The organism is Paracoccus sulfuroxidans (genome assembly GCF_007830335.1).
GTDB lineage: Bacteria > Pseudomonadota > Alphaproteobacteria > Rhodobacterales > Rhodobacteraceae > Paracoccus > Paracoccus sulfuroxidans.
This window is the reverse complement of record NZ_VLKU01000013.1, coordinates 5001-112209: the sequence shown is the minus strand read 5'-3', so window position 1 is coordinate 112209 and position 107209 is coordinate 5001. Positions and strand designations below refer to the sequence as shown.

General features: G+C 63.5%; 126 protein-coding genes, 3 tRNA genes, 2 rRNA genes, 1 pseudogene and 1 other annotated feature (1 of these 133 running past the window's edge). Of the genes and pseudogenes, 54 read left to right on the top strand and 78 right to left on the bottom strand.

Annotated features, from left to right (window positions below):
- Positions 1-558 precede the first annotated feature (558 nt).
- Together IQ24_RS17830 and IQ24_RS17825 are read right to left on the bottom strand one after the other, a co-directional pair.
- Positions 559-807 carry a hypothetical protein gene (locus IQ24_RS17830; protein WP_145399638.1) on the bottom strand — a complete coding sequence of 83 codons (249 nt, stop codon included), beginning with the start codon at positions 805-807 and terminating at the stop codon, positions 559-561.
- The gene (locus tag IQ24_RS17825; protein ID WP_158637562.1) at positions 804-1079 is read right to left on the bottom strand and encodes a hypothetical protein; all 276 of its coding nucleotides are present in this window, start codon (positions 1077-1079) and stop codon (positions 804-806) included. The genes IQ24_RS17830 and IQ24_RS17825 overlap by 4 nt, the downstream gene beginning before the upstream one ends.
- A gap of 217 nt (positions 1080-1296) precedes the next feature.
- On the opposite strand from IQ24_RS17825, the gene IQ24_RS17820 reads away from it, so the two are divergent.
- Complete coding sequence (locus tag IQ24_RS17820) at positions 1297-2262, top strand: DUF6236 family protein (RefSeq protein ID WP_145399636.1); 966 nt, start codon at positions 1297-1299, stop codon at positions 2260-2262.
- 148 nt (positions 2263-2410) lie between these two features.
- On the opposite strand, the gene IQ24_RS17815 is transcribed toward IQ24_RS17820, so the two are convergent.
- The 21 genes from IQ24_RS17815 to IQ24_RS17715 all read right to left on the bottom strand — a co-directional run bounded on the left by IQ24_RS17815 (position 2411) and on the right by IQ24_RS17715 (position 17293).
- The gene (locus tag IQ24_RS17815) at positions 2411-3028 is read right to left on the bottom strand and encodes an SOS response-associated peptidase (RefSeq protein WP_145399635.1); all 618 of its coding nucleotides are present in this window, start codon (positions 3026-3028) and stop codon (positions 2411-2413) included.
- Positions 3029-3080: 52 nt separating this feature from the next.
- Positions 3081-3488: a BLUF domain-containing protein gene (locus IQ24_RS17810; RefSeq protein ID WP_145399634.1), complete on the bottom strand. Its 408-nt coding sequence runs from the start codon at positions 3486-3488 to the stop codon at positions 3081-3083.
- 97 nt (positions 3489-3585) lie between these two features.
- A complete protein-coding gene (locus IQ24_RS17805; protein ID WP_145399633.1) occupies positions 3586-3816 on the bottom strand; it encodes a hypothetical protein in 231 nt (76 codons plus the stop codon).
- A gap of 218 nt (positions 3817-4034) precedes the next feature.
- Positions 4035-4271 (bottom strand): Pam3-gp28 family putative phage holin, encoded by a 237-nt coding sequence (locus tag IQ24_RS17800; protein WP_145399632.1) that lies wholly within the window; start codon positions 4269-4271, stop codon positions 4035-4037.
- Between the two features lies 1 nt (position 4272).
- Positions 4273-4812 carry a lysozyme gene (locus IQ24_RS17795; protein WP_145399631.1) on the bottom strand — a complete coding sequence of 180 codons (540 nt, stop codon included), beginning with the start codon at positions 4810-4812 and terminating at the stop codon, positions 4273-4275.
- Between the two features lie 109 nt (positions 4813-4921).
- Entirely contained in the window at positions 4922-5218 is a 297-nt protein-coding gene (locus IQ24_RS17790; RefSeq protein WP_145399630.1) for a hypothetical protein, read from the bottom strand.
- Complete coding sequence (locus tag IQ24_RS17785) at positions 5215-5568, bottom strand: hypothetical protein (protein ID WP_145399629.1); 354 nt, start codon at positions 5566-5568, stop codon at positions 5215-5217. Before IQ24_RS17785 ends, IQ24_RS17790 begins: the two co-directional genes overlap by 4 nt.
- A complete protein-coding gene (locus IQ24_RS17780; RefSeq protein WP_145399628.1) occupies positions 5565-6332 on the bottom strand; it encodes a hypothetical protein in 768 nt (255 codons plus the stop codon). The genes IQ24_RS17785 and IQ24_RS17780 overlap by 4 nt, the downstream gene beginning before the upstream one ends.
- Before the next feature lie 11 nt (positions 6333-6343).
- Complete coding sequence (locus IQ24_RS17775) at positions 6344-6769, bottom strand: collagen-like domain-containing protein (protein WP_145399627.1); 426 nt, start codon at positions 6767-6769, stop codon at positions 6344-6346.
- Positions 6769-7056 carry a hypothetical protein gene (locus tag IQ24_RS17770; RefSeq protein ID WP_145399626.1) on the bottom strand — a complete coding sequence of 96 codons (288 nt, stop codon included), beginning with the start codon at positions 7054-7056 and terminating at the stop codon, positions 6769-6771. The genes IQ24_RS17775 and IQ24_RS17770 overlap by 1 nt, the downstream gene beginning before the upstream one ends.
- A gap of 80 nt (positions 7057-7136) precedes the next feature.
- Complete coding sequence (locus IQ24_RS17765; protein WP_145399625.1) at positions 7137-8897, bottom strand: hypothetical protein; 1761 nt, start codon at positions 8895-8897, stop codon at positions 7137-7139.
- 17 nt (positions 8898-8914) lie between these two features.
- Complete coding sequence (locus IQ24_RS17760; protein ID WP_145399624.1) at positions 8915-10210, bottom strand: phage tail protein; 1296 nt, start codon at positions 10208-10210, stop codon at positions 8915-8917.
- Positions 10211-10213: 3 nt separating this feature from the next.
- A complete protein-coding gene (locus tag IQ24_RS17755) occupies positions 10214-11023 on the bottom strand; it encodes a hypothetical protein (protein ID WP_145399623.1) in 810 nt (269 codons plus the stop codon).
- Positions 11020-11418, bottom strand: a complete 399-nt coding sequence (locus tag IQ24_RS17750) for a hypothetical protein (RefSeq protein WP_145399622.1) — start codon at positions 11416-11418, stop codon at positions 11020-11022. Before IQ24_RS17750 ends, IQ24_RS17755 begins: the two co-directional genes overlap by 4 nt.
- The gene (locus tag IQ24_RS17745; protein WP_145399621.1) at positions 11409-11975 is read right to left on the bottom strand and encodes a hypothetical protein; all 567 of its coding nucleotides are present in this window, start codon (positions 11973-11975) and stop codon (positions 11409-11411) included. The genes IQ24_RS17750 and IQ24_RS17745 overlap by 10 nt, the downstream gene beginning before the upstream one ends.
- On the bottom strand, positions 11975-12646 hold the full coding sequence (locus tag IQ24_RS17740; RefSeq protein WP_145399620.1) for a hypothetical protein: 672 nt from the start codon (positions 12644-12646) through the stop codon (positions 11975-11977). Before IQ24_RS17740 ends, IQ24_RS17745 begins: the two co-directional genes overlap by 1 nt.
- The gene (locus IQ24_RS17735; protein WP_145399619.1) at positions 12646-14976 is read right to left on the bottom strand and encodes a hypothetical protein; all 2331 of its coding nucleotides are present in this window, start codon (positions 14974-14976) and stop codon (positions 12646-12648) included. Before IQ24_RS17735 ends, IQ24_RS17740 begins: the two co-directional genes overlap by 1 nt.
- Before the next feature lie 166 nt (positions 14977-15142).
- Positions 15143-15532, bottom strand: a complete 390-nt coding sequence (locus tag IQ24_RS17730) for a gene transfer agent family protein (protein WP_145399618.1) — start codon at positions 15530-15532, stop codon at positions 15143-15145.
- 2 nt (positions 15533-15534) lie between these two features.
- Entirely contained in the window at positions 15535-15993 is a 459-nt protein-coding gene (locus IQ24_RS17725) for a hypothetical protein (RefSeq protein WP_145399617.1), read from the bottom strand.
- A 180-nt stretch (positions 15994-16173) separates the two neighbouring features.
- A complete protein-coding gene (locus tag IQ24_RS17720; protein ID WP_145399616.1) occupies positions 16174-16608 on the bottom strand; it encodes an HK97-gp10 family putative phage morphogenesis protein in 435 nt (144 codons plus the stop codon).
- Between the two features lie 283 nt (positions 16609-16891).
- Entirely contained in the window at positions 16892-17293 is a 402-nt protein-coding gene (locus IQ24_RS17715) for a DUF3168 domain-containing protein (RefSeq protein ID WP_145399615.1), read from the bottom strand.
- A gap of 41 nt (positions 17294-17334) precedes the next feature.
- Here IQ24_RS17715 and IQ24_RS20615 point away from each other — a divergent pair, with 41 nt between their 5' ends.
- The gene (locus tag IQ24_RS20615; protein WP_422386287.1) at positions 17335-17589 is read left to right on the top strand and encodes an ECs_2282 family putative zinc-binding protein; all 255 of its coding nucleotides are present in this window, start codon (positions 17335-17337) and stop codon (positions 17587-17589) included.
- A gap of 41 nt (positions 17590-17630) precedes the next feature.
- Here the strand turns inward: IQ24_RS20615 and IQ24_RS17705 are convergent, their stop codons facing one another.
- From IQ24_RS17705 to IQ24_RS17615, 20 genes are all read right to left on the bottom strand, one after another.
- Positions 17631-17969 carry a phage head closure protein gene (locus IQ24_RS17705; RefSeq protein ID WP_145399613.1) on the bottom strand — a complete coding sequence of 113 codons (339 nt, stop codon included), beginning with the start codon at positions 17967-17969 and terminating at the stop codon, positions 17631-17633.
- A gap of 197 nt (positions 17970-18166) precedes the next feature.
- Positions 18167-18415 carry a head-tail connector protein gene (locus IQ24_RS17700; RefSeq protein WP_145399612.1) on the bottom strand — a complete coding sequence of 83 codons (249 nt, stop codon included), beginning with the start codon at positions 18413-18415 and terminating at the stop codon, positions 18167-18169.
- Positions 18415-18606, bottom strand: a complete 192-nt coding sequence (locus IQ24_RS17695; protein ID WP_145399611.1) for a hypothetical protein — start codon at positions 18604-18606, stop codon at positions 18415-18417. The genes IQ24_RS17700 and IQ24_RS17695 overlap by 1 nt, the downstream gene beginning before the upstream one ends.
- 59 nt (positions 18607-18665) lie before the next feature.
- On the bottom strand, positions 18666-19877 hold the full coding sequence (locus IQ24_RS17690) for a phage major capsid protein (RefSeq protein ID WP_145399610.1): 1212 nt from the start codon (positions 19875-19877) through the stop codon (positions 18666-18668).
- A gap of 13 nt (positions 19878-19890) precedes the next feature.
- Positions 19891-20568, bottom strand: coding sequence for an HK97 family phage prohead protease (locus IQ24_RS17685; protein ID WP_145399609.1), 678 nt, complete (start codon positions 20566-20568; stop codon positions 19891-19893).
- The gene (locus IQ24_RS17680) at positions 20519-21706 is read right to left on the bottom strand and encodes a phage portal protein (RefSeq protein WP_199756633.1); all 1188 of its coding nucleotides are present in this window, start codon (positions 21704-21706) and stop codon (positions 20519-20521) included. The genes IQ24_RS17685 and IQ24_RS17680 overlap by 50 nt, the downstream gene beginning before the upstream one ends.
- Before the next feature lie 68 nt (positions 21707-21774).
- The gene (locus tag IQ24_RS17675; RefSeq protein WP_145399607.1) at positions 21775-23481 is read right to left on the bottom strand and encodes a terminase large subunit; all 1707 of its coding nucleotides are present in this window, start codon (positions 23479-23481) and stop codon (positions 21775-21777) included.
- A complete protein-coding gene (locus tag IQ24_RS17670; protein WP_145399606.1) occupies positions 23481-23981 on the bottom strand; it encodes a hypothetical protein in 501 nt (166 codons plus the stop codon). The genes IQ24_RS17675 and IQ24_RS17670 overlap by 1 nt, the downstream gene beginning before the upstream one ends.
- A gap of 117 nt (positions 23982-24098) precedes the next feature.
- Positions 24099-24434: an HNH endonuclease gene (locus IQ24_RS17665; protein ID WP_145399605.1), complete on the bottom strand. Its 336-nt coding sequence runs from the start codon at positions 24432-24434 to the stop codon at positions 24099-24101.
- 215 nt (positions 24435-24649) lie between these two features.
- A complete protein-coding gene (locus tag IQ24_RS17660; RefSeq protein WP_145399604.1) occupies positions 24650-25351 on the bottom strand; it encodes a hypothetical protein in 702 nt (233 codons plus the stop codon).
- Entirely contained in the window at positions 25348-25977 is a 630-nt protein-coding gene (locus tag IQ24_RS17655) for a hypothetical protein (protein WP_145399603.1), read from the bottom strand. Before IQ24_RS17655 ends, IQ24_RS17660 begins: the two co-directional genes overlap by 4 nt.
- A gap of 207 nt (positions 25978-26184) precedes the next feature.
- Positions 26185-26805 carry a hypothetical protein gene (locus tag IQ24_RS17650; protein ID WP_145399602.1) on the bottom strand — a complete coding sequence of 207 codons (621 nt, stop codon included), beginning with the start codon at positions 26803-26805 and terminating at the stop codon, positions 26185-26187.
- Positions 26806-26809: 4 nt separating this feature from the next.
- Positions 26810-27067, bottom strand: coding sequence for a hypothetical protein (locus IQ24_RS17645; RefSeq protein ID WP_145399601.1), 258 nt, complete (start codon positions 27065-27067; stop codon positions 26810-26812).
- Positions 27068-27069: 2 nt separating this feature from the next.
- Positions 27070-27711 (bottom strand): hypothetical protein, encoded by a 642-nt coding sequence (locus tag IQ24_RS17640; RefSeq protein ID WP_145399600.1) that lies wholly within the window; start codon positions 27709-27711, stop codon positions 27070-27072.
- Complete coding sequence (locus tag IQ24_RS17635; RefSeq protein ID WP_145399599.1) at positions 27708-28244, bottom strand: class I SAM-dependent methyltransferase; 537 nt, start codon at positions 28242-28244, stop codon at positions 27708-27710. The genes IQ24_RS17640 and IQ24_RS17635 overlap by 4 nt, the downstream gene beginning before the upstream one ends.
- Positions 28244-28468: a hypothetical protein gene (locus IQ24_RS17630; RefSeq protein ID WP_242008310.1), complete on the bottom strand. Its 225-nt coding sequence runs from the start codon at positions 28466-28468 to the stop codon at positions 28244-28246. The genes IQ24_RS17635 and IQ24_RS17630 overlap by 1 nt, the downstream gene beginning before the upstream one ends.
- The gene (locus IQ24_RS17625) at positions 28465-28935 is read right to left on the bottom strand and encodes an NUMOD1 domain-containing DNA-binding protein (RefSeq protein ID WP_145399598.1); all 471 of its coding nucleotides are present in this window, start codon (positions 28933-28935) and stop codon (positions 28465-28467) included. The genes IQ24_RS17630 and IQ24_RS17625 overlap by 4 nt, the downstream gene beginning before the upstream one ends.
- The gene (locus IQ24_RS20305; protein WP_199756632.1) at positions 28932-29084 is read right to left on the bottom strand and encodes a hypothetical protein; all 153 of its coding nucleotides are present in this window, start codon (positions 29082-29084) and stop codon (positions 28932-28934) included. The genes IQ24_RS17625 and IQ24_RS20305 overlap by 4 nt, the downstream gene beginning before the upstream one ends.
- Positions 29084-29353 (bottom strand): hypothetical protein, encoded by a 270-nt coding sequence (locus tag IQ24_RS17620; RefSeq protein ID WP_145397122.1) that lies wholly within the window; start codon positions 29351-29353, stop codon positions 29084-29086. Before IQ24_RS17620 ends, IQ24_RS20305 begins: the two co-directional genes overlap by 1 nt.
- An 80-nt stretch (positions 29354-29433) precedes the next feature.
- Positions 29434-29643 carry a hypothetical protein gene (locus tag IQ24_RS17615; RefSeq protein WP_145399597.1) on the bottom strand — a complete coding sequence of 70 codons (210 nt, stop codon included), beginning with the start codon at positions 29641-29643 and terminating at the stop codon, positions 29434-29436.
- A gap of 85 nt (positions 29644-29728) precedes the next feature.
- Here IQ24_RS17615 and IQ24_RS17610 point away from each other — a divergent pair, with 85 nt between their 5' ends.
- From IQ24_RS17610 to IQ24_RS17560, 11 genes are all read left to right on the top strand, one after another.
- Positions 29729-30400, top strand: coding sequence for a S24 family peptidase (locus tag IQ24_RS17610; RefSeq protein ID WP_199756631.1), 672 nt, complete (start codon positions 29729-29731; stop codon positions 30398-30400).
- 112 nt (positions 30401-30512) lie between these two features.
- The gene (locus tag IQ24_RS17605) at positions 30513-31106 is read left to right on the top strand and encodes a type VI secretion system-associated protein TagO (protein ID WP_145399596.1); all 594 of its coding nucleotides are present in this window, start codon (positions 30513-30515) and stop codon (positions 31104-31106) included.
- Between the two features lie 271 nt (positions 31107-31377).
- Entirely contained in the window at positions 31378-31617 is a 240-nt protein-coding gene (locus IQ24_RS17600; RefSeq protein WP_145399595.1) for a hypothetical protein, read from the top strand.
- Between the two features lie 20 nt (positions 31618-31637).
- Entirely contained in the window at positions 31638-31859 is a 222-nt protein-coding gene (locus tag IQ24_RS17595; RefSeq protein WP_145399594.1) for a hypothetical protein, read from the top strand.
- Positions 31860-31950: 91 nt separating this feature from the next.
- A complete protein-coding gene (locus IQ24_RS17590; protein WP_145399593.1) occupies positions 31951-32151 on the top strand; it encodes a hypothetical protein in 201 nt (66 codons plus the stop codon).
- A complete protein-coding gene (locus IQ24_RS17585) occupies positions 32151-32519 on the top strand; it encodes a hypothetical protein (RefSeq protein ID WP_145399592.1) in 369 nt (122 codons plus the stop codon). Before IQ24_RS17590 ends, IQ24_RS17585 begins: the two co-directional genes overlap by 1 nt.
- A gap of 11 nt (positions 32520-32530) precedes the next feature.
- Positions 32531-33502, top strand: coding sequence for a DUF2303 family protein (locus IQ24_RS17580; protein WP_145399591.1), 972 nt, complete (start codon positions 32531-32533; stop codon positions 33500-33502).
- Positions 33503-33567: 65 nt separating this feature from the next.
- Positions 33568-33825, top strand: coding sequence for a hypothetical protein (locus tag IQ24_RS17575; RefSeq protein WP_145399590.1), 258 nt, complete (start codon positions 33568-33570; stop codon positions 33823-33825).
- Complete coding sequence (locus IQ24_RS17570) at positions 33822-34049, top strand: helix-turn-helix domain-containing protein (RefSeq protein WP_145399589.1); 228 nt, start codon at positions 33822-33824, stop codon at positions 34047-34049. Before IQ24_RS17575 ends, IQ24_RS17570 begins: the two co-directional genes overlap by 4 nt.
- Positions 34046-34732, top strand: a complete 687-nt coding sequence (locus tag IQ24_RS17565) for a hypothetical protein (RefSeq protein WP_145399588.1) — start codon at positions 34046-34048, stop codon at positions 34730-34732. Before IQ24_RS17570 ends, IQ24_RS17565 begins: the two co-directional genes overlap by 4 nt.
- Positions 34733-34900: 168 nt before the next feature.
- Positions 34901-35974: a tyrosine-type recombinase/integrase gene (locus tag IQ24_RS17560; RefSeq protein ID WP_145399587.1), complete on the top strand. Its 1074-nt coding sequence runs from the start codon at positions 34901-34903 to the stop codon at positions 35972-35974.
- 41 nt (positions 35975-36015) lie between these two features.
- Here the strand turns inward: IQ24_RS17560 and IQ24_RS17555 are convergent.
- The 4 genes from IQ24_RS17555 to pdxH all read right to left on the bottom strand — a co-directional run bounded on the left by IQ24_RS17555 (position 36016) and on the right by pdxH (position 38069).
- Positions 36016-36092 (bottom strand) — tRNA-Pro (locus IQ24_RS17555).
- 82 nt (positions 36093-36174) lie between these two features.
- Positions 36175-36543 carry a DUF192 domain-containing protein gene (locus tag IQ24_RS17550; protein ID WP_338419482.1) on the bottom strand — a complete coding sequence of 123 codons (369 nt, stop codon included), beginning with the start codon at positions 36541-36543 and terminating at the stop codon, positions 36175-36177.
- A 125-nt stretch (positions 36544-36668) separates the two neighbouring features.
- Positions 36669-37265: a cold-shock protein gene (locus tag IQ24_RS17545; RefSeq protein WP_145399585.1), complete on the bottom strand. Its 597-nt coding sequence runs from the start codon at positions 37263-37265 to the stop codon at positions 36669-36671.
- Between the two features lie 141 nt (positions 37266-37406).
- The gene (pdxH, locus tag IQ24_RS17540) at positions 37407-38069 is read right to left on the bottom strand and encodes a pyridoxamine 5'-phosphate oxidase (protein WP_145399584.1); all 663 of its coding nucleotides are present in this window, start codon (positions 38067-38069) and stop codon (positions 37407-37409) included.
- An 82-nt stretch (positions 38070-38151) separates the two neighbouring features.
- On the opposite strand from pdxH, the gene fabI reads away from it, so the two are divergent.
- The 5 genes from fabI (at position 38152) to IQ24_RS17515 (ending at position 41050) form a co-directional block, all read left to right on the top strand.
- Positions 38152-38979: an enoyl-ACP reductase FabI gene (gene fabI, locus IQ24_RS17535; RefSeq protein WP_145399583.1), complete on the top strand. Its 828-nt coding sequence runs from the start codon at positions 38152-38154 to the stop codon at positions 38977-38979.
- Between the two features lie 10 nt (positions 38980-38989).
- A complete protein-coding gene (locus IQ24_RS17530) occupies positions 38990-39592 on the top strand; it encodes a LysE family translocator (protein WP_145399582.1) in 603 nt (200 codons plus the stop codon).
- A gap of 13 nt (positions 39593-39605) precedes the next feature.
- Positions 39606-40094: a xanthine phosphoribosyltransferase gene (gene gpt / locus IQ24_RS17525; RefSeq protein WP_145399581.1), complete on the top strand. Its 489-nt coding sequence runs from the start codon at positions 39606-39608 to the stop codon at positions 40092-40094.
- Entirely contained in the window at positions 40091-40567 is a 477-nt protein-coding gene (locus IQ24_RS17520) for a DUF2127 domain-containing protein (protein ID WP_158637560.1), read from the top strand. Before gpt ends, IQ24_RS17520 begins: the two co-directional genes overlap by 4 nt.
- 150 nt (positions 40568-40717) lie before the next feature.
- Positions 40718-41050: a COG4315 family predicted lipoprotein gene (locus IQ24_RS17515; RefSeq protein ID WP_145399579.1), complete on the top strand. Its 333-nt coding sequence runs from the start codon at positions 40718-40720 to the stop codon at positions 41048-41050.
- Positions 41051-41093: 43 nt separating this feature from the next.
- On the opposite strand, the gene trpE is transcribed toward IQ24_RS17515, so the two are convergent.
- From trpE to IQ24_RS20530, 4 genes are all read right to left on the bottom strand, one after another.
- Positions 41094-42596 (bottom strand): anthranilate synthase component I, encoded by a 1503-nt coding sequence (trpE, locus tag IQ24_RS17510; RefSeq protein ID WP_145399578.1) that lies wholly within the window; start codon positions 42594-42596, stop codon positions 41094-41096.
- On the bottom strand, positions 42596-44584 hold the full coding sequence (locus tag IQ24_RS17505; protein ID WP_242008306.1) for a peptidylprolyl isomerase: 1989 nt from the start codon (positions 44582-44584) through the stop codon (positions 42596-42598). Before IQ24_RS17505 ends, trpE begins: the two co-directional genes overlap by 1 nt.
- 88 nt (positions 44585-44672) lie before the next feature.
- Positions 44673-45848: an aminotransferase gene (locus IQ24_RS17500; RefSeq protein ID WP_145399577.1), complete on the bottom strand. Its 1176-nt coding sequence runs from the start codon at positions 45846-45848 to the stop codon at positions 44673-44675.
- A 16-nt stretch (positions 45849-45864) separates the two neighbouring features.
- On the bottom strand, positions 45865-46647 hold the full coding sequence (locus tag IQ24_RS20530) for a hypothetical protein (RefSeq protein WP_145399576.1): 783 nt from the start codon (positions 46645-46647) through the stop codon (positions 45865-45867).
- Positions 46648-46770: 123 nt separating this feature from the next.
- On the opposite strand from IQ24_RS20530, the gene IQ24_RS17490 reads away from it, so the two are divergent.
- The 14 genes from IQ24_RS17490 (at position 46771) to IQ24_RS17425 (ending at position 58350) form a co-directional block, all read left to right on the top strand.
- Positions 46771-47364, top strand: a complete 594-nt coding sequence (locus tag IQ24_RS17490) for an anthranilate synthase component II (RefSeq protein WP_145399575.1) — start codon at positions 46771-46773, stop codon at positions 47362-47364.
- Positions 47361-48389: an anthranilate phosphoribosyltransferase gene (trpD, locus tag IQ24_RS17485; protein WP_145399574.1), complete on the top strand. Its 1029-nt coding sequence runs from the start codon at positions 47361-47363 to the stop codon at positions 48387-48389. Before IQ24_RS17490 ends, trpD begins: the two co-directional genes overlap by 4 nt.
- Complete coding sequence (locus IQ24_RS17480; protein WP_145399573.1) at positions 48386-49030, top strand: uracil-DNA glycosylase; 645 nt, start codon at positions 48386-48388, stop codon at positions 49028-49030. Before trpD ends, IQ24_RS17480 begins: the two co-directional genes overlap by 4 nt.
- 46 nt (positions 49031-49076) lie before the next feature.
- Positions 49077-49868, top strand: a complete 792-nt coding sequence (trpC, locus tag IQ24_RS17475) for an indole-3-glycerol phosphate synthase TrpC (protein ID WP_145399572.1) — start codon at positions 49077-49079, stop codon at positions 49866-49868.
- Entirely contained in the window at positions 49865-50338 is a 474-nt protein-coding gene (gene moaC, locus IQ24_RS17470) for a cyclic pyranopterin monophosphate synthase MoaC (protein ID WP_145399571.1), read from the top strand. Before trpC ends, moaC begins: the two co-directional genes overlap by 4 nt.
- 24 nt (positions 50339-50362) lie before the next feature.
- The gene (locus IQ24_RS17465) at positions 50363-51535 is read left to right on the top strand and encodes a molybdopterin molybdotransferase MoeA (RefSeq protein WP_145399570.1); all 1173 of its coding nucleotides are present in this window, start codon (positions 50363-50365) and stop codon (positions 51533-51535) included.
- A 125-nt stretch (positions 51536-51660) separates the two neighbouring features.
- On the top strand, positions 51661-52356 hold the full coding sequence (gene lexA, locus IQ24_RS17460; protein WP_145399569.1) for a transcriptional repressor LexA: 696 nt from the start codon (positions 51661-51663) through the stop codon (positions 52354-52356).
- Positions 52357-52474: 118 nt separating this feature from the next.
- Complete coding sequence (locus IQ24_RS17455; RefSeq protein WP_145399568.1) at positions 52475-53623, top strand: D-alanyl-D-alanine carboxypeptidase family protein; 1149 nt, start codon at positions 52475-52477, stop codon at positions 53621-53623.
- A gap of 12 nt (positions 53624-53635) precedes the next feature.
- The gene (gene tmk, locus IQ24_RS17450; protein ID WP_145399567.1) at positions 53636-54235 is read left to right on the top strand and encodes a dTMP kinase; all 600 of its coding nucleotides are present in this window, start codon (positions 53636-53638) and stop codon (positions 54233-54235) included.
- Positions 54232-55314, top strand: a complete 1083-nt coding sequence (locus IQ24_RS17445; RefSeq protein ID WP_145399566.1) for a DNA polymerase III subunit delta' — start codon at positions 54232-54234, stop codon at positions 55312-55314. Before tmk ends, IQ24_RS17445 begins: the two co-directional genes overlap by 4 nt.
- Before the next feature lie 13 nt (positions 55315-55327).
- Positions 55328-56131 carry a TatD family hydrolase gene (locus IQ24_RS17440; protein WP_145399565.1) on the top strand — a complete coding sequence of 268 codons (804 nt, stop codon included), beginning with the start codon at positions 55328-55330 and terminating at the stop codon, positions 56129-56131.
- Positions 56128-56928, top strand: a complete 801-nt coding sequence (locus IQ24_RS17435) for an MBL fold metallo-hydrolase (RefSeq protein WP_145399564.1) — start codon at positions 56128-56130, stop codon at positions 56926-56928. The genes IQ24_RS17440 and IQ24_RS17435 overlap by 4 nt, the downstream gene beginning before the upstream one ends.
- Complete coding sequence (locus tag IQ24_RS17430) at positions 56925-57869, top strand: AEC family transporter (RefSeq protein WP_145399563.1); 945 nt, start codon at positions 56925-56927, stop codon at positions 57867-57869. The genes IQ24_RS17435 and IQ24_RS17430 overlap by 4 nt, the downstream gene beginning before the upstream one ends.
- Positions 57870-57909: 40 nt before the next feature.
- Positions 57910-58350, top strand: coding sequence for an acetyltransferase (locus IQ24_RS17425; RefSeq protein ID WP_145399562.1), 441 nt, complete (start codon positions 57910-57912; stop codon positions 58348-58350).
- A 4-nt stretch (positions 58351-58354) separates the two neighbouring features.
- On the opposite strand, the gene IQ24_RS17420 is transcribed toward IQ24_RS17425, so the two are convergent.
- From IQ24_RS17420 to metH, 6 genes are all read right to left on the bottom strand, one after another.
- Positions 58355-59308, bottom strand: a complete 954-nt coding sequence (locus tag IQ24_RS17420) for an ABC transporter permease (RefSeq protein ID WP_145399561.1) — start codon at positions 59306-59308, stop codon at positions 58355-58357.
- Between the two features lie 5 nt (positions 59309-59313).
- Complete coding sequence (locus IQ24_RS17415; protein ID WP_145399560.1) at positions 59314-60615, bottom strand: ABC transporter permease; 1302 nt, start codon at positions 60613-60615, stop codon at positions 59314-59316.
- A 138-nt stretch (positions 60616-60753) separates the two neighbouring features.
- Positions 60754-61827 (bottom strand): ABC transporter substrate-binding protein, encoded by a 1074-nt coding sequence (locus IQ24_RS17410; protein WP_145399559.1) that lies wholly within the window; start codon positions 61825-61827, stop codon positions 60754-60756.
- Positions 61828-61978: 151 nt separating this feature from the next.
- A complete protein-coding gene (locus tag IQ24_RS17405) occupies positions 61979-63049 on the bottom strand; it encodes an ABC transporter ATP-binding protein (protein ID WP_145399642.1) in 1071 nt (356 codons plus the stop codon).
- 299 nt (positions 63050-63348) lie between these two features.
- A tRNA-Leu gene (locus IQ24_RS17400) sits at positions 63349-63435 on the bottom strand.
- Positions 63436-63509: 74 nt separating this feature from the next.
- Positions 63510-67247, bottom strand: coding sequence for a methionine synthase (gene metH / locus IQ24_RS17395; RefSeq protein ID WP_145399558.1), 3738 nt, complete (start codon positions 67245-67247; stop codon positions 63510-63512).
- 144 nt (positions 67248-67391) lie between these two features.
- Between metH and lipB the strand changes: the two genes are divergently transcribed.
- The 4 genes from lipB (at position 67392) to IQ24_RS17375 (ending at position 71082) form a co-directional block, all read left to right on the top strand.
- The gene (gene lipB / locus IQ24_RS17390; RefSeq protein WP_145399641.1) at positions 67392-68048 is read left to right on the top strand and encodes a lipoyl(octanoyl) transferase LipB; all 657 of its coding nucleotides are present in this window, start codon (positions 67392-67394) and stop codon (positions 68046-68048) included.
- Between the two features lie 145 nt (positions 68049-68193).
- A complete protein-coding gene (locus tag IQ24_RS17385) occupies positions 68194-68706 on the top strand; it encodes a c-type cytochrome (protein WP_145399557.1) in 513 nt (170 codons plus the stop codon).
- Positions 68707-68906: 200 nt separating this feature from the next.
- The gene (gene ctaD, locus IQ24_RS17380; RefSeq protein WP_145399556.1) at positions 68907-70583 is read left to right on the top strand and encodes a cytochrome c oxidase subunit I; all 1677 of its coding nucleotides are present in this window, start codon (positions 68907-68909) and stop codon (positions 70581-70583) included.
- 1 nt (position 70584) lies between these two features.
- The gene (locus tag IQ24_RS17375) at positions 70585-71082 is read left to right on the top strand and encodes a DUF2244 domain-containing protein (protein ID WP_145399555.1); all 498 of its coding nucleotides are present in this window, start codon (positions 70585-70587) and stop codon (positions 71080-71082) included.
- A 60-nt stretch (positions 71083-71142) separates the two neighbouring features.
- On the opposite strand, the gene IQ24_RS17370 is transcribed toward IQ24_RS17375, so the two are convergent.
- Both IQ24_RS17370 and IQ24_RS17365 read right to left on the bottom strand, forming a co-directional pair.
- Positions 71143-73632 carry a GcvT family protein gene (locus IQ24_RS17370; protein ID WP_145399554.1) on the bottom strand — a complete coding sequence of 830 codons (2490 nt, stop codon included), beginning with the start codon at positions 73630-73632 and terminating at the stop codon, positions 71143-71145.
- A gap of 111 nt (positions 73633-73743) precedes the next feature.
- Positions 73744-74289 (bottom strand): PadR family transcriptional regulator, encoded by a 546-nt coding sequence (locus tag IQ24_RS17365; RefSeq protein ID WP_145399553.1) that lies wholly within the window; start codon positions 74287-74289, stop codon positions 73744-73746.
- A 77-nt stretch (positions 74290-74366) separates the two neighbouring features.
- On the opposite strand from IQ24_RS17365, the gene IQ24_RS17360 reads away from it, so the two are divergent.
- Positions 74367-74951, top strand: a complete 585-nt coding sequence (locus IQ24_RS17360; protein ID WP_145399552.1) for a hypothetical protein — start codon at positions 74367-74369, stop codon at positions 74949-74951.
- A gap of 30 nt (positions 74952-74981) precedes the next feature.
- On the opposite strand, the gene IQ24_RS17355 is transcribed toward IQ24_RS17360, so the two are convergent.
- Positions 74982-75992, bottom strand: a complete 1011-nt coding sequence (locus IQ24_RS17355) for a 2-hydroxyacid dehydrogenase (RefSeq protein WP_145399551.1) — start codon at positions 75990-75992, stop codon at positions 74982-74984.
- A gap of 90 nt (positions 75993-76082) precedes the next feature.
- Between IQ24_RS17355 and IQ24_RS17350 the strand changes: the two genes are divergently transcribed.
- Positions 76083-76688: an SH3 domain-containing protein gene (locus tag IQ24_RS17350; protein WP_145399550.1), complete on the top strand. Its 606-nt coding sequence runs from the start codon at positions 76083-76085 to the stop codon at positions 76686-76688.
- 57 nt (positions 76689-76745) lie between these two features.
- Here IQ24_RS17350 and IQ24_RS17345 read toward each other — a convergent pair whose 3' ends face one another.
- The 5 genes from IQ24_RS17345 to infC are packed head-to-tail and all read right to left on the bottom strand — an operon-like array spanning position 76746 to position 81385.
- Positions 76746-77171, bottom strand: a complete 426-nt coding sequence (locus tag IQ24_RS17345) for a hypothetical protein (RefSeq protein ID WP_145399549.1) — start codon at positions 77169-77171, stop codon at positions 76746-76748.
- On the bottom strand, positions 77168-79228 hold the full coding sequence (locus tag IQ24_RS17340; protein ID WP_145399548.1) for a M3 family metallopeptidase: 2061 nt from the start codon (positions 79226-79228) through the stop codon (positions 77168-77170). The genes IQ24_RS17345 and IQ24_RS17340 overlap by 4 nt, the downstream gene beginning before the upstream one ends.
- 45 nt (positions 79229-79273) lie before the next feature.
- A complete protein-coding gene (locus IQ24_RS17335; RefSeq protein WP_145399547.1) occupies positions 79274-80404 on the bottom strand; it encodes a HesA/MoeB/ThiF family protein in 1131 nt (376 codons plus the stop codon).
- Positions 80404-80865, bottom strand: a complete 462-nt coding sequence (gene dut / locus IQ24_RS17330; RefSeq protein ID WP_145399546.1) for a dUTP diphosphatase — start codon at positions 80863-80865, stop codon at positions 80404-80406. The genes IQ24_RS17335 and dut overlap by 1 nt, the downstream gene beginning before the upstream one ends.
- A gap of 31 nt (positions 80866-80896) precedes the next feature.
- Positions 80897-81385 carry a translation initiation factor IF-3 gene (infC, locus tag IQ24_RS17325; protein ID WP_242008302.1) on the bottom strand — a complete coding sequence of 163 codons (489 nt, stop codon included), beginning with the start codon at positions 81383-81385 and terminating at the stop codon, positions 80897-80899.
- A gap of 129 nt (positions 81386-81514) precedes the next feature.
- On the opposite strand from infC, the gene IQ24_RS17320 reads away from it, so the two are divergent.
- From IQ24_RS17320 to IQ24_RS17295, 6 genes are all read left to right on the top strand, one after another.
- On the top strand, positions 81515-81730 hold the full coding sequence (locus IQ24_RS17320) for a hypothetical protein (RefSeq protein WP_145399544.1): 216 nt from the start codon (positions 81515-81517) through the stop codon (positions 81728-81730).
- Between the two features lie 8 nt (positions 81731-81738).
- Complete coding sequence (locus tag IQ24_RS17315; protein WP_145399543.1) at positions 81739-82614, top strand: glycosyltransferase family 2 protein; 876 nt, start codon at positions 81739-81741, stop codon at positions 82612-82614.
- Between the two features lie 135 nt (positions 82615-82749).
- Positions 82750-83259: a bifunctional 3-hydroxydecanoyl-ACP dehydratase/trans-2-decenoyl-ACP isomerase gene (gene fabA / locus IQ24_RS17310; protein WP_145399542.1), complete on the top strand. Its 510-nt coding sequence runs from the start codon at positions 82750-82752 to the stop codon at positions 83257-83259.
- A gap of 20 nt (positions 83260-83279) precedes the next feature.
- Positions 83280-84509, top strand: a complete 1230-nt coding sequence (gene fabB / locus IQ24_RS17305) for a beta-ketoacyl-ACP synthase I (protein WP_145399541.1) — start codon at positions 83280-83282, stop codon at positions 84507-84509.
- Between the two features lie 19 nt (positions 84510-84528).
- A complete protein-coding gene (locus tag IQ24_RS17300) occupies positions 84529-85317 on the top strand; it encodes an enoyl-ACP reductase FabI (RefSeq protein WP_145399540.1) in 789 nt (262 codons plus the stop codon).
- On the top strand, positions 85317-86162 hold the full coding sequence (locus IQ24_RS17295; RefSeq protein WP_145399539.1) for an alpha/beta fold hydrolase: 846 nt from the start codon (positions 85317-85319) through the stop codon (positions 86160-86162). Before IQ24_RS17300 ends, IQ24_RS17295 begins: the two co-directional genes overlap by 1 nt.
- A 27-nt stretch (positions 86163-86189) precedes the next feature.
- Here the strand turns inward: IQ24_RS17295 and IQ24_RS17290 are convergent, their stop codons facing one another.
- On the bottom strand, positions 86190-87071 hold the full coding sequence (locus IQ24_RS17290) for a LysR substrate-binding domain-containing protein (protein ID WP_145399538.1): 882 nt from the start codon (positions 87069-87071) through the stop codon (positions 86190-86192).
- 104 nt (positions 87072-87175) lie between these two features.
- Here IQ24_RS17290 and IQ24_RS17285 point away from each other — a divergent pair, with 104 nt between their 5' ends.
- A complete protein-coding gene (locus IQ24_RS17285) occupies positions 87176-87424 on the top strand; it encodes a hypothetical protein (RefSeq protein WP_145399537.1) in 249 nt (82 codons plus the stop codon).
- Here the strand turns inward: IQ24_RS17285 and IQ24_RS17280 are convergent.
- Complete coding sequence (locus IQ24_RS17280) at positions 87421-88623, bottom strand: pyridoxal phosphate-dependent aminotransferase (RefSeq protein ID WP_145399536.1); 1203 nt, start codon at positions 88621-88623, stop codon at positions 87421-87423. The genes IQ24_RS17285 and IQ24_RS17280 overlap by 4 nt on opposite strands.
- An 18-nt stretch (positions 88624-88641) precedes the next feature.
- On the opposite strand from IQ24_RS17280, the gene IQ24_RS17275 reads away from it, so the two are divergent.
- Both IQ24_RS17275 and IQ24_RS17270 read left to right on the top strand, forming a co-directional pair.
- Positions 88642-88977: a succinate dehydrogenase assembly factor 2 gene (locus tag IQ24_RS17275; protein WP_338419481.1), complete on the top strand. Its 336-nt coding sequence runs from the start codon at positions 88642-88644 to the stop codon at positions 88975-88977.
- Between the two features lie 99 nt (positions 88978-89076).
- A complete protein-coding gene (locus IQ24_RS17270; RefSeq protein ID WP_145399535.1) occupies positions 89077-89592 on the top strand; it encodes a MarR family winged helix-turn-helix transcriptional regulator in 516 nt (171 codons plus the stop codon).
- 6 nt (positions 89593-89598) lie between these two features.
- On the opposite strand, the gene IQ24_RS17265 is transcribed toward IQ24_RS17270, so the two are convergent.
- Positions 89599-90027 (bottom strand): VOC family protein, encoded by a 429-nt coding sequence (locus tag IQ24_RS17265; RefSeq protein WP_145399534.1) that lies wholly within the window; start codon positions 90025-90027, stop codon positions 89599-89601.
- A 109-nt stretch (positions 90028-90136) separates the two neighbouring features.
- Here IQ24_RS17265 and thyX point away from each other — a divergent pair, with 109 nt between their 5' ends.
- Entirely contained in the window at positions 90137-91042 is a 906-nt protein-coding gene (gene thyX / locus IQ24_RS17260; RefSeq protein ID WP_145399533.1) for an FAD-dependent thymidylate synthase, read from the top strand.
- Positions 91043-91120: 78 nt separating this feature from the next.
- Here thyX and IQ24_RS17255 read toward each other — a convergent pair whose 3' ends face one another.
- The 5 genes from IQ24_RS17255 to uxuA form a co-directional block, all read right to left on the bottom strand.
- Positions 91121-93187, bottom strand: a complete 2067-nt coding sequence (locus IQ24_RS17255; protein WP_145399532.1) for a TRAP transporter permease — start codon at positions 93185-93187, stop codon at positions 91121-91123.
- Positions 93188-93274: 87 nt separating this feature from the next.
- Positions 93275-94285, bottom strand: coding sequence for a TAXI family TRAP transporter solute-binding subunit (locus IQ24_RS17250; RefSeq protein ID WP_145399531.1), 1011 nt, complete (start codon positions 94283-94285; stop codon positions 93275-93277).
- Between the two features lie 94 nt (positions 94286-94379).
- On the bottom strand, positions 94380-95282 hold the full coding sequence (locus IQ24_RS17245; RefSeq protein ID WP_145399530.1) for a sugar kinase: 903 nt from the start codon (positions 95280-95282) through the stop codon (positions 94380-94382).
- The gene (locus IQ24_RS17240) at positions 95279-96742 is read right to left on the bottom strand and encodes a mannitol dehydrogenase family protein (RefSeq protein ID WP_145399529.1); all 1464 of its coding nucleotides are present in this window, start codon (positions 96740-96742) and stop codon (positions 95279-95281) included. The genes IQ24_RS17245 and IQ24_RS17240 overlap by 4 nt, the downstream gene beginning before the upstream one ends.
- Positions 96739-97953 (bottom strand): mannonate dehydratase, encoded by a 1215-nt coding sequence (gene uxuA, locus IQ24_RS17235; protein WP_145399528.1) that lies wholly within the window; start codon positions 97951-97953, stop codon positions 96739-96741. Before uxuA ends, IQ24_RS17240 begins: the two co-directional genes overlap by 4 nt.
- Positions 97954-98053: 100 nt before the next feature.
- Here uxuA and IQ24_RS17230 point away from each other — a divergent pair, with 100 nt between their 5' ends.
- The 6 genes from IQ24_RS17230 (at position 98054) to uxaC (ending at position 104208) form a co-directional block, all read left to right on the top strand.
- Entirely contained in the window at positions 98054-98788 is a 735-nt protein-coding gene (locus IQ24_RS17230) for a GntR family transcriptional regulator (protein WP_145399527.1), read from the top strand.
- A complete protein-coding gene (locus IQ24_RS17225; RefSeq protein ID WP_145399526.1) occupies positions 98785-99960 on the top strand; it encodes an AGE family epimerase/isomerase in 1176 nt (391 codons plus the stop codon). The genes IQ24_RS17230 and IQ24_RS17225 overlap by 4 nt, the downstream gene beginning before the upstream one ends.
- Positions 99961-99987: 27 nt before the next feature.
- The gene (locus IQ24_RS17220) at positions 99988-100968 is read left to right on the top strand and encodes a C4-dicarboxylate TRAP transporter substrate-binding protein (protein ID WP_145399525.1); all 981 of its coding nucleotides are present in this window, start codon (positions 99988-99990) and stop codon (positions 100966-100968) included.
- 66 nt (positions 100969-101034) lie between these two features.
- Entirely contained in the window at positions 101035-101526 is a 492-nt protein-coding gene (locus IQ24_RS17215; RefSeq protein ID WP_145399524.1) for a TRAP transporter small permease, read from the top strand.
- Positions 101523-102815: a TRAP transporter large permease gene (locus IQ24_RS17210; protein WP_145399523.1), complete on the top strand. Its 1293-nt coding sequence runs from the start codon at positions 101523-101525 to the stop codon at positions 102813-102815. The genes IQ24_RS17215 and IQ24_RS17210 overlap by 4 nt, the downstream gene beginning before the upstream one ends.
- A 1-nt stretch (position 102816) precedes the next feature.
- Positions 102817-104208: a glucuronate isomerase gene (gene uxaC / locus IQ24_RS17205; protein ID WP_145399522.1), complete on the top strand. Its 1392-nt coding sequence runs from the start codon at positions 102817-102819 to the stop codon at positions 104206-104208.
- Positions 104209-104364: 156 nt separating this feature from the next.
- Here the strand turns inward: uxaC and IQ24_RS17200 are convergent, their stop codons facing one another.
- From IQ24_RS17200 to IQ24_RS17180, 5 genes and pseudogenes are all read right to left on the bottom strand, one after another.
- Positions 104365-104754 carry a hypothetical protein gene (locus tag IQ24_RS17200; RefSeq protein ID WP_145399521.1) on the bottom strand — a complete coding sequence of 130 codons (390 nt, stop codon included), beginning with the start codon at positions 104752-104754 and terminating at the stop codon, positions 104365-104367.
- Between the two features lie 101 nt (positions 104755-104855).
- Positions 104856-106121: pseudogene (locus tag IQ24_RS17195) on the bottom strand (IS3 family transposase).
- Positions 105724-105840, bottom strand: a sequence feature (AL1L pseudoknot). (Overlaps the previous pseudogene by 117 nt.)
- Before the next feature lie 231 nt (positions 106122-106352).
- A tRNA-Met gene (locus IQ24_RS17190) sits at positions 106353-106429 on the bottom strand.
- A 68-nt stretch (positions 106430-106497) separates the two neighbouring features.
- Positions 106498-106612 (bottom strand): 5S ribosomal RNA (gene rrf, locus IQ24_RS17185).
- Positions 106613-106699: 87 nt separating this feature from the next.
- A 23S ribosomal RNA gene (locus IQ24_RS17180) occupies positions 106700-107209 on the bottom strand; it runs 2324 nt beyond the window's last position.

Genomic DNA, 107209 nt, shown 5'->3' with positions numbered 1-107209 from the left:
CCGCGTGGGCGGCTTGGGCCTACTTCCACTCGCGAAGGTTCTTGCAATCGGAAGTAGAGGCGAGAGTTCGCGGATCGGGCGGACCGTCGACATAACCCTTGATCTCCTGTGGATCATCCGGCGCGAGAGCCCAAGCGATTGCCGCAACAACCAAGCCTATGATCCCGGCCCCCACGTAAATGGCCAGCGCCTGCCACCAAGCAAGTCCCAAAGCGGTTGCTAGGATTGAGCAAAAGGCACCGACAAGAAAACCTATAAGGACCAATGCCATGCAGATGCTCTGTCCGAGTGATTACAGGGAAGGGGAACATCTTGCTGTTGACGTGACGCGAACTATCCAATGACTTTATGCGTCTGTTAACCATTACGCTGAGTGGTGCAGGCGCGGCAACCACAACCTGAGCATGTACCTGACCAAACGGACAAGTAGCAAGATTCCGCCCCTCGGTATACACCCTAAGCGTGCAATAAGTGGTTCGCGGTTCAAGACGACCGACCGGATGGAGAAACGGTACAACTCCATCCGGTCAGTTTCTTCTTTGTTGGATTCTCGCAGCTTCAGCGCCTCTTTGGCTTGGTGAGAAGCACATCAGATGCCAGCTTCCTGATCATCCCCAGCCCCTCATCCAGCGTGTCGGCTAGGCCGCTCGATGCCGGATGTGTCTGGACCGCCCAGCTCCATTTATCCGGCCCATATGGCATCAGCACCACATGGACGCGCCCGACGACCAGACCGTCGCGCAGGACCACCCGATCCGTGTCACGGTCGCCGTCGGGCCATGTTGCAACGTGGGTCCAGCGGGTCATCGCCACAGCGGTGGCCCCAGCTGCGACAGCGCGCTGATCGGGTTGTCGGTTTTGCGCTGGCCGTTGATGATCAAGCAGGGGATCGTTATCACGATCTCACCGCGCGCCTTGCAGGTCCGGCAGCGCAGAGCGCGCTGAAGGTCGCCGATCCGGGTCGATGTTGTCGCAAGGGTGCGCAGTCGAAAGTCGCCCTGATAGACATAGGTCTTGCCGCAGCCCGTGCAGCGGATCTGCAAGGCCACGCCTTCAGCTATCAGATCTCGAATCGTCACGCCAGCCATGATGAGAACATAAGCGGAACATTGTGGGCGATCTAGAGGGTGCCTTCGCGGGACATAGCAGCTACTGCGAAGTTTCGAACCTATTCCGTCCTTCAGAACCTGGCAGGCGCCAGGTGGACGTCGGCTATTCGAAATGTCAGCTTGTGAAAAATATTGAAGCAGATATCGTCGCTCATTCCAGAGTTCAATGACAAGAAAGGACCGGGAGATGGGAAAGAGCCATTTCCGCAACACGACATTTTTAACCAATCCGTTCCAGAAGAACGCGCAATTTTGTCAATTGAATACAGGCACTGTTCCAAATGCCGGCACTTCCGTCTGGCCGGACAGTAGTTCTTTTGACTTTGAAATCAACAATTCCAATCGCGGCATAATACTCTCTAATCCCATGAGAATATCTGGAACATCAGTCAGTATCGAAAGCTCTGATTTGGACGCCAGCGAGTTGCGGAGAGCCCTTCTCTTTTGGGATGTGATTGCATGGCCGGCATCAAGCGGAATCTACATATGTGGTGGTCCCGATATAGACTTCCTACTGTCCGAAAAGCGCTTGATCAGGCCAAAATTTCATATGAACGGTGATGCTGCGACAGGCCTATCGATGGCTTTCAGCCAAACATTAAAGATCCTTGAGGGGAAGATGCCGGGGCAATGGATTATGTCCAATGGTGAAAGTTCGTTGAGCTTGAGCGGAAAAGACCTTCTCACAGACCGCGGCGTCCTCACAACCTTAAGCAACCTAATACCCATCCCCATGCACGACATGCCGTTGGAGGAAGTGCTGCGGTTCAGAGATGCCAGACTACCCGAGGTTTTGGCTTTACGAAGCGCACTAGACAGACTTTATCAGGACTGGATGAACTCTGAGGATAAAGAGCATCAACTTAAAATGGCAATAAACGATCTAGATATAGCCATCTCAGCTATGATTAAAGTTGCCAGAGAGAGCAAGAACCCCTTCACACTGTCGTCATGGGAAATGAGTTTCAGTTTCTCTGCGATCGATGCCTTTAAAGGATTCTTTGCAGGAAAAATCTTCGGATTAGATACGGCTTCGTCACTCTTGGCGGGCGCCGCTTCAACAATTTCTTTCAGTAAGGGCGTGGGGCTGAAGTCAGCAAAGAGCAACTCTCCTTTTACTTATATTTCGTCAATACATAATAAGCTTTTGTAGCAACTTCGCGCGCGATTGAGCCGCTGTTTTGCCCCGCACAGCGGCTCCACCAAGAAAATAGCAGGCCTCCCCTTTTAGCCAAGCCGTAAGACTACCCGCTTGCGCCGAGAGGCAGGAGGGAAGTCCGGTCCGGCTACAAGCGACAGCATTAGACAAGCTTCAACGTCCCATTGGCCAGCGAGCGTTGTAGCGCCTTCGCCTGATCCCAGGGGAGGTTCAGCCATGCGCCCCACTCATCGGGCGCCGTCAGGATCACCGGCATAGCCTTTGGATGGATCGCACCCACCTCGGCGTTGGGCGGACACGTCAGGAAGGCGAACAGGTCGTCGGTCGTCTCGCCGTCCTTTACCTTGCGGACTGAGGTCCAGCCCTGCGTCTGGATGCCCGCAAAAAAGATCGGTCCATCAGCAACAGGCGCGAACCAGACCGGCTTCTTGTCGCTACCAGGTTCCGAGAAGGCATCGAGCGGCACAAGGCAGCGATGCTCAGGACTGAGCCAGCGCCGCCAGTGTGGGCTGCCGACATTGCGGATGTTGGTCACGCCGCTGTCCCGTCCAGACGCGGGCAGATAGCGCGGCGGTGTCGGCATTCCCCATCGCGCCCGAGCCAGTTCCAAGCCATCGCCGCCGTGGCGGATGATCGGGGCCAACTGGTCAGGATAGACCTTGCCGGGCGCCAGGTTACCTGCGCTTTCCGCGACTTTGAGGCCGTCGAAAAGGTGTCGCATCGCTTCAACAGCGGTGGTCTGGTTGTACAGATTACACATGTTTACAGGCTACGCGCGCAGGTGCCGGTCGTTCAAGCGCAACTAAAGTGCGCTAAGGCAATAGCCTCGCTCGGTGTTCCAGAAACGCGAGGATCTCCTGCGGGTTTGGGTGCAGGAGAGACATGCCTGCTTCCGCTGCCCAGTCAAACAGGGATTCATCATCGAAATTCGAATACGCCATCGTCCAGTCGGCAAAACGACGATGCGTGGCGGGCTCAATGCTCAGGCATTCAACATTCGTGTGGCGGTGGTCGTCTTGGATGGACGCATAGACCGCTTCGACGCTGGCACGCGGCCCCTCCAGCCACTGGAAATATGCACCCGATTCTCGATGCAGAATGCCCGTAATGGCCTCGATCTGGTTTCGAGAGTTCGCGACTTCGAGCATAGCACGCTCTTCCGGGCTGCGCGCGGGCAAGATGCATTTGCTGCGATACAGAAGGCAATATAAGTCATCCATGTGCCGGTGACCCTATCTGGGGCATAGCCGAGCACAATGATTCCTTTGACAGCGACAGCACTTCTGTTCGATTAAGAACGCCGCGGCCGAAATTCGCTTAGGTCCGCTTTGGCCGCCGCAGCAGGTCCAGCAACTCGCGCATCGCCTCATCACTCAGATCCGCACAGGCGTGCGCCTCAGCGAGAGAAATGACAGCCTGATAGGCCTCTAATGGCAGCCAGCCCGCTTTCTCGGCAGACGCGATCAGAGCGACAAACCCGTCCTCCAGCGCCTCCTGCAGATCGAGATCGCGGTCGGGATAGCTGCCAAGGTGTCGAGGTGCGCGCATTCTGGCAGGCTAAACCCGCCGGGGCGATTAGCGCAATCGCCTTTTGCGTGTATTTCGCGGCCATCATTCGCCAAAACCACTACCCGGCCATAAAAAAAACCGCCCTCGGCGCGAACCGAGGGCGGACAATCATTGGTCGGATCGGGCACCAGCTTTGAAGCAGCACCAGAGAAGCATGCAGGCGATGGCGCTGACGCCGAATATAGCCGCCAGCCAGATCATGTTACCCCGCCGCGTTTCTTGGCCCAGAAGCGCCAGCCGACACCCGCAGCCGCCGTTGCGCCGCCGCCCAGCATGAGCGCCACAGCCGTCGCCAGAGCGTCAGCGACGTGTTTGCTGTCGAAGCAGTAATAGCCCAGATCGGCCGTGGACGTGATGATGCCAGCGCCAGCCAGCGCACCACCTCCGATCAGCAGGATGTAGCGGATGACGAGTGCGATTGCTCCCTTGAGCATGTCAGGCTCCTTTCAGGGCGTTGAGACAAAGTTTCTGCTCGGCGGCGCGGCGGTTGGTCAGGCCTTGGATTGCCTTGCCCCCAGCCTTGTTCCAGCGCGGCAGCTGGTTGCAGGCTCCCGGCCAGTCACCCGCGTTCGCCCGCTTGGCCAAGGTCGAGCCGCAGGCCGCGCCGGTGCCCACGTTGTAGGCCCAGCTGATAAGCGCGACCTGCACGCCCTCGGGCTGAAAGACGAGACTTGGAATGCAGGCGTTCAGCGGGAAGCGGTATTCAGACAGCGCCTGAAGCAGCATCTCATTGCATTCGGCGCTGGTGTAGCGGTCGCCAGGCTTTACGCCGCGCGTCTCGCCATAGCAAACCGTCCAGACCGGCGGGCTGGCGATGCGGTCGAGGTAAGCTTCGGCGCGCTCGCCCTCCCATGGCCCGACGAATGCCGCCGTGGCCGCGAGGATCGCCGCCGCGCCAGCCGTTCCCGCTGCCTTCTTGGGCGTCGAGAACAAGGATTTGAGCCACGCCCCAAGCGCAGCAAAGAATGCAGACATGTTTGCTCCATTGGAAAGAGCCCGCCCGAGGCGCTGACCTCGGCGGGTGGGGATCGGTGTTTCGCCTAGCGATTGCTGGGAAAAATGGCGCTGACCGCCTGGAGGGAGATCAGCGCCGCCAGTGCTTCCAGAGGTCGATAGCGTTCTTCGGATCATCGACCGCCAGCAGCAGCCAGCGCATAGCGCCCTCGGCGGTCAGCGTGACGATTGCCGCCGCGACCGGCTCCGGCACGCCCAGGACGGAGGCGGTGTAATCCGTCCCGACCCATGCCGCGCCGACAGCGACGGCAATGGTGGTGATGATCTTCACCGGGCCGAGCTGCGCCGTGGTCTTGATCTTGACGATCAGCGCGATAGCGACCGCAACCCAGAACTCGGGTGAGCGGAAGGAAGATGGATCGGTCATTGCGCCTCCTGCGCGTTGTGCCCGGAGGCGGGTTTGGAGCGCTTCGCCCATCCGACCACAGCGATGCACAGCGCCGACACGGCGGCCGCCATTGCCATAAGGGCGCTTCCAGCAGCGATCTGCCAGACGAACGCCGCGCCCAGCATGACGCCGCACCAGTCAAGCACGCTGTCCCATGCCAGAAGCCGCACGCGGGCCGCCTGCGCCAGCTCGAACGCGGTGTAGATTAGCGCCACCCACCAGCCGACCAGCGGCCAGAGCATCGCCCCGATAGCGAAGTGCGCCAGCAGCACGGCGGCCCAGACGTAGGGATCGCGGTGCGCGTCAGGGGTGAGAAGATAACGGATCATGCCACCACCAGCCCCGGATGCTTTTCCGCAAGACGGCGCCGGATAATGCCGATCGGTCGCGCCATCGCAGCCGATCCATCTGTGACCATCGGAACGATATCTCCGAGCCGTCCGGTGATGCCCGGCGAGGCCTGACCTATACCGATCCGGCTGACCGGGAAATTCGGCCAGGCAGGAGTTGCCACGCTGGCTTTTTGCACGCCGCCAACGAACAGCTTGATCGTCGAAGGCAGGATTTCCAACTCGATCAAATGCAGACCCTCGGCCATGTCAGGCCAAGCGAGGTTTGGCGCGGCAATGTTGCCGGAACCATCGTTGCGCTGTAGCAGGATCGCCTTTGTCAGACTATCGAAGCGGGCATTAGTATTGCCGACATTCCCGGCCACGATGTTGCCGAGGAAATATGTGATGCGGACAGGAAAGGTCAGGTTCGCAACAATGAAGCAGCGCGTTCCCATCAGATCCGGCGCGCCGGGAACGTTCAGGAAGTTCGCCCCAGTCAAGGCGAACATGCCACCACTGATCCTGATAGCTTCAGTTCCAGCAGGAGCGGCACCATAGGCTGCCCCGGCAGCACCAAGGTTCGGAACCGATGTGACTTCGCCAGATCCATTCACCCCAGCTTTGGCCGGGTCATAATGCGTCGGCACAAGTCCGGCTCCGAGGCCGTAAAGCGTTGAGATCGGGCGCAGCCAGCGCCGCCCCCCGGCCCAAAGCGCATCGACCTCCGAACCGGCCCAGATGCGATGGGCAGACATATCCAAGAGGCCCGCCATCACGCGCCCGCTGGCTTATAGGTGATGATGTCGTTGGGGTGCTGCGCGACGGCGGCCTGCGCGGCGGCGAAATCGGTGTAGCTGCGCACCGTCGCCGACGTTCCGGGTGCTCCAGGGTCGCCTTTCTCACCTTTCGCTCCCTGAAGGCCGCGCTCTCCCTGCAAGCCGGGGTCTCCAGGGTCGCCTTTCTCACCAGACAACCCACGCTCGCCGGGATCGCCCTTGAGCCCTTGCAGGCCGCGCTCGCCGGGATCGCCCTTTTCGCCCGGCATGCCCTGCGCGCCATCGTCACCGCGCGGAATGCTCAGCACCCCGCCCTCATAGGTCACGTCCGAGCCCGGCGCGCCGGTGGCCAGCGTCACGGTCGACATGTCGAGCGCGCCCGCAGGTCCGCGAAACCCGATGGTCGTTTTCACGATCTGCATCAGCAGCCCCCTTCGATGTTGAGAAAGATCGAACCGGGCGGCTGCGGGCCGTCCTGATCGATGTAGTAGAAGCTGGCCGGGTAGAGCCGGGGCGGCAGGTCGAGGGTCGAGAGATCAACTTCGAAGCCCTCCGCGACCTGCACCCCGTGCCGCACGATGCACTGTCCGGCGGCGGCAATCCGCAGCTCCATGCTCAGCCCGGTCAGGTCCGGCATCGTGCCGTCGACCTGCTCCGGCGCAAAGACCAGTCGCCCGACCGTGCCGAGGCGGTATTTGATGGTGGTCATGGTGTATGGCTCCAGCGCATAAAAAATCCCGCCTTAGGCGGGGCGGTATCCCTGTCTTTCAGGGTCAATGAAGCATTGGACTATGTCAGGCTGAACGTGTGCTTTACGTCATTCACCCCGGTCCCGATCTGGAACGCATTTGCTGTTGGGCTGTAGCGAATCCAGCACCCCGTTGCGCCAGCCCCAGATAGGCTGACCTTGGTGTTGGCAGGAAGCGCCAGCGAGGCAACATCGAACGCGCCCTCGATCACCTGTCCAAATGAGCCAGAGCCGCGCACATAGATTTGCGTGTCAGGCCCGATATCCGAGCTGTTGATGACCACGTAATCGGTGCTGGCGTTCCAACTCATTTCGGTTGAAGCATGCGTCATGCTCACGCCTTCCAGAACACAGCGCATATTGGGGGCGGTCGCGCCGATGTGTATCTTGTCGCGTCCAGCGTTGGGCGTGTAGGCCGCGTTGTCCCGGAACGTCACCCCGGTCAGGACAACCGAGCCGTAGCCCGCCGAGGCGTGCTGACCGACTGTGACGAAATGATCGGGACGGCCCAGGGTGCCAAAGAAATTCCAGCCTTGCAGGTCGAGCGTCCAGCGTTCCGCCGAAGTGCCGTCCGTATAGGCATAGACGACACCTGTTCCAGCATTGCCGGTAATGGTGCGCCCGCAATCCTCAGACGATCCGCGCATGCGAAGGGTGCCAGCCGGGTTGATAAACCACACGCCGCCGCGTGACGTATTGTGGACCCCGCCGCCAGCAACATCCACATCCCCGCACCGTTCGACGTGCATATCGAGCGTGATGCCGCGAATGGTGTCAGCGATCATGCCGTAGCGTTTGCACATGCCGAGGTCGCCCGAGAAGTGGTTTTCGTTGCAGCCCGAAACACCCCAATCGCCGCCGAAGTGTCCCTCTTTGCGTAGATACACGCCGATGTTGCAGTATTCGGCGCGGGTGTGGAATTTGCTGATGAGGACGGCCTCGCAATCAAGACCGACATTCAGGTTGCGGAACTGCACGTTGAAGTCGGAGCGGGCGATGCCAGTGAGGCGCATACCTGTGCCAACACCCGCCGTCGCCGCCTCCATTCGGAACCCGAAGCATTCCACGCCAGAAGCAAACGACCCGGTCGGACCTTCGAGATAAATGCCGGCCTCTGCGTGGCCCACCACAACCGTAGTGTTTCCGCACACAGACCCGACGATTGCGAATGCCCGGCCAAGCGCACCACCCGCGTTCAGCTTACGGTGGACGGTGCCATTCAAGAGGATGCGGCCACGGGGCAGAACAACAGTGCCGCCCTGAGGCCCAGGAGCGCGATTAACGGCCTGCTGGAATGCTGCCGTGCAATCGACCGCGCCAGTGGTATCCACGCCCCACGCGGCCAGCAGGATCAGACCGTCAGCGCTCGGCAGGACACGAAGCATGACCCCGCCTGCGGTTGCCAGGTCCGGGTCGCTCGATACGACCTGATAGCTGAATTTTTCAGCGCGAGTAGCAAACACAGTCCCCGTTGGGTATCCGGTGCCAGTGTGGGCAAGCAGCTCAGGGAGGCTCGCCGCATAAAAGGTTGCACCGTAAATATCCGCAACCGCGTCGAGGGCCGCTTCTACCGCATCCGTTGCGGCTTGAGCCGCCCCCCAAATCCCGCCCAATGCTTCGCGGATGTCGCCTTTCGACGGATGATGCGTCCCAGAGCGCGGGTCACCGACCGGTAGCGGATGGCCGACAGGTTGGCCGGGAAGGCCATCGCCGGTGTAGCGCACAAAGTCGCGGAACACCTCGTTGACGGTTTTCGGCATGTTTACCTCACAGGAAAGACCCGCCTGAAGCGGGGTCGTCATTCAGATTGTCGGGAGGATCAGAGGGCGACTGAAACAGGCCCGGCATAGCCGGACGGGACGCGGGACTCGTTAAGGGCGCGGACCCAGTAATACCGTGACCCCGTGCCCGACACCGGCGTGGTGGTGTTGGAGGGCTGACCCGCAACGCCGTTGACTTCCTTCAGCAGCGTGGCGCCGGCCAGATTATTTGCCGTGTTGTGCCAGATCTGCACGCGGGCAAAGTTCATGATGGGATTGACCCAGTCCAGATACACTGTCGATCCGGTCAGCATGGCGCTGAAGTTCGTGGGCGCGGCAGGTGCTGAGGGGTTCGCGACCACGGCGACCGAACCGGCCTTGACCCATGTCGTATAGCGCCGCCATTGCAGGCGCACGGTATAGGTCACGCCGTCGTCCAGGATGCCCGTTTCCGCGCGCAGCCGCCCGCCTGGCATCTCAACCCATGCGGGCTGCGGATCGGGCCAAGGCCCGGTTGCCGAGATGCCGCCTCGGGCCACCTGTGCGCGCAGATGCAGATCCTCGCGCCCCGGATTAGCCACGGTCACCACCAGTTTCGCACCCTTCACGTCGCCCGACACCATGACCGCCTCCTGCGTCAGGCTGATGCCGGTGATCGGCGGCGCGTCCCGGTCGGGCAGCAGGATCTCATCGATGCCCGGCGGAAGCGGTTTTTCTTCTGCCACCGTCCAGCCGTAGGGATTGGCGATGCTGGCAATACCGATCTCGCAAAACCCATCCGGCACGCTGAACACATGGGAGGTCACCTCGAACACGCCGTGGAGGCCGAATTCCTCGGCCACGATGCGGATGGTGTGAATGCCGTCCCCCTTCGGAAATCGCGCCTTCATACCCACCAGATTGGTGCGGATCGTCCCGATCTGCGCGCGGCGGTCCTTTGCGGCCTTGATCTTGATCAGCCGCTGCATCTGCCCTGAGCTGGGGCACATCTCGATATCGACCTGCTCGACCCGCTCGGGCTGGGTCAGCAACGCCACCTCATCGCGCCATTCCGCGACCTCGGTAGGCTGGTAGGCATGGGCCGGGCTGACAAAGCTGCCCTTCAGCACGTTATAATCCGTGAACGGGTCAAAGCCGTCCTGCATCTCGATATGCAGGATGTCGTCCGCCGTGATCGTCACGTCAGGCTCTGACCACGCCCCGCCGAGAATGCCGATCTTGCCCTCTGCCGTCTCATAGATCTGGCCGTCGCAGGCCATCAGCATCCGGCCCGTCACCTCCTTCAGCGGCTCATCCAGCGAGTAATAGCCGCAGACCCGATAGCGCGGCTCGGTCCCGCCAGCAGACAGCGGCACAGCCTAATTGCAACGGTTGACGAAGCTTTGCCACGACGCGGTATCCAGCCGCGCCAGCGCGATGCCCCAGCCGTCCCGATGCGTCATCAGATCGCGGATGCAGAGGCCCGCGTTCTCGGAGTAGATGCTGGCTCCGGCCATGTTCTGCACGCGGACGCCGCGATATTCGACCTGCAGGACCGTGCTGGGGCCCTTGGGAAACTCCTTGATGAAATCCTCATCCGAGGGATCGCCAAACACCGCATAGAATGTCGCCTGCCCCTGCAGCCGGTGCGCCGTCGTCCACAGCGTCGGAAATGACTGGTGCAAATCCTGCCAATCGCGCGCCAATCCAGGAACACTCGGATCGAACGCGCCGCGATAGTCCCCGCCCGCGCCGGAGCCGTTCTTGAAGAACAGGGCGTGATAGCGCTTTCCCGTCACCCGGCCGCCGCCATCGACGCTGGCCCCATGCCCGTCCGTGGTGACCTTCTCACCGTCGATCCAAAACCGGATCAGGCCATCTACCTCGCCGTGGTTGAACACGACCAGCTGATGCAGCCTGCCGTCCTTTGCCTCGAAGAACACGCGCAGGCCGCCCGCCAGGTTGCGGCCATAGGAGCGGATGCGCGCCCGGTCGGTCTCGGTCATGGTGGCCATGACCTGCGCGCGGGGCAGAGAACGCCGCGTCAGTGCCATCGAGCCGAGCGACCACAGCGCCGCGCGGCCGGTGGCAATGATGGCTGCCGAGACTGCAGGCGACAGGCCCGCAATCGTGACAGCGCCCCACCCTGCCCCGGCTGGCAGCATGGCAATGATAGCGGTGAAAATCATGCCTTGATCCAAGCCCTTTCAGCCAAGCGATACCCGAGACGGGACAGGTCCGGGCCCGAGGCGCCGGTCGACAGCTGGATCAGCCGCGCACCGCGCGCGACCGCCCAATTCTCAAAGGTGCGCAGCAGCGCGAGCCCCGAGCGGTCGCGAGCGAACCAGCCCTGTTCACAGGCAATCGGCTCGGGATTGATGACAGTGGCGCGCAGCGCGCCCGCGATGAAGCCGCCGGGGCTGACCCAGACGGCGCCGTCGGGATCCGCGATCAATCCGGCGACCGTGCGCGCTGTCCATGTGCGATCGACCGTGATCGGCCCATCGACCGCCGCCCGCAGGTCCTCGATCATGTCGACGATGCGCAGCACATCGCCCATATCGGCCAGCCGGATCACCGCCACCTGGTCTCGTACCCCTGTGTGTAGAGCGGCAGACGCTCAAAGCCTCGGTCCGCCCCATAGCGCGCCCGTTGGTCAGCATCGGTCCAGCGACCACGCGGCGGCGCGTTGCGGCGGTAGAACAGACCCTCGGCCTCAATGGTGAGCGTGCGTTGATCCGGGCCGCTTGCCGACCATGGCATGCGCTGCATGGTCCCGGAATAGAGCGCCATCGGCGACCCCAAGGGCAGATGACCGGCCAACAGCTGCAGATAGACCGTGACAGCCCGGTCCCGCACGCGGTCCTTGGCGTTCAGCGCCAAAGCCAGCATCTCGGGCGTTGCCGCGACAGTGAAGGTCACCTGCTCTGCCGACACCTGATAGGTCGAATTGATCTGGCTAACGCCGATCAGATCGCCCAGCCCCTGCCAGCGGAAGCCACCCGCGTCCAGGTCACCGAAACCGGACCACCAGCGCTGTGGTGAATCCTTGAAATCCATATGCACCAGCACCGCCTGACCGATCTCGCCCCGGCGCAGTTGCTCATCGGGGACGGCCAGCAGATCCTCACGCGCGCCCATCAGATCGCCTCGACGAAATTGACGCTGACGACCGGCAGCACATCAAGCGACTGGTCAAACAGCCCCTCGTCCTCGCTGGCGAACCGCATGCGGCAGACCGGGCGGCCAAGCTCCAGCCGTTGGCCGAGAAAGACCGCTTCACGCAAAGGCGGCTGGAACATGATCCGATGCACCCCGGCAGACGGCTGCCAGTGCGCCTGCACGCGGTAGAGCCGTTCGCCGATGGAAAAGAACTGACCCGGGCGCAGACCGGTCGAATTGGTCAGCGTCACATCCATCTGCGTGGCGCGCAGTGCTGCCGGGGCCGCGACGTTCATGTGGGCAACCACCGTATTGTTGAACCCGAAGTGCTCCCATGTCTGCGCATCCGCCAGATTGGCGGTGGTGCAGAACGCCAGATTGTGCCCATCGCGGTCGAGCGGGCGATAGCGCGAGCGCACCGGAACCAGCGTTGTCCCGATACGGCCTTCCATCTGCGCCAGAAAGGCTTGCCATTGCAGCACTATAGCCTCGCCCTTGATCGCAAAGCTCATGGTGGCAGTCCAGCGGCCGCGCGGAACCGGGACAACCGTCTCGGCCCCGCTGATGGACTGCTGCGGCTCCAGAGACTGGCCGGTCAGGTTGAACGTCACCGATTGCCACATGGCACGGTGCGGAAATGTCACCTGCATCAGCGCACCCTCCGCTGATAGTCGTCCATGGTAGCTGGAACCTGTGACAGGATCTGACGCCCGGCTGCCGCGATCTTGCGATCAAGCTCCCGATCTCCGGTGGTGCCGCGCAGGTCGATGGTCATATTCATGTTGTTGCCTCCACCAGACATGCTTTGCCCGCGCGTGTGATCCAAGACTGTCTCATTCGGGTGCAGGATGGCCGGGAACCCGCCCTTGCCGTCGATGCCGCCTGACCGGGAACCACGACCTGTGAATCCGCCGCCGTCAAAGCTGGGGGTCGCCGCCTTGGTTCCGCCGAAAGCGGAGGAGAGGAGCTTGCCCCAGAACCCGCCGCCGCCAGCGCCACCGAAAGCCGACATCAGTGCTTGCTGAATCCCGGCATTCAGGATGTTCGCCGCGATCTGTCGGAAGATCCCTGCCATACTGTCGCGCAGGCTCTCGCCCTGCAGGATGGCATTGCTGAAGGCATTCGCGATCCCGTCAATGGCCTGATCGAATTGATCTTGAGCGAGCTGGCCCTGCTCCAGTTCAGAGGTCAGCCGACCAACTGCCTCTGCCTGCGAACGGATCCTGGCGCTGAGTTCATCGTTGATCGGGATGCCGCGCCTTTTGGCTTCATCCAGCATCGCCCATTCAGCGCGCAGCTTGGCCGTCTCAAGAGTGCCTTTGCCCAGCAGATCGATCTGGCGCTGAAGGTCGGCCAGCTGTTTTTCGGCGTTATCGAAAAGTCCCGGTTCTTCGCGCATCGCCGCGCCGCCGCCACCGCCTCGCTTGCGACCGCCACCCCCGCCAGAACCGCCTGCTGACGCAATGGCTTTCAGCTTGGTCTGCGTTTCTTCCTCGATCCGGGCGATGTCTTTCGCGCCTTGGACATAGACCTCTCGCCGCGCATTCACATCCTCTTGCGCTGCCTTTGTGAGCGGTCCTTGCATGCCGCCGCTGGCCGCATCAAAGGTGCTGTCGAAATCCACTCCTGCCAGCGCGCCCGCCTTGCCGACGTTGTCACCGGCAAATTCCTTGGCGATCTCTGCACGACGCATGGCCTGTGCCTGACGCCCCTCCAGTGAGGCAACCGCCGCCATCGCACTGGTGAGCGCGGAAACGAGCGCGGAAGCACCAGCGATGGCATTGGAGAAGTCGATCCCCGCCACGTTGGCGGCGATACGGCTAGCCGCGTCCCCTGCCTCTTCCATGCTGATGGACAGCTGTTCCGAACTTTTGGCCAGCTCGTAGCTTTTCGCGGCGGCTTCGGTCGCCGCCTGCGCCATATTGCGCTGCTCCTTTGTGGCCTCGCCCGACCTTTGAACAGAGTCATAGAGAAGCCGAGATATCTGATCCATCAGCCTCGCTTTTTCCGCAACATTCTGCGTCGACTGCGCATCCGTCATGAGGCGGGTGAATTCTCTGGCTTCATCTACTGCCAGACCGAACTGTTCCTTCATCTGGATGGCGATGTTCTCTTCGGTGCCCGGAGAAACCATTCCGAACTGCTGCAACTCACTATCGAGGATGTTCAAATACGATTGGATGTCATTGAAGTTTTTGGACAACGACACGATAGCGCCATCCACGGCAGCAACCGCATCGATGTATTGCAGGCGCGCCATGCGGTCGAAAAGACCCTGCGCAGCAGCAGTTGCCGTGCCGAATTTGGCCGCGAGATCCTGCGCAGAGGCTCCCGAGTCACTTGCCGCAGCATTATAAGCACTCACCGCTTTCTCAAGCTCATCGAGGTTGGTTTGAAGCTCCTTCGCCGCATCCCCTGTCGACATGAACGATGCCGCCAAGGGCACGCCGACCGCCACGACCGCGCCGATGACAGCGCCTAGTGCGCCAAGGCCACCCAGAAGCTGTGGTAGCTGCTGCCCGAGTGCCGTCGATGCTGCCGTGCCAGCCGCAACCTGGACGGCAAAGTCCTGGATCTGAAACGACACGTTCTGGATCTGGCCGCGCATGCTTCCTGCACTGCGCCCTACCCTTTCTGTCGCGTCATCCAAGCCCTTGAACTTTGCAGCGGCCTGCACCACGGCAGCGGTGTATTGCTGTTGTGAAATCGCTCCCACGTCCAGCGCGCGGTCGAGCCGCTTGACCTGATCCTCGTATTTCTTCGCAGCAGCATAAACCGGATCATAGGCCTTCTTCAGCTTGTCGAGTTCCCGCATATGTGCGGCGACCGCCTGCGTATCGGTGACCTTCCCCTGCGCATCGACAAATGCCTTTTGTGCATCCTCTCCGGCCTTACGGAACTTCGCGACAACCTGATTGACCTCGCGCACCAAGCGCGCATCGGAAAACCCGGCTTCTATGACAAGATCAGGTTCGGCCATTACTCAACCTCAATGCCTAGTTCTCGCATGCGTTCGATGCTCATTTTTCGGGGGGCGTTCTGGGACGGTCCCGCGCCATTCGCGCGGGCATATCCGTCGAGGCAGGCCATGAACTGCCAGCGGGACATCCGGCCCACCTGTTCCGGGTCAAAGCCCATGGCCCCGCCTATGGCGTAGAAGGTGCTGAACCGCCACTTTCCGTTTGGTTGGGGGCTGCCGGTGTCGGCTCCGGCTCCGACTCCCCCACCTGGTCGTCGGGGGGGCCGTAAAGAGCTGCGGCAAGAATCTGCATCGCAGGGACTTTGAACTGGACGTAAGGGCCGTATTCAAACAGTCCGCCTACGACTTTCAGCGCCGCAACGTGCTGCATCCCGCCACCGATCAGGCCGAAGCGGATGATCTCGCGCAGATGGGCAACATTCCACTCTCCGGTTTGCAGCCTCATCAGCAGAAGTTCAGGACCGAAGTCTGTTTTGGCTTGCAGCCCCTCCAGCTCACCGATGCGAAGGCGGCATGGGTATTCCACGCCGCCGATCGTGACGATAGTCGGCTCCATCGTCAGGCCGCCTCAGTGATTTCGACACCACCATCGAAGCGAAGGTTGAGGGTGTAGGCGATACTGTCGCCCTCAAGGTTGCCAAGCGCGGTGATGTTCAGGCTCGGCAGCTTGGCGAGGCCATCGATATATTCGATTTCCCCGGTTGCAGCGCCGACAAGATGGAACCGCATCGGCAATTGCCGTTGGTCGAGCACGGCGCGGATCAGTTGGTCGCGCCCGGCCCGTGTCAGGGTTGCGTTGACCGTGGCCGACACGTTTTGCGCGCCGTACGCGGTCGAGGTCACGACAGGTATGGACCAATCGTCACAATCCCCGACCTTGGTCTCTTTCATCTCGTTATCGATCGTGAGGTCGATGCTGGTTGCACCACACCAAGGGACATGTGCCAAGGGAAGCGCCGGGTCCCATGCCACCATTACAAGAATGTCCCCACGATACTGAAGCTCGGGAACTGCCATCAGGAATCCTCTCTGGTAATCTGGACGGGCTTTGCTTTGACGAACCGAGTAGCCGCGCCCGCTGCAACGGCCAGATCGATCACCCACGTGGGGAGTGATTGCGGATCGGGCGACGGGTCGATCCTCATGGACACGCCGCGCCGGATATCGGTCGCATCGAAGCGCCGATGAAATATTGCCTTAGCCATTGCCGAGTTCTTCCTTCACAGCCGCCTTGACGGCGTTGCGGATGCGCTTGCGAAAGCCTGCCTTTGACTTCTTCCAGACCGGGAAGAAGAACGGGTTGGCGGCCATCTTCTGCGTGCCAAACTCGTGGTATCGCGCATAATACGCTTCCCTCGATCCGGCGTAGATCTTGATACGCAGTGTCCCGTATTGCTCACCCTTGTTCCGACCGCTGCGGACCTCGGCAATTGTGAAACTGCCCGCCGGAACTTCGCCCCATGTCCAGCCGATGCTTTCGCTGAGCCGGAGCGTCTCGCCCTTGGGGGCCGCCGTCCGCATTTGCTCAACGATCTTGGTTGCCTCTTCCTCCATCGCCTGAGCAGCCGCTTCAACAGCCACAGCTGGGATTTGCTTGAGCTTCGCGATGATCCGTGGGCTTAATTGCGCCATTCGAACCCCTTGGAGTGGATGATGAATTACAGGCAGAGATTTACGACGATCGGCTGGATTGGAGCCGCGCTATTCCTTCTGGGACCGATGGTATTCGCTTGGGTTTTGACCGAATATCTCACGGCTGCGGCAAGTTATTCCCGTCCAGATGAGGCTTGGGTTTACCTCAGCGCAATGCTCGCTCCTCTTGGTGCCCTTCTCGCGCTGATCGGACGCGAATACTATGATGCCACCGCAGAGGTGGCTCGCGCGCGCGCCACACGCGAAGCGCAAACGCGCAACATCAGATAGAAGCGGCTTCTGCCATGACCTCGACCTGAACGACCCCATGCACGCAGCCGCTGGGGTCGTCCATCACGCGCACCATCGTCACGCGCGCCGGATGCGCGGTCAGGGCGCCCTGATCCATCCAGCCGTTGAGCGCGGTGGCAACATCGTCCACCACGTCCTCGGCATTGCCCTTGCCCGCAGCAGCGCCGCCGCTGCACCACACATCGACCTGCAGCGTGATCGTGCGGCCCTCGACGCATTCCACGCTGGCGTCCGTCCAGTAACTGGGGCCGAGCGTGACATAGGGATAGGCATCGGTCTCGGTCGCTTTGTCATAGACGCGCTCGCCGAGGTCCGGCACCTGCGCAATCAGGCGATCCATCACCGCGCGCCGCAGCGCCCTACCGGCCCTCATAAATAACCCTTCCAGAATCAGGCTGGCGACAGCTAGCGTTGATGGAAAGGGAGCGAGAAATGTCAGACAACATCAACGTCACCTTCAAGTGCCTCTCCTGCGGAACCGACCCGATTTCCCTCACAACTGACGACGATGTGGCCACCGATGACAGCCTTGTTCGCTGCAAGAGTTGCGGACAGGAATTCGGGCGATATGGCGACGTTAAAGCCAAGGCGAAGGAGATCGCCGCTGAAAAGCTCAGAGGAATGGTCAGGGACACGTTCAAGAACATCAAGAGGAAGTTCAAAGGATAGACTGGCAATATCGGTCATTGGACGCCCCTTCGGTTGCTTGTTCACCGGCCCTCATTGCCACCGCCCTCGATCAGCATTTCCAGATAGGCCCGATCCTGCGTCTCGCGCGGATCTTCCTTGGCAGCATAGATACGCCCGCCAATCACGACGCGCCATTCAGACGTGACCTCGCGCGCCTGCGATGATGTCCGGAACGTCACGATGGCCGGTGCCTTCGACTGCATCCGCGCCGCCATAACGCTTTCACCACCGCGCATCGGCTTCAGGTTGACCCAGGCCTCGAACACGGTGGGGTATGACGTAATCGGGTTGCCGTCAGCATCACGGCTTTTCATCGGGCGCTGGAACGCGGCGCGCTTGGTCAGATCTCCCGCTCTCATCCGATCCACCTGCGATGCGGGGCCAGCAGCGCCTCATAGGCCTTGGTGGGCTTCCAGTCCTCGGCCTCGCGCTCGCGATCCTGATACATCGAGCCGATGTGCATCAGGATCGCCGCCCGTATCGATGACGGGACGCCAGCTTCATACCCTGCCCGAAACCTTACGGTCGTTTCGCCCGCGACCGTCACGGGTGCCTCCTACGAAATAACCGGGACCAGCGGCAGTTCCCCGGCCTTGTCGCCGCAGAACACCACTTCCCAGTCCTGCGGTGACAAGGCGCGGCCCAGAACGCCATCAGCCCCATCGAGATAGCTCACCGCCGCGTCGATCAGCCCCTGAATGAGAATGTCCTCATCGTCGCCGTCAACGCGAAGATGCAGCTTTGCATCACCCAGCGACACGATCTCGGCAGTCGGCGGAGAAATCAGCTTGAGGCTGCGGTACATCAGCCAGCCTTGTTGCGCGGGGCCTTGATGGCCTTGTTGTCGACCGGTCGCTCGGCCTTCTCCGCGCGGATGGTCAGCACGCCGGCATCAACCAGGTGCTTTACATCCGAGGGATCGGCCTCGCGCTCATCGCCAGGCAGATACATCCGGTCGCCCAAATGCTGGCGGGTCACGTCATAGGTCTGTTTCATGGTTGCCTCCTGTCGGCTTGCAGAGAGGGCCGCCGCAGCAGCCCTCCTTCGAAAGGCGATTACGGGCCGCCGACCGCCAGAGCGCCGGTCACGAATGCCTCGGGGCGATAGACCGCCAGCGCAAGCCGCTCTTCCGCGAGGATCGTGATCAGGTTCTTGACGAAATCATCGTCAACATAGGCGGCTTCGACGCGGGCCTCCCAGCGATCGAACAGCTGCGCGCCCATCTTGAACGCACCGGTCAGGAACCGGCCAGCAGCCATCGCTTGTGTGGTGACCACCGGCAGGGCCCAAAGGGTCGGTGCGGTCGTGCCCTGCGGGTTGCCGATGATGTAACGACCCTGCGTGTCCTTGAGCAATTCGATGTTGGTCCAGTCGATCGGGTTCAGGACATGGCCGGTGGCCGGGAACTCGGCCAGCGCCGCCTGCAACATCGCCAGGCGCAGCACGTCAAGCGCGGTCGCCGCAGCAGCCGCACCTGCTGGCGCAGCATAGGCCGTGGCCTGAGGAATGATGCCGAGCAGGTTCTGGCCTGTTCCGTCCCCGTTCAGCAGCTGCTGTTCCTCGACGTAGCCAAGCCCGTACATCAGACGCAGGTCGATGATCGAGCGTAGCTGCGAGAAGTCGCTCAGGATTTGGCGCGATGCCTTCATCCAGTGCGCGATGACCTTGGCCGAGGTCGAGACCAGTTCGAACTGGAGGTCCGAGCTTGGCTTCGGCGCGCTCTCCGCGACGGGGGCGGCGTTGTTCACAAAGCCCTTTTCACGGACGTATTCCAGCGTGGACCCATCCATGCGGCCGGGCGTGATCAGGTCACGCACGGTCAGGCGTCGCTGGGGCAGTTCGACAATACCCGCGAGGCGGGTCGTCTCCACACCAGCACCGGCCGAGCCCGCTGCGTTGGTCGTCGCCGAGGTGATGGTCGCCTTGGCGTGCATATCGACGCCACCGCGCCGCGCACCGCTTTCCGCGAAGGCTTTGACGCGCTCATCCTCGATGAAACGCTCACCGAAGGACTTTTCTGTGACGTGATCGCCCGGACCACCGGCGCGCGACAGCTTCTGCTCCATGGCCGACAGCTGCTCTCCAAGCTCATTCATCTTGGTGAGCGCTTCATCCGCATCACGCTTGACCTCTGCGGCAATCTCTTCGCCGCGCTCAGCCTTGCCGAGGGCATCTTGGGCAATGCCTTTGACCGCATCGAGCGATTTGTCGAATGCAGCTTTGGTTTCGGCGGCCAGCTCGGCAACCGATTTGGTTTGTTCCGACATTGGGAACCCTTTCTTATGTGAGGTTCAGGGCGCGGAAGAACTCCGTCGCCTCTTTCGCCGCTTCGGCAGGTTCCCCCTGCCCCTTCAGGCACAAGCGCGCGGCGCGCTCTGCCTGCGAGTTCGAAAAGCCCAAGGCCCCCTTGAGCATCAGCTCGAACTCACGTTCTGTCAGCCGATCCCCGGCTTTCAGACGATCCACGATTTCCTGCGCAGCCTTCGCCGCCTTCACATTGGCCACGGTCGCATTTTCGTTGGCGCCGATGGAGACGATGCTGACCTCGTAGAGATCGAGCTTTTCCAGCGTCCAGACCCCGGTGTCATTGTCGACCGAGTATTCCCGGATTCGATAGCCGATCGACAGGCCGTCGATGTCGCCGTTCTTCAGCAGCGCATAGGCCTCGCGGCCCCGCTGCACGTCCATGTTCAGCTTGCCGCGTAGCAGCAGGCCCTTGCTGTCCTCTTCGGCTGCCAGCCACTTCCCGATCGGCTCGCGGGCATCGTGCTGCCAGAACATCTTGGGCATCGTGCCTTTGGCCGCGTGATCCTTCAGGCTCTCGGCATAGGCCCCCACCGCGATCACATCGCCGTGGCTGTCGGGGTCGCCGCCGAAGGTCGAGCCATAGCCCTCGATCTCGCCCGTTTCAGCGAGGCTTTTGATCGACAGGATCGGATCGCTCTGTTTGGTCCGCATTGTCCGCCTCCGTAATGGGCTGGTTCTGCATCTGGATGCGCGGCACGTCGCCGCCATCGACTTTGCCAAGGTTCTCCAGCGCCCTGACCTCGTTGATGGTCATCGCACCGATCTGGGTCATGGTCTGATAGAAGCGGGCCCGCGACTGGCTGTCCGCGCGCAGCAGGCCCTCCATGTTGAATTCGACCGAGATGCCCCGCGCGCGTTCGGCTGGCGTCAGCAGCTGTTTGGCAATAGCCTGTTCGATCCGTTTCAACCGACGGCGCAGGGTGAACTTCTGGAAGGCCAGCGTCTGCTGCTCGATGCCAGTCCCCCAAGAGGTGCTTTTCTCGGTGAAGCCGATCATATGCGGCGGGACGCCGAAAATCGTGCAGATCTCCTGCGTCGAGAACTTGCGTGTCTCCAGCAGCTGCGCATCCTCGGGCTTCAACGTCAGCGGCGTGACCTCAGTATCGCCTTCCAGGACGATCGGTCGCCCGGCGTTTCCGGCCCCGGACAGCTTCTCTGCCAACTTCTTCTCTGCGATCTCGCGCTCATCCGGCTTCAGCCAGTTCTTGAACCGCAGCACCACGCTCGGACGCATGCCGTTCTTGAAGGTTGAGGCCGAGGCCCGTTCAGCCGCGACCGCATGGCCGAAAGCCTGCCGCCCGAAATAGAGCGTCGACATGCCCTGCAACGGCCCGCCGCCGAACCCGCGAACGTGGAACACATCCTCATCCGTCAGCCGCCACGAGCGCCCGTCCTCGGACCAGCTGTATTCGATCTTGCCGTTCGTGAGCCGCCGCACCGCGATCCGCATCGGGTTGATCGGGATCAGGCCTGTGATCTTGTCACCGGACCGTTCGATGCGCGCATAGGCATTGCCCCAAAGCTCCAGCGCGGTCTGCATGTATTCCCAGAAATCGACCGCCGTCTGGTCATAGTTCGGGCTGTCATGCAGCACCCGGTAGAGCGGATGATCGGCAGCAACCGTCCGATCCTCGCCGTTCTTGCGATAGACCATCAGGGGCAAACTGCCGATCGTTCCGGCCAACAGGTTCACGCAGCCCCAGACCGCTGACAGAGCAAGGGCGCGTTCAGCGGTCACGGCCTCGCCCGACCAGATGTCGTCACGCGACCAGCCCTCAGGATCACGCATGCTCAATGCGGTAGGCGGTCCCGCCTTTACCTTCGGCGCCAGCAGGGAGCCAAGCCAATCCTTCACTCTCATGCGGCCCCCAAAGCTGCGAAATAGCTGCTGCGCCCCGCATCAGCGGACACAGGATTCCCGAACATCAGCATCGCGGCGTTAAAGGTCGCCATCAGCGCATCTATCTTGGCGCTACCGGCGACCTGCTTCGTCACGATGTAGTTGCTGCCCTTCAACTCGGCTTTGGCGTTGCCGACGTTCCACGCCATCATGTCGCTGCCGCCGTGGATCAGCTGACGGTTCTTGAGGCGGCGCGGCAGCGTCACGACCGCTTGCTGAAGCTTCCACCCCTGCCCGACGCTGATCAGGCGGTCATCGCCAAACCCGCGCGCCTCCAGTTCATCCAACAGTTCCGCGATCCCATGTGCATCGAGCCCGACAGCAGGCGTGTCTCTGGGCAAGAGCGCCGCCAACTCAAGGCGCTCGATGATATCGACTGCGCCTCGCACATCGTCACCGATGGTCTCGCAGATGGTCAGCTCACCGGCTGCCTCGAAGTCCTTCAGTCGCGGCGCAATCTCTTTCCGGTACTCCAGCACATCAGGGTAGGCCCAGGCATGCGCCCAGTGCAGCCAGTCCCGCGTTTCCTCTTCTCGGCCGATCACGGCCATGGCGAAGAGGTCATCGAGGCCGCCGCCGTCGACGCCGACCACGCACACCTCCGAGCGACGGATCAGCTCATCAAGCGTCAGGCTGGCATCCCCGCATTTCTCCCAGTGCAGCGCACCAGGCCAGCGGTCAGCGCGCAGGCCCATGCCGATCTGCACGTTGAAGTGCTGGCTGGCTAGCAGCACCAGCGCCTCAATGCCGTCCGCCTCAGCCGCGACCAGTTCGTCGGCCAGAAACTCCGGCTGGACTGACGCACCAAGGGCCGGGTTGACCATGGACCAGGTCTTCGGGTCCTTCCAGCCGCCGTCCTTCGACAGCGACAGCGGCAATTCATAGAGTACGGCGACCAGGGGCAGCACGATGTCGCCATCCCGAACCGCCCGAGCCTTGTCCAGTTCCGATTTGAAGACCCCTGCGGGCGGCTTCTTAGATTGGGTCGTGATCGTCAGCAGGAACCCGTCTGGCCGGGCCGCCAACCCGCCCTTGATCTCGCGCATCACCGCGGCGGCGCGCGACATCTCGGCAAACTCATGCAACTCATCGATGAGGACATAAGCCGCTTTGGTGCCCGTCACCACTTTCGGGTCGGCCGATTTGATCGACAGAACGGCGCCCGTGATGCGATGCGTGATCGTCTTGAGATGCGGCTGCGGATGCAGCAGCTTCAGCAGGTCCTCATCCAGATCGATGATGCCGAGGGCCTGATCATAGCTGATACCCGCGACCGCAATGGTCGGGGCAATCAGCAGGAGTTCGCACAACGGTCTTTCGTTCAGGATGATCGCGGTGACCATGATGGCCGCAGCGATTGAGGATTTGCCGTTCTTCTTCGGCACCAGCAGGAAGAACTCTCGGATCATCCGTCGCTTGGTGTCGGGGTCGTAACTGCCAAACACCGCGCGCACGAAATCGAAGACCCATTCGCCACAGACCTCGCCATAGGTCGGCGTTCCGATGATGTCCGGGACGCGAAGGCGCTTGAAGATCCGCAGCGCCTTCTCTGCCACGTCATCGAATAACGGCAGATCCGGCACCAGGCTGCGCCGCGACTTGATCCGGTCCTCCCAGTCCGGCACAGCCGTGGACCAGGCGCTATCCCGAATTGGGACCGTCATCAGTTCGGCCTGCTGAACCCGGGCGTAAGATCATCGCCCCAAAGCGACCCTTCGCCCCCGGCCGTCTCGGCTGCCATCTGGGCCGCCTCTTTCTTGCCCATTGGCTTGGCGCGCGCCGCCACCTTCGCGCGCTCTTGCGCGTCGTCGAATCGCCGCGTCGACAGCCGACGGCTATCCTCTTCAATCATCTGCCGAAGCTGGCGGACCGCGCCCATGTCACCCTTCTCAATTGCTTTTCGCACGGTCGTCGAAAAGATCGCCAGTTCCAGCCGATCCGGAAGAACATCCCGCGCAGACAGGACCGGTCCAAAATTCCGCTTCAGCGTCGATAGACCCACCTTCAGGGCTTTGGCGATCCGCTCATTCGACCAGCCCTTCGATAGGCCGCCTTCAACCATATCGAAGTCCATTTTGCTGAACTCGCGACGAGGCCGCCCACGCAGTCCTTTACGGGCTCTGGTGGGGTTTCCGAAAAGGTCAGTCTCGCGATGGTCGTCCATAAATCCTGTCCCGAAAAAAAATCTCCGCTTGAGGGGGACGCGGGTCCGGCCCCGGATGGCCCCCAGACTTTCCACCTACCCCCCCCTTGGGGGCCACGGCGTCAATCGGCCCCGAGTTCAGGACCGAGCGCGCTCTTCCCGCTGCTTTTCTCCGTCATGGCAGGGCTTGCAGAGGCATTGCAGGTTGCGCCGATCCCAAAACAGGTCCGCGTCGCCACGATGCGGTTCCTTATGGTCCGCGACCAGATCCGGCCCGGCTCCGACCCGCTGGCAGCGAGCGCAGGTGAACATCGCATCGACCAGCACCTGCCAGCGAAGGTCGCGCCATCGCTGCAACTTGTACCACTTGCGCCAGGCATAGACCTGATCGCGAACGCGGGACTGCCCATGCGGTTGCGGCATGCGCTGCTGCAGCGCGCCAACCCGAGGGGTCAATTGCTTGAGCCTTGCCATGCTGATCCTTGGAACTGAGCCCGCGCCGGATGGGTCGGTCATCTTTGCCGATCGAACGGCTGACGCGGGGAAGCTCGGTGACGTCCCGATCACCAGCCGACAAGCACCCGAAACGAAGTGCGCCCGGTCAGGGATCATCCTGCCGGGCGCACTTCTTGATACTATCCAGATATCTCTCATAGAGGGCCATAAGGGGTCAAGAGAGCTTTTTCGCCCTAATACCCGATCATGCGCGCCAGAGAGCCGCTCAGCGCTTCCATGATGGCCTTTTTGTTGCGGCCATTATCCTGCCACCTGAAACGCCGCAGCACGTCGCCCGCGCTGTAGTCATCGACACAGACCAGATGAACGACATCCAGATTGCTGAACTTGCAGCGCGTATCTTCCCCGGCTGCGAGGACCGCGCGCTTGGACGGTCGGACACGCCGAACAATCAGCGCATCTTGCCCACCGATCCTGCGGCGCAGCTGAGCCAATTCACCCGAGACCTCAAGGCGGCGGTCCATCCAGTTGCCGCCGTCTGCCGATCCGCTGGAACTATCGAGACTGGATAGCTTGCAGCCTCCCGCATCGAGGATTTCGACAAGGTCACGATACCGCCGCCCCATGGCAACCTGCCCCGGTGTCAGCGGCATAGGTCGCTTGGCACGCAATGCCTGAGCTCGCATTCGATCGAAGATGTCAGCGGTCCGGATGGCAGAACGATGCCCGTACCCAGTGGGAGCCACGGCAAAGCCGTCATCCCCCTGCGGAATGACCTCGACCAATCGCTGAAGGACAAAGCCGCCACGGGCTGGCGCGGGGATGATATCCGGCCCGCACTCATCAGGCACAGCGCTGGCCGCTCGAATGGCATCCAGCCGCGCCCGTTCTGCGGCAGCCCGCGCTGCCGCCGCCTCCCGAAACTCTTTCGTCATGCCGCGTCCCCGCTTTCGGTGGCCGAGGCCGACTGGATCGCCTCGATCTCCTGCATCTCGCGATGCCAATATGCCAGCCACCGCTTGTCGGCCTCCGAAGCAAGCCCTGCGCCGATGTTCTCGGTGATCACCTTCCGCCGATGCTGGTTCTTTTCCGCATCTTCCTTCAGATCCCGCGTCACGTACCGATTGGGCGGCGGGCCGAGGCGCTTGGCGGTTTCATACAGCTCGAACGCCCAACCTTCCGCCATCGCCTGTCGCCCCAACGCCGACTGCATCAATGTCCTGGGATAGGTCCATTCCTGATCGGAGGGCGGCGGAACCTGCAAGGTCAGCGCCCACGCCTCAACCAATGCGGCATCCGGCCACGTGCCCTTGCCCGCATGACGAAGGATCAGGTCAACCATCCCCCGCAGATTGGCATCGCTCATGTAGGCCAACCGCCTGCGCAGGCGGTGCAGCATCTTGTCATGCGCCTCGGCCCCGACCCCGCGCTTTCGCGCCAGCCCTGCCAAAGGCTCGATCAACAACCCCTCAACCCGCGCTTCCCTCTCTGCCACAGTCCCGGTCATGGCCATCCCTCTTTTCTCAGCAATGCCAACATATCCACAGGCGCGAGTCCGCATTCCTCGCGATCCGCCTATGTCTTCTCGTTTCGTTTCTTTTCGTTTCTTCTCCTTTCAGCGGTCACGGAATCCGGGCAAAAAAGGGGAAATGGTCCGGAATTTTCCGTGAAATTCCGTGACGATCTGTGTTTATTCCGTGATTTTCTGTAACCGTTCCGGAATATTCTGTAACAGTCACAGAATGTGACAGATTGCGCAGGGAGCCGATCACGACATGGCCTCCACCTGGAATTCGCTCAAAGCCGTACGAATGAACGGTTCGCGCCGCTGTGTCTCCGGATAGCGAGTCTCCAGCCAGTCATTGAACTGATCAACGAAACCTGGGTTGCGCAGCAGCTGCGGTGCCTGGATGCGTTTCTCGATCATTTCGGCCAAGTCCTTGATCCGCTTCGCCCGCCTGCGGTCGTCACGGTCAGACTTGTTCTTCCGGCTGGACTTCAAAGCCTCCAGAGCGACCTCGGTGACGACGGGATGCGCCAGCCGCACTTCGCCATTGTCGCACATCACCTTCGACCAATTGTGCAGGGGCGTGATGTCTCGACGGCACAGCGACTGCCAGCGCTCTACGGTGATCCCGAGGGCGCGGGCCAGCAAACGCTCATCCGTCGGCAGCGTCCCCACCGGCGTTTCGTCATGAGACTCACAGAACAGCAGAAACCCGAACCAACCGATCTCAGGCTCGGCCAGATTGCGAAAGCTGCTCTTGCGCCAGCGTTTCAGGTTCCACTGAATAAAGAAATGGCTATCCAGCCGATCCTCAGCAGAGATGGGATATTCCGGCAGATCATCGATCGAGACCGGCTGGAGCGTGCGAAGTGGCGAGGTCATGGCGTCAAGCACTCCCCTTCGCTACCGCAAACTCTAAAGAATCCAGATTCTGCCAAGCCCAAAGCGCGCGATCAGCCATGGCGCGTGTAGGCTCCACGCCCTCCAATTCAGCCATCAAGGCGACCATCGTCCAAAGTCCAACCTGGAATACCGTGCCCTCAGGCACGCCGCGCACGTTGATCATTTCACCGCACAGTGAATGAAATTCCTGCTGAAGGCGCGTCATGGCCTCAATAGCGTGCTCTTGTTTCACCGTTGACATCGTCAGAGCCTTTCCGCGCGGGGGCCGACAGCCGCACAGACCGCGTCAAGGCGTTTCGAGAGCGCTTCTACCTGCGCGATATGCCGCTGGCTGAGCGCAGCGGACTGCGCCTGAAACTCACCTCTGACTGTCGCCAGCTCGCTGCGGATGGCCTCGATCTCTTCGTTGCCACCGCTCGGGCCAAACATGTCCTCGCGCAGTGCTGCAACCCAGCCCGGCATAATTCCGTCACCCAGATCAGCGGCCAGCGTCGCATCGGTCTCGTGGCCGCGATATCGCTTGCCCTTGACGTCGTAGGAATTTTCGAGCGCAAGAACGATGAGGCGCTTTTGCGGGCCGGTCGGTTCGCGCGGCGGGCATTGTGATGGCGATGTGGCGGAAACTGACATGACCGGTGCGGCCTCCTCTTCCTTCTTCTGACATGCGAATGCCCGCCGACGCGCTGCGCAGGCGGGGCATTCATGCTTGCCGTTGGAGATGACCCACTTCCGGGAAGTGAGCTTGTTGTTGATCTGCCCGATGTTGAGCTGCGTCTCACCGCCCTTGCGGCGCAGTCGGTCACACGCCACCACCTCAAGAGTGCCGCAGAAATCGCAGGTCACATGCGCGCGGTGCACGCCGCCGTTGGGCGCCTTGGTGATCATGCGGCAACCCTCCCGAAGAACTGGGCCGCCCCGCGCTCGGTCGCGTCGAAGAGATACCAGCAGCAGTTGTCTTTGCCGGTCATTGTACTGTCGGGAAACCACTTCACCCTGCCGACCGAAACGATGGCACGACACAACGGCATATACGCGGCTGACTGCCGCGTGTGCGCCCAGTCCGCATCAAAGAGCAACCATGTCGGGCGAAGGGCCGAGAAGGTGCGGATCATCGGGTGAAGGATCTCGCGCGCCCAAGGCGGATTGGTGATGATGTAATCGGCGGAATCCAACATCATCCCGAGATCTTCCTCCAGCGCATCAAAGCGCTGGACATCTGGGTGCCGGGGCTCGATGTCGCCTGCCCACTGGCAGGACATTCCCCCGGCCTCCAAACCATGGACCAGCGCCATGTCGCCCGCGCAGGGTTCGATGAACATCGCGCCATAGGGCAGATGCGGCAGCAACGGCGCACAGGCGGCGCGGGGTGTCGGATAGAAGTCACGCGGGCGGCGTTCAAAACTGGAGCGCTTGCCCATCACGACCTCGCACCGGGATAGCCCGCCAGCACCATGCTTTGCGGCTCACCGCTCTCGCGCAGATCGGCATCACGAATGCGCGCCACGACCACTCGGGCAAAGGTCGTGGCCATGCCATGACCCCGACTGATGTCAGAATATTTCTCGCCCGCGCAGGCGCGGCGAAGAATTGACAGATCGCGCTCATCCTGCTGACGCGCCGCGTGATCACCGCTACGCATCATGCCATCGCCTCCAGATACTGGTCGCGGCACTGGCGAAAGGTCTCGATCACAGCCTCAACATCCACTTCGCGCCGTCGAGTCGCGGAATATGATGTGACGGGTTTCAGCACCGGCCCCGTGGGCGCGGGCTCATCCGCCAGATCCGCGATTGCGCCCAGATCGGGCATGCTGGGTTCGCCCTGAACAAGAAAGCGCAGGTGTCCGTACCGTTTCAGGTGGATGTGGATCTTGTGATCAGTGCAACCAAGAAGGCGGGATGCCTCAGTAATTGAAGCAACCCGCGTGCCATCAGGCAGATCAATGGACCTCGCGTTCTCGGCCACGACTGACTGCTTCACACCAACCCGATCGAGGCTCCCGAACTGGTCGATGTGCTTATAAAGCACGTGGGTGGAAACGCCCAAAGCGCGGGCTGCCTCGGTGGGCGAGCTGAAGCCATGGGCCTCCAGAACGGTCTTGCGGCTCATAGTTTGCGCGCCCCCTTGATCCGTTGGAAAAACCTTTCCGACTGCGATTTGAACCAGTCGGCATCGGCGGCGGATTGTTCCGCCAGCCGCATCGCCCGCCGGTGGCGGGCGTCGTAATAGCGTTGCGCCATGCGCCACAGCAGCCGCATCAGTGCACCTCCGGATCGATGATCTGGAACACGGTCTCCGCACCGACCAAAGCAATGACCTTCAGCACATAGCGAAAATGAGGGGCGTTCTCGCGCCGCAGCCAGTTGCGCACCGTGCGCGATGTGACCGGGCGGCTGTCCGAGGTCAGGACATCGGCCGCCAGCTCGGCCAGTTCATTCTCTGAGCGCGCGTCTGGGAAGGCCCGCCACAGCAGGCCCGCGAACCAGGCGCGCTCCGCCTCCTCGCCCCCGCATTTTCGGAAAGACATTTCAGATGATCCCGTGCTGTTGTGTCCTCGTGTGGAAGGACGATCATCAGAGCGAGAAGAAGACGCAGCGGGGCGAAGGCTCATGCTGCGTCCTCGGGAGTTTCGACGCAGGCGCTCGTGCGCATGTGCTGCCGCAATTTGTCAGCAATCAGCATGGTCGGGCTGGACTTACCATCCTTCCATTTTTGCCATTGGCCCCACGGCGCATTGATGGCCCTGCGCAGAAGGTTCTGCGGAGAGATGCCGCGTGCCGTGCAATAGGCTTCGATTTCAGCGACGAACTGTTCCATACGGCATTAATGGGGGTGTTTCCCCATCTCGTCAAGGGGAAACACCCCGATAGTCGCGTGCAGGAAAGTGGGGTAGTTTCCCCACATGCCTAAAGAACATCTAGATGCCTTTGCGCGCGGCTTAAAAATTATTCTTGAATCTGAGGGTCACAAGATGAAACCCCTGTCGATTGCAGCTGGCATGGGTGAGTCTGGCATACGAGACCTGTTTCGCTACGCATCCGCCCCTAAGGTTAGCAATGCGTACGCAATCGCACGCGAGCTATCGAGATCTGTAGATGAAATAATTGAGATCGGACTTTCGGGCCAAATCACCAAATTCCATCCGCCCCAATCGATAAGCATTGCAGGCCGAGTTGGTGCCGGCGCGCAGGTGCCCCTTGTTGATCACACTGCGGATGGCGGCCTATTTCAGGTCGCAGCACCAGCGCAATTGCTTCGGAATGGCACGGCCCGCGACTTTGGCGCCGTCGAGGTGGAGGGCGATTCGATGGCGCCGATGTATCAGCCTGGGGACATCCTCTTCTTTGCTCGACATACTCATGACGGCATCCCCGACGAGGATATCGGTCGCCCATGCATCGTCGAAGATGCTGACGGCATGGCTTGGGTCAAACAGGTCAAGCGCGGCGCGGAGCCGGGACTGTTCCACCTGATCAGCCTGAACCCTGACGCTGAGACCCGCCATAATGTGCGGATCAAATGGGCCGCTCGGGTGATGATGGTGCTTCCTGCTGAGATGGTGGAGAGGATTTGAAGTCGTGCCCGCAAGAAGAAGGTTCCCGATAGTGTGCGGGGATTAGGCGTATATATTGTATCGGAAAGTTGGTTCTGACAGTAGTAAAGTTCAAATTTTGCAGGAGCTTAATATGTGCAAAGCGGTGCTTACGGCTGGCTTTCTTATTGCAGCGGCGGGAACGGCTGCAGCGCAGGAAGAATGCGTCAAAATCACTGATCCGGATGATCGGCTTAATTGTTTTGATCAATCCTATAGGGCATCGGAAACGGTAGAGACCGAGAGCGAGTGGAAGGTTGAGATCGATAAATCGAAGCTTGACGACACAACGCAAGTCACGATGGCGCTCGAAAGCAACGAGCCTGTCCGGAAGCGGTTTGGAGGATCCGAAAAGGGATCTCTCCTGATCAGGTGCAAAGAGAACACGACTGCACTTTATATCCTATGGGCGGGCAACTTTATGGCAGACCTGCAGGGACGAGGCCGGGTTGACTACCGAGTCGACGACAGGGCCGCAAAAAGGGTGAATATGGACGAGTCCACAGACAACATGGCCCTCGGGCTATGGAACGGCGGAAAATCGATCCCATTCATCAAGGATATGTACGGGGCCTCAAGTCTATATGTTCGCGCAACCCCCTTTTCTGAATCCCCCGTGGAGATGACATTCAACGTCTCTGGCATTGAAGAAGCATCGAAGCCCCTGCGAGAGGCGTGCGGATGGTGATTGAGATGGTGGAGTGGCTCATGGAGACACCCACCCCTCTGGAGCAATAGACTTTCTGCATAGCAAAACAGTCGAAAAGGTCCTGCCGGCCCGCCCTAAGTGGCGGGCCTCTTACTTTCAGGACCCGGCACAAAGGCGGTGAGGCGCGGATCTCAGAACAGGGAATAGGAAAGACGAATCGCTTACACTGGGGGAATTCCCCCTTTCTGTATTTACATGGGGGATTTCCCCCAGTAGGGTGATCCCATCCCACCCCGGATGGAGCCCGCACATGCACCCTGCCCTCACCGTCACCGCAGCGCCCTCCGCCAGCCCGCGCCTGCTGATCAACATCATGGGGGCCGCGCTGCTGGCCATCTCGGCCATTGCCGCTGCGATCCTGCTGCTGGTGATCTGGCACATCCTGTCTGCAACGTTGAGCTGGTCTGAGGTCCGCGATTTCGTCGTCCCCACGGCCGCGCAAGCGCGGGACGGCGGCTGGGTCGCCATTTCAGAGCGCGCCGCACCATGAAACCGTCGCCGATCAACCTGATGGGTCAGGATTTCACCGCACAGCTGCCGACGCTGATGCAAGAAAATCTGACCATGCATGCCCTGCTGCGCCGGGTGCTGGCCGAGGTGCCCCAGATCGGCAACTCCAGCCTCGCCAGTGACATTCGCGCGGTGACAGCAGCGGCCCGGACCCGGCCACAAATTTCGCAGGCACAAAACCCAAACGCAAAAGCGCTCAGTACGACGCGCCTGTCCCGCTGAGCCGCACTGGCCCCCGGCTTCTGCTCGGGCCGGGGGCATTTTCTCAGATCCGCGCCCGGCGGCTCCGGGCAATCAGCAACAGGAACAGCCGATGAACCGCCTTCAGAAGTGGCTTCGCCATGATCACCTGCCACCGCATCTGGGTGCCGTCGTGCAGCCGATCCGTGCACTGGCGCATGAACTCGACATGGCGCTCAGCGAGGGGCCGGAGAAGACCGCAGGCATGCGCAAACTGATCGAGGCCAAGGATTGCTTCGTGCGTGCGCGCATCGAACAGGACGACGAGGCCTGATGATGGACACGCCCAACCCGCAAATGCGCAGCCTCGATCAGATGCTGTCGCTGGCCGATGCCGGGGACTATCTTCCGGATCTCCTGTCTCGGATCGAGGCCAACAACGTCGAAATGCGCAGCTTCGCGCAACAGTATTCGACCACCGCCAAAGGCAAGATCACCCTGACCATCGACGTCAAGGTCGATCCGTTCGGCGCCACCGAGATGGTGATCGACGACAAGATCGTCGGACCCAAGCCGCCCAAGCGCAAAGCCGTCGCCTGGATGACCGGAGACGGCGGCATCACCACCCATAACCCCGCGCAATCGCGCATGGAAATTCGTGACGCAGGCGGCGGGCGCCGCGAACTGCGCGCTGCAGACTGATGGAGCACTCTATGTCCGAAACACCCAAGAACATCGCTGAAACGCTGCTGGCCGAAATGCCCCGACTGGCCCAGGTGCAAACCATTTGCGATCCCGGCATTGACGGTCCCTACATCGTCGCCGTTCCCGATGGGCTGCGCGTCGAGGATCTGACCGCCAAGCATCGCGCCGTCGTCGAGGCGTTGAAGCCGCTTCAGCGCACCGGCAAAGCCATTCTGGCGGATCTTGAAAGCCTGATTGCATGGACCAATCGCTTCAAGGGGCACGAGACGGTGCTGTTTGGCCAGATCCATCCCGCGCCGAAGCTGATTTCCGTGATCGATTACCATGCCGAGGGCAGCGCGACCGTCGACGCCACGGCGGGCGATCCCACCGCCAACTATGGTCGCCATCGCGCTGTCTATGACTTCCCGGTCTCCGAACAATGGAAGCGCTGGATGGAGATCGATGGCAAGGCGCTCGATAAGGACATCTTTGGCGAATTCATCGAAGCCAATGCCGAGGACTTCCTTGATCCCACGCCCGCCCTTCTCGGGTCGCCCGGCGCCGAGGTGGAAATCTGGGAAAAGCGGATGATCGACATTGCCGCCAAAATCCAAGGGCGGTTTGGGCAATATGCCGCGATCAACTTACTGTCGCGTGAGCTGAAGATCCACGAAGTCGGGCATATCGAGGTCAAGACGAACCGCGATACCGGCGAAGCTCAGGTGCAGTTCCTGACCGAGCATCGCAGTCCGGACGGCACGCCTCTGACCCTGCCCAACCTGTTCATGATCGCCATTCCGGTCTTTGAGGAAGGGGCGCTCTACCGTCTGGCTGTCAGGTTCCGCTATCGCAAGGCGGGCTCGGACGTAAAGTTCATCGTCTCGATCTACAACCCGGACTCTGCGCTGCGCGACGCGGCGCGCGAAGCGATGGATCACGCCCGCGAGGCGACCGAACTCCCGCTGCTCATGGGTATTCCCGAAATCGGCGCGAACTGATGCTTCGGTGCCTGGCCCCGCGTGGGCCAGCATCCCAAGCACCAGCCACAAGCCTCGGAGCAAAGATGCAAATCAATGCCTCAATTACCCATCGCGGGATCACCATCCACGAGCACGATGTCCCGGGCGCGCGCTTCAGCTGGACCCACGAGGAAACGGGCTCAGCGGGGATCGCCCGGACAGCGGAGGAAGCCATCCGCCAGATCAGCGGGTTCTTTGGCCCTGATCCGGCCTGCCGCCTCTGCCAAGGTCATGGCACCGAGGATTGGGCGCTTCTCGCCTACGCCAGCTGCGCGAACTGCTTCCCGGAGGATGCGGCATGAAGGGTAACGATGCGCCGTACCTCCATCCGGTCGGGTCATCCAGCATGGCAGGTCATGAGATGTGGAAGATGCGCAAGCAGCTCGGCTTGACGGGCCGGGAGTTCGCCCGCGCCTTGGGTATGAGCCCCAATGGCTACAAGCGCATTCGCGAATGGGAAGCCGGGCGCAGGCCGATCCCGCGCAGCATGGCCGCGCGCGTCCATCGGCTGGAGGCGATGGCATGATGCGCGTGCTGATCGGCTGCGAAACCTCAGGCATCGCGCGGCGCGCCTTCGCTGCATTTGGGCATGACGTCTGGTCCTGCGACATCGAAGCTGCCGAGGATGGCAGCAACCGGCATATCCGGTGCGATATCCGCAATGGCATCCTGCAGGAGGGGTGGGACTTGCTGGCGGTCATGCATCCGCCCTGCACGCGCCTGTGCCGCTCCGGCCGCCGCTGGATGAGCGGACCCGGGAAATGGACGCACCCAAAGCGGCTGCCCAAGGGCCGCAGCTGGGAGGACATGCGCACCGAATTTGAGCTTGGCGTCAGCATCTTCACCACATGCTGGACGGCACCGATCGAGCGGGTCGCCATCGAGAACCCGGAAATGAATGATCTGGCGCGTGATCGCATGCCTGCTGACCTCCCCTCGCCGCATATGGTCCAGCCGCACTGGTTCGGTCATCCCGAATACAAGGCGACAGGCTGGTATCTGCGCGGCCTGCCCGCGCTGGCCGCAACGGATCAGCTGGTCGAGCCGGAACGCGGGACCGACGAGTGGAGGGCGTGGAACCGGGTCCACCGCATGTCGCCCGGCCCCGAACGCGCCCGGCTACGCAGCAGGTCCTATCCGGGGATGATGCGCGCTGCAGCAGCCCAATGGGGCGGCTATGCAATGGAAGAAGTCAGGAGGATCGGGTGATGGGTAGGCGCGCTCAGTTTACGGAAGCTATGGTCCGGCGTGCCGTTAAAGGCGCACGAGACGCCGATCCGCAATCGATAATTGAGGTAACGCCAGACGGGCTGATTCGCATCCTGCCACCGGAAGGACCAGCGAATCGGCAGGGCAACAAGGTAGACGAGTGGTTCGATGACCAGGATTAATCTGACCGGCGTGCACCGCGTCCGTATGAAGCTCGCTGACGGCACGAAGCGCGAGTACCACTATGCGTGGCGCGGAAAGGGTGCGCCGCGCTTCTGGTCATCTGAAAGCGACATCAAGGTTGGATCCGCCGATTATCTCGCCGCCCTCGCGGCCTGTGCGTCGAAAGGATCTGCTGCGAAAGGCAAGTTCAGAGAGGTCATCCTCGCGTTTCTCTCCAGTGCAGAGTTTGAAAAGTTGGCACCGCGCACCAAGAGCGACATGCGCGGTTCAATCAATCACGCGTCGAACGGCATCGACAAGAAGTTCGGTGACGCCCCTATCGCAGCCTTCAACGATCCGAGGATTCGGACAACGGCGCTGAAATGGCGGGATAGCATTGGCGGCAAGGTGGGCGATGACCGCATCCGGCACCTACAGCGTCTTGTAGGCTTCGGGCTGGATCGCCGCCTTCTGCAGGTCCACCAGCTGCGAGAGATAAAATCTATCTATCGCTCAAACAGATCCGAAATCTTCTGGCTTCCTGACGAAATCGAGACCTTCAAGCTGGGCGCACCAAAGCACGTGTGGCGCATTCTGGCCGTCGCTCTCGAGACTGGACTGCGCCCGGGTGATCTGTCTCTCTTGTCGAGGGAGCATATCCACCGGACGCCCCATGGTCATCGAATCGTCGTGTGGACCAAGAAGCGTCGGCGGCTGGCATCGATCCCGGTCACCCCCCGCATGGCCGAGCTCATCGCTGAGACACCTGAGCGACAGGAGCGCTTGATCGTCAACAAGGGCGGGCAGCCCTACAAGCATGAGAACTACCTGGGAGACGCCGTGTCGGAATGGCGGGACATCCTGAAGCTGCGCAAGGAACTGCGGCTTTATGACGCACGCGGGACAGCAGCAACCAGACTGCTGGATGCAGGGGCGGAACTCAAAGAGATCGCGACTCACATGGGCTGGTCGATCAAGCACGCCGCCGAGGTCATCGAACGCTATGTCGCCTTGTCGCCACGCATGACTGATGGCCTCGCAGCAAAGCTGGCCGAGGCCGAAAAGCGAACCAATCTGTAAAATGGAGTGTAAAATGGAGTGCCACAATCGGGCTGAAACCATGGTCGGGGCGAGAGGATTCGAACCTCCGGCCTACGGTACCCAAAACCGTCGCGCTACCAGGCTGCGCTACGCCCCGATCCAATGGCCTTCTAGCCGGTGGGGCGCAAAGGGGAAAGGACAATTTCGGCAGATTTCAACAGAATCAGCCCATTGTCCGATCAGCGGCACGGCTGTGCCGCCTGGGCCTGAGGCAGGGCCGGATGCGCCAGCGCCATTCCGGGGGTGATGCCAAGCCGCGCAGCGTCGCCTCCGGGGACCTCCAGAACCATCAGCCGCTTTGGCGAGGGATCGTTCGGGGCAGCGCCGGGAATCGAGGTCTCATCCAGCGGCTTCGCCATCGGGCTGACATGGCGGACAACGCCGGTCTGGTCGATGAAAATCAGATCCAGCGGGATCAGCGTGTTGCGCATCCAGAAGCTGACCTCTTGCGGCTCTTCATAGATGAACAGCATCCCCTGCCCTTGCGGCAGGTCGCGCCGGAACATCAGTCCCTGGGCGCGCTCGTCAGGTTGGTCAGCGATTTCCACGCTGACCTCCACCTGTTTTCCGTCCCCAAGCAGCAATGCTTTGTCGATCTGACAGGAAACCGGGGACATATTTGCGGCCGCGCTGCCCGTTGTAAGGGCCAGCATGACTACCGCAGCTTCAAATTTCATACCGCGCCCGCGACAAGCCGCAATTTATTGGCGGGCGCGGCCCCCCCCCCCGGAGTGGCGGCACGCATCTCGCCAGCGACCCTTTCCCAGGACATCACCTGAGCGGCCATCAGGCCACGGCGGCCGTCGACGACGCGAATCGCAATCGCCTCACCCACGGTCAGATCCGAAAAGCCCGAATGTCGCAGCACCTCGATATGCAGGAAAACGTCGCCCTTCTGGGCAAAGACGTTGGCAAAGCCGAAGCCCTTGGCCTTGTCGAACCATTTCACGCGGGCCGGCAACAGAGGCAGCAGGGCAATCTCTTCCGGAGTGGCCGCGCACAGATCCTCGATGGGAGGCATCGGCTCGGTCAGCGGCGGGTCGATCGACAGAATCTCGACCGCCTGCATCCCCCGCGGAGTCGCTTGCACCATGACATTGATACGGGCCCCGTCAGCGACAGACCCCTGCCCGAAATTGCGCAGCACATTCGCATGCAACAGAATGTCCGCACCGCCGTCGGGGTCGGTCAGAAAGCCGAAACCCTTCGCCACATCGAACCATTTCACGACGCCCGCGACCTTACGCTGTTGTCCGTCGTTGTCGATCATATCTCAACACTTCCCGTAACGAGAGTTCACCCAAAGTCCCCCGAGCATACGGCCAAATCGCCTGTTGTCACTTCAAAACTGAACTGAAAGGACGACCATAGGGTCAGGTTTTCCGCACCATGGATAAAACAACCGCCAGCATCAAGGACTAAGACGCGTCACGGTCCACAAACTTTGATTTTTTTGACGTGACGTTTCGGTAACTTGTTGATTTTCTGTCGGCTCACCTGCCCTTTTCCAGACAAATCTGTCGTGCAGGCGGAAGGCACCATCTGCCCAGAATTCAATCTGCGATGGAACAATACGGTACCCTCCCCAAAAAGGGGGACGTAAGGGATTCATCCCGTGGTTGTACCCCTGCCTTGCCGCCTCGGCGACCAGCCAGGCTCGGCTTTCCAAGGGCCGGCTTTGCGCCGACGCCCAGGCTCCGATGCGCGATTGCAGCGCGCGGGTCTTGTAATAGGCGTCAGAGACCTCGGCCTCGGTCCGTGTTACCCTGCCCCGCACCCGGATCTGCCTGCGCAGCGATTTCCAGTGCATCACGAAAGAGGCAACGCCGGTGGCCTCGATCTCGGTTCCCTTGGCGCTTTCATAATTGGTGAAAAAAACGAAGGCACCGGTCTCGCCCTGGCCCTCGATTTCCTTCAGCAGGACCATGCGCACATCGGGCAGCCCCTCTGCATCGACCGTGGCCAGCGCGATGGCATTGGGGTCGTTCGGCTCGGTCCGCACGGCCTCCTCCAGCCAGCTCCGCGCCAGGATGAACGGGTCATCCCCGGCAAAAATTCCGTTGCGGTCACTCACGATTGTCGTCCTCCGGACACTTGATGCCCCCTTGTACTTCGCCTAATCCTGCTGAAATCGAAAAAGCTCGAGGGACAGCAGCATGTCAAGTGAAGGCGGTATGGGGCTGATGAAGGGCCGTCGCGGTCTCATCATGGGGCTGGCGAACGACAAATCCATCGCCTGGGGAATCGCCAAGGCATTGGCCGACCAGGGGGCTGAACTGGCCTTCTCGTATCAGGGCGAGGCGCTCAAGCGTCGGGTCGAGCCGCTGGCGGCCGAGATCGGGTCGGATTTTCTGGCCGAGTGCGACGTGTCGGACGAGGCCTCGATCGACGCGCTCTTCGACAATATCCGCACGCGGTGGGACAGTCTGGATTTCGTGGTCCATGCCATCGGCTTTTCGGACAAGGATCAGCTGCGCGGTCGCTATGCCGACACCACGCGCGACAACTTCCTGATGACGATGGACATTTCGGTCTATTCGTTCACCGCCGTCGCGCGCCGTGCCGCCGCGATGATGCCCAATGGCGGTAGCATGCTGACCATGACCTATTACGGGGCCGAGCGCGTCATGCCGCATTACAACGTCATGGGCGTCGCCAAGGCCGCGCTTGAGGCGTCGGTGCGCTATCTGGCCGAGGATCTGGGCAAGGACGGCATCCGCGTGAACTCGATCAGCGCCGGGCCGATCAAGACGCTCGCCGCCTCGGGGATCGGCGATTTCCGCTATATCCTGAAATGGAACGAGCTGAACTCGCCCCTGCGCCGCAACGTCAGCCAGGATGAGGTCGGCAAATCGGCCCTTTACCTGCTGTCGGATCTGGGCTCGGGCGTCACCGGAGAGACGCATCACGTCGACTCGGGCTATCATATCGTGGGGATGAAGGCGGTCGACGCCCCTGACATCTCGACGACCAAGAAAGACTAGGCCCGTCCCGATGAGCGTCGAGCAATTCTTGGCGCTGTTTACGGCCCTGTCGCTGGCCATCCTGACGCCCGGCCCGGCCATCATCGCGGCCGTGCAGACGGCCTTCGCGCATGGCCGAGAGCGCGCCCTGCCCTATGCCCTCGGGCTGGCGGTGGGCGCTTCGCTTTGGTGCATCTTCGCGCTTCTGGGGCTGGCGGTCGTGTTCCGCCTGCACCCTGCGCTGTTTGCCGGGATGAAGATCTTTGGCGGGCTTTACCTTCTGTGGTTCGCCTGGGGCCTCTGGCGCGCCTCGACCCAGCCGCTGCCCGATCCGGCCAGCGGCACCACCAAGGGCTTCTGGGGCGGGATCGCCCTTAATCTTTCGAACCCCAAGCCCGCGCTTTTCTATGCCGCGCTGATCCTGTCGATCTTCCCCGAGAAGATGGGGGCGCCGCGCCAGCTTGTCATTTATTTCGTCTGCCTCGCGACCGAGCTTTTCTGGTATGCTCTGGTGGCCACGGCCATGTCGACCGGTCCAATGCGCTCGCGCTACTTCGCCGCGAAATTCTGGATCGACCGGGCGGCGGCGGCGGCCATGGCATTGCTGGGACTGCTGCTGATCATCAAACACTGAAAGGACCCCTCCGATGAACGACCGTTTGCCTCACGAAAAAGGCTTCCATGTCAGTTGGGACCAGATGCATCGTGATGCGCGGGCGCTGGCCTGGAGGCTGGATGGCAGGGACTGGAAAGCCGTTCTGGCGATCACCCGTGGCGGTCTGGTCCCGGCGATGATCGTCGCGCGCGAGCTGGACATCCGCACCATCGACACCATCTCGGTCAAGTCCTACCACAAGCAGGAACAGGGAGGCATCACAGTGCTGAAGGCCCCCGATCCGCAGGTCATGGGTGATGGCACCGGCATTCTGGTCGTCGACGATCTGGTCGATTCCGGCCGCACGCTGGAGCATGTCCGCAGCCTTTATCCCAAGGCGCATTTCGTCACCGTCTATGCCAAACCCAAGGGCAAGCCGATGGTGCAGGATTATGTGACCGAGGTCAGCCAGGACACCTGGATCTTCTTCCCTTGGGACATGGCGCTGCAATATGTCCAGCCCTACCGGGGCGAGGATTGAGCGCCAGGCATATCGAGGGCCGTCACGGCCCTCTGCACTGGCTGTTCGAATCGACCCTTCTGCTGAAAGCCGTGTTCGCAGCCCTTGAGGCTGTGGCCGGCCTTGGCCTTCGGCTGGTCCCGAATTCGCAGATCCACAAGCTGGCCGCGTGGCTTACCCATCGCGAGTTGATCGAGGACCCCGACGACCCGCTGTCGCTGCGCATCTCGCGCCTGATCGAAGGGTTCAGCGACGGCTCGCAGCATTTCTATGCCTTCTACCTGATGAGCCACGGGCTGATCAAACTGGTCATCGTGGTCCTGCTGATGCGCCGCATCGCCTTCGCCTATCCGCTGGGCATCGCGGTCTTTGCGGCCTTCGTGGTCTTTCAGACCGAGCGTTTCCTTGTCACCCATTCACCCTTCCTGCTGGCGCTGACGCTGCTTGATCTGGTCATCATCTATCTGACCTGGCGGGAATGGCGCGCGCGCTAGCCCGCCCCCTGCGCCCAAAGAAGTGATCGGGCCACGGACCGGTCAGGGTCTATAATGCACTCGGCCAACCCGACTCTCTCCGACAGGAGCACGCGGGGCAGAGCTGGCGGCACGATGACGACTGACAATCGTGCTCTGAGAGGAAACATCATGAAAACCGCGTTTGCGGGTATGTCCGCAGGCCTTCTGCTGCTGTCGCTGGGGACGACCTTTGCGCAGGCCGAAGGCATGACGCTTTACACCTTCGACAAGGACAGCGGCGGCACCTCAAGCTGCTATGACGATTGCGCCACCAACTGGCCGCCCTATATGGCCAAAGAGGGTGAGTCGCTGGGCGAAGGCTGGACCATGGTCGCGCGCACCGATGGCACGCAGCAATGGGCCTATGACGGCAAGCCCGTCTATTACTATGCAGGCGACAAGAAGCCCGGCGATGCCACGGGGGATGGCAAGGGCGGCGTCTGGCATATGCTGAAACAATGACGGCGCGGGCAAGGCGCACCGGCGCCCTGCCCTGCGTACCGCCTCAGTTCGATCCGCGCACGAAGCGCGCCGCCTCTTGCGCCGCGCGGCGCAGGGCATTGCTTTTGTTCACGGTTTCCTGGAACTCGGCCTCGGGGTCGCTGTCATAGACGACGCCCCCACCCGCCTGGATGTAAAGCGTGCCGTCCTTGACCACGCCGGTGCGCAGCGCGATGCACATGTCCATCTCGCCATTGGCGGCGAAATAGCCGACGCCGCCCGCATAGACGCCGCGCTTTTCGGGCTCCAGCTCGTCGATGATCTCCATAGCGCGAACCTTCGGCGCGCCCGAGACGGTGCCCGCAGGCATCCCCGCCAGCAGCGCGGAAAGCGCATCCTCGCCCTCGCGCAGCTGCCCCACGACGTTCGAGACGATGTGCATGACATGGCTGTAGCGTTCGACGATGAACTGCTCGGTCGGCGTCACGGTGCCCATCTTGGCGACCCGGCCCACATCGTTGCGGCCCAGATCCAGCAGCATCAGATGCTCGGCCAGTTCCTTCTGGTCGCCCAGCAGATCGGCCTCCAACGCCTTGTCCTCTTCGGGCGTCGCGCCACGGGGGCGGGTCCCGGCGATCGGGCGGACGGTCACCTCATCATTGCGCAGCCGCACGAGGATCTCGGGGCTGGCGCCGACGATCTGGAAGCCGCCGAAGTTCAGGAAGAACATGAAGGGCGAGGGGTTCGTGCGCCGCAGGCTGCGATAGAGCGCAAAGGGCGGCAGCGGGAAATCCATCGCCCAGCGTTGCGAGGGCACGACCTGGAAGATGTCGCCCGCACGGATGTATTCCTTGGCCTTCTCGACCGCCGCCAGATAGCCCTCGCGCGTGAAGTTCGAGCGGAGCTCGCCCACCTTCACATCCTGCGACAGCGCCCGCGATTCCTGCGGCATCCGGTCCAGCGCACGCAGCGCCTCCATCACCCGCTCGGCCGCCTGCGCGTAAGCCGCGCGGGCGGGCACGCCATCCTCATACCAGGCGGGGGCGCAGAGCGTCACCTCGCCCTTGACGCCATCCAGCACCGCCATCACCGAGGGGCGCAGCATCACCGCATCGGGCAGGCCCAGCGGATCGGGATTGATGTCGGGCAAACGCTCGACCAGACGGATCATGTCATAGCCCAGATAGCCGAACAGGCCCGCCGCGCCCGGAGGCACGTCTTCGGGCATGTCGATGCGGCTTTCGGCGATCAGCGCGCGCAGGCTGTCCAGCGCCGGACGCTCATCATCGACGAAATCGGTGGCATAGCGCGCGTGGCGGTTCAGCCGCGCCTTACCGTCGCGGCATTCCCAGATCAGGTCGGGCTTCATGCCGACGAAGGAATAGCGTCCCCGAACCTCGCCCCCGGTCACGCTTTCCAGCATGAAGCTGTTGGGCTGCGCCTCGGCCAGCTTCAGCATCAGGCTGACGGGCGTGTCCAGATCGGCGGCCAGCCGGATCCGGACCAGCTGGTTGCGGCCCTCGGCCCAGCCCTGCTCGAACTCGGAAAATTCGGGGACAAGCTCCATCACTGAACCCGTGCATTGACCGCGTCGATGGCGGTCTGGTTGATCGTGGCCTTGCGGTCCGTCTGGATCGCGCGGGTGTAATAGTTCAGCAGGTCCTGACGCATCGCATCGCTCAGGCGGCTTTCGACGCCCTGCCGCACGATCTGCGCATCGGCGCCGTCGGTGGTTGCGGCCGTGACCTTTTCCAGCGTCACGAGGAAGACGCGGCCCTCGGTATCTACCACCTCGACATCGCCGGGTGCGGCGATCTCGAAGGCCTGATTGACCAGATCCTGCGGTGCACCGCGCACCAGCCCGCCGCGTGCGACGTTCTTGGCCTCATTGCCCTGCGGCGCGGTCTGGGTGGTGGCGGGAGTCTCGGCCGAGGCCGCCTCGGGCGCGTTCGCCACGGGATGGCCGCCTGCCGCGGGGCCGACAGCCGCTCCGGTCGCGGGGGTCTCGGTCGCCGGAGTTTCAGCGGCCGCACCCTCATCCTCGGCCTCGGGCGTCGCGGTCTTCATCCGACGCTCATCGGCCAGCGCCAGAAGCTGGCGGTGGGTTTCGTTCTGGACCCAATCCTCGGCCACGCGGTCGCGGACCTCGGCGAAGGGGATCAGATGCGGGGCCACGATCTCTTTCAGCTCCAGCGCGAAGATGCCGCCGTCGCCCAGTTCGAAGATCTCGGGGAAATCGGTCTCGGTCACGCTTTCCGCATGTTCGCGGAAGGCGGGATAGGTGCCGATGCTGCCCGGGCCCGGCTCGACATCCGCCGACCAGTCGATCTGGCCGAATTCCATCGGGGTCTGGTCAGCCAGTTCCTGCAGCGTCGCGCCCCCGGCCAGCTGGTCGGCGAAATCGCGGCTTTGATCGTCAATCGTGCGGCGCGCGCGGTCCAGCGCGGCCTCGACCCGCAGATCGGGGCTGGCCTGTTCGAAGGTGACGTTCACCGGCTCGAGGATGGCGTTCATCGAAAACAGCGCCGATCCCAGCGGCGTATCGGCAGGTCCGGCGATCCCCGGCTGGGTCAGCGCGAAGACGGCATCACCCGCAGCACCCAGTTCAGCCTGGCTGACCTCGCCCAGATCGATGTCGTTCAGCGTCAGGCCACGTTCGGCGGCCAGTTGTTCGAAATCGACCTCGCCGGCGTCCAGACGCTTGCGGGCCTCGGCTGCGGCTTCGGAGCTGGGAAAGACCAGACGCTCGACCATGCGGCGCTCGGGCTGCTGGAATTCGTCGATGCGCGACTGGTAAAGATCGCGCAGCGCCTGTTCATCCACCTCGACCGAGTTTTCCAGCATCTCGGGCGTCAGCCAGACGAAATCGATCTTGCGGACCTCGGGCGCGGTGAAACGGTCGGCATTGGCCTGATGCCAGGCCTCCAGCGTCGGCTGGTCGGGCTCGACCACGGCCACCGGCAGATCGGCGGCGGTCAGTTCCGTCCAGCGGATGTCGCGCGTCTCAAGCAGCCAGTTGACGGTCAGGTCGGTCATCGTGGCAGGCGCCTTGACGCCGCCCACGGCTGCACGCTCCAGGATGGTGCGGGCGATGTCCATGCGCAGGTCATGCTCGAATTCGGCGGGGCGCATGCCCTCGCGGCGCAGGGTGTCGTTATAGACGTCGCGGCTGAATTTGCCGTCCATGCCGCGGAAGGCCTGAACCTGCAGAAGCTGCTTGCCGACCGCATCGTCTCCGACCGAGATGCCCAGCCGGTTCGCCTCATCCTCAAGGGCGGCGGTGGCGAAAAGTTCGGCCACGGCGGCCTGTTGCAGGCCAAAGCTCTGCGCTTCGGCGGCGGTCAGGTTGCGTCCGGTGCGGGCGGCGAAATCCTGCATCTGGCGCTGCATGGTGCGGGTATATTGCTGATCCGAGATCTCGACGTCACCGACCGAGCCGATGCTGGAGCTGCCGCCGGTGAAATTGGTCACGCCGAAGCCGCCCAGCCCGAGGATCAGCAGACCCATCAGCAGCCATACGATGGTTGATTTGCCCTTGGTCCGCAATCTGCTCATGTCCCTGCCCGTCCTTGCCTTTTGTTGCAGTCTTTAGGGTGCACGGCCCCCTTCGGCAAGACTGCGCTGGTCACATTGCGTCCAGTCCTCAGCCCTGAAAACGGGCCAGCCGGTCGATCAATGCGCCGATCCCTGCCGCGTCGACATTCGCAAAGGCGATGCGCAGGTGCCGTTCGGCCTCGCTGTCGCCCTCGGGCATGAACATGGTTCCGGGCAGCATCAGGACGCCCGCCCCTTCGACCAGCCGCCGCGCAATCTGGTCCGACGGTGCCGCAAACGGGTGTTCGACCCAAGCGAAATAGGCGCCGCAGCATTTCAGCGTCCAGCCCGGCAGCCGCTCCATCCCGGCGATCATCGCGGCGCGGCGGCCAAGGATCTCGTCCCGCTCGGCGGCAAGCCACTGGCGCAGGTTCGCCATGCCCCAGGCCGCGCCGATCTGGCCCAGCTGGCCGGTGCAGATCGCGACGGTATCAAGGAATTTCTCGACCTCGATCATCCGCGCCTCGCTGGCGACCAGCGCGCCCACGCGATGCCCGGTCAGCCGATAGGCTTTCGAGAAAGAGTAAAGCTGGATCAGCGTATCGCCCCAGTCGGGATCGGAAAACAGATCATGCGGCGCGCCCTGACGGCTGTCGAAGTCGCGATAGGTCTCATCCAGAATCAGCGCGATCCCGGCCTCGCGGGCAAGGTCACGGAAGGCCGCCAGAATGCCCGCCGGATATTCCGCGCCCGTCGGGTTGTTGGGCGTCACCAGCACGATCGCGCGGGTGCGCGGCGTGATCAGCGCGCGGGCGTCCTCGGGTGAGGGGATCATGCCGGGGCCGCATTGCAGCGGCACGGTCGTCACCCCCTGCATGTCCAGCCACATGCGATGGTTGAAATACCAGGGTGCGGGCAGGATCACCTCATCCCCCGCCCCGGCCAGCGTCGCGATGGCCGCGCAGAAGGCCTGATTGCAGCCTTGGGTGATCGCCACCTGCGCGGGGCTGACGGGCGCGCCATAGGCCTGCGTCCATTCGGCCGCGACCGCTTCGCGCAGGTCCGTCCGGCCCAGCACCGGCCCGTAAAGATGCGCATCGGCCCGCTCCAGCGAGGCCTCGGCAATGGCGCGGCGCAGCGCCTCGGGCGGGGGATCGACGGGGGCGGCTTGGCTCACGTTGATCAGCGGGCGCTCGGGCGGGAAGGTCACGCCCTCCAGCCAGCGGCGCGCCTCCATCACGGGCGGCCGGAAGGTCGAGGCGATGGCAGGGTTCAACGGCAGCATGGCAGGTCCGAAAAGCTCAGTTGCGTTCAAGAAGGCGAAGATCGCGCAGATCCGGGGGCGTCGAGAGGTCCAGCCCCGGTGCAGGCAATGCAGGCGTGGCCGGGGACGCGGGTTCCTCGGGCGTGACGACCGGAGCCGGTGACTGCGGTGCAGGCTCCGGGGTCTCAGGGACGTCAGGCTCCGGGGCGGGCTGTTCAGGCGCGACGGCGGGGGCAGCCGGGGCCTCAGGCGTCTCCTCCGGCTCTGCGTCAGGCGCGGGCGCGGTGTCGGCGGGCTCCGGCGTGCTGACCGCAGGCCGCTCGGCGGCTTCAGTGTCGCGCGGACGGGGCTCAGCCGGTGCGGGGCTGCCCGGCACGCGGTCCAGTCCCGGCACCTCGACCCGGCCCGGCGGGGCGACGGGGATCGGCGCGGGCGGCGCAGGGATCGCGGGCAGGTCGATGGTGTCGGGCTGCGGCGGCTCGATCGCGGGGGCACTGGGCGCATCAACCCGCGTCTCGGGGCGCGGATCGTTGTCGCCGCCCTGCTGCGGCGCGGTCTCATCGGGGGGCAGAACCACGGCGGGCGCATCGCCCACCGCATTCACCCGCGCCGGTGCCAGCTCAGCCGGAGCGACCGGCGCCTCATCAACCCCGCGCGCGAATTCCGAGCCTGCGGGAACCTCCATCGCATCGACCGTGGGGTCGGTCGCCGTGGGCTCGGCAGGCGGGCGCGCCACGGGCATCGACAGCGACAGCGCGACCAGCCCTGCCCCGCAGATGACCGCGCCCACTCCGAACCCCGCCGCGAATCCCCTTGCCATGTCGTGATTCCGTCCTCAGCGAAGTGGTTTTTCTTGCGCCACGGTCTTGACCCTCCGCAGTGCTTGGGCACATCTATAGCCGCAGATTTTCCGGGGTTCACCCCCCCAAAGCAAGGCCCCGCCATGATCCTGCTTATCGACAATTACGACAGCTTCACCTGGAACCTCGTGCATTATTTCGGCGAGGCCGGGGCAGATGTCGTGGTGCGCCGCAATGATGCGCTCAGCGTGGACGAGGCTCTGGCGATGGGCGCGCAAGGGATCGTGATCTCTCCGGGCCCCTGCGATCCGGCACAGGCGGGCATCATCGTACCCCTGATCCGGAAGGTGGCCGAGGTGGGTCTGCCGCTGTTCGGCGTCTGTCTGGGCCATCAGGCCATCGGCGAGGCGTTCGGCGGCAAGGTCGTGCGCGCGGGCCGCATCGTGCATGGCAAGACCGACAGCATCACCCATGACGGCACCGGGGTCTTTGCCGACCTGCCCTCGCCTCTGACGGCCACGCGCTATCACTCGCTGGCGGTCGAGCCCGAGACGCTGCCCGACTGCCTGCGCGTCACCGCGACCGCGCCTGACGGCACGATCATGGGCATGGTCCACCGCACCCTTCCCATCGAGGGCGTGCAGTTCCACCCCGAATCCATCGCATCGGAATATGGCCACGACATGATCCGCAACTTCCTGCGCCGCTGCGCAAACCTGACGGATCACGCTGCATGAGCACGCCCAATGACATCCGCGCCCTGATCGCCGCCGCCGTCAGCCGCCCGCTGACCGGGGCCGAGGCCGAGCAGGCCTTCGACACCCTCTTCGAAGGTCAGGCCACCCCCGCCCAGATCGGCGGGCTTCTGATGACGCTGCGCGTGCGCGGCGAAACCGTCGAGGAAATGGCCGCCGCCACCCGCGCCATGCGCAAGCGCATGAACGGCATCACCGCGCCCGAGGGTGCCATCGACATCGTCGGCACCGGCGGCGACGGCAAGGGCACGCTGAACATCTCGACCGCCTCCGCGCTGGTCGTCGCAGGCGCGGGCGTGCCCGTAGCCAAGCATGGCAACCGCAATCTGTCGTCCAAGTCAGGCTCCGCCGATGCGCTGACGCATCTGGGCATCAACGTCATGTCGACGCCCGAGATCGCGCAAGCCGCGCTCAGCGACACCGGCATCTGCTTCATGATGGCCCCGGTCCACCATCCCGCCATGCGCCACGTAGGCCCCCCCCGGGCCGAGCTGGGGACGCGCACCATCTTCAACCTGCTGGGCCCGATGACCAACCCCGCCGGGGTTCGCCGCCAGTTGACCGGCACCTTCGACCGCGTCTGGAACCGCCCCATGGCCGAGACTCTGCGCGAGCTTGGGTCCGAGGTCGCATGGCTGGTCCACGGCAGCGACGGCACCGATGAGCTGTCGATTGCAGGCGTCAGCTGGGTCGCCGAATTGCGCGATGGTGAGGTTACGGAATTCGAGGTCTTGCCCGAGGATGCCGGGCTTCCGGTCCACCCGTTCGAGGCGATCATCGGCGGCGATCCCGCGCATAACGCGGCCGCCCTGCGCGCCATTCTTGCGGGTGAGCGCAACGCCTATCGCGACGCGGTGCTGCTGAACTCGGCCGCCGCGCTGCTGATCGCGGGCAAGGCCTCCGATCTGCGCGCCGGGGCCGAAATGGCCGCCGCCTCCATCGATTCCGGCGCGGCTCAGGCCAAGCTTGACGCATTGGCGGCGCATACCGGCGCGCCCGAGGCATGATCCCGCCCGAAGGCTGGGCGGATCTGGACTTCTTCCGCAGCGACTGGCCCGCGATCCGCGACCGTCTGGAAGGGCTCGACTGGCTGCCCGGCCCCGCCCATGTCTTTGCCGCCCTGTCGCTGACCCCGCCCGAGGCCGCCCGCGTGGTGATCCTTGGGCAGGACCCCTATCCGACGCCCGGCCATGCCAACGGGCTGGCCTTCTCGGTCACGCCGCAGACGGCGCTGCCGCGCTCGCTAGCGAACATCTATCGCGAGATGGATGAGGATCTGGGCGCAAGGCCCCGGAATGGCGATCTTTCCCATTGGGCGCGGCAGGGGGTGCTGCTGCTCAACACCGCACTCAGCGTGCCACCCGGACAGGCGGGCGCGCATGCCAAATGGGGCTGGGACCGGCTGGCGCGGCAGGTCATCCGCAAGGCGCATGACCTGCGTCCGCTGGCCTTCGTCCTCTGGGGCGCGCATGCGCAAAAGGCCGTGGCGGGCATCCCCGACCAAAAAGATCTGGTGATTGCGACCGCCCATCCCTCGCCCCTGTCGGCCCGGCGCGGGTTCTTCGGCTCGCGCCCCTTCAGCCGCGTGAACGACTGGCTGAGCGCACGGGGCGAGGCCCCCATCGACTGGACCGGGCCCAAAGGCTGATCCCTGCCCCCTTTCTTTGCGCGGGGCGGCGCGCTAAACCATCGGCATGGATATTCTTGACCGCATCAAAGCCTACAAGCTTGACGAAATCGCCGCCGCCAAGGCTGCCCGCCCGCTCTCAGAAGTCGAGGCGCAGGCCCGTGCGGCGGATGCCCCGCGCGGCTTTGCTGCGGCCCTGAGCCGCAAGGCCGCGACCGGTCACGCGCTGATTGCCGAAATCAAGAAGGCCAGCCCCTCGAAAGGGCTGATCCGCCCGGATTTCGACCCGCCCTCGCTGGCGCAGGCCTATGAGCAGGGCGGCGCCGCCTGCCTTTCGGTCCTGACCGATACGCCCAGCTTTCAGGGCGCGCCGGAATTCCTGACCGCCGCCCGCACCGCCTGCAATCTGCCCGCGCTGCGCAAGGACTTCATGTATGACACCTATCAGGTGGCCGAGGCCCGCGCCTGGGGGGCCGATTGCATCCTGATCATCATGGCCTCAGTCGAGGACGCACAGGCCGCCGAGCTTGAAGATGCCGCCTTCCATTGGGGGATGGACGTCCTCCTTGAGGTGCATGACCGCAGCGAGCTGGACCGCGCCCTGCGGCTGAAATCTCCGCTGCTGGGGGTGAACAACCGCAATCTCAAGACCTTCGAGATCACCCTTGAGACAACGCGCCAGCTGGCCCCGCATGTCCCCGAAGATCGCGATCTGGTCTGCGAAAGCGGCCTTTTCACGCCCGAAGACCTGGACAGCATGGCCAGCATCGGCGCGAAACGCTTCCTGATCGGCGAAAGCCTGATGCGCCAACAGGATGTGGCGGGCGCGACGCGGCAGATTCTGGGCCTCGCGGCATGACGCTGACCCATTTCGATGCGCAGGGTCAGGCCCATATGGTCGATGTCTCGGACAAGCCCGAGACCGCGCGCGAGGCCGTGGCCGAAGGGCTGGTCTTCATGGCACCCGAAACGCTGGCGCTGGCGATCGGCGGCGCGGCCAAGGGTGACGTTCTGGGCGTGGCCCGGCTGGCGGGGATCATGGGGGCCAAGCACACCTCGGACCTGATCCCGCTCTGCCATCCGCTGCCGATCACCAAGGTCTCGGTCGAGCTTGAGGCCGACCCCGCCCTGCCCGGCATCCGCGTCACCGCGACCGTGCGCACCGCTGGCAAGACCGGGGTCGAAATGGAGGCGCTGACCGCCGTCTCGACTGCCTGCCTGACGGTCTATGACATGCTGAAGGCGGCGCAAAAGGACATGCGGATCGAGGGCATCCGCCTTCTGTCGAAAACCGGCGGCAAATCGGGCGAGTTTCGCGCCGCCCCCTGATCCGCCCCTTTGAAAGGCCATGCGATGATCACTGTCGATGAAGCGCGCGCGCTGGTTCTGGCGCTGGCCGGTCCCGTGCAGACCGAAGAGATCGCCATCGAGGACGGGCTGGGCCGCGTCATGGCCGCCCCCGCGACGGCGCGCCTGACGCAGCCGCCGTTCAACGCCTCGGCGATGGATGGCTATGCCGTGCGCTCGGGCGATCTGCCGGGCCCGCTGACGGTCATCGGCACGGCGGCCGCAGGCGCTCCCTGGACCGGCTCGGCCGCGCCCGGAACGGCGGTGCGCATCTTCACCGGCGCGCCGGTTCCTGCGGGCTACGATCAGGTGGTGATTCAGGAAATCGTCACCCGTGAGGGCGATCAGATCACCGTCGCGCCTGCCGGGAACAACCTGAACATCCGTCTGCAAGGCAATGATTTTGCGGAAGGTCAGGCGTTTCAGCCGCAGCGCCGGTTGCGCGCCTCGGATCTCGCGCTGCTGGCCGCGATGAACGTGCCCCGGATCACCGTCGCGCGTCGCCCGACCGTCGCCGTCATGGCCGGAGGGGATGAGTTGGTTCGCCCCGGAGAGACGCCCGGCCCGGGGCAGATCATCTGCTCGAACGACATCGCGATTGCCGCGCTGGCCCGCGAATGCGGTGCCGATGCCCGCATCCTGCCCATCGCCCGCGACACCGAGGAAAGCCTGCGCGATCGCTTCAACGCGGCCTCGGATGCCGATCTGATCGTGACCATTGGCGGCGCTTCGGTCGGCGACCATGATCTGGTCGGACGCGTCGCCTCGGAACTTGGGATGGCGCGCAGTTTCTACCGGCTGGCGATGCGCCCGGGAAAGCCTTTGATGGCAGGTCGGCTGATGACGTCCGCGATGCTGGGCCTGCCGGGAAATCCGGTCTCTGCCATCACTTGCGCCAAGCTTTTCATGCAGCCGCTGCTTCTGGCCATGCAGGGCCTGCCCACGCCGTTCCATCTTGAGGACGCCATCCTTGCCCGCGACCTGCCGCCCGAGGGCGACCGCCAGCACTATCTGCGCGCCGCCTTGACCGAGGCCGCGCCGCTGCCCCGTCTGGACCCGTTCCCCGATCAGGACTCGGCCCGCCTGTGGCTGCTGGCCGAGGCTGATGCCTTGTTGATGCGCCCCGCCCATGACCCCGCCCGCAAGGCCGGAGAAACGGTGAAGTTCATCCGGCTCTGACACGCGCCCCGGACCGCTAACCCTTCGTTTACCCGAATCAGCTTATTGATTGACGCAAAGGCTTGACCGGGCTAGAACATTCAAGGAACATGACGGTGCTTGCAGCAAGATCCGGGGACGTACACATGCTGACGAAGAAACAGATCCAGCTTCTTGAGTTCATTCAGGCGCGCATGGCGCGTGATGGGGTGCCGCCCTCCTTCGATGAAATGAAGCTCGCGCTTGATCTGCGCTCCAAATCCGGCATCCACCGGCTTGTGACCGCGCTGGAAGAACGCGGCTTCATCCGTCGCCTGCCCCATCGTGCCCGCGCGCTGGAGATCCTGCGCCTGCCCGATACGCTGGCCAAAGGCACGAATTTCCAGCCGAAAGTCATCGAGGGCGGTCAACGCCCCCCCGCGCCCCTGCCCCGTGGCGCGATGGAGGTTTCGGCCTCGGCGGTCGAACTGCCGGTCATGGGACGCATCGCAGCCGGTGTCCCGATCGAGGCGATCTCGGAAGTCTCGCATCACATCGCCGTCCCCAGCACCATGCTGGGCGGGAAAGAGCATCACTACGCCCTTGAGGTCAAAGGGGATTCCATGATCGACGCGGGCATCAACGACGGCGACGTGGTGGTGATCCGCGAACAGATCACCGCGGACAATGGCGACATCATCGTGGCGCTTGTCGAAGGACATGAGGCGACGCTGAAGCGCTATCGACGCAAGGGCGCGATGATCGCGCTGGAAGCCGCGAACCCCGCCTATGAAACCCGCGTGCTGCCCGAGGAAAAGGTGCGCGTTCAGGGCCGCCTTGTGGGGCTGATCCGCAGCTACTGACGAGGGCTGCGACCGGCATGGCCACGCGTTCACATCTCGGCAAATTGGCCCGCGCGGCGTTGCGGGTAGGGCTTTGCTGCGATAACGATAAGAGAACCCGCAAGTTTCAGGGATTTCGATGCGCGCGCTGACCTTCCGAATTTTCGCCTTCCTGACCCTTCTGGCCCTTCCGGCGAAGGCATTCGACACCAATGCGACCGCCGCCTGGGTCTATGACGTGGCGACGGGCACTGTCCTCATGGAGAAAAACGCGGATGAGGCTCTGCCGCCCGCCTCCATGTCGAAGCTGATGACGGTTTATATGCTGTTCGAGGCGCTGAAAGAGGGCCGCGTCCAGATGGACACCCGCCTGCCCGTGTCGACCAAGGCGCGGCAGATGCAGGGCTCGACCATGTTCCTTAACGAAACCGACCGCCCCACGGTCGAAGAGTTGATCAAGGGCATTGTCGTCCTTTCGGGCAATGACGCCTGCGTCGTGGTGGCCGAAGGGCTTTCGGGCACGGAAGAGGCCTTCTCGCGTCAGATGACCGAACGCGGGCAGGCGCTTGGCCTGACGCATTCGGTCTTCAAGAACGCGTCGGGCTGGCCCGATCCGGGACATCAGATGACGGCGCGCGATCTGGGCGTGCTGGCACAGCATCTGATTGCCGATTTCCCCGAATTCTACCATTTTTTCTCGCTGGAAGAGTTCCGCTATGGCGACCGCGCGCCCTCGAACCGCCACAACCGCAACCCGCTGCTGCAACTCGGGATCGGCGCCGACGGCCTGAAAACCGGACACACGGCCGAGGCTGGCTTTGGCCTTGTCGGCTCCGCCATGCAGGGAGACCGTCGCGTCATTTTCGTCGTCATGGGCCTCGCCAGCGACAAGGCCCGCGCCGAAGAGGCCGAGCGGATCGTGAACTGGGCCTTCCGCCAGTTCACCATGCGCACCATCGTCCCGCAGGGTGAGGCAGTCGCGCAGGCTCCGGTCTGGCTTGGCAAGCAAGGGCGCGTGGCGCTGACCACGCGCGACGGCGTCCGCGTGCTCATTCCGGCGGGCGCGCAATCGGGTGTCAAGGCCGAGGCGGTGTTCTCGGGTCCCATTCCCGCCCCGATCACGGCAGGTGACCGGCTGGGCGAATTGATCATCACCATTCCCGGCACCGGCGAGTCGCGCATGCCGCTGTTTGCGATGACCGATGTCGAGAAAAGCGGCATTCTGGGTCGCCTGCAAAGCGCCGCCATGCGGCTGGGCCAACGCGCTCTCAATGCGGCTGGCACCTGAGAACGCCCGGACATGTTCATCAGTTTTGAGGGGATCGACGGTTCGGGAAAGTCGACGCAGGCCCGGCGACTGGCCGAAACCCTGCGCCAAAGCGGACGCCAGGTCGTCCTGACTCGTGAACCCGGCGGCAGCCCCGGGGCCGAGGAAATCCGCCGCCTTCTGGTTGAGGGCGGCAATGAGCGCTGGTCGCCCGAGACCGAACTGCTTCTGTTCACCGCCGCTCGCCGCGATCACGTCGAACGGGTCATTGAGCCCGCGATGGCGCGCGGAGACTGGGTGATCACCGACCGTTTCGCCGATTCCAGCCGCGTCTATCAGGGCGCCGCGCGGGCCAGCCTGCGCGATCTGGTCGAAGCGCTGCATGATCTGACGATCCGACTTGAACCGGACCTGACCTTCGTCATCGACCTTGACCCGGCGATCTCGCTGGGGCGCGGCCGCGCGCGAGGCGGCATCGAGGACCGGTTCGAGGGGATGGGCCTTACCTTCCAGCAGCGTCTTCGCGACGGCTTTCTGGCGCTGGCCTCCGAAGCACCCGAACGGATCCGCGTCATCGACGGCTCGGGCTCGGAAGATGAGGTCGCCGCGCGCGTCCTGGCCGCCCTGCCATGAGCGAGGATGACCTTCCCGAACCTGACCGGGTGCCCGGTGCGCCGCATCCGCGCGACAGTCTGCGCCTGATCGGTCAGGATGCGGCGCTGCAGGATTTCTCGACCGCGTTGCAGACCGGACGGCTGCACCACGGCTGGCTGATTTCCGGGCCGCGCGGCACGGGGAAGGCGACGCTCGCCTGGCTGATCGCGCGCTGGCTGCTGACCGGAGCGGAAAGTGCCGAAGCGGCCTCGGACGCCGAAAACCCGACAGTGCGCCGCATCCGTGCCTTGTCCGAGCCGCGTCTGCATCTGGTCCGCCGCCCGATCGATGAGAAATCCGGCCGGTTGCGAACCGAGATCACCGTCGACGAAATCCGGCGCCTGCAATCCTTCTTCCACCTCAGCGCAGCCGAGGGCGGGCGACGCGTCGCCATCATCGATTCTGCGGATGAGATGAACACCGCCGCCGCCAACGCTTTGCTGAAACTACTGGAAGAGCCCCCTGCTGCGGCGACCCTGATCCTCGTCTCGCATCAACCCGCCCGCCTTTTGCCGACGATCCGGTCGCGCTGCCGCGAGTTGCGCCTGCATCCGCTTGAGGCCGAGCCCATGGCCGCAATCCTGCAGGCCCTCAATGTCGAGGCCGATCCAGAGCGTCTTTCGGCGCTGGCCGCAGGCTCGGTCGGCGAGGCGTTGCGGCTGACGGGTCAGGACGGGCTTGAAGCCTATCAGAAGCTCGTCGACCTTTTCGCCACTATGCCACGCATGGATCGCAAGGCCGCCGCCGCGATTGCCGAGATGGCGGGCGGGCGGGCCAGCGCGGATGGCGACCCGTTCGATCTGATCGTCACGCTGCTGGATCGCCTGTTGTCGCGCGCCGCCCGCGCGGGCCTGCTGGGGCCGCCCTTGCCCGAAGCGGCCGAGGGTGAGGCCGACATGCTGGCCCGCCTTTCCCCCGATCCGCGCGCGGCCCGGCTTTGGGCCGGGGCGCAGGCCGAGCTTTCGGCGCGCGCCCGCGCCGGGCGGGCGGTCAACCTTGACCCCTCGGCGCTGGTGATGGATATGCTGATCGGGCTGGCGAACCAGCCTGCCCTATAAGGTTGGATTTTGGATGACCGCTTCCGCTTCTTTGCCCGCATTGGTCGACAGCCACTGCCACCTGGACTTCCCGGATTTCGAAGGCCAGCAGGCGGAGCTGATCGAACGCGCCCGCGCGGCTGGCGTGACCCGCATGGTCACCATCTGCACGCGCATGAAGAACCTGCCCCGCGTTCGGGCCATCGTCGAGGCACATGCGGGCATCTTCTACGCCGCAGGCATCCACCCGATGTATGCCGCCGAAGAGCCGCTCGTTTCGGTCGATGAACTGCTCGCGCTGACCGAAGACCCGAAATTCGTGGGCTATGGCGAGACTGGGCTTGATTACCACTACACCGCCGACAGCGCCGAAATTCAGCAGGTCAGCCTGCGCACCCATATCGAGGCCGCACGTCGCACCGGCCTGCCGCTGATCATCCACGCCCGCGATGCCGATGAGGATATGGCCCGCATCCTGACCGAAGAGCATCGCATCGGCGCCTATTCCTGTGTCATGCATTGCTTCACCAGCGGCCCCGAGCTGGCCCGCACGGCGCTGGATCTGGGCTTTTACCTGTCGATGTCGGGGATTGCCGCCTTCCCGCGCTCGACCGAGCTGCGCGAGATCTTTGCCGCCGCCCCCCATGACCGCATTCTGGTCGAAACCGACGCGCCCTATCTTGCGCCGCCGCCGTTTCGCGGCAAGCGCAATGAGCCCGCCTATGTCGCCCATACCGCCAAGGTCGGGGCGCAGACGCTGGGCCTGTCCGAGGCCGAATTTGCCCGGCTGACCAGCGCCAATTTCGACCGGTTGTTCACGCGGGCGGCGCAGGCATGATCCGGGCGACGATCCTTGGCTGCGGGTCATCCGGCGGGGTGCCTCGGCTTGGGGGTCGGTGGGGAGAGTGCGATCCCGACAATCCCCGCAACCGTCGCCAGCGCTGCGCGCTGCTGCTGGAGCGCCCCGGCCCCGAGGGCGTCACGCAGGTCCTGATCGACACCGGCCCCGACATGGTGCCGCAGCTTCTGGCGGCCGGGATCGGCACGCTGGACGCGGTCGTCTATACCCATCCCCACGCGGACCATATCCACGGCATCGATGATCTGCGGCAGCTGGCCTATAACGCCGACCGCAAGATCCCGACCTGGGCCGATGAGCAGACGCGCGCCGCCCTGCTGGACCGGTTCGGCTATATTTTCGAAACGCCCCCGGGTTCCTCCTATCCGCCGATCTGCACCCTGCATGACATCGACGGCCCGATCCGCATCGACGGCCCGGGTGGTCAAATCGAGCTGGTGTCCTTCCGGGTGAACCATGGCGACCTCGACGCGCTTGGCTTTCGCGTGCCTGCCCCCGGCGGCGGGCTGGTCTATCTGCCCGATGTGCGCCAGATCCCCGAAGATTCCTGGCCTCAGATCATGGGTTGCGAGGTCTTCATCTGCGATGCCCTGCGCCGCAAGCCGCACCCCAGCCACGCCCATCTGGAGCTGACGCTGTCCTGGCTGCAACGCTCGGGCGCGCCGCGCGGTGTCCTTACCAATATGCACATCGATCTGGATTACGACGATGTCATGGCCGAAACGCCGCCGCATGTTGTCCCCGCCCATGATGGCATGGTGATCGAGTTCCAATGACCATTCTGTTCGACGTCATCCTGCCGGTCTTCATCATCATCGGCTTTGGGTACGTCGTCGCCTGGCGGAAGATGTTTTCGGAGATCGCGGTTGATGGGCTGATGCGCTTTGCACAGAACTTCGCGGTTCCGGTGCTGCTCTTCGCCAATATCTCGCGGCTGGATCTGGCCGGAAACTTCAACGCGGGCATGTGGATCGCCTTCTACACCGGGGCCTTCCTGTCCTATTTCATCGGCTGGTTCGTCTCGGGGCGTTATCTGGGGCGCAACCCCGAGGACGCGGTGGCCATCGGTTTTGTGTGCCTCTTCTCGAACTCGCTCCTGCTGGGCATCCCGATCATGGAGCGCGCCTATGGCGCCGAGGCGATTGCGGGCAACCTTGCGATCATCGCGATCCATTCCCCGCTGCTTTACACCTTCGGCATCACCATGATGGAGTTCACCCGGGCGCGCGGCCAAAGCCTCTCGGTCGGGCGCATCGCGCTGCGTGCCCTGTCGGGCGTGCTGCACACGCCACTGATCATCGGGATCCTCTGCGGTGTGGCGATGAACCTGCTGTTGCAGGCCGGGCTAGTCATGCCCGAGGGCTTCTGGGCCGCGACCGACATGATGGCACGCGCCGCGTTGCCAGCGGCGCTGTTCGGTCTTGGCGGCGTCCTTTACCGCTACCGACCCGAGGGCGACGCGACCGCGATTGCGCTTTGCTGCCTCTGCTCGCTGGTGATCCATCCGGTCATCACCTATGGGCTGGGGCATCTGTTCGCGCTGCCGCAGGGGGCCATGCGCTCGGCCGTGATCACCGCCAGTATGTCGCCGGGGATCAACGCGTATCTCTTCGCCTCGATCTATGATGCGGGCAAGCGCGTGGCGGCCTCCAGCGTGCTGGTCGGGACCGCGCTGTCGATCCTGACGATCTGGTTCTGGCTGGCGATCCTGCCCTGAGCCTATTGCAGAAAGTAAGAAGGAACCGTTAACAGGTCCCATGCTTACGTTCAGACCTTCGACAGATCAGGACTTGCCGCGCGTCATGGAGATATGGCGCCGGGCGGTAGACGCCACGCATCACTTCCTCACGCCCGACGACAGGTCGGCGATTGAGGCAGAGGTTGTGGAGTTCTTTCCACAGGTGAGCCTGGAGCTTGCCGTGGATGCCTCAGGCACGCCGCAGGGCTTCATGTTTCTGCATGACGGCCATCTGGAGGCGCTGTTCATCGACCCCGACCAGCATGGCACCGGGATCGGCAAAGCCCTGATTTCACGGGCACTCGCGGCCCATCCCGCCCTGACAACCGATGTGAACGAGCAGAATCCAGAGGCGCTTGGCTTCTACGAACATCTTGGCTTCCTGCGCAGCGGAAGATCCGCGCTTGATGGGCAGGGAAGGCCCTACCCCCTCATCCATCTTCGGTATCGACCAGACTGAAAGATCAGCGCGGCGTGACGCCCCGCAACCTCTCGGACCGGCGGCGCAGCAGCTCGACCACCGTCAGCAGCGCGATCGAGAAGATCACCAACAGCGTGGCAATCGCCAGAATCGCGGGAGAGATCTGCTCGCGGATGCCGTTCCACATCTGGCGCGGAATGGTCTGCTGGTCGGGGCCGCCGATCAGCAGGACCGCCACCACCTCGTCGAACGAGGTGACGAAGGCAAACAGCGCGCCCGAGATCACGCCCGGCAGGATCAGCGGCAGGATGATCTTGAAGAAGGTCGTCGTCGGTTTAGCCCCAAGGCTGGCGGCGGCACGCGACAGTGACTGGTCAAAGCCGATCAGCGATGCGGTGACGGTGATGATGACGAAGGGAATCCCCAGCGTGGCATGGGCCAGGATCACGCCCAGATAGGTCTGCGCAAGCTTGCCGCAGGGCCCCTCATAGCCCACCAGCTGCAGCGGCCCGCAGGGGTTCGAGTAGAAGAAGAACAGCCCCGTCGCCGTGATGATCACCGGCACGATCATGGGAGAGATCAGCGTCGCCATGATCAGGCGGCGATAGGGCATCTCGGCCCGCGCAAGGCCAAGGGCGGCCACCGTGCCCAGCACAGTCGCCACCAGCGTCGAGAAGATGCCGATGATGACCGAGGATTTAGCGGCCTTGATCCATTTCGCGTTCTGCCAGGCGTCCATCCACCAGCTGGAATCGCGCGGCGCGTCGGGTGCTGCCATGCCGAAGGTCAGCAGGGCATTGTACCAGCGCATCGAATATCCCTCGGGGTCGAAGGACAGCATCTTCTCGGTGAAGGTGAAATAGGGCTCGGCGTTGAAGGACAGCGGGATCATGATGATGATCGGCGCGATCAGGAAGAAGAAGATCGCCGCGCAGATCACCAGATAGGCATAGTGCCAGATCTTCTCCAGCGGGGATGCGTAGGTCGGAACAGCCATTTTCGTTACCCCAGCTTCAGATTGTCGATGCCGACAAGGCGGTCATAGACCCAATAGAGGATCAGCACGGCCGCCAGCAGCAGCGCCGAAAGCGCGGCGGCCATCGACCAGTTTAGCGATTGCGTCATATGCATCGCGATCATGTTCGAGATCAGCTGCCCCGACGAGCCGCCGACCAGCGCGGGCGTGATGTAGTAGCCGACCGACAGGATGAAGACCAACAGCGCCCCTGCCCCCAGCCCCGGCAGCGTCAGCGGGAAATAGATCCGGCGGAAGGTCGTCCAGCTGGTCGCCCCCAGCGAGCGCGCCGCCCGCGCATAGGACGGGTTGATCGTGCGCATCACCGAATAAAGCGGCAGCACCATGAAGGGCAGCAGCACATGCGTCATCGCGACGATGGTGCCGGTCTGGTTATAGATCATCTGCAGCCGCTGGCCGTTGCCGATCAGCCCCAGCCAGACAAGGATGTCGTTGATCACGCCCTGCTGCTGCAGCAGCACGATCCAGGCCGAGGTCCGCACCAGAAGCGAGGTCCAGAACGGCAGCAGCACCAGGATCATCAGCAGGTTCGATTTGCGCAGCGGCAGGGTCGCCAGCAGATGTGCAATCGGAAAGCCCAGAAGGAAGGTCATCGCCGTGATGATCGCCGACAGCACAAAGGTGCGGATGAACAGCATGACATAGACGCGCTGCTCGGGGGCAACGCGGACGATGTCGCCATTCTCGTCGCGCTTCAGGTCCAGTGCGGCCAGATAGAAGGACGTCGTATAGGCCGATGAGACGTTGCGCATCGCCGACCACAGCGCCGGATCGCCCCATTTGCTGTCGATCTCCAGCATCGCCTCGCGGTAAGGCGGCTGCAACCCGTCGCGGACCTTCCGCCCGGCCGAGGTGAACAGCGACCGCGTGCCCGCCATCTCGTAATTCATCCGCGTGCCCACGACGCCGATGGTGCGCACCTGCGCCGCAGCCTGCAGGTCATTGGCCAGCGCCTGCCAGGCGGCCTCGTCCGGCTGGGTGCCGCGGGGGTGTTCTTTGAACCAGACGGTCAGCTCGGGCATATTGGCCGAGAAACCGTCATTGAAGACCGAGCGATGCAGCATCTGCCCGATCGGATTGATGAAGGTGACGACGATGAACAGCAGAAGCGGCAGCACCAGCAGCAAGGCCCGCCGCCGCGCCCGACGAGAGCTGCGCACCAGCGCGCGGGCCAGCGGCTCTCCATCCGCCGTGGTCAGGCTGCCGCCCTGATCAAGGCCACCAGCCTCGGTCACGATTGCGGCGTGGGGATCAAGCGCTTTGACCATCGGGCTTCCTTCGTTCTTCCTCGCGTCCATCAGATGGCGGCGGTACGCCGTCATCGATCATTGCCCCCGGTCCCGGGCGGTCCAGCCCGGACGAGAGGGGTGTCGCGGCGAAAGCGCCCGCCGCGACAGGGGTTTCGATCAGTTCGCGGCCAGCCAGGCGTTGAAGCGCTCGTTCAGTTCGGCATCATGGTCGACCCAGAAATCAAGGTTCGACGCCAGCGCGGCCTTCAGGTTGTCGGCATAGGTCGGCAGGTTCGGACCCATCGGGGTGTCGGTGCCCTGGATATTGCCGACCAGCGCGGCGGCCGATTTGCGCGGCGGACCATAGGCGATGTATTCGGCGGCCTTGGCCTGCTGCTCGGACGAGGTCGAGAAGGCGATGAACTCTTTCGCCTGATCAATGTTTGGCGCGCCTTTCGGGATCACCCAGCCTTCCATCTCATAGACCTGACCGTCCCAGACGATCTTGAAGGGTTTGTTTTCCTTCACCGCCGCGTCGAAGATCCGGCCGTTGAAGGCATAGGCCATCGAGACCTCGCCATCCGCCAGAAGCTGCGGCGGCTGGGCGCCCGCTTCCCACCAGACCACGTCGTTCTTGATGGTTGCGAGCTTCGCGAAGGCGCGGTCAACGCCCTCGGGCGTGCCCAGCGTCTCATAGACCTCGGCTGCGGGAACGCCATCGGCCATCAGCGCCAACTCAAGGTTGAACTTCGCGCCCTTGCGCATGGTGCGCTTGCCCGGGAATTTCGCCGTGTCGAAGAAATCCGCAGGCGTCGCGGGTTTCGCATCGGGGTATTTGCTGTCGTCATAGGCGATGATCATCGAATAGACGTCGGTGCCGACGAAGCAATCGGTCACGGCGCCCTCGATGAAATCATCCGCTGCAGCGGTGCCATCGGGCGCGGGCAGCAGGATCGAGGCATCGATCTCTTCCAGCAGACCCTCGTCGCAGAGGCGCACGGCGTCGGCATATTCGACCGAGGCCACGTCGGTGGTCACGTTCCCGGCCTCGACCTGCGCCTTCAGCGGGGTTGCGGGGTTGTCCGCATCCGAGACGATGACCTTGGTTCCGGTCTTGGCCTCGAAGGGTTTCACATAGGCCTCGACATGGCTGTTGCCATAGGCGCCACCCCAGGACAGCAGGTTCACATCCGCGAGGGCCGGCATGGCCAGCAGGCTCAGCGCGGTGGTCAGGGCAAGAGTTCTTTTCATCAGTATCTCCCGAGGTTGAAAGCAGCGGCATTCGCCGTCCATCTTGGCCCCGCCCCGTCAGGGGTCGGTCGGGGCAGTCCCGGATCGATGTGTCTGCGCCACTTCGATCAGCGGGTCAGGGTGCAGGCAAAGGCCTGCGACCCAGTTTCGGTCACACCGGATCCAGCGCGCGCGCGTCCAGCGGGTGCCAGCCGATGCGCAGCTTCTGTCCGGGGGTCAGCTTGGTCTGGCCCAGCGTGTTGCGATATTTCATCACGAATTCATCATCATCGGCGACGCGCAGCACGGCCCGCAGGATGTCGCCCATATAGATCACATCCAGCACCTCGGCCTCGAGCGTATGGGCATCGGCGGGCATGAGATCGGGCTTGAACTCGACCCGTTCCGGCCGGATCGAGACGGTCGTGGGCTGCCCCACTTCGCGAATATTGACGGCGCTTGCGTCGATCAGCTCTCCATTCGCCAGCCGGACCAGCGCCTTGTCGCCCTCAAGCTTCTCGATCGTGCCGCGCAGCGCGTTGTTTTCGCCGATGAACCCGGCGACGAAGCTGTTTTCGGGGCGTTCATAAAGGGCGGCGGGCGGCGCAAGCTGCTGGATGCGCCCGTCGTTGAAGACCGCGATGCGGTCCGACATGGTCAACGCCTCGCCCTGATCATGGGTCACATAGACGACAGTGATCCCCAACCGTTCGTGCAGCGCCTTGATTTCAAACTGCATATGCTCGCGCAGCTGCTTGTCGAGCGCGCCCAGCGGCTCATCCATCAGCACCAGCTTCGGGTCAAAGACCAACGCCCGGGCCAGAGCGATCCGCTGCTGCTGGCCGCCCGAAAGCTGCGCCGGGCGGCGATTGCGAAACTTGCCCATCTGCACCATGTCGAGCGCGCGGGTGATGCGGTCCTCACGTTCGGACTTGCCCATGCCGCGCACTTCCAGCGGGAAAGACAGGTTCTCTCCGACCGTCATATGCGGGAACAGCGCGTAGTTCTGGAAGACCATGCCAATGCCGCGCTTGTGGGGCGGCACGTCATTGATGTTGCGGCCATCAAGGCGGATCTCGCCATGCGTCGCGGTCTCGAACCCCGCCAGCATCATCAGGCAGGTCGTCTTGCCCGAGCCCGAGGGCCCCAGCATCGTCAGAAATTCCCCCTTCGCGATTGCCAGGTTCAAGTCTTTGACGACAAGCGTTTGTCCATCATAGCTTTTTTGCACATGGTCAAACATCACGAAGGAATCGTTGCCGCTTGGCACTGTCAACTCGCGGTCTCCCTGTTTTAGGCTTTTTTCGTTTCCGCTGAACCAGAGTAAGCGGCGGGTCGCGCGAATTGCAACTGCCTTCTGAGGCAGGTAGTGGCGCCGAGATGGCAGGGGCTGCGGAAGCGTTCAGCGCAAGAATATGCGGACTTGCCCGGCCACATCGAGAAGGTGGCGGGCCTGCGTCATCCGGCGCGTCAATTCAGCAGTTTCACTTGGGGAGCAGAAATGAAAAAAGCGGGGAAATCCCCGCTTCTTCAGCAAATTGATGGTGCGGTCGAAAAGACTCGAACTTTCACTCCGGTTAAGGAACAGCGACCTCAACGCTGCGCGTCTACCAATTCCGCCACGACCGCATCTCGTAGCCAGCGCTATCTAGACGGTTGCGAACCACTTGAAAAGGGGCAATCGCGCGCGCCACCTGCCTTTTTCATTCCGCCGCCACCGCCGCCTGAGGCGTGTAGTTCAGAAGCGGGGCCAGCCAGCGTTCGGCCTCGGTCACCGTCATGCCCTTGCGAGCGGCATAGTCGACCACCTGATCGTGTTCGACCTTCGCCACGCCGAAATAATAGGCCTCGGGATGACCGATATAGAGCCCCGAAACCGAGGCGCCGGGCCACATGGCCATCGACTCGGTCAGTTCGACCCCGGCGGCATTCGTGGCATCCAGCAGATCGAACAGCGTCACCTTCTCGGTGTGGTCGGGCTGGGCCGGATAGCCGGGCGCGGGGCGGATGCCCTTGTAGGGCTCGCCGATCAGCTCTTCCGGCGAGAAGGTCTCATCCGCCGCATAGCCCCAATAGTCGCGCCGCACGCGTTCATGCATCATCTCGGCCAGCGCCTCGGCGAAGCGGTCGGCCAGCGCCTGCACCAGAATGGCCGAGAAATCATCGTTCTGCGCCTTGAAGCGATCGGCAATCGCCTGCTCTTGCGCGCCGGCGGTCACGACGAAGCCGCCGACATAGTCGACCAGCCCCTCGGGCGCGACGAAATCGGCCAGCGCCACATTCGGACGGTCGTCGCGCTTGGCGATCTGCTGGCGCAGCGTGTGCATGGTCGCCAGCGGCGCGCTGCGGCTGTCATCCTGCCACAGGCGGATGTCGTCGCCGACCCGGTTCGCGGGCCAGAAACCGATGACGGCCTGCGGCTTGAACCACTGCTCATCAATGATCTGCTTCAGCATCGCCTGCGCATCGGCGAACAGCTGGCGCGCGGCCTCGCCCTGCTTTTCATCCTCAAGGATGCGCGGATAGACGCCCTTCAGCTCCCATGTCTGGAAGAAGGGGGTCCAGTCGATATAGCGGGCGATCTCGGCCAGGGTGAAGTCGTCGACGACACGCGCGCCCAGGAATTGCGGGGTCTTCGCCTGCCAGCCGGTCCAGTCCAGTTTGACCGGATTGTCGCGTGCCGTGGCCAGCGGCAGGCGCTTCTTGTCGGCCTCGCCGCGCGAATATTTCTCGGCCACGTCGAGGTATTCCGCGTTCACATCGGCGGTGAACTTGGCTTTGCCGTCCGACAGCAGGTTCGAGACGACCCCCACCGCGCGGCTGGCATCGGTCACATAAACCGTCTGGCCCTTGTGATAGCGCGGGTTGATCTTGACCGCCGTATGGACACGGCTGGTCGTGGCACCACCGATCAGCAGCGGAATGTCGAAACCTTCCCGCTCCATTTCGGAGGCCACATGCACCATCTCGTCCAGCGAGGGCGTGATGAGGCCGGAAAGCCCGATGATATCCACGTTTTCGCGCTTCGCGGTTTCCAGAATCTTCGTCGCCGGAACCATCACGCCAAGGTCGATGATTTCGTAATTGTTGCAGGCCAGCACGACGCCGACGATGTTCTTGCCGATGTCATGCACGTCACCCTTCACCGTCGCCATCAGCACCTTCCCGGCCGAGGACGCGCCGCCTTCCTTCTCGGCCTCCATGAAGGGCAGAAGATGGGCCACGGCCTGCTTCATCACGCGGGCCGATTTCACCACCTGCGGCAGGAACATCTTGCCCGAACCGAAAAGGTCGCCGACCACGTTCATCCCGGCCATCAGCGGGCCTTCGATGACATGCAGCGGGCGGGCGGCGTTCAGGCGCGCTTCCTCGGTATCCTCGTCGATATATTCGGTGATGCCGTTGACCAGCGCGTGCTCCAGCCGCTTCTCGACCGGCCATTCGCGCCAGCTCAGGTCCTTCTCGCGGCCCTTGGCACCTTCGCCGCCACGATATTTCTGCGCAATCTCCAGCATCCGCTCGGTCGCGTCGTCGCGGCGGTTCAGGACAACATCCTCGCAGGCTTCGCGCAGTTCCGGGGCGATCTGGTCGTAAACGGCCAGCTGACCGGCGTTGACGATGCCCATATCCATCCCCGCCTGAATGGCGTGATAGAGGAAGACGGCATGCATCGCCTCGCGCACGGGCTCGTTGCCGCGAAAGCTGAACGACAGGTTCGAGACGCCACCCGACACATGCACATGCGGCAAGGTCTGCATGATCCGCCGGGTCGCCCCGATGAAGTCGAGACCGTAGTTGTTATGCTCCTCGATCCCTGTCGCCACGGCGAAAATATTCGGGTCAAAGATGATATCTTCGGGCGGGAAGCCCACTTCATTGACCAGCAGGTCATAGGCGCGGGCGCTGATCTCGACCTTGCGGTTCTCGGTATCGGCTTGCCCGGTTTCGTCAAAGGCCATGACCACGACCGCCGCCCCGTAGGCGCGGCACAGGCGGGCGTGGTGCAAAAACGCCTCCTCGCCTTCCTTCAGCGAGATCGAGTTCACCACCGACTTGCCCTGCACGCATTTCAGCCCGGCCTCGATCACCTCCCATTTGGAGCTGTCGATCATCACCGGCACCTTGGCGATATCGGGCTCGGACGCGATCAAGTTCAGGTAATCGATCATCACCTGCTTCGAATCGATCAGCCCCTCATCCATGTTGACGTCGATGATCTGCGCGCCGTTTTCGACCTGATCGCGCGCAATATCCAAGGCGGTCGCGTAATCGCCCGCCGTGATCAGCTTGCGGAACTTGGCCGAGCCGGTGACGTTCGTGCGCTCACCCACGTTCACGAAGGGAATGTCGTCGGTTTTCACGAAGGGCACGAGGCCCGAGAGGCGCAGGCGCGGCTCGATCTCGGGCAGCGGGCGCGGCGGGTATTTCGCCACGGTCTCGGCAATGGCGCGGATATGCGCGGGGGTCGAGCCGCAGCAGCCGCCGACGATGTTCACCAGACCTTCGCGCGCAAATTCCTCGATCTGCGCGGCCATGAATTCGGGCGATTCGTCGTATTGGCCCATTTCGTTCGGCAGGCCCGCGTTCGGATAGGCGCAGGTGAAGGTGTCAGCCACGCTGGAAATCTCGGCCAGATGCGGGCGCATGGCCGCTGCACCAAGCGCGCAGTTGAGGCCAATCGAGAACGGCATGGCGTGGCGCACCGAATACCAGAAGGCGGTCGGCGTCTGACCGGTCAGGGTGCGGCCCGAAAGGTCGGTGATCGTGCCCGAGATCATCACCGGCAGGCGGACGCCCTTTTCGATGAACACGTCCTCGCAGGCGAAAATCGCGGCCTTGGCGTTCAGCGTGTCGAAGATCGTCTCGATCAGGATGATGTCTGCACCGCCGTCGATCAGACCGCGAAGCTGTTCACTGTAAGCGATGCGCAGGTCGTCAAAAGTCACGGCGCGGTAGCCCGGATTGTTCACATCCGGCGAGATCGAGGCTGTGCGGTTCGTCGGCCCCAAAGCGCCTGCGACGAAGCGGGGGCGGCCATCCTCGGCCGTGGCGCGGTCCAGCGCGCGTCGGACCAGCCGGGCGCCGTGGAAGTTCAGGTCATAGACCGCCGCCTGCATCCCGTAATCGGCCTGCGCAATCGAGGTCGAGGAAAAGGTGTTCGTCTCGACAATATCCGCGCCCGCCTTCGCATAGCGGTAGTGGATTTCCTCGATCGACTCGGGTTGGGTCAGGATCAGAAGGTCGTTATTGCCCTTTTGCGGATGGTCGGAATGGTGATGGCAGGCGCAGCCCGAGCCATGGCCGGTGAAGTCATCCTCGCTCAGACCCAGCTGCTGGATCTGCGTGCCCATCGCGCCGTCAAGGATCAGGATCCGCTCGGTTGCGGCTTTGCGCAGAGCGTCGAAAACGGGCGAGGGAACGGGCTTCTTGGCTTGGGTCATGGTGCTTTCCGCGGGCAATGCAAGCCTGCCTTATAGCCGCCCTCGCAGCTTTAGGGAAATTCATCATCCGCACTATGATGATGAGCCGCGCTCATGTTGCGCGCCATCTTGCCGGTCGCCCTGCAGAGGGCTATCTGCTGGCTCATGGTGGAATGGATTACTGAACCCGGACTTCTGGATTATGAAACCGCCGTCCAGCGGATGGAGGCGCGCGTCGCCGCGATCCATGCGGGCGAGGCGGAAGAGCTGATCTGGCTGGTCGAGCATCCGCCGCTTTACACCGCAGGCACCAGCGCCAAACCCGCCGATCTGACCGACGCGACCCGCTTTCCCGTCTATGCGGCCGGGCGCGGCGGGCAGTACACCTATCACGGCCCCGGCCAGCGCGTCGTCTATGTCATGCTGGATCTGAACAAGCGTGGGCGCGACGTGCGCGCTTTTGTCGCAGCCATGGAAAACTGGGTCATTTCCGCGCTTTCCGAGTTCAACCTGAAGGGCGAGATCCGCGAGGGCCGCGTCGGCGTCTGGATCGCCCGCCCCGACCTTCCACCCCTGCTGGATGGCCAGATGCGCGAAGACAAGATCGCCGCCATCGGTGTCAAACTCCGCCGCTGGGTCAGTTTTCACGGCATTTCGATCAATGTCGAACCGGACCTTGAACATTACGCGGGCATCGTGCCCTGCGGCATCTCGGGGCATGGGGTGACGAGCCTCGTGGACATGGGACGGCCCGTCGATCTGGGCGATCTGGACGTGGCGCTGAAACGCACCTTCGCACAGTCCTTCCCCGAGCCGGAATGACCTGCCCGGCCACCGCCCAAGGGTAACCCTACGTCGCAGTCTTCAACATTTGCTATATTGTGAGCCCGCAGGCGGTGCTAAAGCCAACCTGCAGGGAGTACGCTCCTCAGACGATTCGAAACCAAAAATTCCTAAAGGAAACGCCATGAAGACCAGCATCTATGCCGCGCTTGCCGCCAGTCTTTTTGCTCTGCCTGCAATGGCGCAGGACGCCGGAGACCCGGCGAAGGGCGAAAGCGAGTTCCGCAAGTGCAAGGCCTGCCACATGATCCAGGCGCCCGATGGGACCGACGTGGTCAAGGGCGGCAAGACCGGCCCGAACCTCTATGGCGTTGTGGGCCGCAAGGCCGGGACCGCCGAAGGGTTCAAGTTCTCGGACGCGCTGATCAAACTGGGCGAAGCCGGTGAGATCTGGACCCCCGAGGACCTCGAGCATTACATCACCGACCCCAACAAATATGTTGAGGAAAAGGTCGGCGACGCGTCGCTGAAGACCAAGATGACCTTCAAACTGGCCCGCAACCAGGCCGATGTCATCGCCTTCCTGGCGCAGAATTCGCCGGACGCCGGTGCCGCAGCCGCCCCGGCTGACGCTGAAGCAGCGCCGGCTGAAGCGCCCGCTGAGGGCGAGTCGGCCGAGACCCCTGCCGCCAACTGATCGGCCTGCCCGCGCCGCGCCCTAGGGCGCGGTCTGTCGCAGCAAGGCAACAATTGCGCCCCCGGACAGCATATCTGCGACCGGGGGCGCTGCATTTCAGCCTTCCGGCGCATTGCCGATCAGATTTTTGTGCACTAGAAGAAAGTCCAAGTCCGCTGACCCCTCTGGGTCGGCCAGCCGCATGTCTAGGGAGTTCGCGCATGGCAGACGCAGCCGTTCACGGCCACGGTGACCATCATGACAACCGCGGGTTCTTTACCCGTTGGTTCATGTCCACCAACCACAAGGATATCGGTATCCTGTATCTGTTCACGGCCGGCGTTGTCGGCCTGATCTCGGTTTGCTTCACCGTTTACATGCGGATGGAGCTTCAGCATCCGGGTGTGCAGTACATGTGCCTTGAGGGCGCGCGTTTCATCGCCGATGCCTCGCAGGAATGTACGCCGAACGGCCATCTGTGGAACGTGATGATCACCTATCACGGCGTCCTGATGATGTTCTTCGTCGTGATTCCCGCGCTGTTCGGCGGTTTTGGCAACTACTTCATGCCGCTGCACATCGGTGCGCCGGACATGGCCTTCCCGCGCCTGAACAACCTCAGCTACTGGATGTATGTCTGCGGCGTCGCCCTGGGCATCGCGTCGCTTCTGGCGCCCGGTGGCTCTGACCAGATGGGCTCGGGTGTGGGCTGGGTGCTTTACCCGCCGCTCTCGACCACCGAGGCAGGCTACTCGATGGATCTGGCGATTTTCGCCGTCCACGTCTCGGGTGCCTCGTCGATCCTGGGTGCCATCAACATCATCACCACCTTCCTGAACATGCGTGCCCCCGGCATGACCCTGTTCAAGGTGCCGCTGTTTGCATGGTCGGTCTTCATCACCGCCTGGCTGATCCTTCTGGCTCTGCCGGTGCTGGCTGGCGCCATCACCATGCTGCTGATGGACCGCAACTTCGGGACGCATTTCTTCGATCCCGCAGGTGGCGGCGACCCGATCCTGTACCAGCACATCCTGTGGTTCTTCGGCCACCCGGAAGTGTACATCATCATTCTGCCGGGCTTCGGCATCATCAGCCACGTCATCTCGACCTTCGCCAAGAAGCCGATCTTCGGTTACCTGCCGATGGTTCTGGCCATGGCCGCAATCGGTATCCTGGGCTTCGTCGTCTGGGCGCACCACATGTACACCGTCGGCCTGTCGCTGACCCAGCAGGCCTACTTCATGCTGGCCACCATGACGATCGCAGTGCCCACCGGCATCAAGGTCTTCTCGTGGATTGCGACGATGTGGGGCGGCTCGATCGAGTTCAAGACGCCGATGCTCTGGGCGTTCGGCTTCCTGTTCCTGTTCACCGTGGGCGGCGTCACCGGCGTTGTCCTGTCGCAGGCACCGCTGGACCGCGTCTATCACGACACCTATTACGTCGTGGCGCACTTCCACTATGTGATGTCGCTGGGTGCCGTTTTCGCCATCTTCGCCGGCGTATACTACTGGATCGGCAAGATGTCGGGCCGTCAGTATCCGGAATGGGCGGGCAAGCTGCACTTCTGGATGATGTTCATCGGTTCGAACCTGATCTTCTTCCCGCAGCACTTCCTGGGTCGCCAGGGCATGCCGCGCCGCTACATCGACTATCCGGTCGAGTTCGCGTACTGGAACAACATCTCGTCGATCGGTGCCTATATCTCGTTCGCCTCGTTCCTGCTGTTCATCGGCATCGTGTTCTACACGCTCTTCGCCGGTCGCCGCGTGAACGTCCCCAACTACTGGAACGAGCACGCCGACACGCTGGAATGGACCCTGCCCTCGCCTCCGCCCGAGCACACGTTCGAGCAACTGCCGAAGCGTGAGGACTGGGACCGCAGCCACGCCCACTAAGATGCCATATCAATGGTTCGATACGGCCCCGGATGATTCCGGGGCCGCTTCATTTCGGCTGGAGGTCTGGCCGTACCGCTCGCTGCCCCGCGCGGGCTTCGTCTGGGTCATCGGGCTGACGGCGGGCGGGCTCGCCCTGCCCCTGCTGGCGGTCGTGGGCTCCAGCGTGATGTGGGGGCTTCTGCCCTTCGCTGCGCTGGTTGTCTGGGCGCTGTGGCACGCGATCCAGCGCAGCTATCGCAGCGGCACCACGCATGAGACCCTGCTTCTGGACCGCGAACGGCTGCACCTGACGCGCCACGATCCGGGCCGCAAGGACCGCATATGGGAGGCGAATCCCTATTGGCTCCGCTCATCCCTGCGCAGCGACGGGCCTGTCGAAAGCTATCTGGTGCTGACCGATGGCCAGCGCGAGGTCGAGCTGGGCGCCTTCCTGTCACCCGAGGAACGCATCGCGCTGCGCGATGACCTGACCCGCCGTCTGGCGAAGCTGCATTGACACAGCCATGAAAAAGCCCGGCACTTGGCCGGGCTTTTCTTTATTCTGCTATCGAGGCGATCAGCCGTCGATGCGGATCACCTTGTTTTCGGCGTCATAGGGGCTGTCCTCAGTGATGACGGCGTCATAAAGCTCGCGCATCATGCGAACCTTCAGCCGCGTGCCCTCGACCGCCAGATCGGGGCGGACATAGCCCATGCCGATGGATTTCCCGAAGGCCACCGAATAGCCGCCCGAGGTCAGGCGACCGACCTTGACCCCATCCAGATACAGCGCCTCGCGCCCCCAGGGATCGGCGTCCTCAGGCCCGTCGATCAGCAGCGTCACGCATTTCGAACGGATACCCTTGGCCTCCATCGCCGCCTTGCCGCGGAAGTCTTTCCCCAGATCGACGAAGCGGTCCAGCCCGGCCTCCAGCGGCGTGGCGTCGCGGCCCAGTTCGGTGCCGAAGGCGCGATAGGATTTCTCCTGCCGCAGCCAGTTCTGCGCTCGCGCGCCGACCAGCTTCAGCCCGTGCTTCTCACCCGCCTTGACCAGCAGGTCCCAGAGGTGACGGCCGAATTCGATGGGATAATGCAGCTCCCAGCCCAGCTCGCCGGTATAGGCCACACGAATGGCGCGGACCGGGACCATGCCCAGCTCGATATTGCGCATCGAGAGCCAGGGGAATCGCTTGTTGCCCAGCACCGTCGCGGGATCGGCGTCGCGCACGATCTCATTCAGGATGGCGCGCGAATTCGGACCAGCGATGGCATAGACGCCCCATTGCGTGGTGATGTCCTGCACGATGATCGGGCCGAAATCACCGGCCTTGTCCTCGGCCAGCTTCGTCAGATTGTCGCCGTCGTAGTCCGCCCAGGCACCGGCCGAGATCAGGTAATAGTCGTCCTCGGCAATCCGGACGACGGTGTATTCGGTATGCGTCGTCCCGGTCTCGGTCAGCGCATAGGTCAGGTTGATGCGCCCAACCTTCGGCAGCTTGTTCGTCGTCAACCAGTCGACAAAGGCCGTGGCCCCTGCCCCATAGACCCGGTGCTTGGCGAAGGCCGAGGCGTCGATCAGACCCGCCGTCTCGCGGATGGCCTTGGCCTCGTCCTGCACGAATTGCCACCAGCCACCGCGACGGAAGCTGCGGGCCGCGTGATCGTCAAAGCCCTGCGGCGCGTAATAGTTCGGCCGCTCCCAGCCGTTCACCTGCCCGAACTGCGCCCCTGCAGCGGCCTGACGGTCATAGGCGGGGGCGGTGCGCAGCGGACGCGCGGCTTCCCGTTCCTCATCGGGGTGGTGCAGGACGAAGACATGCTCATAGCTTTCCTCGTTCTTCTTGACCGCATATTCGGTGGTCATCCAGCGGCCGAAGCGGCGGGGATCAAGGCTTGCCATGTCGATCTCGGCCTCGCCCTGCGTCATGATCTGGGCAAGGTAGTGGCCGACGCCGCCTGCGGCGGTGATGCCGAAGCTGAAGCCTTCGGCCAGCCACATGTTGCGCAGACCCGGAGCCGGGCCGACCAGCGGGTTGCCGTCTGGCGTATAGCAGATCGGGCCGTTGAAATCGTCCTTCAGCCCCACCGTTTCCGAGGTCGGAATCCGGTGGATCATCGACATGTATTCTTCCTCGATCCGCTCCAGATCCAGCGGGAAGAGGTCGGCGCGGAAGGTCTCGGGCACATCATAGAGGAAGCGCGCAGGCGCATTGCGCTCATAGGGGCCAAGGATCCAGCCACCGCGTTCCTCACGGACGTACCATTTCGCATCGGCGTCGCGCAGCACGGGATGCTCGGGGTTGCCCTCGGCGCGCCATTTGACCAGCGCGGGGTCGGGTTCGGTCACGATATACTGGTGCTCGACCGGGATCGCCGGGATCTTGATGCCCAGAAGCCGCGCCGTGCGCTGCGCGTGGTTGCCGGTCGCGGTCACCACATGTTCGGCATGGATCTCGAAGGGCTCATTCGCGGCGATCAGGTTGCCGCCCTTCTCGACCATGCGGTCGCAGGAGACGATCCACTCCGAGCCGGTCCAGCGATAGCCGTTGACCTGGATCTTCCGCTCGATGGTGGCCCCGGCCAGCCGGGCCGCGCGGGCCATGGCCTGCGTCACATCGGCGGGGTTGATATAGCCATCGGTCGGGTGGAACAGCGCGCCCTTCAGATCCTCGGTCCGGACCAGCGGCCAGCGCTCCTTGATCTGGGCGGGGGTCAGGAATTCATGCTCGATCCCGATGGTCTCGGCCGTGGTCGAATACAGCATGTATTCGTCCATGCGCGCGTCGGTCTGCGCCATGCGCAGGTTGCCGCAGCGGGTAAAGCCCGCGTTCAGGCCCGTTTCCGCCTCAAGCCCCGCGTAAAGCTTGACCGAATAGTCGTGGATATGGCCGGTCGCATAGCCCATGTTGAACAGTGGCAGAAGGCCCGCCGCATGCCAGGTCGAGCCCGCAGTCAGCTCATCGCGCTCGACCAGCATCGTGTCCCATCCCGCGCGCGCCAGATGCAGCGCGATGCCGCAGCCGACGGCTCCTCCTCCGACGATCAGGGCTTTGACATGGGTTTTCATTGGGCTCTCCGTGATTGGCTTGCGGCCCATACTGACGCGCCCTTTTCAATGTCGCACGGTGGCCGCGACATTTGAGAAGCAAAAAGCGACATGGATGAAAAACGACGCAAATCAATCGTCGGAAAGCGCCGCCACCGTCGCGATGCAGGCGTCGAGCCAGTCCAGCATCATCGCCTCATTCCGGCGGGCGAAATCCAGCGTCATCTCTCCGAACAGAAGCTGCCTGCGCATCTGGTCGCTGTCGGGTTCAGGCAGTTGAAGCTTGCGGAAATAGTCCAGCTGGCGGGCATGTTCCGCGCGGCGACCCTGCAGAACCACCAGCATCTGATCGCGCGACAGAAGCCGCCCGAAGTAAAGCTGGACCAGAAAGGCATCCCGCAGCGGGGCGATCTTGTGGGTGGCGGCCAGCCATCCTTCAAGTGATTCCCGCCCCGCAGAGGTGATCGCGTAAAGCTTGCTGTTCGGCCGACCCGAGTTGTCGACGACCTCACTTTCGACCGCTCCGCCCGCCTCCAGCTGTTGCAGCGTACGATAGATCTGCGCCTGATCGGCGGGCCAGAAATGCGCAATCGAGCGATCGAAATAGCGCGATTTCAACGTGTAACCCGACATGGGCTGGAAGGTCAGCAGACCCAGAATGGCGAAACTCAGCGACATGACACCTCGAATTTACTGGACAAGTCATATATGACTCGTCCTATATTTGCATCGTCAACATATTTCAGGGTTCTAACATGGTTTCCAACTGGTTTTTCAAGATCTCTGGCACGGCGCTGATCCTTTCGGGCGCGGCCTATGCCATCGACACAGCGCTGGACGCTTACCTGCCCGCGTCCAGCCCCGGCCTTGGGGCGCTGGTCCCGCTGCTGGGACTGCTGGGCTTTCCGGGGTTCTGGCTGTCGCTGAAAACCGGCCCGCGCGACGGGCTGGCACTTGGGGCACTGGTCCTTGGCATGTTGGGGCTGGCGGGGCTGGTCATCGTCACCTTCCTCAACAACCGCCTGTTTCCGGACCTTCCGCCCGATACGCGGATGCAGATCCTGACCGCCATCCGGCCCGAGCTTCTGGTGATCGGCCTGACCTTCCTGGCCTCGGCACTGTGCCTGCTGCCTGTGGCCCTGCGCTCGGATCGACGGAATGCGCTTGGCGCGGTGCTTTATGCTTTGGGGGCAATCCCGGTTTCCCTGCCGCCGCTGATGCCGCCGCAACTGGTGAACGCAGGCGGGCTGGCGGTCGCTGCGGGGCTGATCCTTTGGGGCATCGGCCTGATCGCGGGGGCCGAGGCGCGTTCAGCCGCCGCAGTTCCGGCACGGGCCTGAATGAAAAAGGGGGCCCGCGGCCCCCTTTCCTTACAGCAGTCCCGGCACGACCAGATCCGGCGGCCGGTGGCCGTCGGCGAAGGTCTTGATGTTGATGATGACCTTCTCGCCCATCTCGACCCGCCCCTCGATGGTGGCCGAGCCCATATGCGGCAGCAGGACCACATTCGGCAGTTCGCGCAGGCGGGGGTTGATCTCATGCCCATGCTCGAAGACGTCCAGCCCCGCGCCCGCGATCTCGCCCGAGCGCAGCATGCGAGTGAGCGCGTTTTCGTCGATGACCTCACCGCGCGAGGTGTTCACGATCACCCCCGAGGGCTTCATCAGCTTCAGCCGACGCGCGTTCATCAGATGGAACGTCGAGGGCGTATGCGGCGCGTTGATCGAGATGATGTCCATGCGGCTGACCATCTGATCAAGGCTTTCCCAATAGGTCGCCTGCAGTTCCGCCTCGATCTCGGGGCGCAGACGGCGGCGGTTGTGGTAATGCACCTGCATGCCAAAGACATTCGCCCGCCGCGCGACCGCCTGCCCGATCCGGCCCATGCCCAGAATGCCCAGCCGACGACCACCGACGCGGCCGCCCAGATGCGAGGTCGGCGCCCAGCCCTTCCAGCGCCCGGCCTGCATTTCGGCAATGCCTTCGGGAATGCGGCGCGTCACGGCCAGAATCAGCGCAATCGTCATGTCCGCCGTATCCTCAGTCACGACACCCGGCGTGTTCGAGACCAGCACGCCCCGCTGACGCGCCGAATGCACGTCGATATGGTCGACGCCCGCGCCATAGCTTGCGATCAGCTTCAGCCGCTCGCCCGCCTGCGCCAGCATGTTCGCGTCGATGGTATCGGTCACCGTCGGCACCAGAATGTCCGAGGACCGCATGGCCGCGACCAGTTCATCCCGCGTCATCTTCGTATCGTCATGGCGCAGATGCACGTCGAACAGTTCCGACATGCGGGTTTCGACCACCTCGGGCAGGCGACGGGTCACCGTAACCTTCAGGCGCGCACGCTTTTGATCTTCGGCATGTGATGCAGTCATGATCGGTCCTCTCTTCCAAAGCCGGGCGCTTTTTGGCAAAGTGCCCGCGTTGCGGGGCGTGCACAAGACCCCGAAAGGCAGGACAGGCATATGATGCAACTACGGGCGTGGCTGTGCGCGGCTTTGCTGGCGAGCGGGCTTCAATTTCAGGCCGAGGCGGCACTGGCTCAGGCCGAGGAAGCCACGGCGACGGCAGAGGGTGCAGCCGCCCCCGAAGTCTCGGCCGATGCCGAGATCAGCCGCCATCAGGCCGAGCCACGCGATCCGGGCCGGGGCGTCGTGACCAACCTTCCGGTGCCGCGCTATGTCAGCCTCAAGGGCAGCGAGGGCAACGCCCGCCGTGGCCCCAGCCTCTCGCATCGCATCGACTGGGTGTTTCGCCATTCCGGCCTGCCCTTGCGCGTTGTTGCCGAATTCGGGCAATGGCGCCGGGTCGAGGATCAGGACGGGTTCGGCGGCTGGGTGCATTATTCGCTGCTGTCGGGCGTGCGCACCGCGATCATCCTGAAGGATATGACCGAGGTTCTGAACCGCCCTGAGGAGCATGCCAATGTCATGGCCCGCGCCGAGGCGGGTGCCATCGTGCGGCTGAATGAATGCACGCCGGACTGGTGCCGGATCTCGGGCGGCGGCGAAAAGGGTTGGGTGCCGAAAACCGCCATCTGGGGCGTCGACCCCGGCGAGGTCCGCGACTAGGCGCATTTGCGTCCGAGGGGCCGCAATGGCCCTCCGGACGCGGTTCGCATCACCCTGTCAGAGCGTTTGCCCGACCAAAGAGTCGGTGCTGGCCTGCGCCTTGCTGCACTGGAAATAGTTCAGCGTGGTCGTCTGTTCGGTCAGACGCAGCAGCTTTTCGCGCGATTGCAGCAGCACGACCCGGTTCCCGCCCTGATCGCAGGACAGCGTCACCTCGGTCTGGTTCACCTTGCTGGAGGTCGAGGCGACCGTGCAGGTCGAGCCGGGGAAGATGAACTTGTTGCCATCAATCACCAGGCTCTTGTCGCTGGTCGGGTTGTCACACTGCGATTCCAGGAGGTTATAGGTCCCGTTGAGCGAGCTGGACGAGGCAATCGGCCCCGGAGTCGGCTCGGGAACGGCGGGGGCCGTCTTGTCGCAGGCGGCAAGACCGGCAAGACCCACGACGGCGGCAATGGCCAGATAGGATTTGTTCAGCTTCATACCAGGTGTTCTCCCTTGTTATCGGAATCATCGGCTAAAAGGCCGCGTCCTTTCAACAAAGCGTGAACCCCCGGTTTTCGTTCCCTAAATTTCAACCAAAGATCGTCTGCGGGCGCGGAATCTCCCTTCGAAAGGATCCATTCCTCAAGTTTTTGCGCCGTCTGCGGGTCCATGGCGTCGCCTTTTTCCATGAAAGCCTCGAAGGCGTCGGCATCCATCACCTCGGACCACATGTAGCTGTAATAGCCCGAAGAATAGCCGTCGCCCGAAAAGACATGGGCGAAATGCGGGGTCGCGTGGCGCATGGGAATGGCCGAGGGCGCGCCCAGTTCGGCAAGAATCTCGGCCTGCCGCGCCATCGGATCGGCGGGCGGCGTGCCGGTATGGAAGGCCAGATCGACCAGCGCGCTTTCCAGATATTCAGTGGTCGCAAAGCCGGTGTCGGCCTTGCCTGCGGCCAGAATCCGGTCACGCAAATCCTGCGGCAGCGGCGCGCCGGTCTGGGCGTGGCGGGCGTGGCGGTCCAGCACCTCGGGCTGCTCCAGCCAATGTTCGTAAAGCTGGCTGGGCAGCTCGACGAAATCGCGCGCGACCGAGGTGCCCGACATCGACGGCCAGGTCACATCCGACAGGATATTGTGCAGCGCATGGCCGAATTCATGGAACAGCGTATGCGCGTCATCCCAGGACAGATAGGCAGGCGCGCTCTCGGTTTCCGGCGGCGTGAAGTTGCAGACGTTGATGACGATGGGCCGCTGCCCCTGGCCCAGCTTGTGCTGCGACTGAAGCGTCGAGCACCACGCGCCCGAGCGTTTCGAGGGCCGCGCATAGTAATCTCCCAGGAAAACCGCCATATGCCGACCGTTCCGCGTCACCTCCCACGCCCGCACGGCAGGCGTCCAGAGGGGCGCCGAGATCTCGCGCATCTCAAGGCCGAAAAGGCGGTGCGCGGTGTCGAAGACCGCGCCGATCATCGCGTCCAGCGTGAGGTAGGGCTTCACCTCCGCCTCATCGAGGGCATGCTCGGCCTTGCGGCGCTGCTCGGCGTAATAGCGCCAGTCCCAGGGCTCCAGCGCGCCATTGACGCCATCCAGATGCAGCATCGTGGTCAGCTTCACCTCATCCGCGCGGGCGCGCTGAATGGCGGGCGTCCAGACCTGCATCAGCAGGTCGCGCACGTTTTGCGCATTGCGCGCCATCTCGGGCTCAAGCTTGTAGGCGGCAAAATCGGCATAGCCCAGAAGCTGCGCGCGCTCATGCCGAAGGCCCAGAATCTCGGTCACGATCTGGCGGTTGTCAGTCTCGGCACCGCCCGCGCCCTCGCCCGAGCCGCGCGCGACCCAGGCCCCCCAGGCGGCCTGACGCATCGCCCGGTCGCTGGAATATTCAAGGAAAGGCACGATCAGAGAGCGGTTCAGCGTCACCACCTGCCCCGGCATCCCGCGTTCGCGCGCCGCCGCCTTCATCGCCTGCAACAGCCAGTCCGGCAGGCCGCCAAGCTGATCGTCCCCGATGGGCATAACGAAATCACGCTCATCGGTCAGGACATTCTGGGAAAACTCGGTGCTGAGGACGGCAAGGCGCTGCCGGATCTCGGCCATGCGGTCACGCGCGGGGCCGGTCAGCCCCGCCCCGGCGCGTTTGAGCCCGCGCAACGTCAGCTCGGTCAGGCGGCGATCCTCGGGCGAAAGGGCCTCGGCCCCCTCCATCACCGCCGAGACGCGCGCGTAAAGCCGCGGGTCCATGCTGACCTTGCTGCCATGCGCGGCCAGCTTGGGCGCCATCTCGCGCTGAAGCTGCTCGCGGGCCGAGTTCGAATCAACGCCCGCCAGCGTATAGAAGACCGAGCAGACGCGGTTCAGCGGCTCCTCTGCCATCTCCAGCGCGGCAACGGTATTGGCGAAATCCGGCGGCGCGCTGTTGGCTGCGATCGCCTCGACCGCATCGGCGGCCATGGCCAGCGTCTGGTCCAGCGCGGGGCCGAAATCCTCATCACGGATCAGGTCAAAGCGCGGCAGGCCCAGCGGGCCGGTCCATTCGGTCAATTCGGGATTCATCAGGGGCGCCTTTCGCGACAGCGTGTCAGGGTTGGCGCAAGTTTCTCAGCCTGAGACGGAATGTCCAGACCCGCCGCACACCGGGCAGTCTGCCCGGGGATGCAGCGCGATGGTCCGCGTCTCACCCCAAAGACCGTCAAAGATCAGCATTCGGCCGCGCAGCGGCTGGCCCGCGCCCGCGATCAGCTTGATCGCCTCCAGCGCCATGGTGCTGCCGATGATGCCGGGCAACGGCCCGACCACGCCCGCCTCGGCGCAGGAGGGCGCAAGGCCTGCCGCCGGTGCGGTCGGGAACAGGCAGGCGTAGCAAGGCGCGCCACGGGCCGGGTCCCAGATGGTCACCTGCCCTTCCCATTGCGACATCGCGCCCGCGATCAGCGGCACCTGCGCCAGAACGGCGGCCTTGTTCACCGCCGCGCGGGCGGCAAAGCTGTCGGTCCCGTCCAGCACCAGATCAAACTGGCGCAGCAGATCCGCATCTCCTTCGGTGATGCGGCGCATCAGCGGCGTGACCTCGACATGCGGGTTCAAGGCGCGCATCGCCTCGGCCGCGGCCTGCGCCTTCAGCCGCCCGTCGTCGCTGCTGCGGAAAATCACCTGCCGCTGCAGGTTCGAGACGCTGACCTTGTCATCATCGGCCAGCGTGATCCGGCCGATCCCGGCGGCGGCCAGATAAAGGCAGATCGGCGCGCCAAGACCGCCCGCGCCCACGACCAGCACATGCGCCTTGCGCAGCTTCGACTGCCCCGGCCCGCCCAGTTCGCGCAGCACGATATGTCGGGCGTAGCGCATCAGCTCATCATCCGAAGGGCGCGTGTCGGGCGGCGCGACCTGCGCGGCCCCGCGCAGCGGGGTCAGGCCCGGCCCGGATTGCGGCAGTTCGGCGCTGCGGCTGTGCAGATAGCGCAGCAGAAGCGTGAACAGCACCGCCAGCACGACCAGCGCCAGAGTGATCAGCATGGTCTCGACCCGCCAGGCGATCAGCGAGGAAAGGATGCTTTCGGGCCAACGCCACTTCGCCCCGGCAGCCGCCAGCCACAGCAGGATGCCGGTCGCGCCTAGCGCCCAGCCGCGCAGGCCCAGCCAGCGCAGCACGCCCAAAAGCGCCAGAATGATCAGAAGCCACCAGGCCCGCGTCAGGCCCACCAGCAGCAGGACGGGAATCAACAGCGCCATCAGCCGCGCCCGGTCGACCCGAACCCGCCCTTGCCGCGGTCACTGTCGCTGAGCGTCTCGGCCAGGCGATAGGTCATCTGCACCACCGGCGCGATCACCGCCTGCGCGATTCGGTCGCCGTGCGCGATGGTGAACGCCTGCTGGCCCAGATTGATCAGGATCACGCCCAGCGGACCGCGATAATCGCTGTCGATCGTGCCCGGCGCGTTGGCCACGGTGATGCCATGCTTCAGCGCAAGGCCCGAGCGGGGCCGCACCTGCATCTCATATCCGTGGGGAATTTCGACCCTTAGGCCGGTCGGCACCAGCTTGATCTCTCCGGGCTGCAGGACCAGTTCTGCACCCTGAAGATCGGCGCGCAGATCGGCGCCCGCTGCGCCATGGGTCTGGTATTCGGGCAGGGGCAGCGCCGGATCCGCCTCGGGTTCGCGCTGAACCAATACCTGCAGATCCTGTGCCATTGCCGCCCCTGAAATTCGTCAGATCCCGCCCTTACCGGGGCGAGATCATCATCACCATCTGCCGGCCTTCCAGCTTGGGCATGGAATCGACCTTGCCGGTTTCGCCGACATCGGCGGCAACGCGGTGCAGCAGTTCAAGGCCCAGCTGCTGGTGCGCCATCTCGCGGCCACGGAAGCGCAGGGTGATCTTCACCTTGTCGCCTTCGCCCAGGAACTTCAGCACGCTGCGCATCTTGACGTCATAGTCATGAGTGTCGGTCCCGGGACGGAACTTGATTTCCTTGACCTCGATGACCTTCTGCTTCTTGCGGGCTTCGGCTTCACGCTTCTGCTGTTCATATTTGAACTTGCCGAGGTCCATGATCTTGCAGACCGGCGGCACCGCGTTGGGCGAGATCTCGACAAGGTCCAGCCCGGCTTCCTGGGCCAGCTCCATTCCCCGCGCCGGGGTCACAACCCCGATGTTTTCTCCATCGGCTCCGATCAGGCGGATTTCAGCGACTCGGATGCGTTCGTTCACACGAGGGCCGGTGTCGCGGGCGGGCGGAGCATTGTGCGGTCTGCGGGCTATGGCTGTCTTCCTTCGATTGCCGGTATTGACGGTGGTCTAGATATGCCTGCGAGTGCTGTGTTTCAACCGGATTCTCACATGAAACCCGGCATTTCATGCCCGATAGGCATGATCGCGCGACGCCAGGCGACGCACTGGCCGCATCCGGGCGACCTGGCCCCCTTCCCGCTCTTTTCCGTTCGATGCGGGCATGTCATATATCCGGTCAGGGATCTCGTCCGGGTCACGCCCGAGGCTGCTGCGATCACCATGCGTTGCCCATGTCGCAACATTCTGGCCATGACCTACCGCTAGGAGCGGCAATGAGCTTCCCCACGCTGCAATCCTTCCTGAAGACCCAGCCGTCGCGATTGGCCAAGGGGCCGATCGCCATCGTCCTGATCGAGGACGAGGCCGCCGTCCGCGAAACGCTGGCCCATCATCTGGGCAATGGCTTCAAGCTGATCCTCGCGCTCTCGCCCGAGCCCTTGGAGCCCGCGCAACTGCCCGAGGCCCCCAGCGCCCGCATCGTCAACCTGCGCTATGACGCCCGTCGTCCGCAGTCGCATGTCGGTGCCGTCAACGCGGTCATCGAGGCGGCCCCGCCGGACACCTGGCTTTACTACTGTCACAACGCGGAATTCCTGTTCTACCCCTTCTCGGAATCGCGCAGCGTCGGCGAATTGCTGGCCTTCCATGCCGAGGAACGGCGGCGCGCGATGCTGACCTATGTGATCGACCTTTATGCCCCCGATCTGGAGCGTTTTCCCGATGCCGTCAGCGTGTCCGAAGCGATGTTCGACGGCTCGGGCTATTACGCGCTTGGCCGGCCCAACCGCGACGGTGGCGCGCATGAGCGGCAGCTGAACTTCTATGGCGGGCTGCGCTGGCGCTTTGAGGAATATCTGCCCGACAACCGCCGCCGCATCGACCGGATCGCGCTGTTCCGGACCCAGCCGGGCCTGCAACTGCTCAGCAGCCACCGCTTCAATATCGAGGAATACAACACCTACGCCTGTCCCTGGCACCACAATCTGACGGCGGTCATCACCTCGTTTCGCGTGGCCAAGGGACTGACCCGCAACCCGCGCTCTCGCGGGCAGATCAGCGGCTTCACCTGGCGCAACTCGCAGCCCTTTCGCTGGCAATCGCAGCAGCTGATGGATTTCGGCCTGATGGAGCCCGGACAGTGGTTTTAGGCCCGGTTCTTCGGGCCTTCGCCTGCCCGTCACACTTGCGCCGTGCGCTTGCGCGATGATAGACCGATCCGAAGTTCGCCGACGGCCATCTGCCGTGGGCTGCAAGCACCTGATCAAGGAAGGACGGGCTAACGTATGACGATGACAAGGACCAGCTTCGACAAGGAAGATCTGCTGGCCTGCGCCCGTGGCGAGCTTTTCGGCCCCGGCAATGCCCAATTGCCCGAACCGCCGATGCTGATGATGGACCGCATCACCGATATCTCGGGCGATGGCGGTCTGCATGGCAAGGGCCATGTCGTCGCCGAATTCGACATCCACCCCGACCTGTGGTTCTTCCCCTGCCACTTCCCCGGCAATCCCATCATGCCCGGCTGCCTTGGCCTTGACGGGCTGTGGCAGCTGACCGGCTTCAACCTTGGCTGGCGCGGCTGGCAAGGCCGGGGCTATGCGCTGGGCGTCGGAGAGGTGAAACTGACCGGGATGGTCCGCCCCGACCGCAAGCTTCTGCGCTATCATGTCGACTTCACCAAGGCGCTCCAGACCCGCCGCCTGACCATGGGCGTGGCTGATGGTCGCGTCGAAGCGGATGGCGAGACCATCTATGAAGTCAAGGACATGAAAGTCGCCCTGTCCGCAGCCTGACCCAGAACAAGGAGCATTCCATGCGCCGCGTCGTCATTACCGGGATCGGCATCGTCTCGCCCATCGGCAACACCGCCGCCGAGGTGACCGAAAGCCTTCGGACCAGCCGGTCCGGCATCGTCTTTGCCCCCGAGTACGAAGAACTGGGCTTCCGCAGCCGTGTCCACGGCATGCCCCAGATCGTGCTGGAAGACCACATCGACAAACGCAACCTGCGCTTCATGGGCGCCGGTGCGGCCTATAACTTCATCGCCATGCAGCAGGCGATCGCGGATGCCGGCCTGGACGAGGCCGATGTCTCGAACCCGCGCACGGGTCTGGTCGTCGGATCGGGCGGCCCCTCGACGGCGAACCTCTTCGAGGCGCACAAGACCGTCATCGAAAAAGGCTCTCCGAAGCGGATGGGCCCGTTCATGGTCACGCGCTGCATGTCGTCGACGAACTCGGCCTGCCTTGCCACGCCCTTCAAAATCAAAGGCGTGAACTATTCGATCACCTCGGCCTGCTCGACCTCGGCGCATTGCATCGGCAACGGCACCGAACTGATCCAGATGGGCAAGCAGGACATCGTCTTCGCTGGCGGCGGAGAAGAGTTGGACTGGACGCTGTCTTGCCTCTTCGACGCGATGGGCGCAATGTCGTCCAAGTATAACGACACCCCTGAAACCGCGTCGCGCCCCTTCGACGCGACGCGCGACGGCTTTGTCATCGCTGGTGGCGGTGGCGTGGTCGTGCTGGAGGAGCTCTCGCACGCGCTGGCCCGCGGCGCCAAGATCTATGCCGAGGTGACCGGCTATGGCGCGACCAGCGACGGCTATGACATGGTCGCCCCCTCGGGCGAGGGTGGCGAGCGTTCGATGAAGCTTGCGCTGTCGACCCTGCCTGAAGGCCGCCGCGTTTCGTATGTCAACGCGCATGGCACTTCGACCCCGGTGGGCGATGTGGGTGAGATCAGGGCCCTGCGCCGCGTCTTTGGCGAAGGCGCAGTTCCCCCGGTCACCTCGACCAAGTCGCTGACCGGCCACTCGCTGGGTGCAACCGGCGTTCACGAGGCGATCTATTCGCTTCTGATGATGCAGGCCGGGTTCATCGGCGCCTCGGCCAACATCACCCAGCTCGACCCCGAGATCCATCCCGACGAGGTCGCAACGCAACGGATTGATGGTGTCGATTTCGATTCGATCCTTTCCAACAGCTTCGGTTTTGGCGGCACCAACGCATCGCTGGTCATGTCGAAGTACATTGAATAAGCAAAGAAAAGGTTAAGCGATGGGCGATCTACTCAAGGGAAAACGCGGCCTGGTCATGGGGGTCGCGAATGACCGGTCTATCGCATGGGGGATCGCGAAAGCTCTGGCCGATCAGGGGGCCGAGCTGGCCTTTTCCTATCAGGGTGAAGCCTTCGGCAAGCGGGTCGAGCCTCTGGCGCAGACCGTCGGCTCGGACTTCCTGCTGGACGTCGATGTGCTGGATGACGTGTCGCTGGATGCGGCCTTTGCAAAGCTGCAAAGTCGCTGGGGCAAGCTGGATTTTCTGGTCCATGCCATCGCGTTTTCCGACAAATCCGAGCTGACCGGCCGCTTTGTCGACACGTCGCGCGACAACTTTAAGAGTTCCTTGACGATTTCCTGCTACTCCCTGATCGACGTCGCAAGGCGGGCCAAGGATTTGATGACGGATGGCGGCTCCATCATCACGCTGACCTATGCTGGCTCGAACCGGGTGACGCCGTTTTATAACGTCATGGGGGTGGCAAAGGCAGCTTTGGAATCATCAGTGCGCTATCTGGCCAATGACCTCGGTCCCGAAGCGATCCGGGTCAACGCGATCAGCCCCGGCCCGATGAAAACCCTTGCCGGGGCGGCCATCGGCGGAGCCCGCAAGACCTATCGCCATACCGAGGCGAATGCCCCCTTGCGCGCCAATGCGACGCTTGAGGCGATCGGCGGCACGGCGGTCTGGCTCTGCTCGGAATGGGGCGCCTGCACGACCGGAGAGACGGTGCTGGTCGACGGCGGCTATCACGTTCTGGGCATGCCGCAGTCGGAAAACCTGTAATGGCGCTTCAGTATTTCACCGCCGAAGACGGCGCGAGACTGGCTTACAAGGACGAAGGCGAAGGCCTGCCGGTCCTTGCCCTGTCGGGTCTGACGCGCACGAATGCCGATTTCGACTATCTGGCCCCGCATCTGCAAGGTGTGCGGCTGATCCGGCCCGACTATCGCGGACGCGGCGGCTCGGCTTGGACGGGGGCTGCAAGCTATACCGTACTGCAGGAGGCCCGGGATACGCTGTTGCTGCTGGATCAACTGGGCATCCAGAAGGTCGCGCTGCTGGGCACCTCACGCGGCGGCCTGATCGGGATGTTTCTGGCCGCGACCGTGCATGACCGTCTTCTGGGGCTATGCCTCAATGACGTCGGGCCGGTGCTGGACCGTGAGGGGCTGTCGCGCATCCTCGATTACGTCGGGCGCAATCCGGTGGGCCGCAGCATCGAAGCCATTGCCGAGAAAATGCCCTCGGTCCTGCCCGGTTTTCCGAACGTCCCGCCCGCGCGCTGGCTTGAGGAAGCGCGCAAGCATTACGTAGAAACCGAGACGGGCCTGCGCATCACCTATGACCCGGCGCTGCGCGAATCTGCGATTGCAGCATTCGAAGGGCCCCAGGTCGACGCCTGGCCGCTGTTCGATGCGGCGGCGGGCCTGCCGCTGGCGCTGATCCGTGGCGTGAACTCGGACCTGCTGTCGGCCGAAACGGCGGCAGAGATGGCGCGGCGTCGCCCCGACATGATCCATGCCGAAGTGCCGGACCGCGCCCATATCCCCTTCCTCGATGAGCCCGAATCGCTGGCCGCGGTCAACGCCTGGCTGGACGCGGTGCGCGCCCGGATGGCGTCCGCCTAAGCAGCGCCGACTGCGGCGCCGATCACCTCACCCCGCGTCCGCGGAAAGCTCGTCCAGCAGGAAGGCCCGGAACTTCCGGATGGCGGGCCGATTGCGCCTGCCATGCGGATAGGCCAGCCAATAGGCCAGCCCACTGCGCGCCAGAATGGGAAAGGGCTGGACCAGTAGGCCGCTGGCCAATTCTGCCTTGAAAAAGCGCGGCGTCAGCAAGGCGACCCCATGTCCGGCCATGGCCGAGCGCGCCTCATGCAGTTGCGCGCCCAGACGCAGGCGCAGATTGTTGGGCATCTTGGGGCAGCTGAGGCCCGCAGCCTGCATCCAGTTGATCCAGTTCTCGTCCTCATTATCCAGCAGCGGCAGTTGCAAAAGATCCGCAGGCTCGCGCAAGTTGTACCGGTCCGCCAGACGGGCCGAGATCATCGGCGTGAACTCGACATCGAACAGATGCATGACGGTGACGCCCGGCCATTTCCCCGCGCCATGCCGGATCGCGACATCAAAATCCTCACGCGCGAAATCCGCCAACACGTCCGAGACATCCAGCCGCACCTCAAGTTCAGGATGGGCAGACTGGAACCGCCCCAGCCGCTCGGAAAGCCAAAGCGCGGCGAATGTCTGGAAGGTGGTGATGGTGAACAGCGCGCTGGCCCCTTCGGGTTCGGCATAGGTGTCGCGCAAGAGGTCGAAGGCGTCGGTGGTGGGTCCGGCCAGCCGCCGCCCCAGCTCGGTCAGCTCGATCCCGCGCGGGCGGCGCAGGAAAAGACTGCCGCCCAGACGCTCTTCCAGAATGCGGATCTGATAGCTGACGCCTGCCTGCGTCATCCCCAGCTCATCGGCGGCATGGGTAAAGCTCATCTGGCGCGCGACGGCTTCGAAGACACGCAAGGCGGCAAGCGGGGGCAGAGACATAAGCGCTCCTTATGGTGGGTTGCCGAGGCTTTGTTGGAGCATTCGCCGCCACGGTAGCATTCTGGGTCCAGCCTTCAATCCAGCTTGCGCCAAGGAGACAGAAAATGACCGCGCATTGCACCGAATCCCGCCGCCCTGCCTTTGCTCTGCCGAACTGGTTAGGCCGCCTTTTCCGCAGCCCCGCCCCCACGCGGGCGATGACCCGCGCCGAGGCGCTGGAGGATCCGGCGACCCGCCGCATCCTTGCCAACCTGTCTGACGATCTGCGCCGCGACCTGGGGCTCGACCTGAATTCGGCGCCGCAAGAGCCGACAAAACTGGTGGGCGACGCGCTGCGCCGCCACCTGTTTTAACGGGTGCCTTCACAGAACCGGCGGATGCGGGCGACCGCATCCGTCAGGATCTCATCCGAGGTCGCGTAAGAGATCCTGAAATGCGGGCTGAGGCCAAAGGCCGCCCCGAAAACGACCGCAACCCCTGTTTCATCCAGAAGCGCCGAGGCGAAATCCTCATCCGTCTCGATCCGCGTCCCCCCAGCCGAGGTCTTCCCAATGAGATCCCGGATCGAGGGATAGACGTAAAACGCCCCCTCGGGTTTCGGGCAGACGATGCCCGGACATTCGCTCAGCCCGGCAACGACCAGATCGCGCCGCCGCTCGAACACCTCGCGGCTGGTGCGGATGTAATCCTGCGGCCCGGTCAGTGCAGCGAGCGCCGCATATTGGCTGATCGAACAGGGGTTCGAGGTCGATTGCGACTGCAGCTTGGCCATCGCCCGAATCAACGTCTCGGGACCTGCGCCATAGCCGATCCGCCAGCCCGTCATCGCATAGGCTTTCGACACGCCGTTCATCGTCAGCGTCCGGTCTTTCAGCCCCGGCTCGACCTGCGCAGGCGTTGCAAAGCGGAAATCGTCAAATACCAGATGCTCATAGATGTCGTCGGCCAGCACCCAGACCTGCGGGTGGCGCATCAGCACATCGGTCAACCCGCGCAAATGCTCTTCGCTGTAACCCGCGCCCGTCGGGTTCGAGGGCGAGTTCATGATCACCCATTTCGTGCGCGGCGTGATGGCCCCTTCCAGCTGCTCGGGGGTGATGCGATAGCCGTTCTGCATCTCACCCTCGACGATGACCGGCGTGCCCCCGGCCAGGAGGACCATGTCGGGATAGCTGACCCAATAGGGCGCGGGAATGATGACCTCATCGCCCGGGTTCAGCGTCGCCATCAGCGCATTATAGAGGATCTGCTTGCCGCCCGTCCCCACCGTCACCTGCGAGGGCGCGTAATCCAGCCCGTTCTCGCGCCGGAACTTGTCGCAGATCGCGGCCTTCAGCTCGGGGATGCCGTCCACGGCGGTATAGCGGGTGTGCCCCGCATCAATAGCGGCCTTCGCGGCCTCGCGCACATGCAGCGGCGTGTCGAAATCAGGCTCTCCGGCCGAAAGGCTGATGATGTCACGGCCCTCGGCGGCAAGTTCACGCGCGCGTCCGGTCATGGCAATGGTGGGCGAGGGTTTGACGCGGGCCAGCGTCTGGGACAGAAAGCTCATCATGAAGATCCTGCGGAAATGACGCTTGACCATATGCGTCTGCCCGGGAACAGACAAGCCGGGGGCAAGATGGAAGAGCATGAGGAAAGGCTGCGCAAGCTGCGGATGCGCAGCTGGCGGCGCGGCATCAAGGAGATGGACCTGATTCTGGGGCCGTTTTCGGATAGCGAGATCGAGGCGATGTCGCCCGCCGATCTGGACCTTTACGAGGTGCTGCTGAACGAAAACGATCAGGACCTCTATCCCTGGATCACGGCGCGTTTTTCCGGCAATCACCCCGGTCCTGAGCAGTTTTCTGCCCTGCTGGACCGCGTGGCCGATTTCGCGCGCGACCGCCTGGCAAAGAAAAACTGAGCAATTTTAGATAACTCTCGTTTTTTCGGGGGCAGTTAACGGAAGATTCCGGAATATCGTTCAAGGTGGCTGAAACCTGACGACAATACGGAACCGCACATGCCACAGCACAGCCCTGCCCAGCCGGTGCCCGCACTGCACGCCATGACCCGGCCCAACAGGACCGAGGTCTATCTTGAAAGCCTGCAGATCCTGGAACGGCTGCACCGGCTGATGCTGGATCTGGTCAAGGACGAATTCGAGCGGCTGGGGCGTTCGGAGCTGACCCCGGTTCAGGCGCTGCTGATCTATAACCTCGGCACCTCCGAGGTGACGGCGGGCGAATTGCGCTCACGCGGGATGTATCAGGGCTCGAACGTGTCCTACAACCTGAAGAAGCTCGTCGAACTGGGCTATGTCCATCATGAAAGATGCGAGGTGGATCGCCGTGCGGTCCGCGTCCGGCTGACCCCGGAAGGCCAGCAGGTCCGCGATTGCGTGGGCGCGCTTTTCGCGCGCCACGCCGAGGGGCTTGATATGTCGGGGGTGCTGGACGATCCGATGATCGAGGCGGTGAACCTGCAATGGCGCCGCATCGAACGGTATTGGGCCGAACAGATCCGCTACATCTACTGACCCGCCCTACCAGTGGCCGGTGTTCGGCATGCTGGCCCAGGGCTCCTGCGGGGGCAGATGCTCGCCCTCTTGCAGAAGCTCGATCGAGATATTGTCGGGCGAGCGCACAAAGGCCATATGCCCGTCGCGCGGCGGCCGGTTGATCGTCACGCCCGCGTCCATCAGCTTCTGGCACAGCTCATAGATATTGCCGACGCGGTAGGCGAGATGCCCGAAATGCCGACTGTCCGAGGGCAGGCCCGCGTCTCCGTCCCAGTTGTAGGTCAGCTCGACCGGGCAGTCCGGCTGATCCGGGGGTGCCATGAAGACCAGCGTGAAACGGCCCTTTTCATTCTCGATCCGCCGGGTTTCCTCAAGCCCCAGCAGACGGAAGAAATCCATCGCCTTATCAAGATCAAGGACGCGGACCATCGTGTGCAGATAGCGGATTTTCATGGCGGTTTTCCTTCCTTTTGTGGCGCTGATTCTGGCACGTCACGCAAAGGGCTACAATGGCATGCCCGGGTGTGTAAAAGAGGGAAGAACCGAAACTGAGGATTCTCCCATGCCCCTGACACCCGAACAGCAAGCCGAAATCGATGAGCTGCGCTCGACCCCGCGCCCGACCCTGCGCGCCGTGTCCGAGGGGATGGAGAGCCACCTTTATATCGGGCATGAGGTTCTGGACCACGGTCTTGTCCGCGTCATCGACTATATGGGCGATGACAGCGCCATCACGCAGGCCGCCCGCGTCAGCTATGGGCGCGGCACGAAATCGGTCTCGAATGATGAGGGGCTGATCCGCTATCTGATGAGGCACTGGCACTCGACCCCGTTCGAAATGTGCGAGGTGAAATTCCACGTCAAACTGCCGGTCTTCGTCGCGCGCCAGTGGATCCGCCACCGCACGGCAAATGTGAACGAATACTCGGCCCGCTATTCGATCCTCGACCGCGAATTCTACATTCCCGCGCCTGAACAGCTGGCGGCTCAATCGACCGTCAACAATCAGGGCCGGGGTCAGGTCCTTCAGGGCGAAGAGGCCGCCCGCGTGCTGGACCTGCTGCGCGAGGATGCGACCCGCAGCTATGACCATTATGAGGCGATGCTGAGCCAGGACGGCCAGCAGGGTCTGGCGCGCGAACTGGCGCGCATGAATCTGCCCGCCAACGTCTATACGCAATGGTACTGGAAGGTGGATCTGCACAACCTTTTCCACTTCCTGCGCCTGCGCGCCGATGCCCATGCGCAATACGAGATCCGCGCCTATGCCGAGACCATGTGTCAGATCGTTAAGGATTGGGTGCCGCTGGCCTATGCTGCGTTCGAGGACTACCGCCTGGGCGGCGTGCAGATGTCGGCGAAAGGCGTCGAGGTGCTGAAGCGCCGTCTGGCCGGAGAGGCCGTGACGCAAGAAAACTCGGGCATGAGCAAGGGCGAATGGCGCGAGTTTGAAAGCGTCTGGGGCTGAAAGATCGGTGCTCCGGCCTTCGCGCCGGGGCAGAAATGTAGCCAGCCCCGCCACCATTTCGGCGGGGCTGGCTGAGGTCTAGCCCGCCGTCGCGACGGCTGCGGGCGGACGGCCGGACATGTACTGCCGCAGTGCCACCGCCCCAAGGATGGCCGCGCCAATCACGGTCGAGATCAGTTCGGGCGCAATCATCAGCAGCGCGGCGATGGGCAGAAGGATGCGCTCGATCCTCAGAAGCGGGCCCATCAGCCAGTTGGTGATCGCTGCAGACAGCGCCACGATGCCCAGAACGGCGCCGGTGAAGGCCAGGATAAAATCAGGCCAGTTGAACCCGCTGGTCACCAGCAGAAGCGAGGGCGAGAAGACGAACATGAAGGGCACCAGCGCCTTGCCCATCGACAGCCGGAACGCGGTGTTGCCCGCTTTGAACGCATTCGCCCCCGCAATGCCCGAGGCCGCATAGGCCGCCAGCGCCACGGGTGGTGTCACATCCGCCAGCACGCCGTAGTAGAAGACGAAGAAATGCGCGACCAGCGGCTCGACGTCCATCATGCCCAGGACCGGCGCGGCCACGGCGACCATGATGATATAGTTGGCCGTCGTCGGGATGCCGCAGCCCATCAGGATGCAGACCACCGCCGTCATCAGCAGCGTGAAGAGCAGCGCCAGCGTCTGCAGGCTGAAGACCTCGAACGGCAGGAAGCCCAGGAAGGCATGGGTCGAGGCCGCCCAGCCCTGCGCCACGCTGGTCACCATGAAGGCGATCTTGAAGCCGATGCCGGTCAGCGTCACGACGCCGATGACCACGCCGACAAGCGCCGCCGCCGCCGTCACCGAAAGCGAGCTTTTCGCACCGGCGACGAAGCCGTCATAGATGCCCGCCGCCCATTCCTTCGCGCCGACGACCACGCCCGAGGCCATCAGGCACTGGACCGCATAGACCGCGATACAGGCCGCAATCGCCCAGAAGGCCGACAGGAACGGCGTGCGCCCCGACATCAGCATCCAGACCAAAAGCACCAGCGGCAGGCACGAAAGCCAGCCCTCGCGCAGCACTTTCATGGCCTTCGGCAGTTCCTCTTTGGTCAGGCCACGGATGCCCAGACGCTTCGATTCCAGATGCACCTGCACCAGAACGCCGAAGAAATGCATGAAGGCGGGCACGATGGCCGCGATCAGGATGGTGCGCAGCGGGATGCCCAGATATTCGACCATCAGGAAGGCCACGGCGCCCATGACGGGCGGGGTGATCTGGCCGCCGGTCGATGAGGCCGCCTCGACCGCCGCGGCGAAATGGCGCTTGAAGCCGATCTTGATCATCGCGGGAATGGTCAGCGCCCCGGTCGTCACGGTATTCGCGATGGACGAGCCCGAGATCGAGCCCAGAAGCGCCGAAGACACCACCGACACCTTTGCAGGCCCGCCCGAAAAGCGCCCGGTCAGCGCGGTCGCCAGATCGATGAAGAGCTGCCCCAGACCGATCTTCTGCGCCATCACTCCGAACAGGACGAAGTGGAACACATAGGTCGCGATCACCCCCAGCGCGGTGCCGTAGATACCCTGCGACGACAGGTAAAGATGGTTGATGATCCCCGACCAATCCGCGCCCGGATGGATAAAGATCCCCGGCATCGACTGCCCGAAATAGGCATAGGCGATGAAACACATCGCGATCACCGGCAGTGGCCAGCCCATCGAGCGGCGCACCGCCTCCAGCAGCACGACAAGCAGGGTCGTGCCCATGATGATGTCCAGCTGGTTCGGGTTGCCGATGCGGAACTGGATCTGGTCATAGACCCAGGGGACATAGAAGGCGCTAATCGCGCCCGCGAAGGCCAGCAGCCAATCCGTCACCGGCAGGCCCAGAATGACGAAACCGGAGGTCTTTTCGCGCTGCGAAGCGAAGGCCGAGAAGCTGAGATAGACGAGGAACAGCGTCACGCCCAAATGCAGCCCGTTATGGGTCGTCTTGCGCGGAATGCCAAAACCGGCGGTATAGAAGTGATAGGCAGACAGCAGGAACATCAGAACCCCGGCCAGAATGGCCACGGGTCGCAGGACGGTGCGGAATCGCGCCTCGGGATCGAAATCCTCTTCCAGCTTCTTCAGTTCCGCCTCGGACAAATGGCGGGTCTCTGCACTCATTGAGCATCCCCCTGTTAGGTACTTGTTGTTGCAAAGGGACGCGAACCGTTGCCGGCCGCGTCCCCCTGTTTCATCCGCGGCGCCGCATTACTGCAGCTTGCCGGCCTCTTTGTAGAATTTCTCGGCGCCCGCATGGAACGGGATGCCCGCGCCCTGCACGGCGTTGTCCAGCGTGATGAACTTGCCCTTGGCATGGCCATTGGCGAACAGTTTCTGCGTGGTCTCGTTGAACAGCGACTTGGTGATGCCGTAGATCAGATCATCCGACAGATCGGCCGAGGTCACCAGCTGCGCGCCGACCGAGATCGTGGCGACATCAGCGTCCTGCCCCTTGTAGGTGCCTGCCGGGAAGCTGTCGGTCGCGAAGAAGCTATAGTCCTGACGCAGCTTGTCCACCTCGGGTCCGGCGATCGGAACCATCACGACATCATGCTGGCTGGCGAGTTCGGCAATCGCACCTGCCGGATAGCCGCCGACAAAGAAGAACGCATCCATCGCGCCATCGCGCATGCGGTCTGCCGCCTGATCGGGTTTCAGATATTCGGCGCTGATGTCGGATTCCGACAGGCCGAACGCCTCAAGAATGATCTTCGCATCGACCAGCGTGCCCGAGCCCGGCTCATCCAGCGAGACCTTCTTGCCCTTCAGATCGGCGACCGAGGCAATGCCCGCATCCTTGCGCGCCACCAGATGGATCGATTCCGGATAAAGGTTGGCGATCAGCCGCAGCTTCTCGACCTTGGGCTGGCCTTCCCACAGGCCGGTGCCGGTCTGCGCCCAATAGGCGACGTCCGATTGCGAGAATCCGGCCTCGAGCGTGCCGCCATTGATCGAGTTCACGTTACCGACCGAGCCGTTCGAGGCAACGGCGGTCGCGATCAGACCTGCCACGCCGCAGGAGCCGCCGTCTTCGCAGCTGCGCGAGCCGGGAGGGCTGGAGATCGCATTGGCGATCAGCCCGCCGATCGGGTAATAGGTGCCCGCGGTGCCGCCGGTGCCGATGCGGAAGAACTGCATCTCTTGCGCAGCAGCGCCTTGCACCATCATGCCAACGGCCAGAGCTGCGCCTGCCAGCGCCTTGATCGAAAACAGTTTCATATTGCCTCCCAGCAAGTATCAGAATTGGGTCGATGCCGTCTTATTCGGCGGTCATCGCCCGATGGTAGCCAGCCGGGAAGCTGCAGGCCACCCCTTATCCCTTTGAAACTGCCACCAATGCCCCGGGCGACGCAACGACACGGCTGGCAATTTCATGGGCGCGATGCAGTGCGGACTCGGCGGTCGCTCCGCCAAGTCGGGCGGCCAGATAGCCGCCATTGAAGCTGTCCCCCGCCCCTGTCGTATCGACAGGCGTGACATGTTCGACCGGAAAGGCGCGATAGCCCGAGGCATCCAGCAGCCCGATGGGACCGCCGCCATTCTTGACCACGACCTCAGCTGCACCGGCGGCCCGCCAGCGTTCGGCGCAGGCCGAAAGCGAGGCGTCGTCGAACCATTCGGCCTCATCCTCAAAGCTGGGCAGCAGGAATTCGGCCCCCTTGGCCGCGCGGGTCAGCCAGTGGCGCATGGCGTCGGCGCTTTCCCACAGCCGGGGCCGCAGATTGGGGTCAAATGCAGTGCGCCGCCCTGCCCGCCTTGCCGTGATCAGGCGAGAGATCAGCGCCTCGCGCCCGGCATCGGACAGGATCGCCAGCGTGATCCCCGACAGATAGACCATGTCCGCGCCCTCAAAGGCGCGGTCCAGCAGCGCCGGATCATCCGCCAGCAGCCGCGCGGCGGACTGGCCGCGCCAATAGGCGAAGCTGCGCTCTCCGTCCTGCAACTCGATGGCGTAAAGCCCGACCGCGCGCGAGGCGTCCTGCGCGATATGGCGGGTGCCGATCCGGCTGTCCTGCAGGAATTGCAGAATGCGCGGTGAGAACGGGTCATTGCCAAGTCGCGTCAGATATTCGACCTGCCAATCCTCCGGCAGGCAGGCGCGCGCGTACCAGGCGGTGTTGAGCGTGTCGCCCGCAAAGCCCAGCCGCCACTGATCGCCCCCGCCCGCCTGAGACAGCTCGACCATCACCTCACCGATCGAGAGGAAGGTCTTCATGCGCCAGTCTCATGCTGCATGGCGGACCGGATGCCATCGGTCAGCATGCGGCCCAGCGGCTGGAGAACCGCCGCCCGCCACTGAGGCGAGGCACGCAATTCATCCGGCATCAGCCCCGGCAGGGCAGAGAGTGCATCGAAGATCGCGCCCGCCTCGCGTGGGGTGGTCGCCAAAGCGGCGGTGATCTCATCCTCGCGCGGGTCGCGCAGCGCGTAGGCGGTGCCCGCCTCGTCCTGACCCAGCGCATAGCGCATCCAAGCGGCGGTGGCGAAAGCGAAGGGGGCCAGAGACCGGCCCGCGTGCAGCGCCGTAAGCGCGGGCTGGAAAATCCGCTGCGGCAGCTTTTGCGTGCCATCCATGGCGATCTGATAGGTCTCATGCGCGATGGCGGGATTGCGGAAGCGCTGCTCCAGCGCCTGTGCATAATCGGCAAGGTCGATCCCGGGCAGTGCGGGCAGCTCCGCAGCCGCCGCTTGCAGATGGCGCGCGATCAGCGCGGCCAGTTCCGGGTCACCCATCACATCGCGCACATAGCGATGGCCCGACAGGAAGCCCGCATAGGCCAGCATCGAATGGCTGCCATTCAGCATGGTCAGCTTCATCCGCTCATAGGGCGCGACGTCCGCGACGAAAATCGCGCCGCCTGCCTCCCAGTTCGGGCGGCCCTGGGGGAAATGATCCTCGATCACCCATTGCAGGAAGGGCTCGGTCTCGATTGCGGCCAGATCCTCGCAGCCCGTCTGGCGCGCGGCCTCGGCAAAGGTCTCGGCGGTGGGAGCCGGGGTGATCCGATCCACCATCGAGGACGGAAAGGCCACCTCCGCCGCGATCCAGTCGGCCAGTTCCCGGTCCTGCGCGGCGGCAAAACTGATCACGCCATTGCGCAGCAGGTGGCCGTTTTCGGGCAGGTTGTCACAGCAAAGCACGGTGAAAGGCGCCTGCCTCGCCGCACGGCGCTGCTTCAGCGCCGCGACCAGCAGGCCGAGGACACCAGACGGGGCTGCGGGGTTCGCCAGATCGGCGCGCACCGCCGGATGGGTCGCGTCAAAGCCCCCGTTGATCCGGTCAAAGCCATAGCCCTTTTCGGTCACGGTCAGCGTGACGATGCGCACCAAAGGGTCGCAAAGAGCGGCCAGCGTCGCCGCCGGATCAGCGGCGATCACGTCGCGAATGGCCGCGATCACCCGTGCCGAGGTGCCCCGGGCCCCCCGCTCGATCAGGGTGTAAAGCCCGTTCTGCGGGGTCATCGCCTCAGCCGCGCCGGTCGAGCGCAGGCTGACGCCGGTGATCCGCCAGTCCCCGCCCGAGGCCGCCAGCGCATCATCGGTCATCGCCGCCTGATGGGCGCGGTGAAACGCACCGATCCCCAGATGCACGATGCCGCGCCCATGCGCCGCCGGATCATAGGCGGGCTTTCGGGCAGGCCCCTGAAGATCACCCAAGGATGTCAGGCGCTTCACCGCAATCCCTCCACCGGATGCTCAAGCGCGGTCATGATGCCGCGCAGCTCCGCAAGCCCCTTCAGCCGCCCGATCGAGGGATAGCCCGGCTGCGCCTGCCGCCCCAGATCGTCCAGAATATCCTGACCGTGATCGGGGCGGAACGGGATCGACACATCCGCGCGACCCGCCGCCTTGCGACGCCCCTCCTCACGCAGGACCGAGGCGATCAGCGCGACCATATCGGTGCCGCCGCCCAGATGCTCGGCCTCGTGGAAGCTGGCACCGATGCCATCGGTTTCGCGCAGGACGTTGCGCAGATGCAGGAAATGCACCCGGTCGCCCAGCCGGTCCATCATGCCTGGCAGATCATTGTCGGGCCGCGCCCCGAGCGAGCCCGAGCAAAGCGTGATCCCGTTCGCAGACAGGTCGACCGCTTCGGTCACGGCGCGGTAATCCGCCTCGACCGACATCACGCGCGGCAAGCCCAGCAGCGGGAATGGCGGGTCATCGGGGTGGCAGCAAAGCCGCATCCCCAGCTCCTGCGCCAGAGGCGTCACCTCGGCCAGAAAATCGATCAGATGCGTGCGAAGCTGATCGGCCGAAATGCGATCATATTCCGCCAGATGCTGGCGCACATCGGCCAGACTGAAGCTTTCCGCCGCGCCGGGCAGGCCAAAGACCACGTTGCGCGCAAGCCCCGCCTTGCGATCCTCAGTCATCTCGGCAAAACGCCGGGCGGCCTCATCGACGACCTCGGGGGCGAAATCCTCGGCCGCGCCGGGGCGGGCCAGAATGTGAATATCGAAGGCGGCGAAATCGATCAGGTCGAATCGCATGCAGGTTCCGCCGGTGGGCAGACGCCAGGCCAGATCGGTGCGTGTCCAGTCGAGCACCGGCATGAAGTTATAGCAGATCACCTCGATTCCGGCCTCGCGCAAATGCCGCATCGAGGTCTTCCAGTTCGCCAGATGTGTGCGCCAGTCGCCCTGCTGCTTCTTGATGTCCTCGGACACCGGCAGGCTTTCGACCACCTCCCACGCCAGAGACGAGGGTGCGCCATCCTTCATCCGGCCGATCTCATGCTGGCGGCGGGCGATTTCCTCGGGCGTCCAGACCGCACCCGTGGACACGTGATGCAGGGCCGACACCACGCCCTCGACCCCGGCCTGCCGCATATCATCGACAGAACACAGGTCTTTGGGCCCGAACCAACGCCAAGTTTGCCGCATGGACCATCTCCTCCAGATTACCGTTTCGGGATGTAGCATCGATCATTCCCGTTGACTAGTATGGAAGTATGGCAGTAGGAGGTGAACAGGGAGGACGATCATGGCCGCGAATCCGATTCAGGTTCAGCTGTTGGCGCAGGGTGCGGCGGTCAGTCCGCAGCTGCATCGCCTGCTGCGCGACCAGATCATCCGTGGTGAGATCCCCCCCGGCGCCCGCATCTCGGAGACCGAGATCGCCAGCAGCTGGTCCGTCTCGCGTCAGCCGGTGCGCGAAGCGTTCATCAAGCTGGCCGAGGAAGGTCTGGTCGAGGTGCGCCCCCAACGCGGCACCTTCGTCACGCTGATCTCTGTGCCCGCCGTGATGACCGCGCGCTTCATCCGCGAGGCGGTCGAGGCCGATATCGTCCGCCTGATCGCCGAGCGCGTGGATGACACGGCGATGTCGCTTCTGGACCTGCGCATGGCAGAACAGCACGCCTTGGGCGATGACGCCTCGGCCGAGGATTTCATGCGTGCCGATGAGGCCTTCCACCGCAGTCTGGCCGAGCTTGCCGCACAGGCGGCAGTGGCCGACCATCTGGAGATCCTGAAAACCCAGATGAACCGCGTGCGCCATATCAGCGCCCGGCAGTTCTCGCGCGAGCGGCTGATCACCCAGCACAGCGAAGTGGTCGAGGCGATCCGCGCTTCCGATCCGGACCGCGCCGAGGCTGCCATGCGCCTGCACCTGCGCGAAATCGTGGCCGATCTGCCGGGCATCGTCGCGCGCCTGCCGCATTTCTTCGAAGGTGCCGTCGAAGCCCCGCCTCCGCAGCAACCTGTGGCGGGCGCATGAACTCGACCGCCTCTCTGGCCCCGACCGGGCTTACGCCGGATGACTGGGCGCTGTGGTTCCGCGACAACTTCGTGCCGGAATGGCTGGCGCGGGTCGAACACCCCGCGGGCGGGGTCTTTGACCAGCTGGATGCGGATGGCCGCCCAGACCCCGCCGCGCCGCAAAGCCTGCTGGCGCTGGCGCGCAGCCTGTTCACTCTTTCGCATCTGGCGCTTCTTTCGGGCGATCCGGCGTTGATCGCAGCCGCCGGACGGCTGGCGAAGGTTCTGCCGCGCTATCGCAAAGCCTCGGGGCTTTACCGCGTCGCACTTGGCGAGGGACCGGGGCACGACGTTGTACGCAGCTATGACCAAAGCTTCGTCCTGCTGGCCTTGGCGACCTGGAACCGGCTTTCTCCGGGACAGGAAGCCGAGATGGAGGCCTGCTGGGCCGCCGTGACGGGCCTGCTGACCGATCCGGTGACGGGTCTTCTGCGCAATGACGACAGCGCGGCCCCCGCGCCCGAGCCCGCGCAAAACCCGCATATGCATCTTTACGAGGCCTGTCTTCAGGCGGCCGAGATGACCGGCGATCCCCTGTGGCTGACCCGCGCCGCTGATCTTCGCGCACACGCCCTGACCCATTTCCTTGACGCCAGGACCGGCAGCATCGCCGAGTTTCTGTCGCCGGACCTCTCGCCCCTGCCCGGCCCGATGGGCGCGCGGCGCGAACCGGGGCATCAGTTCGAATGGGCCTGGCTTTTGCGGCGCGAGATCGAGCTGGGCGGCGATCCGTCCATCACGCCGGTTGCAGCGCGACTGCTGGAGTTTGGCAACCGCCACGGCTTTGCCACCTCGGGCCCCATGCAGGGCGCGGCCTATGATGCGGTCGACCCCGAAGGCCGGGTCTTGGAGGAGAGCTTCCTTCTTTGGCCGCAGACCGAGGCGATCAAGGCCATGGCGCAATCCCATCTGGCGGGCACGCCCGGCGAAGGCGACCGCGCACGGGCCCTTCTGTCCCTGATGTTCCAGCGCTGGTTTGCCGGGCGTCCGGCCCATGTGAACCGGCTTGATGCCAATGGTGCCTGCCTTTGGCCCGAAGCGCTGACCCGGCTTTTCTACCACCTGGCCCTTGCGCTGACGGAAGGCGCGCGGGCCGGTCTCTGGCCCGGCTTTGACCGGAACAAAGAATAACAAACCGACATGAAACGGGAGGAATACATGTCAATCTTCAAAAACTTCGGCCTCGCAGCCGCCCTGCTGGCCACGACCGCCGTCGCGGCATTCGCCGAGGTGAAGCTGGCGCTCTCGACCTCGCAGAACTCGACCGATCCGCTGGCCATCGCCATGGAAGATGCCGCCAAGGCCATCGGTGAGCGCAGCAAGGGCGACATCGTGGTGACGGTCTATCCGTCCTCGCAGCTGGGTTCGGACAATGACGTGCTGGAGCAGATCCGCAACGGCGCGGCCATCGCGGTTCTGGTCGATGCCGGGCGTCTGGCCCCGTTCCAGAAGGAACTCGGGATCCTGTCGGCCCCCTATCTGGTCGATGAATGGTCGCAATATGCCGCGATCACTTCGTCCGAGCCCTATAAGGACTGGGTCGAGCAGCTGGCCGCCAGCTCGGGCCTGCGGCTGCTGAACTACAACTGGTTCCAGGGCACGCGGCAAATGTTCACCAAGGCTCCGGTGAAAAGCGCGGCCGATCTGAAGGGCGTGCGGGTGCGCACCATCGACGCGCCCGGCTGGCTCGCCACCGTCAACGCCATGGGGGCGACCGCCGTGCCGATGCCCTGGTCCGAGGTCTATTCGGCCCTGCAACTGGGTGCCATCGACGGGGCCGAGGCCCAGCTGACCGGCGCTTACGGCATCAAGCTGCATGAAGTGACGGGCAACCTTGCCTTCACCAATCACGTGCAGCTGGTGACCGGCCTGACCACTTCGGAAGAGTGGTTCAAGTCGCTGACGCCGGAACAGCAGACCATCATCACCGAAGAACTGCAGAAGGCGGGCGATGCCGCGTCGGCTGCGACGGTCGCCAAGGGCGAAGAGGTTTTGGCCGAGATGAAGGCGGGCGGCATGGTCATCAATGAGGTCGACCCGCAGGAATTCAAGGCGCTGACCGATGGCGTCTATACCGAGCTGGGTCTCGTCGAGGCGCGGGCCGCGCTGCAACCCTTCATCGACGCGGCAAAACCCTGATCACCCTGACGGGGCGCGCGGCCATAGCGCACGCGCCCCGACGATGATGCAGGCCGGGAGGAACATATGCTGAAACTATTCGATCGGGCCGAGGAACTGGTGGCAGTGATGCTTCTTGCCGGCACCGTCCTTGCCGTGCTGGTCGGCGCCATCGGGCGCTCGATGGGGCATCCCGTCCCCTCGGGTCCCGAGATCGCCCAGCTGCTGATGATCTGGACCTGCATGATCGGGGCCGATCTGGTGATCCGGCGTGGCGAGCATATCCGCATCTCGGCCCTGCCCGACGCGCTGCCCCCTGCCGGGCGCAAGCTGCTGCACCTCATCTGTCTGATCTGCATCATCGCCTTCCTGACCTATTGCGGCTGGCTGGGCTGGAAGCTCGCCATGTCGAACTGGGCGCGCGAGATGGGCGCCTCGGGCCTCTCCTACGGCTGGGTGACGCTGGCCTTCCCGGTCGGCTGCGCGCTGATGGTGCTGTCGCTGATCCGCCGCCTGTTCGCCCATGGCCTTCTTTACGTCATCGAATCCGAGAACCGCGACACGGAGCAACTGCTGTGATCTCTCTTTTCCTGCTCTGCCTCGCGCTTGGTTTCATGGTCATTGGGATGCCGGTTTCCTTCGCCATCGGCGTGGCCAGCATCGTCTATTTCCTTCTGCCGGGCACGCTGATGCCCGATGTCACGGCGGTGCAGCGGATCATCGCCTCCAGCCAGTCCTTCCCGCTGCTGGCGGTGCCGCTGTTCGTGCTGGTGGGCCATCTGATGAACGGCTCGGGCATCACGCCGCGCATGATGGTGCTGGCCTCGACCTGCGCGGGCTGGATGCGAGGCGGTCTGGCGCAGGTCAGCCTGCTGCTGTCGGCGCTGATGGGCGGCATCTCCGGCTCGGCCGTGGCCGATGCCGCGATGCAGTCGCGTATTCTTGGCGGGCCGATGATCAAAGAGGGCTATTCGAAGGGTTTCACGGCCGCACTCCTGTCGGTCGGCGGGCTGATCACCGCCACCATCCCGCCCAGCCTTGGCCTGATCCTTTACGGCTTTCTGGGCGAAGTCTCGATCGGGCGGCTGTTCATTGCCGGGATCGTGCCGGGGGTGATGCTGACCATCGCGCTGATGTTCACCACCGCCTGGATCTCGAAAAAGCGCAACTACCTGCCCGTCAATGACCGCGCCCCCACCTTCCGCGAGGTCGTGGCCGCCGTGAAAACCAGCTTCTGGGCCATCCTCTTCCCGGTCTGGCTGATCGTCGGCATCCGTTTCGGCATTTTCACCCCATCCGAGGCCGGTGCCTTCGCCGTCGCCTATGCGCTGATCGTGGGCGTCCTGATCTATCGCGAGCTCAGCTGGGCCTCGATCATCGACGCGCTGCTGATGTCGGTGCGCGACATCGGGATGATCATGTTCATCATCATCCTGTCAGGCGCGTTCGGCTATGTCATCACCTTCGAGCGCGTGCCGCAGACGCTGGCCGAGCTGGCCATGGGGCTGTTCTCGTCCAAGATCGCGCTGCTGTTCACCATCTCGGCCTTCCTGCTGGTCTTCGGCATGCTGGTCGAGGCGACGGTGATCGTGATGCTGCTGACGCCGATCCTTGTGCCGGTGATCACGGCGGCGGGCGTCGACCCGGTCCATTTCGGCCTGATCATGATGACGCTGGTGACCTTCGGCGGCATGACGCCCCCGGTTGGCGTCTCGATGTTCACCGTCTGCGGCATCCTGAACTGCTCCTACAAGGAATACACGGTCGAGCTGATCCCGCTGGCGATTGCCGTGCTTGCGGTGGTGGTGCTGATGATCGTCTTCCCGCAAAGCGTCATGTTCCTGCCCGACATGATGATGGGGCACTGACATGCTGCTGCATCCCGACCGCCTGCTGCCCGCCGATCCCGGCACCCGCGCCGTGGCGCGCGGGCTTTACGAGGCGGTCGCGACGCTGCCCATCGTCTCACCCCACGGGCATACCGATCCGCGCTGGTGGGGCGAAAACCCCGCCTTCGCCAACCCTGCCGAGCTGTTCGTCATCCCCGACCATTATGTCGTCCGGATGCTGATCAGCCAGGGTGTCCCCTATGAGGCGCTTGGGATCGGCGCGGGGGCCGAGAAAGACCCGCGCGCCATCTGGCGCTGCTTTGCCGCGCACTACCATCTGTTCCGCGGCACGCCCTCGCGGCTGTGGCTGGATCACGCGCTGTCGGGGGTGTTCGGGCTGAATGACCGCCTCTCGCCCGCCAATGCCGATGCGCATTACGATGCCATCGCCGAGCAACTTGCGGGCCCCGACTGCCGCCCCCGCGCGCTTTACGAACGCTTCGGGATCGAGGTGATCGCGACGACCGATTCTGCGCTGGACGATCTGCGCTGGCACCAGATGGCCCGCGACAGCGGATGGCAGGGCCGCGTGGTCCCGACCTATCGCCCCGATGCCGTGATCGACCCCGAGGCCGAGGGCTTTGCCGCCAATCTGGACCGCTTGGGCGAATTGACCGGAGCCGATACCGGAACCTGGCAGGGTTACCTCGACGCCCATCGCATCCGCCGCGCCTTTTTCCGCGCGAATGGTGCCACCGCGACCGACCATGGCCACCCCTCGCCACACACCGCCAACCTGCCCGATGCCGAGGCGAAGGCGCTTTTCGACCGGGTCCGAGCAGGCCAGGCATCGGCGGACGACGCCGAACTGTTCCGCGCACAAATGCTGACCGAAATGGCGCGCATGTCGGTGCAGGACGGGCTGGTGATGCAGCTGCACCCCGGATCGTCGCGCAACCACAGCCCCGAGGTGCTAGCGAAATATGGCCGCGACCGGGGCTTCGACATTCCGCTGTCGGTCAGCTTCACTGAAGCGCTAAAGCCGCTTCTGGATTCCGTTGGCATGGATCCACGCCTGCGGCTGATCCTGTTTACGCTGGATGAGACGACCTATGCGCGCGAACTGGCCCCTCTGGCGGGCGCCTATCCTTCGCTGCGGCTTGGCCCGCCCTGGTGGTTCCACGACAGTTTCGAGGGCATCCGCCGCTTCCGCGAAATGACGACCGAGACAGCCGGCTTCCTGAACACCGTGGGCTTCAATGACGACACCCGCGCGCTCTGTTCGATCCCCGCACGCCACGACGTCAGCCGCCGCGCCGATTCCGCCTTCCTCGCCGAACTGGTGACCTCGCACCGCCTGGACGAAGCCGAGGCCTATGAGATCGCGCCCCTGCTGGCAGGCGGTCTTGCCCGGGACGGCTATCGGCTTTGACTTTGGTGACGGCGATACGCTGACGATCCGGAACGCGACGATCGCGGCCTTGGTCGATGACATGGTGTTTGTGTGAGCGAGCGGTGAGCCTCGGGTTAATCTTGAGGCGTTGCTTGGCTCGGTCGCCACGCCTCGCACCCTTTCTGCGCTTTCCTCCTATTGCCGAGCGAAGGCGAGCATCCTTCGGCAATCCGCCAACTCGCGCATGATGTCGGGGTCCTGACCTTCTGGCACGGGCTGCATCAGGTTTTCGATCTGGAGGGGGATCTCGTTGGTGGCGAGTTCTTGCAGCCCTTCCGCCTGCTCGATGGAGAGATGGCGCAACTCATCGCTGAAGGTCGTATAGGCAAAGCCGATCGCCGTTTGAGGCAGGACACCCTTGGCCAGCGCGGCGCGGGCGATGTTCTGCGCGGCTGCCCGGATGATGCATCCCTGCCGCATATTCTCCTGCAGCGCATCATATTCCGCCTTCGGAATGGTGACGGTCTCCTGTGCGATTGCTGCGCTCGCGCTAAGCAGCATGCACGCGATGGCAAGAGATTTCATGCGAGCCTCCGATTTTTGGCTACATGAGAAGGGCTGGACGCGGGGACGTCAATCTTGCTGAATGAACCGCTCCGGGTTTGCCGGAGGCTGATTTGCGTTAGTTACGCGGCCATGGCTTCAGATTCCAGAGCTGCGTAGAAGTTGGCCTCGGCTTCTGCCGGCGGGATGTTCCCGATCGGTTCGAGCAGACGGCGGGTGTTGAACCAGTCCACCCATTCCAGCGTGGCGTATTCGACCGCTTCGAAGCTGCGCCACGGTCCGCGGCGGTGGATGACCTCAGCCTTGAAGAGGCCGTTGATTGTCTCGGCCAGCGCATTGTCATAGCTGTCGCCGACGCTGCCGACCGAGGGTTCGATGCCCGCTTCGGCCAAGCGTTCGGTGTAGCGTATGGACAGATATTGGCTGCCGCGGTCGCTGTGGTGAACCAGTCCCATGCCTTTGGTTGGGCGGCGTTCATGGACTGCCTGTTCGAGGGCATCGAGGACAAATCCCGCGTGCGCCGAGGTGCTGACGCGCCAGCCCACGATGCGACGGGCATAGGCGTCGATGACGAAGGCGACATAGATGAACCCCTTCCAGGTAGCGACGTAAGTGAAGTCGTCGTCCATCGGGCTCGGACCGATGGCGCCACGCTGGACGACCCCAGAGCATGTTCGGTGCGGGCACGCGGAACTGGCGGTTCACCTTGTCCAGCGGGCATGGCGCCTTCTTGTCGGGGATCGTCGTCCGGTGCGGTTTGCCGCGGATAATGCCTTGAATACCCATGCTCTTCATCAGCCGTGCCACCGTGCATCGCGCGACATCGAAGCCTTCCCGACCAAGCTGTCGCCAGACCTTCCGGACGCCATAGACCCGCCAGTTCTCCTCGAACACGCGAAGGATTTCGGGGCGCAGCGCTTCGTCCTGACGTGCCCGATCCGACAGCCGGGAAGGATCGGCCCGCTTCGCCAGATGATCATAGTAGGTGGACGGGGCGATCGGCAGCACGTTGCAGATCGGCTCGACCCCGTGCGCATTCCGATGCGCGTCGATGAATCCCACCATCACTTCGACCGGCGGTCGAGCTCCGCCATCGCAAAATACGCTGACGCCTTGCGAAGGATCTCGTTCGCCTGGCGCAGTTCGCGGTTCTCCCGCTCAAGCGCCTTCATCCTCTCGGTCATATCGGCCGGGACGCCTGCTCGTTTGCCGCTGTCGACCTCAGCCTTCTTGACCCAGTCGTTCAGCGTCTGCGGCGTGCAGCCGATCTTTGCTGAGATCGACATGACCGCCTGCCAGCGGGAGGCGTGCTGGCCCTCGTTGTCCAGAACCAGCCGCACGGCCCGCTCGCGCACTTCAGGGAAAAACTTGTTCGTCGTCTTGCTCATGATGCTCCATCCTACTCAAGAGTTGGAGCCTCCGGCAAACCCGGCGCGGTTCAGATGGTGGCGTGGCGCGTCGGACGCTTACCAGGATGCGTGGCGTTCGGTGCGAATGCCTTTCGGTGCCTGTGGTTGCGGTTTTTCTGGTTTGGTGTTGATGTGGCGTTGATGTAAACGCGCGAATGCAAAAAGCGCCCTGAGGGGCGCTGTGCATGCCTTTGATTTATTTGATATTTTTGGTTGCGGGGGCAGGATTTGAACCTGCGACCTTCAGGTTATGAGCCTGACGAGCTACCGGGCTGCTCTACCCCGCGCCATTTGCGCAGATCGGTTGAGATGAGCGCGTTGTTTTTGATCGTTCGAGAGATCTGTTTCTTTCCAGGTCTGGCGGTGACCTACTCTCCCACGTCTTAGGACGCAGTACCATTGGCGCAACGGCGCTTAACGGCCGAGTTCGGGATGGGATCGGGTGTTTCGCTCGTGCTGTAGCCACCAGACCGGGAAAGAAACAGATCAGCGTTGTCCTCTTGCGAGGATTGGTTGTCCAAGGATGCTTTTGGAAGAAGATCTGCCTTCTTCCGGATCAAATCAAGCCAATCGAGCCATTAGTACCGGTCAACTGAACACATTGCTGCGCTTACATCTCCGGCCTATCGACGTGGTGGTCTTCCACGGCTCTCAAGGGATACCTTGTTTTGAGGGGGGCTTCACGCTTAGATGCCTTCAGCGTTTATCCTGTCCGTTCATAGCTACCCAGCACTGCCGTTGGCACGACAACTGGTCCACCAGTGGAACGTTCACCCCGGTCCTCTCGTACTAGGGGCAACTCCTCTCAAGTATCCTACACCCACGGCAGATAGGGACCGAACTGTCTCACGACGTTCTAAACCCAGCTCACGTACCTCTTTAAACGGCGAACAGCCGTACCCTTGGGACCTGCTCCAGCCCCAGGATGAGATGAGCCGACATCGAGGTGCCAAACGATGCCGTCGATATGGACTCTTGGGCATCATCAGCCTGTTATCCCCAGCGTACCTTTTATCCGTTGAGCGATGGCCCTTCCACTCGGGACCACCGGATCACTATGGCCGACT

Excerpts from the sequence above, each read along its gene's own strand:
- trpD (WP_145399574.1), top strand. The coding sequence starts at position 47,361 with ATGAGCACGCCCAATGACATCCGCGCCCTGATCGCCGCCGCCGTCAGC.
- fabA (WP_145399542.1), top strand. The coding sequence starts at position 82,750 with ATGACGATGACAAGGACCAGCTTCGACAAGGAAGATCTGCTGGCCTGC.
- IQ24_RS17545 (WP_145399585.1), bottom strand. The coding sequence starts at position 37,265 with ATGATCGACAACGACGGACAACAGCGTAAGGTCGCGGGCGTCGTGAAA.
- IQ24_RS17705 (WP_145399613.1), bottom strand. The coding sequence starts at position 17,969 with ATGAGAGCGGGAGATCTGACCAAGCGCGCCGCGTTCCAGCGCCCGATG.
- IQ24_RS17480 (WP_145399573.1), top strand. The coding sequence starts at position 48,386 with ATGATCCCGCCCGAAGGCTGGGCGGATCTGGACTTCTTCCGCAGCGAC.
- tmk (WP_145399567.1), top strand. The coding sequence starts at position 53,636 with ATGTTCATCAGTTTTGAGGGGATCGACGGTTCGGGAAAGTCGACGCAG.
- IQ24_RS20615 (WP_422386287.1), top strand. The coding sequence starts at position 17,335 with ATGGAAAGGGAGCGAGAAATGTCAGACAACATCAACGTCACCTTCAAG.
- IQ24_RS17445 (WP_145399566.1), top strand. The coding sequence starts at position 54,232 with ATGAGCGAGGATGACCTTCCCGAACCTGACCGGGTGCCCGGTGCGCCG.
- dut (WP_145399546.1), bottom strand. The coding sequence starts at position 80,865 with ATGGCACAGGATCTGCAGGTATTGGTTCAGCGCGAACCCGAGGCGGAT.
- lexA (WP_145399569.1), top strand. The coding sequence starts at position 51,661 with ATGCTGACGAAGAAACAGATCCAGCTTCTTGAGTTCATTCAGGCGCGC.
- IQ24_RS17355 (WP_145399551.1), bottom strand. The coding sequence starts at position 75,992 with ATGACTGCATCACATGCCGAAGATCAAAAGCGTGCGCGCCTGAAGGTT.
- IQ24_RS17315 (WP_145399543.1), top strand. The coding sequence starts at position 81,739 with ATGAGCTTCCCCACGCTGCAATCCTTCCTGAAGACCCAGCCGTCGCGA.
- IQ24_RS17420 (WP_145399561.1), bottom strand. The coding sequence starts at position 59,308 with ATGGCTGTTCCGACCTACGCATCCCCGCTGGAGAAGATCTGGCACTAT.
- IQ24_RS17530 (WP_145399582.1), top strand. The coding sequence starts at position 38,990 with ATGAGCGTCGAGCAATTCTTGGCGCTGTTTACGGCCCTGTCGCTGGCC.
- IQ24_RS17425 (WP_145399562.1), top strand. The coding sequence starts at position 57,910 with ATGCTTACGTTCAGACCTTCGACAGATCAGGACTTGCCGCGCGTCATG.
- IQ24_RS17565 (WP_145399588.1), top strand. The coding sequence starts at position 34,046 with ATGATGCGCGTGCTGATCGGCTGCGAAACCTCAGGCATCGCGCGGCGC.
- IQ24_RS17300 (WP_145399540.1), top strand. The coding sequence starts at position 84,529 with ATGGGCGATCTACTCAAGGGAAAACGCGGCCTGGTCATGGGGGTCGCG.
- IQ24_RS17610 (WP_199756631.1), top strand. The coding sequence starts at position 29,729 with ATGCCTAAAGAACATCTAGATGCCTTTGCGCGCGGCTTAAAAATTATT.
- IQ24_RS17455 (WP_145399568.1), top strand. The coding sequence starts at position 52,475 with ATGCGCGCGCTGACCTTCCGAATTTTCGCCTTCCTGACCCTTCTGGCC.
- IQ24_RS17725 (WP_145399617.1), bottom strand. The coding sequence starts at position 15,993 with ATGGCAGTTCCCGAGCTTCAGTATCGTGGGGACATTCTTGTAATGGTG.
- IQ24_RS17815 (WP_145399635.1), bottom strand. The coding sequence starts at position 3,028 with ATGTGTAATCTGTACAACCAGACCACCGCTGTTGAAGCGATGCGACAC.
- IQ24_RS17435 (WP_145399564.1), top strand. The coding sequence starts at position 56,128 with ATGATCCGGGCGACGATCCTTGGCTGCGGGTCATCCGGCGGGGTGCCT.
- IQ24_RS17685 (WP_145399609.1), bottom strand. The coding sequence starts at position 20,568 with ATGCGGACCAAACAGAGCGATCCGATCCTGTCGATCAAAAGCCTCGCT.
- IQ24_RS17340 (WP_145399548.1), bottom strand. The coding sequence starts at position 79,228 with ATGAATCCCGAATTGACCGAATGGACCGGCCCGCTGGGCCTGCCGCGC.
- IQ24_RS17625 (WP_145399598.1), bottom strand. The coding sequence starts at position 28,935 with ATGAGCCGCAAGACCGTTCTGGAGGCCCATGGCTTCAGCTCGCCCACC.
- IQ24_RS17500 (WP_145399577.1), bottom strand. The coding sequence starts at position 45,848 with ATGCTGCCGTTGAACCCTGCCATCGCCTCGACCTTCCGGCCGCCCGTG.
- IQ24_RS17605 (WP_145399596.1), top strand. The coding sequence starts at position 30,513 with ATGTGCAAAGCGGTGCTTACGGCTGGCTTTCTTATTGCAGCGGCGGGA.
- IQ24_RS17740 (WP_145399620.1), bottom strand. The coding sequence starts at position 12,646 with ATGCAGGTGACATTTCCGCACCGTGCCATGTGGCAATCGGTGACGTTC.
- IQ24_RS17415 (WP_145399560.1), bottom strand. The coding sequence starts at position 60,615 with ATGGTCAAAGCGCTTGATCCCCACGCCGCAATCGTGACCGAGGCTGGT.
- IQ24_RS17695 (WP_145399611.1), bottom strand. The coding sequence starts at position 18,606 with ATGAAACAGACCTATGACGTGACCCGCCAGCATTTGGGCGACCGGATG.
- fabB (WP_145399541.1), top strand. The coding sequence starts at position 83,280 with ATGCGCCGCGTCGTCATTACCGGGATCGGCATCGTCTCGCCCATCGGC.
- IQ24_RS17365 (WP_145399553.1), bottom strand. The coding sequence starts at position 74,289 with ATGTCGCTGAGTTTCGCCATTCTGGGTCTGCTGACCTTCCAGCCCATG.
- IQ24_RS17745 (WP_145399621.1), bottom strand. The coding sequence starts at position 11,975 with ATGGGCGCGCGTGAGGATCTGCTGGCCGTCCCCGATGAGCAACTGCGC.
- IQ24_RS17465 (WP_145399570.1), top strand. The coding sequence starts at position 50,363 with ATGATCACTGTCGATGAAGCGCGCGCGCTGGTTCTGGCGCTGGCCGGT.
- IQ24_RS17755 (WP_145399623.1), bottom strand. The coding sequence starts at position 11,023 with ATGATTTTCACCGCTATCATTGCCATGCTGCCAGCCGGGGCAGGGTGG.
- IQ24_RS17675 (WP_145399607.1), bottom strand. The coding sequence starts at position 23,481 with ATGACGGTCCCAATTCGGGATAGCGCCTGGTCCACGGCTGTGCCGGAC.
- IQ24_RS20305 (WP_199756632.1), bottom strand. The coding sequence starts at position 29,084 with ATGCGGCTGCTGTGGCGCATGGCGCAACGCTATTACGACGCCCGCCAC.
- IQ24_RS17220 (WP_145399525.1), top strand. The coding sequence starts at position 99,988 with ATGTCAATCTTCAAAAACTTCGGCCTCGCAGCCGCCCTGCTGGCCACG.
- lipB (WP_145399641.1), top strand. The coding sequence starts at position 67,392 with ATGGTGGAATGGATTACTGAACCCGGACTTCTGGATTATGAAACCGCC.
- IQ24_RS17665 (WP_145399605.1), bottom strand. The coding sequence starts at position 24,434 with ATGGCAAGGCTCAAGCAATTGACCCCTCGGGTTGGCGCGCTGCAGCAG.
- uxaC (WP_145399522.1), top strand. The coding sequence starts at position 102,817 with ATGCTGCTGCATCCCGACCGCCTGCTGCCCGCCGATCCCGGCACCCGC.
- IQ24_RS17350 (WP_145399550.1), top strand. The coding sequence starts at position 76,083 with ATGATGCAACTACGGGCGTGGCTGTGCGCGGCTTTGCTGGCGAGCGGG.
- IQ24_RS17655 (WP_145399603.1), bottom strand. The coding sequence starts at position 25,977 with ATGCGGACTCGCGCCTGTGGATATGTTGGCATTGCTGAGAAAAGAGGG.
- IQ24_RS17660 (WP_145399604.1), bottom strand. The coding sequence starts at position 25,351 with ATGACGAAAGAGTTTCGGGAGGCGGCGGCAGCGCGGGCTGCCGCAGAA.
- IQ24_RS17285 (WP_145399537.1), top strand. The coding sequence starts at position 87,176 with ATGACCGCGCATTGCACCGAATCCCGCCGCCCTGCCTTTGCTCTGCCG.
- IQ24_RS17640 (WP_145399600.1), bottom strand. The coding sequence starts at position 27,711 with ATGATCACCAAGGCGCCCAACGGCGGCGTGCACCGCGCGCATGTGACC.
- IQ24_RS17200 (WP_145399521.1), bottom strand. The coding sequence starts at position 104,754 with ATGAAATCTCTTGCCATCGCGTGCATGCTGCTTAGCGCGAGCGCAGCA.
- IQ24_RS17615 (WP_145399597.1), bottom strand. The coding sequence starts at position 29,643 with ATGGAACAGTTCGTCGCTGAAATCGAAGCCTATTGCACGGCACGCGGC.
- IQ24_RS17490 (WP_145399575.1), top strand. The coding sequence starts at position 46,771 with ATGATCCTGCTTATCGACAATTACGACAGCTTCACCTGGAACCTCGTG.
- IQ24_RS17230 (WP_145399527.1), top strand. The coding sequence starts at position 98,054 with ATGGCCGCGAATCCGATTCAGGTTCAGCTGTTGGCGCAGGGTGCGGCG.
- IQ24_RS17290 (WP_145399538.1), bottom strand. The coding sequence starts at position 87,071 with ATGTCTCTGCCCCCGCTTGCCGCCTTGCGTGTCTTCGAAGCCGTCGCG.
- IQ24_RS17270 (WP_145399535.1), top strand. The coding sequence starts at position 89,077 with ATGCCACAGCACAGCCCTGCCCAGCCGGTGCCCGCACTGCACGCCATG.
- IQ24_RS17370 (WP_145399554.1), bottom strand. The coding sequence starts at position 73,632 with ATGAAAACCCATGTCAAAGCCCTGATCGTCGGAGGAGGAGCCGTCGGC.
- IQ24_RS17275 (WP_338419481.1), top strand. The coding sequence starts at position 88,642 with ATGACGCTTGACCATATGCGTCTGCCCGGGAACAGACAAGCCGGGGGC.
- IQ24_RS17280 (WP_145399536.1), bottom strand. The coding sequence starts at position 88,623 with ATGAGCTTTCTGTCCCAGACGCTGGCCCGCGTCAAACCCTCGCCCACC.
- IQ24_RS17505 (WP_242008306.1), bottom strand. The coding sequence starts at position 44,584 with ATGAGCAGATTGCGGACCAAGGGCAAATCAACCATCGTATGGCTGCTG.
- IQ24_RS17790 (WP_145399630.1), bottom strand. The coding sequence starts at position 5,218 with ATGACCGATCCATCTTCCTTCCGCTCACCCGAGTTCTGGGTTGCGGTC.
- IQ24_RS17320 (WP_145399544.1), top strand. The coding sequence starts at position 81,515 with ATGAAACCCGGCATTTCATGCCCGATAGGCATGATCGCGCGACGCCAG.
- IQ24_RS17295 (WP_145399539.1), top strand. The coding sequence starts at position 85,317 with ATGGCGCTTCAGTATTTCACCGCCGAAGACGGCGCGAGACTGGCTTAC.
- IQ24_RS17630 (WP_242008310.1), bottom strand. The coding sequence starts at position 28,468 with ATGATGCGTAGCGGTGATCACGCGGCGCGTCAGCAGGATGAGCGCGAT.
- moaC (WP_145399571.1), top strand. The coding sequence starts at position 49,865 with ATGACGCTGACCCATTTCGATGCGCAGGGTCAGGCCCATATGGTCGAT.
- IQ24_RS17250 (WP_145399531.1), bottom strand. The coding sequence starts at position 94,285 with ATGAAACTGTTTTCGATCAAGGCGCTGGCAGGCGCAGCTCTGGCCGTT.
- IQ24_RS17385 (WP_145399557.1), top strand. The coding sequence starts at position 68,194 with ATGAAGACCAGCATCTATGCCGCGCTTGCCGCCAGTCTTTTTGCTCTG.
- IQ24_RS17360 (WP_145399552.1), top strand. The coding sequence starts at position 74,367 with ATGGTTTCCAACTGGTTTTTCAAGATCTCTGGCACGGCGCTGATCCTT.
- IQ24_RS17245 (WP_145399530.1), bottom strand. The coding sequence starts at position 95,282 with ATGAAGACCTTCCTCTCGATCGGTGAGGTGATGGTCGAGCTGTCTCAG.
- IQ24_RS20530 (WP_145399576.1), bottom strand. The coding sequence starts at position 46,647 with ATGGCAAGGGGATTCGCGGCGGGGTTCGGAGTGGGCGCGGTCATCTGC.
- IQ24_RS17730 (WP_145399618.1), bottom strand. The coding sequence starts at position 15,532 with ATGGAGCCGACTATCGTCACGATCGGCGGCGTGGAATACCCATGCCGC.
- IQ24_RS17515 (WP_145399579.1), top strand. The coding sequence starts at position 40,718 with ATGAAAACCGCGTTTGCGGGTATGTCCGCAGGCCTTCTGCTGCTGTCG.
- uxuA (WP_145399528.1), bottom strand. The coding sequence starts at position 97,953 with ATGCGGCAAACTTGGCGTTGGTTCGGGCCCAAAGACCTGTGTTCTGTC.
- fabI (WP_145399583.1), top strand. The coding sequence starts at position 38,152 with ATGTCAAGTGAAGGCGGTATGGGGCTGATGAAGGGCCGTCGCGGTCTC.
- IQ24_RS17595 (WP_145399594.1), top strand. The coding sequence starts at position 31,638 with ATGGGTCAGGATTTCACCGCACAGCTGCCGACGCTGATGCAAGAAAAT.
- IQ24_RS17720 (WP_145399616.1), bottom strand. The coding sequence starts at position 16,608 with ATGGCGCAATTAAGCCCACGGATCATCGCGAAGCTCAAGCAAATCCCA.
- IQ24_RS17810 (WP_145399634.1), bottom strand. The coding sequence starts at position 3,488 with ATGGATGACTTATATTGCCTTCTGTATCGCAGCAAATGCATCTTGCCC.
- ctaD (WP_145399556.1), top strand. The coding sequence starts at position 68,907 with ATGGCAGACGCAGCCGTTCACGGCCACGGTGACCATCATGACAACCGC.
- IQ24_RS17405 (WP_145399642.1), bottom strand. The coding sequence starts at position 63,049 with ATGTTTGACCATGTGCAAAAAAGCTATGATGGACAAACGCTTGTCGTC.
- IQ24_RS17680 (WP_199756633.1), bottom strand. The coding sequence starts at position 21,706 with ATGCGTGATCCTGAGGGCTGGTCGCGTGACGACATCTGGTCGGGCGAG.
- IQ24_RS17265 (WP_145399534.1), bottom strand. The coding sequence starts at position 90,027 with ATGAAAATCCGCTATCTGCACACGATGGTCCGCGTCCTTGATCTTGAT.
- IQ24_RS17715 (WP_145399615.1), bottom strand. The coding sequence starts at position 17,293 with ATGAGGGCCGGTAGGGCGCTGCGGCGCGCGGTGATGGATCGCCTGATT.
- IQ24_RS17255 (WP_145399532.1), bottom strand. The coding sequence starts at position 93,187 with ATGAGTGCAGAGACCCGCCATTTGTCCGAGGCGGAACTGAAGAAGCTG.
- IQ24_RS17335 (WP_145399547.1), bottom strand. The coding sequence starts at position 80,404 with ATGGCGCTGTTGATTCCCGTCCTGCTGCTGGTGGGCCTGACGCGGGCC.
- thyX (WP_145399533.1), top strand. The coding sequence starts at position 90,137 with ATGCCCCTGACACCCGAACAGCAAGCCGAAATCGATGAGCTGCGCTCG.
- IQ24_RS17785 (WP_145399629.1), bottom strand. The coding sequence starts at position 5,568 with ATGATCCGTTATCTTCTCACCCCTGACGCGCACCGCGATCCCTACGTC.
- IQ24_RS17800 (WP_145399632.1), bottom strand. The coding sequence starts at position 4,271 with ATGCTCAAGGGAGCAATCGCACTCGTCATCCGCTACATCCTGCTGATC.
- IQ24_RS17770 (WP_145399626.1), bottom strand. The coding sequence starts at position 7,056 with ATGACCACCATCAAATACCGCCTCGGCACGGTCGGGCGACTGGTCTTT.
- IQ24_RS17700 (WP_145399612.1), bottom strand. The coding sequence starts at position 18,415 with ATGTACCGCAGCCTCAAGCTGATTTCTCCGCCGACTGCCGAGATCGTG.
- IQ24_RS17570 (WP_145399589.1), top strand. The coding sequence starts at position 33,822 with ATGAAGGGTAACGATGCGCCGTACCTCCATCCGGTCGGGTCATCCAGC.
- IQ24_RS17215 (WP_145399524.1), top strand. The coding sequence starts at position 101,035 with ATGCTGAAACTATTCGATCGGGCCGAGGAACTGGTGGCAGTGATGCTT.
- IQ24_RS17795 (WP_145399631.1), bottom strand. The coding sequence starts at position 4,812 with ATGTCTGCATTCTTTGCTGCGCTTGGGGCGTGGCTCAAATCCTTGTTC.
- IQ24_RS17690 (WP_145399610.1), bottom strand. The coding sequence starts at position 19,877 with ATGTCGGAACAAACCAAATCGGTTGCCGAGCTGGCCGCCGAAACCAAA.
- IQ24_RS17585 (WP_145399592.1), top strand. The coding sequence starts at position 32,151 with ATGATGGACACGCCCAACCCGCAAATGCGCAGCCTCGATCAGATGCTG.
- IQ24_RS17820 (WP_145399636.1), top strand. The coding sequence starts at position 1,297 with ATGGGAAAGAGCCATTTCCGCAACACGACATTTTTAACCAATCCGTTC.
- IQ24_RS17620 (WP_145397122.1), bottom strand. The coding sequence starts at position 29,353 with ATGTCTTTCCGAAAATGCGGGGGCGAGGAGGCGGAGCGCGCCTGGTTC.
- IQ24_RS17575 (WP_145399590.1), top strand. The coding sequence starts at position 33,568 with ATGCAAATCAATGCCTCAATTACCCATCGCGGGATCACCATCCACGAG.
- IQ24_RS17225 (WP_145399526.1), top strand. The coding sequence starts at position 98,785 with ATGAACTCGACCGCCTCTCTGGCCCCGACCGGGCTTACGCCGGATGAC.
- trpE (WP_145399578.1), bottom strand. The coding sequence starts at position 42,596 with ATGGAGCTTGTCCCCGAATTTTCCGAGTTCGAGCAGGGCTGGGCCGAG.
- IQ24_RS17375 (WP_145399555.1), top strand. The coding sequence starts at position 70,585 with ATGCCATATCAATGGTTCGATACGGCCCCGGATGATTCCGGGGCCGCT.
- metH (WP_145399558.1), bottom strand. The coding sequence starts at position 67,247 with ATGACCCAAGCCAAGAAGCCCGTTCCCTCGCCCGTTTTCGACGCTCTG.
- IQ24_RS17430 (WP_145399563.1), top strand. The coding sequence starts at position 56,925 with ATGACCATTCTGTTCGACGTCATCCTGCCGGTCTTCATCATCATCGGC.
- IQ24_RS17645 (WP_145399601.1), bottom strand. The coding sequence starts at position 27,067 with ATGTCAACGGTGAAACAAGAGCACGCTATTGAGGCCATGACGCGCCTT.
- IQ24_RS17765 (WP_145399625.1), bottom strand. The coding sequence starts at position 8,897 with ATGACGACCCCGCTTCAGGCGGGTCTTTCCTGTGAGGTAAACATGCCG.
- IQ24_RS17735 (WP_145399619.1), bottom strand. The coding sequence starts at position 14,976 with ATGGCCGAACCTGATCTTGTCATAGAAGCCGGGTTTTCCGATGCGCGC.
- IQ24_RS17635 (WP_145399599.1), bottom strand. The coding sequence starts at position 28,244 with ATGGGCAAGCGCTCCAGTTTTGAACGCCGCCCGCGTGACTTCTATCCG.
- IQ24_RS17560 (WP_145399587.1), top strand. The coding sequence starts at position 34,901 with ATGACCAGGATTAATCTGACCGGCGTGCACCGCGTCCGTATGAAGCTC.
- IQ24_RS17600 (WP_145399595.1), top strand. The coding sequence starts at position 31,378 with ATGCACCCTGCCCTCACCGTCACCGCAGCGCCCTCCGCCAGCCCGCGC.
- IQ24_RS17345 (WP_145399549.1), bottom strand. The coding sequence starts at position 77,171 with ATGAAGCTGAACAAATCCTATCTGGCCATTGCCGCCGTCGTGGGTCTT.
- gpt (WP_145399581.1), top strand. The coding sequence starts at position 39,606 with ATGAACGACCGTTTGCCTCACGAAAAAGGCTTCCATGTCAGTTGGGAC.
- IQ24_RS17590 (WP_145399593.1), top strand. The coding sequence starts at position 31,951 with ATGAACCGCCTTCAGAAGTGGCTTCGCCATGATCACCTGCCACCGCAT.
- IQ24_RS17410 (WP_145399559.1), bottom strand. The coding sequence starts at position 61,827 with ATGAAAAGAACTCTTGCCCTGACCACCGCGCTGAGCCTGCTGGCCATG.
- IQ24_RS17805 (WP_145399633.1), bottom strand. The coding sequence starts at position 3,816 with ATGCGCGCACCTCGACACCTTGGCAGCTATCCCGACCGCGATCTCGAT.
- IQ24_RS17580 (WP_145399591.1), top strand. The coding sequence starts at position 32,531 with ATGTCCGAAACACCCAAGAACATCGCTGAAACGCTGCTGGCCGAAATG.
- IQ24_RS17830 (WP_145399638.1), bottom strand. The coding sequence starts at position 807 with ATGACCCGCTGGACCCACGTTGCAACATGGCCCGACGGCGACCGTGAC.
- trpC (WP_145399572.1), top strand. The coding sequence starts at position 49,077 with ATGGATATTCTTGACCGCATCAAAGCCTACAAGCTTGACGAAATCGCC.
- IQ24_RS17440 (WP_145399565.1), top strand. The coding sequence starts at position 55,328 with ATGACCGCTTCCGCTTCTTTGCCCGCATTGGTCGACAGCCACTGCCAC.
- IQ24_RS17650 (WP_145399602.1), bottom strand. The coding sequence starts at position 26,805 with ATGACCTCGCCACTTCGCACGCTCCAGCCGGTCTCGATCGATGATCTG.
- IQ24_RS17775 (WP_145399627.1), bottom strand. The coding sequence starts at position 6,769 with ATGCAGATCGTGAAAACGACCATCGGGTTTCGCGGACCTGCGGGCGCG.
- IQ24_RS17670 (WP_145399606.1), bottom strand. The coding sequence starts at position 23,981 with ATGGACGACCATCGCGAGACTGACCTTTTCGGAAACCCCACCAGAGCC.